Genomic DNA, 115,343 nt, shown 5'->3' with positions numbered 1-115,343 from the left:
GTAAGTCATGTGTGTTACTTGTTATCTACCCCCTACCTGCACATCACACATCAACCACAACACCATATGACATAAGCGCAAGCCACATTTACCAATTTCAACATAATAACGTAGCAACCTTCACCATCAATAAACCTACCAATTACGCATGCTAATTCCAAAGGACAAGAAATGGACCGTAAAGTACCGGATATGGACAAGAGCAAGTTTTCTAAGGGTAATAACGTGAGTTTATTGCTGAATATTTCTGAGGATATAACGTAAGGAAAGTTAGTTGGAGCTTTTCATTGTGCCAGATACAACAAAGCCCCAACTTTCGTTGAGGCTCTATTACTTAAATATGGTGCCCGAGGACGGACTTGAACCGTCACTCCTTTCGGAAGAGGATTTTGAATTCCTTGAGACGCCTTTACAGTGATTATAAACACTAGGATCTTATTGGATACTCTTGTTCATTATTTGGGATTGTGTTGGATCTAGTTAGCTGTTGATGCACACAGGAATAACTCCACAAATCAACTTCTGACTAATTATATCTAGTACCACAGAGCTCCTGAATCACTTTCATCCAAATCCAAGTTTTCTTACGACGTTTAGCCAAGGGTAAGTAGCTATCGTAGAAGAATGATTTAACGATTGGATAATCAACCTGATTGTCACGTTCAGCTTTAGGGTCAATACAATCAGCGATCATACCCTTATACTTGCGATCTACATTTCTAGCTTGGTTAATATCAATATTAGGAAAACGCCCGATAGTAATACTGCATTTACAACTGTTAAATTTGTAACGTAATAGGAAACGTTTATTACCTGTTTTACCGGATAGACATTTCAAGCCGATGATTTCAGTATCAGATACTTCAAGTTCTGTTGATGATGAATTTGCTGGGTTGGCGGGAAGAGATTTTAGATTGGCGCTGGTGAATTTAAATTTTTTGGTGGTGATGGGGTTAGTGCTATTGATGGTCATATTAATACCTCGTTGATTAGAAATATAAGGTATTAATATGTTTTTGAATATCGGTTAGTTACGATAGGTTTTTATATAGAGCGTGATTGAAACGTAATTTGTGATAATGGAATTTTCTTTGTTGCTTTATATTCACAGAGATCCCCCCCATAAAGTCCCGAGATATAGAAATGATAATATCGAATATTACGTAGTCATCAATAAACTCTATAGATTCTATTAACGCAGGCTCTTGTGTACATGAATTTAAGGATCAGATAACATCATATACAGAGCCGTAACCATCCTTTAAAGATTCATTAGCAACGCCAATAACAGCCCCTCGACCGTACTTAATGTAATAAACTTTATTCTCTTCAATTTGTAAACTTATCAGGTAGTGATTATTCTTCTAGCTCATAGCAAATTCGAAAGCCTGTCTTAATACCTTTATATTTACCAGTGTTACTTTTGGGGGGGCAACAACGAATAATATGATCATTATTATAAAAACTTTTTAAATTTCCAGAACGAATACTAGTTCCTTCCATCAGCCATTCAGCAAAATAATTTGATTGCATAAATTCAAGCCCAAAGCTATTAATATGCTTATCTATATTACCAAACTTTAAATCCAATGCTTGAAATTCACCCTCAGCCATATATGCAGGGTGTTCAGGAAACACTTTACCATCACGATCTACAAATTTTAAATCTGAAGCTGTATTTTTTTGTGTTTTGGATATTTTTTCTTCTGCTCTAATCAATTCATATTCATTAACAGTTAATAACCTAGCTGGTATTTCGGTATTAGCTTCAAACCAGTTTAAATAAGCAAGAACATCAAACCAAGTGACTGAGACTGGTAATGTAGAATCATCTTCATTGTTAACAGAATCCAAATTATCTCCTATTCTGTATTCCATATAATCAGCTCTTGAAATCGCGAAACGATTTAAATCGTCAATAGTGATAAGCTGAGATACCATCAATCGTTTTCCACCTAGCAAAACTTCATTAAAACAGGCAAGCCGTTTACCCGTTCTTAACTTCTTAGGTACAAAACCCCCCTTGTCTTTATAATAATCTTGAAGGACTACATCCTGTCCTGGGTAGTTATATTGATAATGCCCTTTTTCATAATATAAATTTTCTGCACAATGTCTATCCATCTGACGCCAGCCTTGATACTCAAAATAATGCCAACGAAGAAACTGATAATCTGATATACACGAGGGGATATCGGCACGTTTTAATGCTTTACCAAAAATTTGATGTTCAAAAATTTCATCTCGCTGATTCTTAAATACAAAATCGTATTGTCCATCATCACCTCTTAGAAAAATTAAGTTGTTGTTAAAGGGAATCACATCAACCCAACCATTTTCACTCTGCTCAATCCGCTCCCGAAACAAATTAAACTTTAGCGTGGGCAACTCCTTAACCTTATTCAAAGCTACTTTATCTGGATTTTCCAAATATATTTCAACTTGACTAGATCGTTGGTTCGGTTCCATTAAAGAGTCACCGAGTAAGTTAAATGAAAAGTCTAGGGATACCATAAAACTACCAACAACAACGTCCATTAACGTTCTATTCGAAAAGCAATTATATCTGTCGACACCAGCTTGTATAGCGTTCCTATCTGCTACATAATTATTACCAGCTGTAATATCGAAAAAACTTCTTAATGGTCTTTTGTCATATTTACAATCAGGAATAAGACTAGGATTAGCACGCGCAATCTTTATATTATGCTCTACGATATCTTTTTCTAACTCGAACTCTATAGGTATCCCAAAGCCTTTATTATTTTTCAAACCCATTGGACTTTGACCAGACAGATTATCAAATATTCTAGGAAAGTAATTATGCCCATCATCAATAGTATGCTTATAGTCAAAATTGTAACCAGTGAATATTTTTTCAGGTAAAGGGTGACCAGAATAAAATAATCTTTCAGAAAGATCCTGATGGGTGATATCTGTTAGGAGGGTGTCAAACCCTTTTAAACGCTGCTTTAACAAATCAACTCTTTTTTTCATTCCATGCTTATTTAGAAATGGAACAAGCTCTGAATCATAGACTCTTTGATATGCAGGAAAGCCGCCTTTAATACCAAGCATCTTCGTTACTGCATTCAGTAACGTGGTGTGTTTTATAGGCTCTCTATCACATGTTTTTTTCTTTGCTTTCTTTATTGAAGCTTTAATACTAGATGGCTCAAGATCTGTGATCTCGACGATGTGAAAATTTTGTAAGGGTAGATAAGAAGCTGGTGCAGATAAATTACTATTGTACATATTCTAATCCTTTAAAATAATGAAAGTTCAGTTCAGTTAAATATACTCATGCCCCGCGTATACGGTGTACTTCTTAGTTGGCAAAACGGTTTAACTGAATAGGAACAATATTAATTCTAGGAATACATATTATGTTCTTGAGAGCTTTGTTCGCAGAAGTACAATACTTACCATTGGTATGCCTCAACCCGTCATAAAGAATAGCTAAGTCGCTGATATAAAGTCAATACCTAATTAATATTTTTTAAAATCCATACAAATATAGCTCAGAAGATAATAAAGGTAGTGCATGTTACTTATTATCTATCCCCTACGCGCTAATCACACACATGCCACAACCCCATATGGCATAGACACTTCCCACGATAACCAATTACGAAAAAAGACGTGACGACTTTCAAAATTAATAAATAAGCAAATTACGCATACCAATTCTAAAGGACAAGAAATGGACCGTAAAGTACCGGAATCCCACCCAACCTAACTTAATGCTAATACTGCCAGTTACAACCACCAGCGAAACTAACAATCCTCAAAGTACAGGACAGCCTTGGATCTAGTGAGATTGCCTTACGCACAGATTCTGCATGCGAAAGTACCGGATATGGACAGGAGCAAGTTTTCTAAGGGTAATAAAGTGAGTTTATTGCTGAGTATTTTTGAGGATATAACTTAAGGAAATACGAGGTAACTTATTTTATAAATAAATAGGATTGTGCCAGAAACAACAAAGCCCCAACTTTCGTTGAGGCTCTATTACTTAAATATGGTGCCCGAGGACGGACTTGAACCGTCACTCCTTTCGGAAGAGGATTTTGAATCCACCGCGTCTACCGATTTCACCACTCGGGCATAGGTCAACATTATACATAGCAAACGATGCCAAGCAAGGCGTTTCTCAATATCACCAAAGCAACTGTTCAAAATTAAAGCAAACAACATAAAACGCATAAAAAAAGACCCGTAACAATTGGTTATCCAACTATTGCGGGTCACTTAACACTTAGGCTTTCACCTAAGCTAAATGATTAAAGTCATAAAGCTTAAGGCGTATAATAAGTTGCCGCACCAGGACCAACTGGTAGACCAAATACAAATACCCAAAGGTAGAATAGAACACTCCAACCTACTAGGAAGCAGATTGAGTAAGGTAGCATAGTCGCGATCAGTGTACCGATACCTAGGTTCTTCATATAACGCGTTGCAACAGCAAGAATAAGACCGAAGTAGCTCATCATAGGCGTGATAATATTCGTTGCTGAATCACCAATACGGTATGCTGCTTGGATCGTTTCAGGTGCATAACCAACTAGCATTAACATTGGGATAAAGATAGGTGCTGTTACTGCCCATCATCCACCTGAGCGGACCATCCAGCACAACTAATATTCACAAATTTTGCTACGTATAACCACTTTCAAAATCTCTTTAGAGCCTGAATAACAAGTCATAATTGATGGACAGGAAACTGGACCGGAAAGCATATTAGTTACCAAATTAGGCGCATAAAGACTAGAACGATGTAACGACTGACCACAGAGGAATAATCATCTAAACTCAAAAAACGTTATGACACTTTAATAGTGTATAATATTAATTATTGCAATTAAGTAAAGAATTAGTAACAGAATAGAATAAAAATACTAAGCGATAAAATAAGAAGCGAAATCCAAAAGTTCGGTAAGTGGATGTTATTTATTGAAGAGTGATACGAATAATTATTTTTTCTTTAATAAAAAGAGTGAACCAAGTTCACCCTTTAATATCTTTCAAGCAACTAATGATAAACTCTTATAGAGGTTTAACATTCTCAGCTTGAGGACCTTTTTGGCCTTGACCAACAGTGAACTCAACTTTTTGACCGTCAGTTAGAACTTTAAAGCCATCAACTAAGATAGAGCTGAAATGAACGAAAACATCAGGACCATTTTCTTGCTCAATAAAACCGAAACCTTTAGCTTCATTGAAGAATTTTACTTTACCGATTACTGTATTAGACATAATAATACCCTGTATAAATGTAGTTAAAAAAAAAATAAAAAACCAGGGTTTAACCTATATAAACATTATATAACAGTAATCAATAAATCCTAGACTTACTGAACTAGAGATATAAACGAGCCTAATTTCTTGAGTGCAATTATACATGATTGTGAGTCTAAGGCAACGATTACACTCTGGTTTTTATCATGCGTAACTTCACAATACTACTTACTGTATATATATACATGTTCATTGCAAAGGTACCAGCTGTCTGTTAAATTTACAGCATCCAGTTCTTTACTAAGTTGAATCATGATATGAATAACCAATATACCGATAAATCATTCCAAGGCTTTTTCACTAATGCTGATGACATCAGACACACTATGATTGAGTTACTGGGGGACACTACAGGGCATGAAATCATTGAACCCTGCTTTGGTGAAGGTGCGTTCATTAAAGATTTAAAAGGCACTCCAAAGCAGATCCATGCCATAGACATAGATAAAGAACATTTTAAGAGTGACGTAAAATTCGACAATTGCAATTACTACAACTTAGACTTCATTGACTACCATATACACCCAGAAAATAGAACTGAAACTCTACCTAGTGTTCAATACGATTCAACAATATGCAATCCTCCATATGGCCTAAAGTTCACTACTGAATATAGAAAAACAATTAAGAAAAAATTACCCGGGGTTTACGCAAGAGAATCGTACGGTTTATTTTTCTATCTAACATTGAAGGCTTTAAAGGAAAATGGAAAATATGTTTTTATTATGCCAGATACCTTTTTAACAAGTACTCATTTAACTTATTTAAGAAAATTCATTACAGAAAATGCAAAACCCTCGCATATAATCCAATTCAAAAGTAAAAGGTTTGGCTCGGTTAACTTTGGATATGGGAACTTATGCATTATTGCTGGAACAAAAAACAAAATAACATCAGATAGCTCTATAAATTGGATTGATGCCGTCGCATCCAATGAATCATTAATGAATTTAATTAAAACAGATAAAACAGAAGTTCAAGGCTCATACTTTATAAATAACTGTGATGACGCATGGGTAAGCCCAAAACTATTGAACTCAGTATCATTTAATCGTGATGTAACGACTTTAGGTGAAATAGCGGATTGTAAAACAGGTATATATACCGGAGATAACACAACCTATTGTGGCTACAACATAGAGACCCCTCCCAAACGACTGAATGGACATCCTGTAAATTGGACTGACGTAACAACAACACCAACTTTAGATGAGAGAGAGACTGGAATCAAGAAGGAAGTTGCGTACGTACCATTCATCAGAGGGGGACATCGTCAACCATTTGAAACAACAGCAAGTTGCATTCGATGGGATAAAGAAGCTATCAATTTTTATGATAAAAACGAAAAGGCAAGATTACAAAATAAAAACTTTTACTTTAAAGAGGGGTTAGCTGTCCCAATGGTAACTTCAGGCAGACTTTCAGCCTCTATCCTTAACAATGCTATATTTGATCAAGGTGTCGTCGGGGTCTTCGCTAATGACAATAATTACCATGATTTTTTATTAATTTACCTAAACGATGATTTCTCATCAAAACTAAAATCATTAATCGCCCCAGGTGCAAATAACTCAGCAAATTATTTAAAGAAGTTAAAAGTCCCAAAACTGACAGCAGCAGAACTACATGAAGCGAAAGAAATAGTAAAAATAGCAAAATCAATTGGTTGGAAAGAAACTGAATCAATGCGTTCTAAATATATAGCATCAGTTACTTAATTATAGGGTGCAAGGTAAATCAGACCTTGCACCCATACTTTAAACTTACCAGTTCAAGTAGCCATGGATATTCTCTCTGACTAGATACGCCCAAAAATCAGGAGACAAGTCATGTTCAAAATCAATTGCTTCACGCCTTACTTCACAAATACCAGCATCAGTCAATTCATCAATTTTACTATAAGCATCATCACCACAAAAAACTGACCAGAGGTTACTACGTCTAATTGTATTTAAATAATTATTATTTTCATTCTGCCTAACTAGAAACAACAGTTCTACATTTCTATCCCAATGCTTATAAGCCTTGCCCACAGCCAATAATCTTAGCGTATTGCCTTTCTCATTCGAACCAAAGCCACTTTTAAAATCAATTATATGGTTACGTTCATGAAGATTAAACATCTCATCCTCAACCATATTAATTTCACCAACTAGTTCAAAAATCTCATTAACATCAGCTAGTAATCGATTGCGCTGGTCAAGGGTGCTAGTGTAACTTGCTATATTATGTAAGAAGTTATTCTTAACTTCATCAAATTGAGGCGCTCGAATTCTATAAAGAGTTTCTTTTTCAGAGTGATCCCAAGCTGCTTTACAAAACCGCTCCCAAAGCTCACCATTTCGTCGAGAAAAAGCCATATATTCATACGGCCACACTGTATTTCTATATTCAAAACTCATCACGGTATAGCAATATTGAACAAGCATATAAAGCTTTGGTCGGTTTAACTGAGGGTATCTAGTAACTAATAAACTACCGACTCTATTTTTAACACTCTCAACTGCGTTGTTAATTAAAGTAGCTTTTTTATTCCTTGTGATATCTCGGTTTTGAATTTCAAAAGTAACCGCCCTTAATTCAGTATGAAAAAAATCAAAAATTTCTTCCTTTAATTGAGTGTAATTCATTTTCTTTTAAACGCCTTATTCACATAATATATAGCCTCTATAGTACACTATGATAAATAACATTACATTTCATATAGATAAAATTTGCAGGTTTAAGCCTAGGTGCTTTCTGGTTCAATAATGTAATCATCTTCTCGATATCATCACCAGCAACCAGTGCAGGATTCGCCAGTAACAAGTTACGAGAAGATGTGTACAGATTGTCGTTATAGAACACTGGCTTTAAGAATTCTTAACTAATTCCATCATCTCAGCAAACTCTTCTTTCATGAAAAATTTACCAACTTCCATATCAGGATATTGACTCATAACCCATTTAAGCAACGGTATTGATTTAGGTGCAGCTGGCATCATGTTTTCTTCAATATTACGATTCTTAGCATTAGTAAAATCTGACTTCTTAACGGGGTAACCTGCGTTGGTAAATAATTCAATTAAATCATCGTATTTACGTTTTGTACCATCAGGCGCATCCTTAGATAATCCCCATGAATCATTAGTCAATGCAGTCAATACTAAACGCTTGAATATCCCCTCAGAACTATCATTCTCATACTTCTGACCTTTCACTGTCATTACAGCTTTAATCTTATAAAAGTCCATCCAGTTATCCCAGTCATAAAGCGTTTTAAGACAATTACCACCTACTCTTATCTTCTTAGGCTTCTTCTCAGGCTCCTTACTAGATTCCTTATCTGCCTCACCACTAGGCTCTACAGCTGTTAACTTACCCTTCCTCCAACCGTCAAAAGCAGAACGAGCAAGTTCACCTTCCTTATGGTTCTTCCATGGCACAGTATCAAACGTAAGATGGCTAACTGTCTTACCCGTAAGAGGATTACGAACATCAACCATAGAAGGGTTTACTGGACGTCTTTTAAAATCAAAATCAAGATTCAGATACTTATCATGTTTGATTTCAATTAAATCTAACTCATGCAAATACATATCACGTTCAGAAACAATGCAGTTATTCGCTACTTTGTCAGAAGGTTGTCGATTTAAGAACAGATCAACCATCCAATCATTTTCATTAACACAATCACGAGGTGGTTTAATACCAGCTTTAGCGGTAACTGGCTTTTTATATAACGCTGACATCTCAGGGTTAGTACCATCATCTTCCATCATTTCGGCTGTCAACTGTCCACGAGTTTTCATTGCTATGATTTGCTTAACTTGATGCTTTAATACAAGTGCATCATCATCACCAAATCGAGCACATAAAGCTTTAAATCGCGCTGTAGTAGATTGGTATGTTTTACCGTTTAAATGATACTCATCAATGATCATCTCATCAGCATTACCCAAGTCAGTCAATAATCCGTCCGTGGTCGCGCTATAAACTGTAACGTCATCACCAACGTTCGCTAATAATTCTGAAAGTACGGATCTGATAAATCCTGTTACGTGAGATGCGAAATACGAATTAGTAATAGGTGAGGGTCCAGACGGTTTACTCAACCCTGTTTTAGGGTCGAACCTATTCCGTTGGAACCCAACCCCAGCAGCGATTTTTCCGTATGCAGTATTACCTACGTCTTTTATTATAGCTTCGAGGAATGTACCTTTATGCCTTTTTCTCAGCTTACGGATCACTTTAGTAAAGGGTTCAAAGACAGGCTCTGCATTCTTAACCCAAGGAATAATATCACCGTAAAGAATTTCAATTTCACAGCCCATGTTATAAGCAACGGCTATCTCTGGAGCAGTACAATAAGTTTCACCCTCTAACGGGTAATAAAGACCATACAATTCGGTTCTAACAGGCAATGAAGGGAATCGCGTACCTTCCGCAAACTTAAACTTCACATAAGCAAAACCCATGACATGACCAAGATAATCTTCAATCTTTGTTGAAGAAAAAGAAGCTCTGTAATCCACAGGTAAAATATCAACAAGCCCAGTAGTATAAGCCCCTGCTAAATCCCAATCACTGATAGTGCCCTTAGCTGAGGCTCCAAATACATAATCCTCATTCCTACCACCAAAGAAACATCGACGAGCTGTTGCTTCATTCCTATCTCGTTCACCAGATAGCACTGCTAATTTATTTGGTATAGAGCGATGCTTACGTTCATCCCATTTATAAGCTGTCACTTCTTCCATCCCAAACACTTCATTAAATGTCATGTTTGGGATTAAGGGAGCAGTATTGTTCTCAGCCTCAGCAGCCCTCTTTTCATATTTATCAGCAAATATATTTTTAAATAACGCTACTGATAAATTACCAAGCGTATTAGGGAGATACTTAATCCGATTAGATGAACTATTTTTAGTTCTAGCGCCACCTTCAGGTACTTCACTATCATCATTATCAAATACATCATTCAATTCAGTTAAAACAAGCTCCTCTAAATAGCGGCTATACTTAACCGTTATTTCCGCATCTCTAATCGAATACCGCTCGAAAGCACCCTTATTCTCGTCCAACAGCTTACTCATTTTTTCAATAGAGTAACCAGCTGGAAGCTTAATTTTAGGGATACCAATGGCCTCACCAATCACATCAAGTGAGCAGCGTCCGGGAGAAAGGAATAATGTATCTTTTAGATGAAGAGTCGTTCTTTCTAGACGTTTACCGTTATTTTTATAAGTCACATATTTTGGCTTGTACTGCGATGCACCAATAGCACGTAAATCTAAACCATAATCACCACGCGCATTACTAGCAACAGCCTTAGCAGCATCTAACTTATTACTTTTGATATTCCAATAAGCATCAAATGAGGCTATATCAGCTCTCATAAAATGAGCATAAATAAATGTTTTCTCCGGATACTCGGATATCCAACCATGTCGCTTAGCATAATTTATGATCTGGAAAATATAATTATTAAAATCAAAACGGTCTTTTTTATCGGTACTCGCAGGGTAATCAACCCCCTTAAATTCACGACCATCTGCGGTCAGTAAACAATATTGGTAAGATAAGATCTTATTACATTCATTTTCTTCATCATATTCAAACTCAGTATCAATACCGATATGAATATTACTACCTTGAGCCTTTAGGTATTTAAATCGAGATTTACGGTCAATGTGATATTGAATCAGTTCCTTTTCCACATCTTTATTTTCTTTAACAGGCTTAACCCTATTAGCTAAATATTGTTGTAATTCAATAGTGCTGTCTTTTTGATACTCAGGTCCAAAACGGCGCTCGATTCCATCCAGTAGGTCACGAAGTTGAGCACTTTGAGTAGCCCTTTCAGTAGCTTCTCCACCTGTGATCGTGGAGTATGAAATTGTACTTACATATTTATCGGATTTTTTCACAGGGCTAGATATTACTGTTTTCTCGACTTGTTCATCTTTAGTCTGTTCTGGAGATAATGTAGTTGTCATACTGTATACCAACGTTCTATATCATGCGGGTCAGGTAAAATGTGGTTCTGTGCTTGTACTTTATTAGCGTAATCCCAACTCATCCCAATCAGGCTGATAGAGCTTAGTTTTTAGTCCCTTCACCTCAAGAGCCTTCAGTAGCTCTACTTTAAAAGTCTCATGCTTACTTTCATCTGGCAAACTCACGAAATCAACAATATCATCATACTCGTTACGCAAGATGAAGCCCTTATAAAGCGTCGTGATCAGTTCAATTGCCATGATTTGACCTTTACGCAATAAATTACCATTAGGCAATTCAATAAAGTAATTCCCCTTCTGAACATCAGCTTTCTTCAATTCAACAACCAGTTTCGCAAATACGTTAGATGCAGCGGTTTCAGTATCATATTGCTTAAAATCAATAGTCTTAGCTTTCATGCCTAATAACACGATTGTCTCTTCAAGCAGTAGAGCACCATGAATAGTTTGCATTGAACGCTCAACGCCACTCGGGGTGTTTATAAAACCTGTTTTAGTATCAGCCATTTAATTCCATACCTTAGTCAAATAACTAACATCATAATACTTTCATACCCACATGCTGTAATTACCTTCTAAAATAACAACATTCATCAAGTTGTTGCGATTTTATTGCCCACTCTGCGCACAGTGGTCGATGCTAGAACCCCGTGATTAAAGGCCTGAGAGGATGGTCTAGCAGAATTATATGGGTAAGAGATATTGCGCATCCCATTCAAGACTACATTTACCCTCCTAATTTTAAGCATTGATAGTTGCGCAGAGATTGCTTACCCGACTACTCGTGACAAATTCGGTCTAAGATTCTTTTTATGATTTATCACTGCCTAATCTGATGGGGATAGTTGGGTAGTATCTTGATGGTTAATAAACCCAGTAAAAATTAAGCGCTCTAATATGATGGGTAAATTCTGGTATTCGTGATGAATTAAGGTTCTTGATTACTGACTTAATATCACTGGACGAGGTCGCGCATTATCTCTTACCCATATAATTCTTTTAGACCTTGGCTTTAACGAAGTTAAAACAAGGGCTTGCATCAATACCCACTGTGCCACCTCATAGATTTACGCGCAGAGATACGGCTTAAACGTCTATTTTTATACAAAATTAAATCAACAATAAATTAGTTAAAATTTTAATTGTCCTAACGTTTCATCGAAGGGCGATTCCATACATAAGGAAAAATAAAAATGAGTACATTTAATTTATTTGTTGAAGCGTTTAAGGCAAAGGTAATACTTAAAGCAAACCAAGGTAAAGCTGCAAGAATTAAGGAATTTGATGCCATCGTAAATGACATTGAAATGATGCATGGTGCTATACCTGATATCTGTAGAATTAGAGCGCACTTCATCGTGTGTATATCTAGCCGACCTAATTGGGGCTGTCGTAAGGTTATTGAAGAGTTTGATAACACAGTTGCCACAGTTAGAGGTGATAGTTGATAGCAGGTAATATGTGTGATTTATTGGTATGTCTGTATTAGTGGGTAATTTTATTCACTAATATAGGTATTAATGTAGGGGTTAAGGGGGTTAACGAAGTTAAGCAACGACCCCCTACATTAATAGAATCACCTAGAAAAAAATAAAAGTCATTTCCCCAAATACAGCTGGGAAATGGCTTTTTTCATTACGTCATAATATCCAAACAGATGCTTGGTTCATTAAGCCCGTTTAGATTTATAGTTACTTGTAATTTTGCTTTCATTCGCGGCAAATAAGAACCCTGAAATCAATCCGCATCCTAAGTAAATTAATGGTAATGGCATGGTGTGCTCCTTATTTAATCTTTGTTTAATTCTTTATAGATGGCATAGCCGATGATAAACCCAATACCAAATATGGGATTGGAAAAAGCTGCAACTGGCATAATATTTCCTTCTTTGTTTCAGATATAAAAAAGCGCGATATCATTGCTGATATAGCGCTGTGTTAAGTGCTGTTATTTATTCAATCTAGACTAGCAACCGTCCTTACAGACTCCGCCAGATTCTTTATGTGAATTACATACCCACTTACCGCATTTATTACATGATGTGCCTCCAGTGACTTCTGTTTTCTTACCGCACTTATGGCAAGTCCATAGTTTTAGGTTACTACTCAACTTCTTAAAAAATGACATGTTAGCTCGTTCCTAATTAATGAGAATGACCGCAAACTTGGCAGCTACCATCATCGTAAGCGCGTTGACCACAAGCTGGACATGTTGTTACTACTGTTAAGATTTTTTTGATTGTCATGATATTTCCCTATTAGTGTTTATTGGTTAATTGGAGTTACTACGTTTATCGTTTTAGTGCATTTGGTTGTATCAGTGATGTGACCATTTAACGTGCCGCACACATCAGCTTTCCATTGAACAATCACGCCATACGAGGCCGTATGTTGAATGCCTGATTTACCATTCCAGTTTGCTTCTAAAACTGATTTCATCTTAGAAAGGTCGCCCGGATTACCGCCCATAGTGCCGCCAGCTAATGCCGTAGTTGATGAAAATAGGCAACATAGAGTTAGTAATTGGATTGATTTTTTAAGCTGGTTTTTCATTTAGGTTTTCCTTTGTTTTAATATTTAAATCAATTGATGAGTATTATGAAATGCTCGACTGACAGGTTGTGTCAGTCACAGAATAAATTGTTGATTATCGTTATAAGCCTTGTGGCCTCTACTCGATGAAAGCTATAGCAATACCGCTAACCTGATGGATTTGTACTGGAAATAATAACGACTGACACCACCTGCCAGTACAGCGGTTTAATCTAGTTAAATGAAAAGTAAGAATGAGAAATTAGCCAAGCGATTAGGTACTATCCTTGCCCGTTTAAATGCGGGAGAGCACTTATACCTAAAAGATTTGGAAGCTGAATTTAATGTCCATGAAAGAACGATATGGCGTGACTTTGAAAGGCTATCCTATCTGCCTTTGATTCGTGAAGATGGTTGTTACTTTCTTGATATGAGCAGTGTTAGACAGCAATCATCAAATAACATGAATAAGCTAATACAGAACACTGGATTAGAATCATTCATCCCGATTAAGCTCAACATGAACAACTGGCAGACCAATGATGTACCAACGTTCTTATTCAAGAATGTACGTATTGAGGATGTCTCAAGTTTTACTGATTTGTTTAATGTATTGGCTAGTGCTATTAGCTCACAGCGACAGATTTCATTTACATATAAAGATAAATTACTCGAACAAGTTCAACCCTACCGCTTAGTAAATGACAGAGGTATCTGGTATCTAGCCGCTGTCTATCACAGCAATCAGCATTCGTTCAGAGTTGCCTATATTTCACAGTTACAGCTCAGTGACGATAAATATAAACCTCAATCGAATATACAAAATGAAATCATTAGGCAGGGGATGCAGTGGATAGATATCGACAAATCTAATGTGTTAATACAAGTTGATGCGCATGTTGCTTCACGCTTTCTTGATGGTGATTTACTGCCTAATATTCAGGTTTTAAAAGAAATGGATGACGGTTCATTACTGATTAGCAGTCAGGTAACACGATTACACGATGTGATTCCAGTTCTAAAGGCTTGGATGCCTCATGTTGAAGTGCTATCACCTGTCAGCCTGAAGCATGAACTTATCCGCGATTTGTACGCGTCATTAGAGCGCACTAAGATGATGTAATGCTGTTAGTTTGAGCTTGGTGTTAGTCTGATATAAATCACAGCTAGACTTTATTACTGTATTTTACATACTGTTGGTTTTGGGCTTGAGTACAGGGTAAGGCCCACTTTAAATTGACATAGTTAGTTAAAATCAAAGTTGCTGATGTGGGTTAACCAGATACTTAAAATTCATCGAGCTGCAAACCGATACGGGTTATCGAAAGGTTCAAAATGGGCTTGTTTTTCACCCGTAGTTACTAAACATAATAATAACTGCGCTTTAGCAGGTTTAATTAAAGGGTTAATAATAGAGATTTTCATCAGTAAATTACTATTCTAATTTTTAATATTTCATTACCCCAATTACATTAATTTAAACCTCCTACCCTATTGCCTATCGTGCAATGGGGTTATTATTTTCGATGGTATTTCTCACTTCATTAAGCATCAATCATAACCAACTGAAACTAGCCAATTCCAGTCGGTGGATTTAGTATCCTCTGCTTTAAAATCATAAAGTGGTATGACAATACCCATCATGCCTTGCTGCGTAAGGCGTGATGGGTATTGTCTAATTAAACCAGTTAAGTAGTTAGCTCACCCCCGGTCCATAATCAGGCTTTTTCCTGACCTTTACGCAGACCAGCTTAAAACGTACTGACTTTAACTTCATCAAATGCATCAATACTTTGGTAATCAAACACATTTATTTTAAATAAGGGCTAATTCCTCCTTTTTTTCGTTGGCTTCTTTAAAAGCGTCATTTAAGTGTTTCTGAGTATCAATCGGGCTCAGAGATACAACTAACTGACCCTCTAGTATTAAATCCTCAAGCATTTCAATTAGTTCATCGCTAGCGTTCTTGCAATCCAAATATGACTTTGCCTCATTACCAAAGGTATGATATTTAACTCGGGATACTCCCGTGATTCCGTTAAGCATAAATTCAATGGGTTTTGTAATACCCCTAGATTTCTTAGTAGATACAACAACAGTTACAGTACGCTTTCTATTAAGCCAAATTACACACGGTAAGTACTCCGTAATAAGGCTAGTTACTAAATCAGAAGCCATCGTATATTCTCCAAACAATTATATAAATTTTAGCACTCATCATTAGTGCGCTATCTAAATTTGAACCTATATCTATATATCACAACATTCCGATATTTTCCGTGTCATAGTCAAAAAATACGTTAATTAGTCCCATCATCAAGCCTAGTATTACAGGCACGAGGAAGCTATCCGAATCAAAGTTCGGTTTCATAATAAATTCCGTTAGTAAGTTTGTGGGATTAGGTTTAGCTAGGTTCTTAGGTATGTAAGTAGTGAATTAGCAACGTGGATTAAGTTAATGCTAACAACTTGGCTTTCTTCTCTTCATAATCATCAGCTAATACATGAAGAAATACGCTAGTACCAGATTGAGCAATCACGCCAATATCATCACTACGTAATACACCAGCAAGGAAGCCAGCGTTATTAGCACTAGCACCTTTAAATGCAGGTTTAAGAGCTGTACTTTTAAATGGCTTATCCACTTGTTCATCCAGGATTGCAAACAACTTAGACAAGTTAATCCATTCTTTAGAATGTAACCCACCACCTTCATTACCACTCAGACGGATATACAACTCGCCTTCTTCATCATGCTCAGCCACATCAAAGAAAACATGGTTTGTTGTTTTAGGACTTAGTTTCTTACCTTTACCTGATAATACAATATTGCTGAAATGGTCATGTTTCTCAGATTCAGCTTGTTTATCATTAGCTGGTTTATCTTCAACAACTTTATCTGTTGCTGAATCCACAGGTACATCACTTACTTGTTCATTGGTTAATTCAACTGATGTGTTATCGGCATTAGTCTCATCAACTACAACAGTGGTATCAGGATTGTTATCATCAACTTTTACGTCTGTTGTTTTATTGGTGCTGTTAGTTTTACGGCTCATAGAAAAATCCTTTAATAATGATGGGTAATTAGATCGGTAATATAGGTAGTTATTGCAGGTTAAAGCATCTTGCTTAATGTCGTGGCAGGAGTTGTTTTAGATGTTAAAGGTGCTAATAAATAGCAACCACCACCCGCTGTTGTAGTGACTGATAAGGCTAGAAGATATGGACAAGTATCATCATTCAACAACACGACAAACTCAGGGTTATCCGTTACGTATTGGATGAAATATTGAATATCTTCATCAGCGTCAACTAACGAATCATCAACATCACTTCCTTCTAGTAGAATGAGAAAGGTATCGTATTCAGACCAGAAGTCAGCAGTAGTATTAACATCACCATTGAATGGTTCGATTAACTCATTATGCAATGCTGCTTTAACTTGTTCAGGTAGGGTTAGTTCATTAACAAGGTTGAAGTTTTTAATCACTTTCATTGGTTGTATTCTCCATAGGTTAACAATCAATAATCATGATATTTATATATTCTTCAGCCTTGTTTTATTACGTTAGGTTAATGAACTACTCTCCTACCATGTTCGATATCATTGATGCTGTCTCACGTTGCTTACCTTCGCTTAATTTGGCATAGCGTAACGTGCTAGATATGTCTTTGTGATTAAGTAACTTCTGGACAGCACTAATATCAACACCGTTAGAAATTAGGTTACTGGCTACTGAATGACGAGCGGTATGTAATAACACTTCATCAGGATTATCTATCTTGGCTGTTTGCTTAATAATATCGAAAGAGTAACGAGGCGCACCGATTGGCTTACCCTTTTTATGTGGTGCTGGAAATACGTAATTATTGCCCGATATTTTTGGGATAGATTGCAGGATCTCTATCATGAGGTCGGAGAGATAAACGATGTGATAAGTACCATTTTTTGTCCGTGGGATAGTCAGGGTACGCTTTTCGTAGTTAATATCAGAGTGGGTTCTGAAACGTAATTCACCTTCACGACAGCCAATCAAATGTAGCAACGCAATAAAGTTACCAATGCTTTTCTGAGGGTAGGCTCTAGCAGCTTTGATGATGCGTTTCGTTTCATCAATATCACAGTATCGTGTTCTAGCATTATTCTCGGGCAGTAACGACACCCTATCTGCCACATTGATTATATCCAACATGTTATGCGCAAGCTTACCCATCGTTTTGAGTAACGCTAATATGCGATTACAAGTTGCTGGTGCGTAATACTCACCTTTGTATTTAGTCTCACTTAGACCAAGATGTAACTTCATTACATGGCTAACCGTCAGCTCGTTATATTTAATATTAGCAATAGCATTACAGTGTTTACGAAATCGTTTCTCATCAATGGCCCATGTTTTCTTACGACGTTTTGCCAGTGGTAAGTAGGTATCGTAGAAGAATGATTTAACGGTTGGGTACTCAGTGGCATTGTCACGTTCGGCTTTCGGGTCAATACCATCAGCGATCATACCTTTATACTTTCTAGCTACCTTTCTGGCTTGATTAATATCGATATCAGGAAATCTGCCAATGGTGATGCTGCATTTACGACCGTTGAATTTATAGCGTAGTAAAAAGCGTTTATTACCTGTTTTACCAGATAAGCATTTCAAGCCGATGATTTCTGTATCGGATACTTCTAGTTCTGTTGATGATGAATTGGCTGGGTTGGATGGTAGAGATTTTAGATTGGCGTTGGTGAATTTGAATTTTTTGGTGGTGATAATTGACATGATTAATACCTCATATTGTTAGTGATATAAGGCATTAATATGTTTTTAATTTGAAGTTAGATACGATAGTAAAATCGTACTAATTTTATCTCTAATTTCTTTCTATTACTTTAATGTCTTCATTTGGGCTAAAATATACAGGTTTTAATTTACTGTCGTGGTAAACATAAATTATCATGCCGTGTAAACCACCTTCACTGCAATCCGCGGCTGGTTGTGATGCTACTTCTGCGACGACTTCTTTTTTATCTATAGTGCAAGCTATTTTCCAACCAATCATATTTTTCTTCCTTTAGTAACAGGGTAATAAAAGACTAATATTGTATTGAATATTATAATACCTCTACAGATTATTAAAACCAAGCTACACGAATTAATTATACCAACTCCAAAGGACAGGACGAGGACCGTAAAAGACCGGAATTCCAACTAACTTGTTGCCATGCTAATACTGCCACAAACAACCACCCGTAAAATTAACGATCGTCAAAGTACAGGAACTTGTTGGAACCATCAGGAATGCGTGAATTTTGTTGCGCGTAAGTTCTGCATGGAAAAGTACAAGATATGAACAGGAGCAGGTTTTCTAAGGGTAATAAAGTACGTTTATTAGGTGTATTTTAGAGAGATATAAGGTGTTTAGATAGGGCTTAAACTTAGGAGAAACATGGCTCATTTGGTATGATTGAGGACTGCAGAACCGGAACGAAGTTTCGGTTTAAAGCCTTGTTTTCAAAGGATTTTGAATCCACCGCGTCTACCGATTTCACCACTCGGGCATAGGTCAACATTATACATAGCAAACGATGCCAAGCAAGGCGTTTCTCTTATTCGTAAAAACAACTGTTCAAAATTAGAGCAAAGTGCTGTATTAAGTCATGATTTTATATGGCAACGAACACTTAACATCTTAAATATCAGCACAGTTAGCTTTGCACTATGGCTATTGATATCCACCAGCACTAACTATTTAGCACGACTAAGACTCACTTTTTTTGCTACACTGTTTCCACTTTCGAGATAACCCTGAAGACATGGCTGGATTCATAATGGCGAAGAAAAACAAACTCAGAAAACCAAAACACACACCTAAAATTGAAACAGGTGAAACGGCATCCATTGCCACTTTTGGCCCGCGTATTGGTGCGCTTGTGTATGACGCACTTATTGTTATTGGTATCGCTGCGATTGCCAGTGCAATAGGACTTGGCATTGCAGAAGCATTAATTGCATCGGGCATCGTCGATATTGCTGGCCGTTATGTGGATAGCGCGGCATATGTAGGCAGCCAAATTTGGTTTGCGATATTAGTATGGGGTTCAGTAGCAGGATTCTATTTGTGGTTTTGGACACACGGCGGTCAAACAGTTGGTATGCGCGCGTGGCGTTTACGCGTACAAAATACCGATGGCAGCGTAATTAGCTTAACCCAAGCTCTTATTCGTCTAGCAACTGCAGCATGTGGTTTAGGTAACTTACAAGTACCGTTTGATATGAAAAACAGAGCGTTTCAAGATCACTGGTCGAATTGTAATGTATTACGTTTAAGTAAAGAGCAAAACGGTTCATTACTGCGTTATGCTGACAAGCTAGAAAAGAAAAAATAGTTGATTTAGCAATACTTAGCGCCTAACGCTAAGCCGAAACAAAAATGGCAACCAATTGGTTGCCATTTTTACATTCATCCCTAAATATATTCTATCTACAGTAGGGTGAAATAGTCACGTTAACCATGTTTCCTTAACTGCACAACCGCAATCAAGGTAAAGATGGCACTGGGGACCACAGCCCCAAGAAACGGAGGAAACGAATACACCAAACTAATCGGGCCAAAAGTTTCACTGGCGAGGTAGAAAGTAAAACCAGCAACCACCCCCATCAAAATACGCGCGCCCATGGTTACCGTTCGCAATGGTCCAAATACAAACGACAAAGCCAGTAAGACCATGACACCAATCGATATCGGTTGGAATATTTTCCGCCAGAAGGCTAGCTCATAACTTGCTGCATCCTGCTTATTACTGTCTAAATAAGTAATATAAGAGTACAAGCCTGATATTGATAAATCCTCAGGATCAATCGTTACCACATCTAACTTCTCTGGTGTCAGCGTAGAATCCCAACGCAATTTAGGCTGTGTTGTCACCGTAATACTGTCACTCTCGAAATGCGTAATACTAATATCTGTTAGTTCCCAGTGTTTGTCTGTATAAATCGCTTTACGAGCCAGGGTCGTTTTAACTAAACGCTGACTTTCTGAGAATTCATAAATTGTTACATTATGTAATTCACTGCCATTATTCACTTCACCAATATTAATGAAGTTATCTTTATCTTTCGCCCAAACCCCTTTTTGTGCCCGAATAATGGATTGCCCAGAAGTAGACTCACTACGCAACTGAAGAGCTTTTAGTTCGGTATAAGGCGCAACATATTCGCCCATCAACATCACCACAGCCATCATTGGTATCGCAGTTTTCATTGTTGAAAGTACAATTTTAAAACGTGACTGACCAGCAGCTTGAATCACCACCAATTCAGACGAACTTGCGAGTGCTCCTAGACCAATCAGCGCACCTAATAATGCAGCCATCGGAAAAAAAATAGTAATTTCACGTGGCATTTTCAGCATCACATACATTAACGCTTCAAATAAACCGTATGTTCCCTCACCGACTGCTCGTAATTGTTCGACATATTTAATCACCGCAGATAAGCCAACGAGGGTAAACAAACAGATCATAGTGGCAAATAAAATAGCCTTACCAATATAGATGTCTAAAATTTTAATCACTGCTTATTTCCTCGAGCAAAACGCATTTTCACTTTATACACTAAATGATGGTACCAAGAATAATTGGCTACATTAAACGAAATAGCCAAAGCCAGTACCCCTGAATGAACAAGCCAGAAGCCGATTGATAACGGTAATTTATCATCCAGTATCGAAGAACGCGCCGCACTCAATAACATGAAATAAGTTAAAAACATTAATAACGCAGGGAATAGTTTCGCGTAACGTCCCTGCCTAGGGTTAACCATAGCTAAAGGCACAACCAATAACGTCAGCAGTGGTATTGATACTACCTGGGCAATACGCCATTGCAGTTCCACCTTGTGTTCGAATTCAGTTGAATTCCATAATTCAGACGTTGGTAACGCTTTGGTTCTACGACCACGCTCACGGACATCTTGTTCTTGAATAAATACGCGGTAAGTACTGAAATCAACAATACGGAAATCACGTTGTGATAATTCACCTTCATAACGTAGACCTTGGCTTAGCTTCAACCATTGTGAGCCATTTTCGTCAGACTCCACGTTACCTTTATCAGCTAACACAATAGAAGGACGCTCGCCTTCCTCCGAGGGTGATTTTGCAATAAATATTTTACGCATCGCTTTATTACTATCATATGATTCAACATAGACCACAGCGCGACCACCATCAAGCGACTCAAAACGCCCCTGCTTCAATGTCGCTAAGCCAACATCAGCATCTATATTTTCGCGTAATTTCACGCGACCTTCTTCCGCTGTAGGCGCATAAACAAACGCATTAAAAGCCACCAAGCCAATCGTTACTGATGATAATAATAACGACGACATTAGTATCCGACTCGGGGTATACCCACAGGCAGTTAAGATCACCATTTCACTTTCAGCGTACAACCGCCCATGCGCAAACAAAATACCAATGAATAAACTCACGGGTAAAATTAATGTGCCTAACGCAGGCATGGTATACAACAACATCTCTATCACTAAATTAGCAGGTAAAGCACCTGTCATTACCTTTGAGAGCAGTGCAACAAACTGCTGGCTCACAAAGATAAGTGATAAGATGAATAAAACAGCAATTTGTGATTTCACTGTCTCAGCAAATAAATATCGGAAAATTATCACTTAAAACCTATATTAGACTAATGTTTTGTATGAAATGCAGCTCATAATTAGGTAAACTCAGCTACAAATGCAGTTTAAATAGTTAACTGCACACCCATTTTATCTGAAAATGTTAGTTTTTAATTAACTAAATACGTATAACCCCCTATTATGTTATAAATATTTGATTTTGTCTTTAGGAAACCGGAGAGTCCATGGAGTTCAATGTAAAAAGTGGTAGCCCTGAGAAACAACGCAGCGCTTGTGTTGTTGTCGGAGTATTTGAACCACGTCGTTTATCACCTGCAGCAGAACAACTAGATAAGATTAGTGACGGCTATTTAAGTTCCCTACTACGTCGCGGTGATATCGAAGGTAAACCTGGTCAAGTATTGTTGCTTCATCATGTACCCAATGTACTGAGCGAACGTGTATTATTAGTTGGCTGTGGTAAAGAACGCGAGCTAGATGAGCGCCAGTACAAGCAAATTATCACCAAAACAATGAATACCTTGAACGAAACTGGTTCTATGGAAGCCGTTTGTTTCTTACCTGAGCTAAACGTTAAAGGCCGCGATACTTACTGGAAGATCCGCTTTGCCGTTGAAACAGCACGCGATAGTCGCTACCGTTTCGATCAGCTAAAAAGCAATAAAGAAGAAACCCGTCGTCCATTACGCAAAATGGTATTCAACGTTACTTCGCGTCGTGATTTACCAACAAGTGAAAAAGCCATTGCTCACGGTCTAGCTGTAGCAAGTGGTATGCGTCTATGTAAAGACGTAGCAAACATGCCGCCAAACATCTGTAATCCCGTTTACCTTGCTAATCAAGCACGCCAACTTGCTGATGACAGTGACAAGATCACAACACAGATTTTAGGTGAGCCTGAAATGAAAGAGTTAAAAATGGACTCTTACCTTGCAGTATCACAAGGTTCAGCTAATGAAGCTAAGATGTCGATTATTAATTATAAAGGTAATCCAGATCCTGACGCAAAACCGATTGTACTGATTGGTAAAGGTCTGACATTCGATTCAGGTGGTATTTCATTAAAACCAGGCTTAGGCATGGACGAAATGAAATATGATATGGGTGGTGCTGCAGGCGTTCTTGGTGCGATGAAGTCACTTGCTAAGCTAAATTTACCACTTAACGTTATCGGTATTCTAGCGGGTTGTGAAAACATGCCGGGTAGCAATGCTTACCGTCCAGGTGACATCCTTACAACCATGTCAGGACAAACCGTTGAAGTACTTAATACCGATGCTGAAGGTCGTTTAGTATTATGTGACGTATTAACCTATGTTGAACGTTTTGATCCAGAACTTGTTATTGACGTCGCGACCTTAACGGGTGCGTGTGTTGTTGCACTTGGTCATCACATCACAGGTTTACTGTCTACGCATAACCCACTGGCACATGAATTATTAAATGCGTCTGATCAAGCCGCAGATAAAGCATGGCGTTTACCAATTACTGACGACTTCCAAGAACAAATTGAAAGTCCATTTGCTGATTTAGCGAACATTGGTGGCCCTGGTGGCGGTACGATCACTGCAGCCTGCTTCTTATCACGCTTTACTAAAAAGTATCACTGGGCGCATCTAGACATCGCTGGTACTGCTTGGGTAAGTGGTAAAAATAAAGGCTCAACGGGTCGTCCTGTACCAATGTTGACCCAGTTCTTGCTTAACCGTACAGAACGAAATGAAGTGCAACAAGCTGACGAAGCTTAATTAATTTCATATCATCAATATCCAAAGGGTCGCTGTAGCGGCCTTTTTTATTCGACTACTTATCTAAAACCCCACCTTATTAATCAACTTTAGTATGAAAAAATACTGAATTAAGGTTTTCTAAAATGGCTGTCACATAAAATTAGCGTATGGTAATAATCACACAAAAAGTATAACGATTTATACTAATACCATTAATAAGGATATTAAGGTTACATCATGATAAACATCGCTAGTATTTATGAAAAAATGGACAAGTACCACTTCGATTTTGAGTATTACCTTAATATCCATATACCAATGTCGATTGAGATATTATCAAATGCAGAAGGGTTTAAAGGCGTAAAAGTGGAACGCGGTATCGATATATCTAACACTATCGACTCAACTTATGTCGCTATGTGTCATTACTATTTTGATACCTTAGAAAATTTCATGGCTGCCTTTATTCCTCACGCCGAAAAATTACAAGATGATGTAAGAAACTATACTAACATCGAACCGACAATTCAGATCAACGAGGTTGAGTTCGCCCTCTAACGTCCCCCTCAACACAAGGAACAGACTTGATTTAGTATTAATTTCCGCAAATAACACAAAACACAGTATTCCCGCCGACAACTCTATTTTTCATCACTACCCTTTGTGATACTATGTGCTGTTATACTTATAATTGGTAAATGACTCAGTCATTGGCGCAAAACTACAGATGAAAAAAGTCACTTTTTATATTATGCAAGAATCTAAAAATGGCGTTGCGGCGAGTATGCCCCAGCATCATGAACTTGCCTGTAAACTAGCTGGTGAGTTTTATCAGCAAGGACAACGCGTCTATATTCATACCAACGATGAATCGGCAGCCAATCAGGTTGACGAATACCTTTGGCAATTAGATGCGAACAGTTTTGTACCACATAATTTACAAGGTGAAGGTCCACGTAATGGCGCGCCCGTTGAAATCGGTTTTCAACCGCCCCGTCATCGCTATCAGGTACTAATCAACCTGCACGACCAGACACCGCAATTTGCAGTCAACTTTAATCAGATTATCGATTTTGTACCGTATCAAGACGGGCTAAAACAACAAGCTCGGGAACGTTACAAACATTATCGTCAAACAGGGTTACAACTGTTAACTGTGAACGCCGAATAATCAATCAACCATTGAGAATTAGAAAGCAGACCTATGGAAAAAATATACAATCCCCAAGCCATTGAGCAAGCGCTTTACCAGAACTGGGAAGAGCAAGGTTACTTCAAGCCAAACGGCGATCTAACAAAAGATGCATACAGCATCATGATCCCACCGCCAAATGTTACTGGTAGCCTGCACATGGGTCATGCCTTCCAACAAACAATTATGGATGCGCTAACTCGTTATAAGCGTATGCAAGGTAACAATACGTTATGGCAAGTGGGTACCGATCACGCCGGTATCGCAACACAAATGGTTGTTGAACGTAAGATTGCTGCTGAAGAAGGTAAAACACGCCACGATTATGGCCGTGATGCATTCATAGACAAGATCTGGGATTGGAAAAACGAATCAGGCGGTAATATAACTCGTCAAATGCGTCGTTTAGGCACATCTGTAGATTGGGATCGCGAACGTTTTACGATGGATGACGGTCTGTCTGAAGCAGTAAAAGAAGTATTCGTACGTTTATTTAAAGAAGATCTAATTTACCGTGGCAAACGCCTAGTAAACTGGGATCCAAAATTCCACACTGCCATTTCTGATCTAGAAGTAGAAAGCAAAGAAAAACAAGGTAGCATGTGGTACTTCCGCTATCCATTAGCAGACGGCGAAACAACTGCTGACGGTAAAGATTACATCGTTGTAGCAACGACACGTCCAGAAACAATGCTAGGTGACTCTGCGGTTGCAGTACACCCGAAAGACGAACGCTATGCAGCGCTTGTAGGCAAAGACATTATTCTTCCAATTGTTGGCCGTCGCATCAAAATTGTTGCTGATGACTATGCTGACATGGAAAAAGGCACAGGTTGTGTAAAAATTACACCTGCTCATGACTTTAACGATTACGAAGTTGGTAAACGTAACAACTTAGTAATGTTCAACATCCTAACTGAAAATGCTGATATTCGTGAAGAAGCGGAAATCATCAACTCAGACGGCACAGAAAACACTGAACTAACCTTCACTATCCCTGCTGAATACCAAGGCATGGAGCGTTTTGCTGCGCGTAAAGCAATCGTTGCTAAGTTTGAAGAACTTGGCCTACTAGAAAAAATTGAACCACATACACTACAAGTACCTTACGGCGATCGTAGTGGCGTTGTGATTGAGCCACTACTAACAGACCAATGGTATGTAAGTGTTGGTCCAATGGCGAAAGTAGCAACTGACGCAGTAAAAGACGGCGAAATTCAATTCGTACCAAAACAATACGAAAACATGTACTTCTCGTGGATGAACGACGTACAAGATTGGTGTATTTCACGTCAGCTTTGGTGGGGTCATCGTATTCCAGCTTGGTATGATAACGAAGGTAATGTATTCGTTGGTCGTGATGAAGCTGAAGTACGTGCAGAAAACAACTTAGGTCCAGAGATTGCACTACGTCAAGACGACGATGTACTCGATACTTGGTTCTCATCTGCGCTTTGGACATTCTCAACGCAAGGCTGGCCACAGCAAACTCAAGATCTTAAAGTGTTCCACCCAAGTGATGTACTGGTAACAGGTTTCGACATCATCTTCTTCTGGGTTGCACGTATGATCATGATGACCATGCACTTCATTAAAGATGAAAACGGCAAGCCACAAGTACCATTCAAAACGGTTTATGTGACTGGTTTAGTACGTGATGAAGCTGGCGATAAAATGTCAAAATCAAAAGGTAACGTACTTGATCCACTAGACATGATCGACGGTATCGACCTTGAGTCGCTAGTACAAAAACGTACTGGCAACATGATGCAGCCACAACTTGCTAAGAAAATTGAAAAAGCAACGCGTAAAGAATTTGAAGGCGGCATTGAAGCTCACGGTACTGACGCACTACGTTTCACATTAGCAGCAATGGCATCGACTGGTCGTGACATTAACTGGGATATGAAGCGCCTTGACGGTTACCGTAACTTCTGTAACAAACTATGGAACGCAAGCCGTTACGTATTAATGAACACAGAAGAACATGATTGCGGCCAAAATGGCGGCGACATGGAATTCAGCCTAGCGGATCGTTGGATCCAAGGTCAATTCCAAGAAACCATCAAGACATACCGTGAAGCAGTTGATACTTACCGTCTCGATCTTGCTGCAAACATTGCTTACGAATTCACTTGGAACCAATTCTGTGATTGGTACTTAGAATTAACTAAGCCTGTATTCGCACACGGTACAGAAGCACAACTGCGTGCTACGCGTCATACGCTAGTAACAATTCTAGAAGAGTTACAACGTTTAATGCACCCTATCATGCCATTCATCACTGAAGAGATTTGGCAGCGTGTTGCACCACTTGCTGGTAAGCACACCGAAGGCGCAACAATCATGCTACAGGCATTCCCTGAATATGATGCGGCTAAAGTTGATGCACAATCAATGCAAGATCTTGAGTGGGTGAAACAATTCATTATCGCTATCCGTAACATCCGCGGCGAAATGGACATCAGCCCAAGCAAGCCAATCTCGATTTTGCTTAAAAATGTAGGCACTGAAGAACAACGTCGTCTAGACGAAAACCAACAGTTCCTTAGCTCACTAGCAAAACTAGAAGCAATAACATTACTTAGCGAAAATGAAGAAGCACCAATCTCAGCAACATCACTATTAGGCAACATGGAAATCTTAATTCCAATGGCTGGCCTAATCGATAAAGATGCTGAAATTGCGCGTATCAACAAGCAAATGGAAAAAGTACAAAAAGACTTAGACCGTGTTGCAGGCAAACTAAACAACGAAAAATTCGTTGGTAAAGCGCCAGAAGCTGTTATCGCGAAAGAACGTGAGAAACAAGCGGAGTTTGAAAATACGATTGCTAAATTTAAAGCACAAAAAGCACGAATTGAATCGATCTAGTCGTTAAAATCGTACTTACCTATAAAGGGGGGTTGAGTAATCAACCCTCCCTTTATTGTTTTTAAATACAACTAAATACTAAATCAACGTCACAATTATTTCTTCATATCTTGTAAAAACATTTCCATATCAGCACTTACGATGTAACATCTTTATTCGTAACAGTGTGTTGTTGTTATGGAAAACAACACCGCTTAACTATACATGTCGACACCAAGGAATGGAGTGATAGGTTATGGGCAGCAAGGAACCGCTAAATCACATATTAATTGCCGCTATTCAGCATTTACCTATAGGTATATTCTGGAAAGACATACATGGCCAATATCTCGGTTGCAATAAGCACTGCCTAGAATTATTCGATCTGCCTTCTGAACAATTTATTATTGGGAAAACCGATGTTCAGCTAAAACCGGCATTCCAAGAAAAAAAACTTCCCAACGACGAGCTCTATCAAACCGACAAGCAGGCGTTAAAATACGGCCGTAGTGTCATTGCAAAAAAAATGACCATGGAAACCATATACGGCGACGGTCAATATGAAATAACCAAGATCCCCCTTAAAAACAAAGCAGGTAAAATCACTGGTTTACTTGGCATTGCCGTGGATGTCTCCAGTAAATGTCGCTCCGAGCAGAAGCTACAAGAAAAAACTGCATTACTGAATTCTATTTTTGATGCCCTGCCTGATTTCGTCATATACAAAGACATGCAAGGGCGAGTAGTCGAATGCAACCGTACCGCGCTTAAGTTGGCCAACAAGAAAAAATCCGATGTAATTGGTAAAACCATTGAACAATTATTGCCTGAAACAACAGCTAAATTAAGTCTCGATTATGATAGCCAGCTCAAATCAAATTATAAAAGTGCCAACTACAAGATGGAATTCACGCTCGAAGGCCGAGACATATACGTGGATGTACATAAGCACCCAGTCATTAAGAATAATGAATTAGTCGGGACGGTCAGCATATCTCGCGACCTTAAAGAACGCCGTATTACCTTACAAAAAATTGATAGATTAACAAAACACGATCAACTAACAAACCTATTAAACCGCGCCACATTCCTGAAGAGAATCGATAAAATAAAACCAGATTCTAAGTGGGGTATGCTACTCATCGATATCAAAAAGATGGGGTATATAAACAGCCATCACGGTACCGACATTGGGGATCAAGTAATTTTTTATGTCGGCGAGACAATTAAAAAAATAGCACCTGAACATGCTTACTTAGCGCGAATTCAAGGTGATCGATTTTCGATTCTCAGTGACCAAGCCAGTTCCCCCCAACAACTTGATAATTTATGCAATACATTAACGAATAAGCTTAACAAAAAATTTGCGATTCAAGGACATGTGATAGATCTGGCTATTTGTATTGGCGCAGCCAATTACCCCGATAGCATTAAAAATACCAAACACCTGCTGACTTGCAGTGAACAAGCCTTACAGCGCTCACGTAAACACCTTGGGCAAAGTTACAGTTTGTTTGACCCCGTCTTAGAAGCCCATGCCGAAGCAGAGAGGCGACTGACAGAAGACTTAAAGTACGCCATACAAAAGAAGAACATCGACTTATATTACCAACCCATTATTGATAGTAAAACAAAAGTAGTATTGGGTGTTGAAGCGCTTGCGCGTTGGCATCATCCTAAACAAGGGCTTATTATGCCGATTAAATTCATTGCGCTGGCCGAAAAAAATAATTTAATTGGACAGCTTGGTGAAGTCGTATTAGAAAAAGCCTGTCAGCAATTAGCCCAATGGCGCGCCCACGATATCGATATCTTTATGGCCGTCAATTTGTCACCGATTCAATTTAATGATCCACAGCTCATCAATAAAATTAAACACTGTATCGACTATTACCAGGTACCAGCTCACCGACTCGAAATAGAAGTCACTGAAAGCGCCTTAATGGAATCAAACAAGACCGCAGACCAAATGCTAGAAGAATTAATAAAACTTGGCGTACGTCTTTCTATTGATGATTTTGGCACAGGTTATTGTTCATTGTCTTATCTAAAAAATATGCCTGCACATAAAATAAAAATAGATAAATCTTTTGTGGATGAATTAGAAATAGATAAAACGACAACAGCAATAACACGCTCTGTTATCAGCCTAGCAAGAGAATTAAACATTACAGTAACAGCAGAAGGGATCGAGGAAGAATCACAAATGGAATGGCTACAAGCACAACAATGTGATCAACTTCAGGGGTATTTATTTAGTCGCCCGTTACCGAGCGACAAATTTTGTCTATGGTACAAAAAACATCATGCCACACACAATAATATGACTTATCTACAACACACAGAAACAACGCTGTCTATGCCAGTACTATAATGTAAGTACTATGAGGCGTCTTCTTCGAAGTAAGTACCCCAGCCATCATAAGTAACGTCTTGTTCGATAGACATTTTAAGTAACGCTTCGATATCACGCGTGATCGTATCGATATCAAGTTCAGTTTCAACAATACAATCGAATGCGAATACTGTTTGTCCGTCTTCAAGTTCAACTTCTTCTGGGTCTGATACATCGTAGCCCAGTTTAAATGCTGCAATAGCGGCTTTTTCTAACTGTGCAAAATCATCCCCAGCAAAGTGATGCTCAATTGAATACACAGCATCAGGATCACTGCCATCTTCTAATAAGTTATCAATGATCTCTTCAGCTTCGACTTTCAGCTCGGCAAATTCTTTTTCAAAATCCACTAGGTTAATCTCTTTAGTTATGATGTATGAAAGAATACTCTGGTTTTAATATTCATGCCATTAAATTATACCCAAAAAAAAATGCCAAACATAGGACTAGATAACACGGCAGCATTAAATTCAAGGTCATAATGCCGTAAGATAAATACTGGTAATAGTAGCGCGATAGCGTAGCTTGAGAGAATTGTTACAACTCTTTCATATCTGTCTCGGCACTTAAGTAAAACAATATTGTCTACACCTCAGATTGATATTGTGTCACATTACCCAAATACAGACATAAATGATTTGGTGTATTGTATAATGCATTAGAACTAGAGAAAGAGAAAGAGAAAGAGAAAGAGTTATTGTGATAAAAAAACGCATTGAAATCCCAAACCATCAAGAAGAGTTAGCACTTTTTTCACGTAGAACAGCAGCTTCTTTTTTTATGATACTGCTAATGACTGCTGCTCTCTTAGTTAATTTATATCATTTACAAGTCTCTGGTTATCAAAGGTATACTGGTCGCGCGAATAACAACCGAATTAAGATTGTGCCAATAGCACCCAACAGAGGGCTCATTTACGATCGTAACGGTATACTGTTAGCGAAGAATGTGCCTATTTATTCTCTTGAAATCATACCTGAAAAAATAAAGGATATAGAGCCAACCTTAATTAAATTAAAAAATCTGCTTGGGTTAAGTGATAACGATATCATCGAATTTAAACAATCGATGAAGCAAACAAGACACTTTAAATCCGTTACGTTTACAGCTCAGTTAACAGAAAAACAAGTGGCTATGTTTACCGTTCATCAACATCAATTTCCTGGCGTGTTCGTTGATGCTTTTCTTGAACGCTATTATCCGTATAAAGAAAATTTAACGCATATTTTGGGCTACGTAGCAAAAATTAATGATCGGGATATAAATCGATTAAAGCAACAACATAAATATAACCAATATAAAGCGACGAGAACGATCGGTAAATTGGGTATTGAACGGTCTTATGAAGATATTCTTCATGGTCAATCAGGCTTTGCTAAAGTCGAAGTTAATAGTCAAGGCAGAGTAATACGGACATTAGAAACAGTACCGCCAATTCCGGGTAAAGATATAAAACTGAATATAGATATTAACCTGCAGCTATATGCAAATAAATTACTTACCGAGAAAAAAATTGACCCAGCAACAGGAAAATCAATTCTGAAGCATAAACGTGGTGCCTTGGTGGTATTAGATCCAAGAGATGATTCAATTCTCGCGATGGTATCAAGTCCAAGCTATGATCCAAATTGGTTTGTTCATGGTATTTCATCTGCAAGGTATAAAGCCCTGCTATCTGATCCCGATAAACCTTTATTCAATCGCGTTACTTTGGGCGCTTACTCACCCGGTTCTACTGCTAAACCTATGATTGCAGCAGCAGCCTTAACCGAAGGGGTCATTACACCAGGTACAACAAGAAATGACTCTGGTTGGTGGCAGATCCCCAATACTAAGAGTCGAAAATGGCGTGATGATGTGCGCGGGGGTTTTGGTGAGGTTAATATTTACAAAGCGATAGAGAAATCGGTGAACACCTACTTTTACCCAATCGCCTTTGACATGGGCATTGACCGATTATCGGTCTGGATGAATAAATTTGGCTATGGTCTACCCTCAGGGATTGATATTAAAGAAGATAGCCGCGCTAATATGCCGACCAGAGAATGGAAACGCGTTCATTACCATCAATCTTGGTATCAAGGTGATACGATCCCGATTGGCATTGGGCAAGGCTATTGGACGGCAACACCATTACAAATTGCAAAAGCGACATCCGTTATAGCCAATAAAGGCTTGGTACATAGGCCACATATCGTCAGAAGTATTGTTGAAAACGATGTTGAAACCGATATTGCATTCAACGATTTTTCTAAAATGGGCAGTGTAAAACAAGAAACATGGAATATTGTGCAGGAAGGGATGCGACGTGTACTTGTGACAGGTACTGGTCGGCAAGCGTTTAGTCATATTTCATATGACGCAGCGGGAAAATCAGGCACAAGTCAGGTATTTGGTCTTGATCATGGAGAGAATTATAATGCCGAGGAATTAACTGAGCGTTTGAGAGACCATGCATTATTTACTGCATTTGCGCCACTAAAATCACCTAAAGTATTAGTTACCGCGGTTTTAGAAAATGGTGGCTGGGGCAGACGCGCGGCGCCAATGGTCAGAAAAATAATGGATTATGTGTTAATTAAACCGACACTGGATCCGCAATCGACACTTGGGCATAAGACAAGTTAAATGAAAAAACCTCCGTATTAAGCGGAGGTTTTATCGTAAAAAATATGCCAAACCGATAATTTAGCAATAACAATGCACTAATATTACGGTGTAAAGACCACTTTTACTGAGTCATCGACTTCTGACGAATCGATATAAGCAATTGCATTAGCATGTGATGCAACTTGGCTTTTGATCAGTGCTGATGAGCCAATTGTCTTCGGCGGTTTGCCTTTACCAGTAAATATTAAGCGTGACCAATAAGCTTGTAACTGTGAATCACTCTTACCAGTGACACTGTCGTGAAATTCACCGCGGATAAAACTACCTGTCGCTTGCTCAATCACTTCAGCTTTTGCGCCGTTTGGTAATTTTTTAGACTTACCTAAATATAATTTAGATACTTGTGATTTCGATAACGAGTCAGGGCCTGTTGGGTTAGCAATAACCACAACACCCGCTTGTGCTACACCAGATATCAATGCTGCTGTTAAGGCAACTTTAGCTAATAATTTCATCAAAGTTCTCCTTAAAATACTGCATCAAATGAAACAGTGTAAACGATAGTGTCATCGAACTCATTAAGTGGTGACTGACCAGCTTTAAGGTTTGTGATTTGATTATGGCTATTTGCTTCTAAACCACCACTGCTATCACCAAAATCGCCAGCATAAGTAACATCAAGTTTTAATGCTAGGTTCGAGCTAATATCATAACGTGTGCCTATGCTATAAGTCGTACGTTCCCAATTTAGTGATGCACTACCAATCGGGTCTAATGCTCTATCTGAATCATCGGTCGTTTTCAAATAAGAATAATTAACATAAGGGGTAAACGCATCAATACGATATCCTAACGTGATATAAGCAGAATCAGTATCAGAATAACCGCCTTCAACTTTAGACATTGTATATTCAGAAATAGCTAAAAATGAGCCATTATCGTAGCTAATACCAACACCAGCAAATTGAGCTTCGTCATCTTCAAAACTTTGTAATGAAGATAAAGCTCCTCCCATGATCTTGCCAGATTTCAATTTACTTTGGAAGTAAGTACCACGGAATACCCACTCTTCATAAGAAAGTGTCGCAGAAAAACCAATCGTATTATCAAACTTAACATCGACACCTAAAGGGTTAGATTTTGCATCATCCGTGTCATGACCATAACTCGCCTGTAATGATAAACTTGCATCACCTAGGTCAGTATCATAAATAATATCGATACCATCGTATGAACTTACAGGTACGATAGTATATACGTCCGCAGGTGGATTGACCCAAGGTTGTGCATAGCCCACTTCTAGATAATCAGAATACATGTACAGAGGTACACGTAAGCGACCGATACGCGTAGTGAAACCGTTATCAAATTCATGGCTTAAGAAAGCCCATTCCATCTCAGGAGTCCAATCATCCACACCACGAGAAACAAGTTGACCCACAATTTGAGTTTGCTCTGTTAGCGCAAAAGTACCTTGTAAACCAAGCTTGCTGCCTAATGAGAAATTAGGATCCGAAGTGTAACCTTCTACACCAGGACGGTTACCGTAACCCGCATCATTATTCGCAACACCCATTTGACCAGTGAAGAAACCATTAATAGACATGCGGTCAGATAACGAATCATAAGAACTCGCCTCTTGTAAGATCGCAAGTTCTTGTTCGAGCTGGGCAAGACGCTGTGCATCTGTTGTTGCCGCAATCGCAAATTGCGAAGCACAGGCAACGGCAAGCGGTAGCATTATAAATGCTTTTTTCATCAAAACACTCCTTGTATTAAACATTTCATCCATATGAAATTTATCAGCAAGTCGCCGTAAAACATATAAACTTACTATTAATCAATTCATTAGTATGACGGGATTGCTAATGGTTATCGAGTTTACTTGCGTGACATAGATCACACCGAGACAAGTTGTGATGAAATCATCAGTATTTAGATTGAACTTATTGCGATTTACTTCTAAGGGCAGCCAGAATCAGACAAAAAAATACCGTACATAAAGCACGGTATTTAAAAATAAAAACATGAAATAAAGACGTTAAAGTTTGAATAGCACTTTAATAGAACTATCAACGTCAGCTTCATCAATATAACCAATCGCCGCAGAATTCGCTGCAACCTGATTTTTGATTAATGATGCCGAACCTAATACTTTAGGAGGCTTACCTTTGCCGGTAAAAACAAGACGCGACCAATACGCTTGTAACTGAGACTCGCTTTTCCCTGTTATCGCAGCATGAAACGCTTGACGTTCAGCACTACCATTAGCACGCTCGAACACTTTAACTTTCTCACCACTCGGTAACCTTTTAGACTTACCTAAATACAGCTTAGAAACCTGTGATTTAGATAGTGAATCCGGACCTGACGGATTAACAATAACAACCAATCCCGCTTGTGCAACACCAGAAAATAACGCTGTCGTAAGTACGATTTTAGCTAATAATTTCACTTTTACTTTCCTTAAAATACAGCGTCAAAAGAAACGGTATAAACGATAGTGTCATCGAATTCTTTCGTATTCGCATACGTTTTAGAATCAATGTTTGATGTTAACGCTCCGCTCGTACCACCAAAATCATCCGCATAGGTTACATCTAGTTTTAATGCTAAATTAGCGCTAATATCATAACGCGTCCCAGCACTATAAGTCGTACGCTGCCAATTAAGTAACGCCATATCAGGAGGACTTCCTGCACGCTTCTCATCATCCGTTGTCTTCAAATAAGAATAACTCACATACGGAGTGAAAGCCTCGATGCGGTAACCTAGAGTAATATAAGCAGACTCAGTGTCCGCATACGTACCTTCTACTTTCGATATGGTATATTCTGAAATAGCAATTAACGAACCGTTGTCATAGCTAATACCGGCACCAACAAACTGAGCTTTATTCTTTTCGAATGCACCAAGTAAAGGCAATCCTGTATCTTTCGAATTTAAATCGGTTTGGAAATAAGTCCCGCGGAATACCCACTCTTCGTAACTCAAGGTTGCAGATAAACCAGCAATATCGCTGAAATCTACATCTTTTCCTACTGAGTTATCTTCGCCCGATGAGCTGTCATTACCGTAACTTACTTGCAGCGCCAGTGTCGCGTCACCCACATCACGTTGATACGTAACATCAACGCCATTGAATGAGCTAATAGGTGCAATGGTATAAACATCAGCAGGAGGTGTAGCCCAAGGTTGTGCATAGCCCACTTCTAAAAAGTCAGAATACATATATAGCGGTAAACGTAAACGACCCACACGCGCCAAGAAGCCGTTATCAAAATCGTGACTTAAAAAAGCCCATTCCATTTCAGGCGTCCAATCATCAGAGCCACGACCAACAATTTGAGCCACGACTTGAGTTTGATCTGAAATCGCAAATGTACCTTGCAGACCCAATTTACTACCGTCAGCAAAGTTTGGGTTAGTCGTGGCACTTTCAAAGCCAGCATCATTATTAGCGGCAACCATTTTACCGGTAAAGAAGCCATTAATAGACATACGTTCAGCTAATGAATCATACTCATTTTGTTCTTGTAACATCGCAAGCTTTTGTTCAACTTGCGCTAGGCGCTCTGCATCCGTCGCTGCATGAGCAAATTGCGTTGCACAAACTACAGCCAGTGGTAACAACGTAAATACTTTTTTCATCCATTTATCCTAGGTATATAACGAATATAAATGACTACCACCCCATAATCAAAATGTATGAAGATGAATATAGCCATTTCAAACAACAACTTACACTAAGGAAACAGAGGACACTGGTGATATGACACCCGCTTACAAAAATGCTGGATAATCACTCTAAACATACGCTATGCGTATATAAAACAAACAGGACGTTAACGGGATAGCACTAGATGAGTCGAGTAATTGAACGCGACCTAGCTACTCTGCGGAGGTAATTAGGTATTCGGTATTGAATTGTGCAACTGAAATACAAGCAGCTAAAGATAGTTTTTCGGTGGTGTTCTGTAATTGGGTTGATCTAATTGTTGATACTGTTTTTGATAAAATGTTTGAGCCATCGATATCAATTTGCTTGATCATAAAATTTCTCTCCTTAGAAATTTCGTGTAACAAGCAAATTGTAGTTACTCACTACACACTAAATTGATTTGTTGCTTGCCTTAAATGTTGTGTTGCAACCTCGATAGCGCGTGTTATGTCGTCAAGCACCACGGTATCTTGAGATACTTGCGTTGCTATCGCATGGGTTTCATCAATATAACCATTTATCAATTTGCTGGTTTGCGCTTGCTCTTCTGTCGCCGACGCAATTTGCTCGTTGACGACGTTAATCGCGTCAACTTTACCCGAAATACTGATAAGAGAGTCACTCGCACTCGATGATTGCTCTACGCCCATCTCCGCTTTACTCATCCCACGTTGCATCGCTTCCACAGCACCTCGTGAAGCGCGTTGCAATTCTTCCAGTACTTGTTGGATCTCTTGGGTTGAGTCTTGTGTGCGAGATGCTAAAGTTCGAACTTCATCAGCAACGACAGCAAAACCTCGTCCTTGTTCGCCCGCACGCGCCGCTTCAATGGCTGCATTTAATGCTAACAGATTGGTCTGATCGGCGATACCACGGATAGTATCGAGAATAACACCTACATTGCTCGTATGAGAGTCTAATTCATCAATCACTTTTGATGCTGTTTTGACCTCATTAGCTAGGTCATGTATAGCTTCAATAGTCTTCTCGACAACCACTGTTCCAGTCTCCGCTTCCTTGTTTGCACTACTTGCTTCCAAAGAAGCATTAGATGCATAATCAGCAATATGCCTGACAGTATCAAACATTTCGTTCATCGAGCGAGAGACCTGATCAATCGACTTACTTTGCTCTTGAATTCGAGATTTAGACGTGCAGCTTGATGTCGCTAATTGCGTCGACACTTGTGATAACGAATCAATAGATTGGATAGTTTCGGAGATACTGCCATGCAACTTATTCAGGAACTGATTAAACCAATGCACTAGGTCACCAATTTCATCTTTATTGGTGTAATCAATACGTATTGTCAGATCACCATCACCTTGTGCGATCTCTTTTAAAGAATCAGATACTTTACGAATGCTACCCGTAATAGACACAGTCAGCCAATAACACACTGCAAGCACTAAAATAATAACGCCAACACCCAATAAAACACCTTTATTACGGCTGCTATCTGAGCTTTCTAATGAGGCATCAATTAACGCGGTAAAGTCAGATTGGCTGTCTTGTTTAAATTGATCCAGCTCCGCCAATAATTTGTCTAATTTAAGACTATTCCTCTCTGCTAATACAGATAAACTATCAATAGAAATCGAGCCACTAATCAAGCCATTAGCCAAATATTTAGCTGATTTGTAATATTCAGAAGCTTCATTTTTAATTAATAATAATTCACGATTTTTGTCGGGATGGATCGAATTAATTAAATCGAGTTGTGCAATCAGATCAACATAAACATCGTCTGCACTCAGCAGCATATCTTCATCGCCAATCGTGACCGATGTTTCAATTGCTTGCGTTAATTCAGCAATTTTACTGTTACTAATCGTGGCGGCTTCAAGTACTGGATAATAAATAGCAGACAGTTGTGATAAACGTTCTTTGTTTTCTTTTACAACGAGGATATTCGCGAAAAGATAAGTTAAAAAACTAACGACAACAACCGCCGAAAGAATGCCGATTTTATGCTTGATTTTTAGTTGGGTTGATAGTCCCATTTAATACCTCTGTAGCGTTTACAAGTTAGTTTGATAGTATTATTACAATACCAATCCCGTCCCTCTGATCTAACTTATAGATCGGACAACGTCCTTAGAATCCTAATAGCTTATCGGCTTCATAATCAAAATCATGACCATTTTTTGGATCTTTATCTTATTAAACCATTCGCATTAGTGTTTTCATACTACCTGAATAAACTAGCCCAAACGAGAGGCATTAGTTAATAAATAACCAGCACTTACAAATCATACAAAAAAAGCCTATCATATAAATAATAATAGGCTTTTTAATTTTTTAATCTTTTTAAATCAATAAACTATACTTTTGGCACTAACTTGAGCGCAGCTTCAACAACATCAACACCAGCGCCTTTTTTATGTCCTTGTTCACTCAAGTAACGTTTCCACGCTCTCGCACCAGGCTGACCAAGGAATAACCCCAGTATATGACGATAAATATGCGTTAAGCTCCCACCATTACGAATATGATTATCAATATACGGTAGCATCATTTCAGCATAATCATGACGACTATAAGTCGACTTCTCAGCACCGTAAACAAGTTCATCAACTTGGCTCAATAGATAAGGATTATGATACGCTTCACGCCCCATCATCACACCATCAATGTGCGTAAGGTGCGATTCTGTCTCTGCTAACGTTTTAACGCCACCGTTAATCGCAATAAACAATCCCGGAAAATCCTGCTTAATATCGTAAACACGTTGATAATTAAGTTCTGGGATCTCACGGTTTTCTTTCGGGCTTAAGCCACTTAACCAAGCTTTACGGGCATGCAAAGTAAAGTCCTTACAACCCGTTGCCGCGACTGTATCAATAAATGTTTGTAAAAATTCATACGAATCTTGATCGTCAATACCAATACGAGTTTTAACGGTAATTGGAATATCTACCACGTCTTGCATTGCTTTAACGCAATCCGCCACCAGCATAGGTTCCGCCATTAGACAGGCACCAAATTTACCACTTTGAACGCGATCAGACGGACAACCCACGTTCAGATTAATTTCGTCATAACCACGTTCTTGTGCCAGTTTAGCGCTTTGTGCCAGATCTAGCGGGTTGCTGCCACCTAACTGCAAAGACACAGGGTGCTCTTCTTGGTTATAGGCAAGATAATCACCTCGGCCGTGAATGATTGCACCGGTTGTCACCATTTCTGTATACAGTAAGGTGTTTTTGGTCAGTAGGCGATGAAAGTAACGACAATGACGGTCTGTCCAATCCAACATAGGGGCAATCGAAAAACGTCCAGGGGCATGAACACTGGTGGTAACTGGCTTTGTCATTGCTTTATCTCTTATCTCGGTGCGCATCGCGCTAAATTACGTTAAATTGTTTTTAAATTCGTGCAGCAGCGTGGCAACTACGACGAAAAACAAGGGGGCGATCATACACCTTGCGCGCTTCACTTTCAAAACTAAAGATCTTGTTCAACGATGGCACCACACCACAAACTCGCTTTAGCTTAAAGCAGCGCGAGTTCTCTGATAAAAACAGTACCTTTCACGACTCAATTATAAACTTAGCCATCACTAATTTATGAATACGTTAACCAACCCAACGAAATACCCTTAAAACCACTATAAAGATCGCTTGCTTTGCTATTTTTAGTATATTGCAATTAGAAAAGCCCTCCTAGTGTGTTAGCATTATCCTTTCTCAGCTACTTGAATGATCCCTATGACAGATTCAGCGAACAATTTACTCTACAGAGCACAACAACTCTGTATTACCCGTGCCGTTCGCTTCACCCCAATTAGGCAGCAAATTTTTCTGTTAATGGCACAGCACAACGCCATGATTAGTGCTTATGATCTGCTTGCTCAATTGCAGCTGTTAGAACCAAACGCAAAACCACCGACCGTCTATCGCGCGCTCGATTTTCTACTCGAAGAAGGTTTTATTCATAAGATAGAATCGAGTAATGCATTTATTTTGTGCCCACATTTTGGTGAAAAACACCCTTCTCAACTACTCTTATGTAAGAGTTGTGGTGGTGTTATTGAATTACACAATGCAGAAATAGAAGAGTTACTACAATCACTTGCCGATGAGCATGGTTTTGCAATTACGACTAAGACAGTCGAAGCACACGGTATCTGTGCTGATTGCCGTGAATAATTAAATTTTCAGGAACAACAAACAATGCGCGTAGAGTTTATCAATCCATTTATCTCATCTTTATTAAATGTATTAAATACCATGGCACAAGTGGAATTAACACCCGGTAAGCCAAGACTCAAAAAAGATGATAAAGCCAAAGGTGATATTACTGGCATCATGGGAATGATGTCAACGCAAGCAAAAGGCTCATTTTCACTTACCTTTGATGAGTCATTAGCCTTAGCGATCATGAATAATATGCTGGGTGAGAAACCCGCTAAAATTGACGCTGAAGTAATTGATATGGTAGGTGAGATCACCAACATGGTAACAGGTGGGGCAAAGCGTATTTTAGCTGATAAAGGCTTTGATTTTGATATGTCGACACCGATTGTGGTGTCAGGTAAAGGGCATACAGTTACTCACAAAGCAGAAGGTCCTAAATTGTTGCTGCCACTAACCAGTGCATTCGGTAGTGCGTCTATTGAGATATGCTTTGATAGCTAATTCAATTTAACGTTATTTAAAACAAAATCATTCAATACTAAAAAGCCAATCTCACTGAGATTGGCTTTTTTATTAGACTTAATTTTTACTTAATAAGTTAAGTGAAAATTATAGGCCTTTAGCATTTTTGCTTAGGTATTTAGCAACGCCTTCAGGTGATGCTTCCATAGCTTCTTTACCAGCTTCCCATTGTGCAGGACAAACTTCACCGTTTTTCTCGTGGAAGTTTAGTGCATCAACCATACGTAGCATTTCATCGATGTTACGGCCTAATGGAAGGTCGTTAACAACTTGGTGACGAACAACGCCGTTTGTGTCGATTAGGAAAGAACCACGGAAAGCCACACCAGCTTCTGGATGTTCAACACCATATGCTTGACAAATATCGTGTTTAACGTCTGCTACTAGTGGGTATTTAACTGGACCGATACCGCCATCTTCAATAGAAGTGTTACGCCATGCGTTGTGGCTGAATTGTGAATCGATTGAAACACCGATAACTTCAACACCACGTTTTTGGAAATCTTCTAGACGGTGATCAAAAGCGATTAGCTCTGATGGGCAAACAAATGTGAAATCAAGTGGGTAGAAAAATACAACCGCTGATTTACCTTTAGTGAATTCAGCAAAGTTAAAGCTATCAACGATTTCGCCGTTACCTAGTACTGCTGCAGCTGTAAAGTCTGGTGCTTGACGTCCTACTAAAACCATTTTAATCTCCTAAATTAATTAAATATTTGCTTATTTTACGGCATAATTTTTACATTAAATATAATCTTAAACCAATTGCTTTAGACAATCATTTTGATAGGAAAAAACTATCGAATATTTGCTGATTATAAGATAAACGTTATTGAAATATAACCATAGCACCGCACTTTCTGGTTGTCATCTTGTGTAGCCGATTTTTGTTAAGGCTGTGATAATAACAGCGCTTAATGTTAAAATGGTTTACACGGGGTTCCTTGATGAAATATTATTTTCCATCCTGTCAGATTTTTTTTCCAAATAGAAGTACGGAGAGAGTAAGTTTTCTTATCATTACCATAGTCCATCCAGCCTTTGTAGCATAGCTGAACAACATCTGTGGATATTTCTCTGAATTCAAAAGACTGACTTCCAGTAGTGACTCTTAACCCCGTTTCCCTTGTTATCACATCAAGTACTTCTAATTTATTAAACTTAACGCCTCTTCCCGATAGTACAATAAATTCATCATCAATAAACGGGATTAATTCCTCAACTTCATTATTCATTACGTGTTTATGCAAACTTTTTTCACTAATGATAATCTGGTCCTTTAAAGACATCGTTTTTCCTTTTTCGGTGAGAAAGATAGAAATTATAACCCACGCTGCCATTCTTTACGTAAATGGCTCTGCTCAGGGGTTTCAATGGCACTACATATCTGTGCTAGTAATCTGCTTTTATCTTGCCCCAGAACCCCTTTTAAAGACAAGTAGTTAGAGGCGTGGTCAGACCTGAATATGGTATTCTTAAGTTCCAAATTTTCTAACAACATTTGCATTTCCAAAAACAAGCCCTGCTGATCAGGTAACTGGAAACCATTAACAAAATTTTGGGAAAACTTAGCTTGCCCTAGTGGAAAAGACACCACTAACGTCGATAAATAGTCTGGCTGTGCAGCATTCATTAAGCGCGCAGAGTTTAATGCATGCTGCTCGGTAAACTCAGTACCACCCAGACCATTAAGTATCATCACTGAAGTTTTAATACCCGCACCTTTCAGCTTGTAGAGAGCATCAAGTTGCGAATCATAAGTCTCCCCTTTCTCTACTAATGCGAGAACCTCATCATCACCACTTTCACAACCAACATAAACAATGCCCAAACCTAAATTACATAACTCATAAAGCTCTGCTAATGATTTGCTTTTGATATTACGTGGTAAACAATATGCACTGACTCTTTGAACATCTGGCATGTGTTTACGAATAAGTAACAAGATCTCTTTTAACCGTTTAAACGGTAATGTCATGGCATCACCATCAGCCAGGAAAACGCGCTGATGTTTTTGCCCGCTAGCAACGACACTCAAAATTTCGGCTTCGATATCAGCTATCTTTTTAGCTCGAAATTTTTTCTGAGGTTGCGTATACATATCGCAAAAAGTGCAGTTATTCCAAGAACAACCATTTGCGACTTGTAAGATCAACGATCGCCATTCACTCGGCGGACGAAATACAGGTTCAACATAAGAGATAGGCATGTAACAATTCCGTTATTTAATAATCAGCATCCGCTGCTAATTTAGGAAGGTATCTAGCAGTGACTAAATTATTCAGCACCGCTAGTTTGTTCGGATATTATGCAGGGCTTGAACTTGGATTTTCTTTAAGGTCATAACCAGCAAGGTGGGCATAATGAGTCAAGTATACCGTCGCTAACACTTTTGCTTCGCGTACGTATTTATCTGCCAATTCAGGTTCTTGCACTGCCAAGCGTAAAATAGAACCTACAGTACGTGGTAGGATAACCGAGATCATTTTAACTTGCTCGCTACTGATATCATCAGAAACAATACTCGCCATTTGCTTTTGAATAACCGCAGAATGAAAATCGAGGGCTGACTGATCAATACTTTTCAGTTCTGGCAGTGAATCAACGCCCGACCAAACGGCCATGTAACCCGGTTCATTACGGTAAAACTCAGCGTATGTCTCAATGACCAACTCAATACGCTCTTCAAGCGGTAAATCACTTGGTACTGCTGAGAAGCGTAATTGCAACGCTTGTAAATGGCGTTCTGCCAGCGCACGGATAATCGATGCTTTGTTCGGAAAGTAACGATATAGCGATGTTCTAGTTAAACCCGATGCTTTGGCAATATCTGAAGGCGTCGCATTAGCAATACCAATCTCATCAAATAAGATTGCTGCTGAATCAATGATTTGCTTTACTCTTTCAAGGCTTCTTTCTTGTCTAGGAAGATTTCTTTGTATCGTATTATCTGTCATATGCCGCCCCTTACTGCTATACAAACTAAATGATAAAAGTAAGATTAAATAAGTTTAGTCGTAGCCACTAGTCACATAAATCAATTTTATATTTATTAGTGAATTCAGAAATAAAACAATAAGTTACTTTATATATTCAAATCTCTGTCAAACCCACATAGAGCTTGAACTCTAGTTAATCATAACGTAATTAATGAGTAAATTGCAGATGAAATGCTCATATTTACATTTACTTAAATGTATTATAATTCATGATCCCATGTTACCTATAACATAATACCTTGATATAGCTTAACTTTAGTTGGCTTAGGCAATAAAAATTAGGGCGTCATGGTCAACTAATTTTTATAAATATTTAAGTGTAACCCGTTGGGTAAGCTTAGTAACAAGTTCATATGCAATGGTTCCTATGTGTTCTGCCACTAATTCTGCTGGTAAACCTGCGCCCCACATAATCACTTTATCACCCACTTTATCTTGGCATTCGGCGCCTAAATTTACCGTTAACATATCCATCGAGACACGGCCAACAATCGGCACGATACGGCCATTAATTAATACCGGCGTTCCTTCTGGCGCCATGCGTGGGTAGCCATCACCGTAACCCACAGCAACAACGCCTAAGCGTGTATCTTCTGACGCACTCCAGATACCACCATAGCCCGTTGTTTCACCTTTTTTAATATCGTGTACTGCAATTAAATCTGTGGTTAAGGTCATTACTGGCTTTAAATCATGATCTACGGCTGTCGCGCCGATCATAGGTGATACACCATACAGCATGATACCTGGACGGATCCATTCTCGGCGTGCAGCAGGCCAAGCTAACAGACCAGCAGAGTTAGCAATTGAATGCTCACCTTCTTCACCAACAACTAACTCATCAAATAAATCAATTTGGCGTTGGGTGATAGTTGGATCGGCTTCATCGGCACAACTAAAATGCGTCATCAACCGTGCTGGTTGCACTACATTAGGGTTATTCTTCAAGCGCTCAATCGCACGTTTACAGTTGTCAGGACGTATACCCAAACGATGCATACCGGTATCCATTTTCAACCAAACATGGATAGGCGCATCTAAATCTGCTTGTTCTAATTCATCAAGTTGTTGTTCGATATGTACCGATGTTTGGATATTATTCGCCACCAAGATCGGTAATTCATCAGTCGAGAAGAAACCTTCCAGTAATAAGATCGGTTTTACAATACCACCACTGCGCAGGGTTAAGGCTTCTTCAACACGAGCCACCGCAAATGCATCGACATCAGTAAGCGCAGATGCGACGGCAAGTAGACCATGGCCATAAGCATTCGCCTTCACAACAGCCATTATTTTACTGTTAGGGGCAATGCTTTTTATTTGTTGAACGTTATGCTGCAATGACTGCAAGCATATTTCAGCCGTTGCTGAACGCATAGTTATTCCTTAATAATCATCATCATAAGCAGGGCCGGTAAAGTTATCAAAGCGTGAGAATTCACCGTTAAAGGTCAGTCTGACTTTACCAATCGGGCCATTACGTTGTTTGCCGATAATAATTTCGGCCGTGCCTTTATCTGGTGAATCGTCGTTATAAACCTCATCACGATAAATAAACATAATTAAATCGGCATCCTGCTCAATAGATCCTGATTCACGAAGATCCGAGTTAACCGGGCGCTTATCAGCACGTTGCTCCAGCGAGCGGTTCAACTGAGATAAGGCAATCACAGGGCATTTAAGTTCCTTAGCAAGGGACTTCAATGAACGCGATATTTCAGCGATCTCCAAGGTTCTGTTTTCGCTTAATGCAGGTACGCGCATTAATTGTAGGTAGTCAATCATGATCATACTGATGCCACCATGATCACGAGCAATACGGCGAGAGCGCGAACGAACCTCGGTAGGGGTCAAACCAGAACTATCATCGATATACATCTTACCCTGCTCTAGCATACTCTTCATGGTCGCAGATAAACGCGCCCAATCATCATCATCTAATTGACCAGTACGTACTTTGGTTTGGTTAATTTTACCCAGTGACGCGAGCATACGCATCATAATCTGTTCTGCAGGCATCTCCAGTGAAAAAATAACCGCAGGTTTATCTTCATTTAGTGCCGCGTGTTCACATAAATTCATCGCGAAAGTCGTTTTTCCCATGGATGGACGCGCTGCGACAATAATTAAATCAGATGGTTGGAATCCTGTCGTCATGCCATCAAGGTCGTTATACCCAGATGCAACACCTGTCACACCGTCATGCGGGGTTTGATAAAGTTCTTCGATTTTATCAACGGTTTCTTGCAGAACGCTTTCTAAGTTCTTCGGGCCTTGGCCTTCGCTCTGTCTTGATTCTGCAATTTGAAATACTTTGCTTTCAGCTAAATCAAGTAGGTCGGTACTTTTACGCCCTTGCGGCTCATAACCTGATTCACTGATATCGCTGGCAACCGCAATAAGTTCACGTATCACTGCACGCTCACGCACAATGTTAGCATAAGCAGTAATGTTCGACGCACTTGGGGTATTTTTAACAATATCACCCAGATACGCAAAGCCACCAGCATCATCAAGCAGTTCTTCGTTATCTAGCCATTCAGAAACGGTAATAATATCCAGTGGGATATGCTGATCCACCAGCTTTGCCATTCCTTCGAAGATAAGTTGATGTGGGCGACTGTAAAAATCTTTTGCTACAATAAATTCGGTTACACGATCCCAAGCTTCATTATCAATGAATAAGCCACCTAAAACCGATTGCTCAGCCTCAAACGAATGCGGCGGCACTTTTAGCGCATCAACAGCACTGTCTTTTTTATTTTTGTCTTTTGAAAACTGATTTTGAAACTGGTTTTGACGTTTTTCGGCCATGCTAGCACTCACGAAATTTAGTGTGATTAACCATTATCCTAAAAATATCCCTGTAGGGGAAATGAAATAACCAGAGAAGTGGTAAAAATTTATATGAAGGGATCGTTTGCTGGTTTTTTGGTTAATAAAAAAGCCTCACAATGAGGCTTATGCACTTACCAGCGTAGGGATTAACTCAATACTATTTAAGGCTTGAGAAGTACGCTGCTACGTTATTAATATCAGCATCAGATAATGCAGCAGCTTGGCCGGCCATCACAGGTGCCATACCGCCTGTACGCTGACCAGCTTTGTATGCTTTCAATGCATTAACTAAATACATTTCTTTCTGACCCGCTAGATTTGGGTACATAGGAATAGCAGAAATACCTGACGCACCATGACAAGCTGCACACACTACAGCTTTGGCTTTACCAGCAGCAACATCACCCGCAGCCATAGACAAAGAAGGGACTAAACATGCTAACGCAACAATCATTGTTGTAATTTTTTTCATCATATACTCACTAATTGCATCCTGCTGTGAAGCAGTATAAAGGTTAATTTTATTCTTTTTGGAAAATATTAGACCTCATACTCGAAAAATGAAAGCATTGCGTACATAAATGGCTTATTTAACCTAATTTCTGTGAACTACATTCTCTATAAACACTCGGAGTTTGCCCTGTCCAACGCTTAAAACTTCGAAAAAAAGATCGTGTTTCACTAAATCCAAGTTGCATAGCAATATCATCCACCGCCAGCTGTGTTTCAATTAAATACTGCTGAGCCAGTGATAAACGCGCCTCATCCAATAATTTCTGATAACTGGTTTGCTCTTGCTGCAATTTCCGCTGCAACGTTCTTTCACTCATGTTTAACTGCCCAGCGACCATATCTTTGCGAGTAATACCTTTCGATAATAAAATACGAATAATATCTTTAACTTGGACACTAAAACTATGCGTATCGCCAAGGGCAGAAACTTGTACCGCGGCATGCATCTCAAGTGTTTTCAACAAGTTACAGTCTGGCTGCCGTAACGGGATACCAAGGTATTCACGCGGTAAAATAAGACTATTACTTGATTGTGAAAATAGTACCGGACAAGAAAATACCTGCTGATAGTGATGCATAAGTTCTGGCGCTGGCGCTGCACGTTGCAGATGTACTTCCAAAGGTCCTAAATCTTGCCCTGACAACCAACGGACATAAGCAAGCCAAGAAGCAAATACATTATCGACCATTTGCTCTCGTACATCTTCAAAGGTATAGGCACAATGCCAATTGATACATAGCTGCTTAGATTGATAGTTTATTGATGTCACGCCCATGTCGCCCACCAATTTTTCATAAGGCTGAATACGTTCAAGCGCTTGTTCAAGCGTCGCACACGTCATCGTGATATAACCCAGAACACTGTACGAACTTGGCTCAACAAAGGCACCACTTTTCAATCCGAATAAGGGGTCATCAGTGGCAATAATAAGGTTGGCCAAAAATGCCTGCAATTGCTCACCAGTAATACGCTCACTTTCTTGGGCAAGCGTGGCTACTGTAATATTACTGCGTGACAATAACGCTGGTACATCGATATCCAACGTTTCCACATAACGTAAATACTGTTTTATTACTGGCACTGATACTGAACCTAGCCCTACCATAACTGAATCATCCTTATTCAATACGTATTTATGAGTATAACGAGCTTTACCCTGAGGTATTGTGAGTTAGTCCTAATTTGATACTTATCTTGGCTTAATACGACAATGCTATCAACCGCCCTTTACATCTAAACTAGATAACATACCGTAATATTACAGAGGAAGATGAGATTATGAAACGTTGGAATGGTTGGGGCGATGAAGCCAATAAATTAGATCTACCGAGTACTGCTGATGATTTTTTACTTTCAAAAGTCGGGGCAACAACACCACTCGTCGATGCGCAGATTGAGGATGTGATGAAACAAGTACCAGCCTCCCGGTTGCCCCATCACCCGTTATTTAATCTCGATCCTGAAGTGCGTATTCGTCACGCTCGGGGACAGAGTTTACCGGACTGGTTAGCCATGCGCAGTGGTGATTTTGAATATTTCCCGGATGGGGTAGCCTTTCCAGAAAATAGTGATGATTTAGTCGAGATTCTCCACGTCTGTCAGCAACACAATATTCTCGTCATCCCCTATGGTGGTGGCACCAGTGTCGCAGGTCACATCAATCCATTTGCATCAGAACACGCTATTTTAACCGTCGATATGGGCCGTATGAACCGACTCATCGCACTCGATACCGAAAGCCAGCTCGCCACATTTGGTGCAGGTACTCCGGGACCACAAGTCGAAGCACAGCTACGTGCGCAAGGTTATACCTTAGGGCACTTCCCACAATCTTTCGAACTTTCAACTATTGGCGGCTGGGTTGTCACGCGATCGAGTGGTCAACAGTCTTTACGTTATGGCCGCATTGAAGAGCTGTTTGCCGGTGGTGAAGTCATCACACCAGTTGGTCGATTAAATATTCCAACTTTCCCCGCTTCGGCAGCAGGCCCTGATATTAAAGCGTTGTTGATGGGGTCAGAAGGCCGTATTGGTATCTTATCCGAAGTCAAAGTCCGGGTGCGTAAACTCGCAGCACAAGAGAACTTTTATGTGACCTTCTTCCCAAGCTGGCAGCAAGCCAAAGAAGCAGCCAAAACACTCGTCCAATCCGATATACAACTGTCTATGCTACGTTTAAGCAATGCTATCGAGACCGAAACCCAACTTGCCTTAGCCGGACATGAAAAACAAATCGCCTTACTCGAAAAAGCCCTCGTTGTATTTGGGGCAAAAGAAGGTAAATGCATGATGACATTTGGCTTAACAGGGACCAAGTTCCAATGTCGCAGCGCATTAAAGCAACTAAAAAAGATCACCAAAGCGTACCAAGGCTTATACACAGGGTCGTTCATGGGTAATAAATGGGCTGAAAAACGATTTACCATGCCCTACTTCCGCGAAGCGTTATGGCAAAAAGGCTATGTCGTAGATACCCTAGAAACAGCAACGGACTGGCATAACGTCGATAATCTATTAACCAAAATAGAAACCAATCTACGCACAGTATTAAATCAAGATCCAACCGCTGGCGCACCGCAAATGCACGTGTTTACTCATTTATCTCATTTTTACCAACAAGGCTCTAGTATTTACACCACCTATATTTTCACAGCAGGTGACAACTACCAGCAAACCCTAGCTCAATGGGCAAAGTTAAAACACACAACCTCAGAGATCATCGTTAACAACCAAGGCACCATAAGCCATCAGCATGGCGTCGGTAAAGATCACCAACCTTACTTAACTACAGAGAAAGGAGAATTGACGATCAAAGCCATTCAGTCTTTGTGCGACACATTTGATCCACAGCAGATAATGAATCCACATTGCCTCATTGCATCAAAACCAGCATCAACACTGAATCTACAATCAAGCGGTGATAGCACGCAACATCAAGAACAGGTCAGCTAGGAGGTAATATGAGCCATATATTAACCAGCTTGAGTCGTAAGCAGCATCTCTCTCAGATCCAACAAAGTGCTGATAATACCGTTTGGGATATGATCGTTGTTGGTGGGGGCATCACGGGAGCTGGCATATTGTTAAGCGCCAGCCAGTCAGGCCTGAAAGTATTATTAGTTGAGCAACAAGATTTTGCTTGGGGGGCATCCAGCAAGTCTTCAAAAATGGTACACGGCGGTCTGCGTTATCTTGGTAGTGGTCAATATAATATGACCAAAGATGCCGTGACTGAACGTGAAAAATTGCTTAACGAGTTACCCGGTTTAGTGAACCCATTGCAATTTTTGATGGGTCATTATAAATCTCAATTTCCTGGCCCCTTTGTGTTTAATAGCTTGCTAACCATCTATGATTGGATTGGTGGGAAACGTAATCACAGTTATATTAATCACGGTATTAATGATTTTCATGTGCCGGGGATTGAGCAGAATAAATTACAGGGTGCGACACAGTTTGCCGATGCGGTCACTGACGATGCTCGTTTGGTCATGCGAGTATTACAAGAAGCGCAAGAACTTGGTGGCCGTGCCATCAATTATCTCAGCGCAGAGCATCTCATTAAAACCGCCGATAAAGTCACCGGCATTAAAGTGTCTGATCAGGTATCTGGACAAGTATTTAGCTTAAAGGCCAACGTTGTGATCAATGCGACGGGCCCTTGGACAGACAAATTACGCCAGCAACTGCAAGCCAAAAAAGCCATTAGGCCATTGCGAGGTAGTCATTTAATTATCCCAAGCTGGCGATTACCACTCGCCTATTCGGTTAGCTACTTCCACCCCGAAGACAAGCGTCCTATCTTTGCTTTCCCTTGGGAGAATAGCACTGTGATTGGGACCACGGATCTTGATCATGACACCGATTTAGATCAACAACCTTGCATTAGCCAAGGCGAGGTTGATTATTTACTTACCGGGATCAACAAGCAGTTTCCGCAAGCTAATATTAGCGAAGACGATGTGATATCCACCTACGCCGGGATCCGCCCAGTAGTCAGTACAAGTAGCAGTGCCAATACCAGAAGTAAGGTAAAAGAGACCAAACCGTCAGATGAAAAACGTGAGCATTCGATCTGGAATGAACAAGGCTTGATCAGTGTCGCAGGTGGTAAGCTCACCACCTTCAGGTTGATCGCTCTCGATGTATTAAAGGTCGCACAACATTACTTGCCAGATATAAATATCATCGAGTTACAAGCAGCTAAACTATTTAAACCTATCACAGCTAAGCCAATCGATAGTACCTTGAACCCGCAGCAAATACAGCGTTTAAAAAGTCACTATGGTAACCATTATAGCCATTTGATCAATAACGCCAGTCACGGTGACCTCAAGTTGGTTGGTAGCACAAATACATTTTTTGCTGAACTAAAGTGGATATTACAGCACGAAATGGTTATTCATCTTGATGACCTATTGCTACGTCGTTGTCGCATCGGGTTATTATTGCCAAAAGGTGGTGAGCAGTTATTCGTGCAATTACAGCCTCTTTGCCAAGCAGCGTTACACTGGAATGAAGCACAATGGCTACACGAAGTCGATCGCTATCAAGCCATCATTCAGCGTTACTATAGTTTGCCAAAACATAGTCATTGTTTACCAAAACATAATGATAGCTCACCTCACGTAGCGGCAAGCTAGCTCAGTCGGAGATAATTTACATGGATAGTCTTACTCCAACATCATCACCATTAGCATCGGAGCAGCAACGCTATTTGTTGAGTATTGATAATGGAACCCAAAGTGTTCGCGCACTACTTTTTGATAACCAAGGCAATTTGATCGCCAAAGGACAACAAGTAATCACTCCTTATTTTTCAGCGCAGCCTGGTTGGGCAGAACAGGATCCTGATTACTACTGGCTAGCCGTCAAGCAGGCCTGTGACTTACTTTGGCAAGATCTTAAAAAATACCCGGCGATCGATAAACAGCATATTGCTGGTATGTCGATCACGACCCAACGTGGTACCGTGATCAATCTTGATGCTGAAGGCAAAGCATTACGGCCGGCGATCATCTGGTTAGATCAACGTCATGCGCAACAAGAAAGCATTCAATGGCCTTGGAACTGGTTATTTAAAATTGCCCGTGTCGAAGATATTATTCAGCGTTTTCAAGAAAAGTCACAAGCCATTTGGATCCGTCAAAATCAACCCGAAATATGGCGTGATACATCCAAATACCTACTGCTATCAGGGTTTTTAAATTATAAGTTCACCGATAACGTAGTTGATTCAATTGGTAGCCAAGTTGGTTATATCCCGTTTGATTATAAAAAGCTGGCTTGGTTGAAAAAATCGGATTGGCGTTGGGATATGTTAGCGATAGACCCGAAAATGCTACCTAAGCTGGTCGAAGCTGGAGAGCTTGTCGGTCATGTTACCGACGATGCCGCGGCCTATACAGGTATTCCAGCTGGATTACCCGTGATAGCCTCGGCATCAGACAAAGCTTGCGAAATTATCGGATCTGGTGGTAACCGCCCTAACATCGCGTGTTTAAGTTATGGCACTACTGCAACGATTAACATCACCACAGACAAATATGTGGAAGCCACGCCACATTTACCGCCATTTCCTTCCGCGATACCGCGTCACTATTCTTCAGAGGTCATGATTTATCGTGGTTTTTGGCTAATCAGTTGGTTTAAAAAAGAGTTTGGTTTACGGGAACAGCATCTCGCTGATGCTGAAGGTATCGCACCAGAAGTATTATTCGATCGCTTAGTCGCAGAAATTCCAGCTGGTTCTATGGGGCTGATGTTACAACCCTATTGGACACCTGGCGCACGCGATCCCGGACCTGAAGCCAAAGGCGGTATTATTGGTTTTGGTGATGTACATACCCGTACCCATATCTATCGTGCGATATTAGAAGGACTTGCCTATTCATTACGAGAAGGTAAAGAACGTATCAGTAAACGTAACAAGGTCAAAATAACCACATTGCGGGTATCAGGAGGCGGTTCTCAAAGTGATGTGGCGATGCAGTTAACGGCCAATATTTTTAATATGCCAGCAGAACGCCCACATACATTCGAAACATCGGGATTAGGGGCTGCGATTGTCACTGCAGTTGGGCTAGGTATTTATGCCGACTTTGATCAGGCAATTTCAGGAATGACACGAGTAAATAAAGTCTTTCAACCGCAGCCAGAGATCGTGGCGACTTATGATGCACTTTATAATCAAGTCTATTTGAAAATGTATACACAATTACAGCCGTTATACCAATCGATTCGTACCATCACTGGCTACCCAAAATAGTGATATCCTCAAATGACAGGTATAAAAAAAGCCATGGTATACACCATGGCTTTATACTGAGATTAATCTAAAGTTAAACTTTAAATTAAGCTTCAGCTACAACTTCTAAGTTCACTGTAGCGAATACTTCGCTGTGTACTTGGATGCTGATTTCGAACGCACCAAGAGTACGTAAAGCGCCTTCAGGAAGACGAACTTCACTTTTAGCAACTTCAACACCAGCAGCAACGATCGCATCAGCGATGTCACGAGTACCGATAGAACCGAAAATCTTACCTTCGTCACCAGCTTTAGTTGCAATTACAACAGCTTCTAGAGCGTTGATTGTTGCAGCTTTAGCTTCAGCAGTTGCTTTAACAGCAGCTACGTTAGCTTCTAGTTCAGCACGACGTGCTTCGAAAGATTCAACGTTTGCTTTAGTTGCTAGAACCGCTTTACCTTTCGGTAAAAGGAAGTTACGAGCATAACCAGCTTTAACGTTAACAGTCTCGCCTAATTTACCTAATTTAGCGATCTTGTCTAATAAAATTACTTTCATTACCTTTCCTCAAAAATATAGAGTTAGTCTTGACGACCAAACAATAGCTTACTTATGTAAGTCAGTGTATGGAAGTAGAGACAAGTAACGTGCGCGTTTAATCGCACGACCAAGTTGACGTTGGTACTTAGCACGTGTGCCAGTAATACGACTTGGTACAATTTTACCGCTTTCAGTTACGTAGTTTTTTAACGTAGCGATATCTTTATAATCAATCTCCGTAACACCTTCAGAAGTGAAACGACAGAATTTACGACGACGGAAAAAACGTGCCATAATTAAAATCTCCTAAAATCTTCTCAAATAATTGGATAACTAAATGCTATCCAATAAACAAATACCTATAGCTAAAACGCTATTATTTAGCAGCTGGTGCTTCAGTAGCAACAGGCGCTTCACGGCGTTCTTCTTTAGCTTTAGCCATTGGAGAAGCTTCAGTAACTACACCTTTAGTACGTAGGATCATGTTGCGGATCACTGCGTCGTTAAAGCGGAAGTTATTTTCTAGCTCATCAATAACATCTTGGCCAGCTTCAATGTTCATAAGAACATAGTGAGCTTTATGAAGTTTGTTGATTGGGTATGCTAATTGGCGACGACCCCAGTCTTCTAGACGGTGGATAGTACCATTTGCTTCAGTGATTACAGCGCTGTAACGCTCGATCATGCCTGAAACTTGTTCACTTTGATCTGGGTGAACCATAAATACGATTTCGTAATGACGCATCGTAAGCTCCTCACGGGTTTAATCAGCCTCGGCTCTGGCTTAGTCGGTCCATCGAGGCAAGGAACGTATAAAAAATTGACTAATTTTGAGACCGCGAATTATATAGTGTCACTCCCCATAATACAACTCGACAATGAAGATAATCGTAAATAGTTACATTAATACTTAAAGTAACTTGGGTATCGTACATGTTATTAGTCTTGTTTGTTATGAGCTTTTAAAATGCTCAGAATTCGCTTGCCAGCGCATACCAACGTGGGGAATTCCATCTTCCAAATATTCTGCCGTCACAGTAGCAAACTCATAACCTTGATAATAATGCTGCAAATGAGCCTGTGCAGAAAGGTATACATCTTGATTAGGCCATGTTGATTTGGCCACACTCATTCCGCGTTTAAGCAACTGATGACCAAGACCTTGTCCACGGGCTGACTCAGCAGTCACAACACGACCAATCGCCACATCAGGGTAACTAACTCCCGCCGCTAAAATACGCAGATAAGCAAGTAACTCACCTTTCATACTATAATGCAGAATATGACGCGTATCAGGATGCATATCTAAACCATCAATATCTTGATAAGCGCAATCTTGCTCTACAACAAAGATAGCTGCGCGTAATTGCAATACATCATAGAGTTGCAAACTGGACAACTCACTAAACCGATAACACATCCAAGTCATAATCAATCCCATATACTAAAATTAAAATCACCTAACATAATAACAATATTATTTACGCTGTGAATTAAAAATTGAATTTGTAAATTAAGTGCGAGTAAATCTTGATTAATACGCTAAGGATTGATTATCATCTATGTCTGAATTCCAGTTAACTAACTAATTTATAGAAGTCATATGCAACCTGAACCTTCGTCATCACGTCAATATGTTGAACTTGCTACGTTAGCTCAACGCTTTCAAGCAGCAATATTAGATAAAGTCATTTTTCCGACTGTAATGTTAGTCCCGTTTATTCTCGGTTTCGATTTACTAAATTTAAGTGCCGGTATCGATGAAAATTTCACGATTTCCTTTGCTACTCAAGTCAAAGTATCATTACTTGAGATTGTGTTATTCATGGCGTTAAACAGTTACCTACTAAAAGAATATGGTCAGACCCTAGGTAAACGCATTGTTGGTATTGCAGTGGTCGGCGAAAATGGCCAACGCCTCAGCCTACAAGACATCATCCTCAAGCGTTACCTGCCATTTTGGGTTGTCGCTTACCTACCATTTTTTGGTTTTGTAATTACGATCAGTAATTTCTTGGCTATTTTTAGAGGTGACCAACGCCGCTGCCTACATGATGAATTAGCAAAAACATTAGTAGTGAAGATGCCAAGAGGCCGTAAAATTGCGAGTAGCGAAGCGCATATCAATAGTGACGGTAAAAGTGAAGCCTCAGACGTAATGGATGCTTAATCGCGAGCGAATTAAGCTAAGTAGTGCCATCACGCTGTAAACTATAGTCAGTAAAATTTAGTTAATAAAATAGAGTTAATAAAAAAGCGTCCATTAATTGGACGCTTTTTTTATATCAACTCATTGTCGTAAAACCGATTGGTTAAACCGACTTACTAAGCCTATTTACTAGACCTATTCACCAAACAAGCGCGTAGGATTATTTAGCCTGACGTTGACGTACTACTTCAAACAAACAAATACCAGTAGCTACTGATACGTTCAAGCTTGAAACACTACCCGCCATTGGGATACTAATTAGTTCATCACAATGCTCACGCGTTAGACGACGTAGACCTTTCTCTTCCGCACCCATCGCAATAGCTAATGGACCAGTTAGTTTAGGCTGGTATAAATCTTGAGTAGCTTCGCCCGCAGTACCCACAATCCAGATACGACGTTCTTGCAGCTCACGCATAGTACGTGCAAGGTTTGTCACTGCAATCAGTGGCACTGTTTCTGCTGCGCCACACGCTACTTTACGCACCACTGATGTCAGTTGTACTGACTTATCTTTAGGTACGATAACAGCATGAACACCCGCTGCATCAGCACTACGTAAACAAGCACCTAGGTTGTGCGGATCAGTAACACCATCAAGAATTAGTAATAATGGCTGTTCTTCTTTTTCTTCAATACGGTTTAGTAACGTATCAAGATCAGATTCATTTAGTTTTTTACCTTCTTTAACGCGTGCTAATACACCGTTATGACGGCCGCCATCACACTTCTTATCAAGTGTGTTACGGTTAACCAATTGCACTGCAATACCAATATCATTTAATTCTGCTATTAATGGTGTTAGACGATCATCTTCACGTCCTTTTAATGCATATACTTCAATGAAGCGCTCTGGTTCATGCTCCAATAATGATTTAACTGCATGAATACCGAAAATTAGTTCACTGCTCATTGTATCTCTCTACCTTGTATTACCATTGCTATTTATTGGCTTTTTGCTTTGAACGTTCAGCTCTGCCCGGGCGTGATTTAGCCTTAGCTTTTACTTTCTTCTTTGCTGGTTTAGTCTTGCCTTTCGGTTTAACTGCATCAACCGGTGATGTGCCTTTTTCAACAGCATCGCCTGTTTGAGGCTGTAGCTTGGCAGCAACGCGCGCTTTATCAGCCGCACTTACCACTACATCACTATTAGTTTTTAACTTTAATTTAGTCTTTTTGTTCGGCTTCGCTTTTGCGCCTTCAGGTTTACGTTTACCAGAAAATTCTGCTGGTTTACGTTTACTGCGACGGCTATGTGTTACTGCACCCGCTAGCTCAAGATCAATCTTCTTATCGTTCATGTTGATCGCTAAGACTTTAACCTCAACTTGATCACCAATACGATATTCAACACCGCTTGATTCTCCACGTAGCGTTTGACGACTACCATCGAAATTATAGTAATCACCACGTAAACTAGACACGTGCACTAAGCCATCGATGTTAAGATTTTTGATTCGAACAAAGAAACCAAAACCCGTTACTGCTGCAATAACACCTTCGAATGTATCACCAAGATGATCTTGCATGTATTCACACTTCAAGAAATCTGATACATCACGCGTTGCATCATCGGCACGACGCTCTGTTAATGAGCAATGCTCTCCGAGTGTCTCAACATCCGATACTTGGTAGCAATAACCACCAGTGCTAGTCCAGCGTTTCGTTAGGGGTTTACCTGCTTTAACTGCCGCTTGGTTAGCAATTTCAAACTTGATCGCACGGTGTAATACTAAATCAGGATAACGACGAATTGGTGACGTAAAGTGACCATACGCAGTTAATGCTAAACCAAAGTGACCGTTGTTTTCTGCTTGATATACTGCCTGTTTCATTGAGCGTAGCAGCATTGTTTGGATAAGTTCTTTATCCGGACGATCTTGAATTCGACTAATCAAATCAGCGTAATCTAGCGGGGTTGGTTTCAAACCACCCTTTAACTCTAGACCCGTCTCACTTAAGAAGCTTCTGAAGTTAACCAGTTTTTCTTCACCCGGAGTATCGTGCACACGTAATAATGCCGCAGCTTTATGCTTGCTAACAAAACGTGCCGATGCAACGTTCGCTAAAATCATGCATTCTTCAATTAACTTATGCGCATCGTTACGTACAACCGGTACGATCTTGTCAATTTTACGATGTTCATTAAATACGAAACGTGTTTCTAACGTTTCAAATTCAATGGCTCCACGTTCAGAACGTGCTTTTTTCAACACGTTATACATGTTATGTAATTCGTGAAGGTGTGGCACTACCGCTTGGTATTCATCACGCAGTTCTGTATCACCATCAAGAATATTAGCTACTTTGGTATAGGTTAAGCGAGCATGTGAATTCATCACAGCTTCATAAAATTTATAACCCGACAAACGACCGGCATCAGAAATGGTCATTTCACAAACCATACATAAACGATCAACATGTGGATTCAGCGAGCATAAACCATTCGATAATACTTCTGGCAGCATAGGGACAACTTGCTCAGGGAAGTAAACCGAGTTACCACGGCCTTGTGCTTCTAAGTCTAAATCTGAATTAGTTTGCACATATGAACTTACGTCAGCAATTGCTACCCATAAACGCCAGCCACCGCTTTTTTTACGTTCACAGAATACAGCATCATCGAAATCTCGCGCATCTTCGCCATCAATAGTTAACAACGGTAGATCACGTAAATCAACACGATTTAGTTTTGCATCTTCAGGGACTTCTGGTGACAGTTTTGCCATATCATCAAGAATATGTTCTGGCCATACATGCGGAATATCATGGGTACGGATCGCCACTTGAATCTCCATACCAGGTGCCATATTTTCACCCAGTATCTCGATCACTTTACCTAACGCAGGCAAGTTATAAGTTGGACGTTTTACAATTTCTGTCACAACCATTTGACCAGCACGAGCACCGAGACGTTCTTCATCACTAATACGTACTTCTTGTTTAATACGGCTGTCATCTGGACGTACAAAGGCAATCCCTTTTTCCAGATAAACACGACCAACAAGTTGCAGTGGTTCAGCATCTAATAAACGTACGAAACGTGCTTCTTTACGGCCTTTAAACTCTTCTTTTACAGGTTGTGCAAGAATACGATCGCCATGAAATAACGTCGACATTTGACGGATAGAGATAAATAAATCTTTACCACCATCATCAGGACGGAAGAAGCCAAAACCATCGCGGTGACCCAATACCAAACCTTCCAGCAAATCTAAGCGTTCAGGTAGTGCATAAGTTCTGTTACGACAGAAAACCAACTGCCCATCACGCTCCATCGCACGTAAGCGACGACGTAAAGCTTCTTCGTGCTCTTCGCCTTGTAATTTTAATCCAGCAAATACTTGCTCACGATTAATCGGCTTATCTAGGCTACGAAGATAATCAAGAATGAATTCTCGACTAGGAATAGGATTATTATATTTTTCCTGCTCACGCGAGTGGAAAGGGTCTTTACTCATAGAAGGTCCAAATTGGAGGTAATAACGGTCAGATTATATACCCAAACTACGTCAGGATACAGTTTTGTACCATAAGTAAGTCGGTATACGAGAAGGATAGTGCCAAATGAGCGCAGGATCGAATCGGATCTAACTCTAATTGACTATTCAGTTAGCTTCAATGAGGTACTTAATTCGTCATGCTTACTGATATTTAGCGGCATTTTTTGCTGCTGTAACCACACGTTCAGGCATTAAGTTTTCTAATTGTGCTAATAACTGGGTTAATTTTTTGTGCATCTTAACATCAGCCGTCACAGTATTATATAAATAACTGTAAGCCATTTGATAATCATAAGGACTACCGTAACCTTGAATTAATAACTCGGCCCATTGTATTTTCGCCGGTAAAAAACCTAATTTAGCAGATTGTTCAAATAACGGTACAGCACGCTCGATATCTTGCTGCACAAATTTCCCTTGTACATAGTAACGCCCCAGTTGTTCTAATGCTCGAGGTTGACCCTGTCTTGCTGCTGCACGCATATAATAAATACCAAGTTCGGCATTTTTATCAACACACACACCCCAGGCTAACATGTCACCCCATAGAAATTGATAAGTCGGTAGCCTTACTAATTCAGCACGCGCTTTAATATCAGCAACGAGTTGGCACTCATCTGCAAGAACCCTTTTTAGGTGGGTATTTTCTGCAATTAATTGATTGAGTTCATCATCACTATATAGCTCTATCGCACTGGGATATTCGCTGAATGCAGATGCTGTTTTACCAGCTTTCTCCGCTGCAACAGCACGTTCTCCACTGTCGGTAATACGTTGCTCTTTTTCACCAACTGGTTTGCTAAACACGACAGTCTTGACACTTTCTTCTGCAAAGACTGGCATTACAACGGCCAAAGACACACTCGTCGCCATGACTAATAATGCCGCTTTCACATAATGACAAATTGTCGTTAACCTAGCTGTCGGTGTTATAAACATATCAATCAACCTAAAAAATTTGCGCGATAATAACTACTGTAGTAACAGTTATATCGACCGATGTGTCGCTTTCTTAAATAAAAAAACCCAAGTTAAAAATAACTTGGGTTTCAATTGTCATCATCTTTAACCTAACAGGCTAAATGTAATGATTAACCAGCAACGAATTCTTCACCTAATGTGATGTTCGCTTTTAGTTCTTCTAGCATTGCATCGCGTGCGTTCGTTTCAAATTCGCTTAAGTCACCGTATGCTAATACTTCTTCAACGCCGTTCTTACCTAGTAGTACAGGTTGTGCGAAGAACGTTGCGTGCTCAGAGCCACCGTCAACATAAGTACATTCAACGATACCTTCTTCACCTTGTAGTGCGCGAACAAGAGAAAGACCGAAACGTGCTGCTGCTTGACCCATAGAAAGTGTCGCAGAACCGCCACCCGCTTTAGCTTCAACAACTTCAGTACCAGCATTTTGAATACGTGGTGTTAGCGTCGCAATTTCTTCTGCTGTAAATTCAACACCTTTAACTTGAGAAAGTAACGGAAGAATAGTGACACCTGAATGACCACCGATAACCGGCACTTCAACGTCAGCAAGTGAAATGCCTTTAAGCTCACTTACGAAAGTTTCAGAACGGATAACATCCAGCGTCGTAATACCGAATAGTTTACGCTTATCGTAAACACCCGCTTGCTTAAGTACTTCAGCAGCGATTGGCACAGTAGTGTTAACAGGATTCGTAATAATACCGATACATGCATTTGGACATACTTCAGCACATTTAGCTGCTAGATTTTTGATAATGCCAGCATTGATATTGAATAAATCTGAACGGTCCATACCTGGCTTACGAGCAACACCCGCAGAGATAAGTACTACGTCAGCACCAACAAGTGCATCTGTAGGATCTGTACCAGCAAAACCAGCAATAGTAACGTCTGTAGGGATATGGCTTAAATCAACAGCAACACCTGGAGTTACTGGTGCAATATCATAGAGTGATAAATCTGAACCAGCAGGTAGTTGAGTTTTCAAAAGTAGGGCTAAAGCTTGACCGATACCACCAGCAGCACCTAATACAGCAACTTTCATAGACGTCTCCATTATCTTAATTGTTTATGTAGAATACAATATTCACACATTCCTTTAATCACTGCTACCTTACTGCAACATTGACTAAAAAACAATTAACAACACGAATATGCACGGTAAATAAATGAATTACGTATGGGTTTTAAGAGTTTCGCTTTCTATCTATTAGCGATTCACTTTCAGGTGAAATAATACAATTTACTCACTGATATCGGTATCAATAACGATATCAGTGAGCAAGAAATGCAGAAATTAAGATTGGAACGCGAGGGCTTTTTTCTCTAACTGTTTAAAGATCAATACCAAGATACCATTCATGCCTAAGTAGATAATACCCGCAGCAGAAAAGGCCATTAATGCATCATAGGTTTGACCATTGATTTGATTGGCATAACCCATCACATCCATAATCGTAATCGAACTTGCTAATGATGTACCTTTGAGTACCAAAATCACTTCATTAGAATAAGACGGTAATACCCGGCGTATCGCATGTGGCACGATAACCGCCAGTGTCTGCCAGCGGTTCATGCCGAGGGCTTTACATGCATCCCATTCACCACGTGGTACCGATTCAATAGCACCTTTAAAGAGTAACGATGAATAGGCAGCCGTATTAAACGATAACGCAATAATGGCGCAGATTTTAGCCTGACGCAGGTAATCCCATAAGAAGCTGTCTTTAATCCACTCAAACTGTGATGGACCACTGTATACCAAAAAGATTTGAATCAATAACGGGGTACCGGTAAAGACCAAAATAATAGACCGTGATAATAAGTTTAATCCTGGGATCTTGTTGATCATCGCCAGCGTTAACAACGCCGCTATCATAGACCCAAACAATAAGCTGTAAAAGGTAATTTCAAGGGTGGTACTCAAACCGTCAAATAATAACCAGAAGTGATCTAACGTCATTTTGCTACTCCGGCATCAAAACGGTTAATGTAACTATCAAGGTGCTTTAACAACCATTGACTAATCAAAGTGATAATCAGGTAAATCGCTGCTGCGGCCACCAAAAAGGTAAAAGGCTTATAAGTACTACCTGATAATAAATCAGCTTGTTTCATTAAGTCCGTCACACCAATCAAAGAGACTAACGCGGTATCTTTTAGCAGTACCATCCACTGATTGCCTAAACCCGGCAATGCTAAACGCCATGCTTGCGGTAAGGTAATACGCAGAAAACAACGCACAGGTCCCATACCAAGCGCTTGTGCAGCTTGTTGTTGACCTTTCGGTACCGATTGAATAGCCGCACGTAATGTTTGCGATGCATAAGAGGCAAAAATTAGCGACAGTGCCACCACACCGCTCCAGAACGGACTGATGTCATAAAATTCATCGGTTAATAAAAATAGGATATGCGTACCACCGAAGAAAATGAAAAATACGATCAATATCTCAGGTAAACCACGTAATACAGTAACAAATAAGCTAATAGGCTTGGCAATAAGTGGGTTCTTTTGCATTTCTGCAACACAGAATAAAATAGCGAGAACCAAGCCAACCAACAATGATGTTAGCGCGAGGCCAAGGGTGATTTTTGTTGCATCCAATAATAATTGAAGCTGCAAAAGATCCATAAAAACTCCGGACGTAAAAACAAAAAATGCCCCTAAAAGGCACTTTAAAATAAATTATCTCGTTATCACAATAACAGGGCTATTATGCCCTAATATTACAATGTAACTCAGGTCGAGATTAAACACTGTTATCTATTATTTAGCAAAGTATTTTGCGTAAATCTTATCGTAGATGCCGTTCGCTTTAATCGTTTGTAAACCTTTGTTCAATTTAGCTAATAATTCAGTGTTACCTTTACGTACTGCGATAGCAAAACCAGCACCAAAGTATTTCGCATCAGTCACGGCTTTACCGACTGTTTCGTAGTTACCGCCGCTGTGCTTCGTTAGCCAATCGTGCGCCACTGCAGAGTCTGCAAATACACCATTGACACGACCATTTTTAAGGTCTAAAAATGCTTTTTGGTATGATGGGAAGTTAAGTAGCAATACTTTTTCATCTGCGTAAGTATCTATCATGTAAGCTTGGTGTGATGTACCATTTTGTACACCTACTGCTTTACCTGCTAAATCAGCAACAATACTGTATTTGCCTTTTTCAGCCACTAGTACCGCTGAATTTTCATAATAGACATCAGAAAAATCAACTTGCTTTTGACGTGCAGGCGTTACGTCCATTGCTGCAATAGCCGCATCATAACGACGGAACTTTAGGCTTGGGATCAAGCTATCAAATGACTGGTTAGCAAAACTACACTCAGCTTTTAATTCAGTACAAACTGCGCGGGCGATATCAATATCAAAACCTTGGAATTCGTTGTTTTCATCCATCATTTCAAACGGAGGATACGTCGCTTCAGTAACAAATTTTATTTGTTCTGCCGCTGTGACTTGTGCCGCAGCAGAAGTTAGAATTAATGCTGTGAGTAATTTTTTCATTTGGTACGACCTTATTCCTAATGTTTTAAATAATTTGTAAACTGTGGCGTTTGTGGTTGTTGAAAGTGCTCAGCACCCCCAAACTCAACAATTTCACCGCTTTCAAGATAACACACCTGACTAGCGACTTTACGCGCGAAGTCCACTTCGTGCGTAACAACAACCTGCGTAATACCTGTGATGGCTAATGATGTAATTATTTCAGCCACTTGATTAGTTACCTCTGGATCTAACGCCGCAGTCGGTTCATCAAATAACAATACTTCTGGTTTCATCATTAAAGCACGTGCAATCGCGACACGTTGCTGTTGACCACCTGATAAGGCTAATGGAAATACATCGGCTTTATCAGTTAGCTGTAATTGCTCAAGGATCTTCATGGCCTCTTCACGAGCGTGTTGTTTTGTTTGCTTTAAAATCTTAACAGGTGCTTCAATTAAGTTATCCATCACAGACATATGCGGCCATAGGTTGTATTGTTGAAATACCATGCCTACTTTCTGTCTCAACATCTGGCTACGCTTAGCTAATTGCTTATCATTAAGTTTGCCAGAAAAATCAAATGTTTCACCAGCAATACTGATCGTGCCATTATCTGGCGTATCAAGTAAGTTAAGCACACGCAATAGGGAACTCTTACCTGCACCACTTGGACCAAGTAGCACTAAGGTCTCGCCTTTCGCACATTTAAGGTCGATGTTTTGTAATACATCAAGTTGACCCCAAGATTTACAGATGTTTTTTAGTTCGATGCTCATAATGATAACTGAATATAATTGCACTAGATGCGAATATAGTAACCGAATAAACTTCAATATCAACATAAATATTCACTTTAATTTGGTTTTTATGCACCAAAGCCACATTAACCAAATAAACTAGATAAAATATACCCTGCTGGTATCATATGCATAATTATTCAGTTCATCGCTAACCTAATCCATTTACTCATTGCATTAATAACTTAGTAGCAAACTTTATAAATGAACGATAAAATTAATAACGGTATCATTATATAACCACATTGATTTTAAGATTAGCAACTTGAATTATAGATGAATCAACTGACATGGTAACAAGTATGAGTGAAAAACAAGATCAGTTAGTAAAAGCATTTAAAGGATTATTAAAAGAAGAGCACTTAGGTTCACAAGGTGACATCGTTGATGCGCTTAAAGAACAAGGGTTTGACAGCGTTAACCAGTCAAAAGTCTCAAGAATGCTCAGTAAGTTTGGCGCAGTACGCACGCGCAATGCCAAAGATGAAATGGTTTATTGCCTACCTGCAGAGTTAGGTGTACCAACGATTAGCAGCCAATTAAAAAGCTTAGTATTAGATATTACCCATAATGAATGTCTGATTGTGATCCAAACTAGCCCAGGCTCGGCGCAATTGATCGCTCGTTTATTAGACTCACTAGGGCGTACTGAAGGTATTTTAGGGACTATTGCAGGCGATGATACTATTTTCATCACCCCTACTAGCACAGCTATTATTGCAGAAGTAGATAGTGCAGTAAAAGAGTTATTTGAATATCTGTAATCAGCGTATTTATGTTTGGCGCAGCGACGATTCGCACGCCAAACATTATTTTAGTTAATCACTTAATCTAGCTCAAATAATACTAAATCATGGCTTTCTACAGTCACATTAACCATATCACCAACAGTCATGGGCTGCTGCATGGATACAGATAATTCCAACTCGTTCTCAGTCAACATGCTTGTGGCTATACCAATCGTACAATGAGTCGTTATACCTAAAAATTGTTGTTGGGTGATCGTCGCAATTCCCTGCTCTGCGATAACTAATTTTAATTGCTGTGGTCTTAATGCTAACAGTTTTTGTTCACCAACCGCCGCTGCTAATTTCTGCTCACTGCTAATAACACCTAATACTGTATTTACACTGTACTCATCTACGACCACTGCATCTAAATAGTTAACCTTACCTAAGAAATCCGCGACAAAGCGTGTCGCAGGTTGGTTATATAGCTCACTTGGTGTCCCTAGCTGCTCAATCTTGCCTTGATTAAAAACCGCTAAACGATCAGCAAAAGCAAACGCTTCTTCTTTACTGTGAGTAACAAAAATAGCGCTCATGTTGTAGGATTTAAGCAAACCTCGCATCTCTTCAATTAAATGATGACGAACCTGGCTATCAATATTAGAAAAGGGTTCGTCCAATAATAACAACTCTGGCGAACTTGCTAACGCCCGGGCAATTGCAACGCGTTGTTGCTGACCACCCGATAGCTGGTGCGGATAACGATCGGAGAATTCACTTAAGTTAACGAGATTAAGCATATAATCCAGTTTCTCTTGTTGTTTAGTTTTACTCTGTTTATGCAAACTAAACAGCACATTGTCAGTCACTGTCAAATGTGGAAATAAAGCGTAATCCTGAAAGATCATGCCGACATTACGCTTTTCTGGTGCCAGATTAAATCGGCCATTATCAACGACATTACCGTTAATTTCGATGCGACCTTGCGTGGGTGGTAATAAGCCCGCGATCAATTTTAACGTCGTCGTTTTACCACAACCACTTGGGCCTAATAAACACAGAATTTCGTTTTTACCTAAACTCAGATCAAGCCCCATTAAAATATCGACGCCAGCATAACTACAATGCAGATCAGAAATACGTAAAGCAGGTGAAGAAGATAGTGTCATCAGTGCTGTTGCTCCAAAGAACGGTTCAAGAAAATAAGCGGAATTAATCCAACTAACACAATCACAATGGCCGCTAATGCAGCCTGCTCTAACATTTCATCAGAAGCAAACTGAAATACGTAAGTCGCTAGCGTTTCATAGTTAAATGGACGTAATAACAAAGCCGTTGGCAACTCTTTCATTGATTCAATGAAGACTAACAAAAATGCTGCCAATACACCTTTCCGGATCAAGGGAATATGAATTTTACGGATCATACTATGTGGGCGGTGTCCCAGCGTGCGCGTGACCATATCTAGTGACGGCGATATTTTATCAATACTGCTTTCAATAGAACCCACCGCGATCGCTGAAAAACGAATAAGATAAGCAAAGATAAGCGCAAAACTAGTGCCAGTAAAGACCAGACCCGGAGTCCAGTCCCACAACAATTCAGTCATATCATTTAATAAAAAGTCGGCCGACGTTAACGGAATAATAATACCAATAGCTAATACAGTACCGGGTAATGCATAACCCATGGTGCTGATGCGTGCAGGAATAGTCGCATATTTAGAACCGACTAAACGACGGTATAAACCCAATAATATTGCACAAAGAACCGCTAAACCAGCTACGATAACCGCAAGAATTAAGCTGTTTGCACTGTATTGAAAGAACTCCTCTGTCCAAGATTCAGCAAAGTAATGCCATGCATAATTAACTAATACCGCAAACGGTAATAAGAAACCAGCAAACACCAACAACCAGCACCAAACCATCGCCAACAACTTGGCACAGCCCGTTAACTGATAACGCACCTCTTGCTCATGCAGCATGCTTTTTTGAAATACTTGTTGTTTACGACGTGCAAAACGCTCTAAACCGACAAACAATAAGATCACCGATAACGTCATCACCGATAATTGTGCGGCAGCCGTTAAACTACCGTGACCAATCCAAGTATCATAAACCGCAGTGGTTAACGTATTTACCGCGAAATAATTCACCGTAGCAAAATCAGCAACAGTCTCCATCGCGATCAGCGATAAACCAACAGCAATTGCAGGACGCGCAAGGGGTAATGACACACGAATACAGCTCGATAGTGCTGAACTGCCGAGTACACGGCTTGCTTGGATAAGGCTAGTTGACTGCTCCAAAAATGAAGTTCGCGCTAATAAATAGAGATAAGGGTATAGTACCAGCGCTAATACAGTGGCAGCTCCGGGTATCGTTCGGATATCAAAGAACCAATAATCACTGGCACTCTGCCAGTCAAACACAGCGCGTAAGGCAATTTGTACCGGACCTGCATAATCAAACATATCAGTATAAATATAGGCCACAATATAAGCAGGCATAGCCATTGGTAACATCAATGCCCATTGTAAAATTTTACGTCCAGGAAAATTACACATGGCGATCAGCCAAGCAGCTGGTAAGGCAATAATACTACTGATTAAACAAACGAGAAAAACAAGGATGAAGGTATTTTGAACGTAGTCGAGAAGAACTGTATCTACAAGGTGTTGAAAAACATCTGCACTGGGGCCAATTGCCTGATAAAACAACGCGGCAATAGGTAGCGCTAACATAATCGCAATAAACCAACTACTAGAATGCCAAGAAAAGGCTAACTTATGATTCATGAACGGAAAAATAACTCCTGTTTAGATACGCGAAAAGGCTGGTCAGTTACTAAGTAACTATACCAACCTTTAAATCAGTCCGTTAACAGCCTAATCAGGCCGTAACATTAACTGTTAACCCCATGTAATATAGGGTCTATACGCTATTTTACAAGTCGAATTTAACTTCATCAAGTAGTCTTAGTGCAGCTTTACGATGTTTTGCAATCTCTGCTACAGGCATGTAGTCAGCATTGAACTCACCCCAAGATGAAACTAGCTTAGATGCTTTAATACCCGCTTTAACTGGGTATTCCATGTTAACTTCAGCATACATTTGTTGTGCTTTCGCGCCAGACAGGTATTCCATCAGTTTAACTGCGTTACCTTTGTTCGGTGCGTATTTCGCTAATACCATACCAGAAACGTTTACATGCGCGCCGTGGTTTTTTTGGTTAGGGAAGTTAATGTTAACAGATTCAGCCCAAGCAATTTGTTTTGGATCTTTCAACATTTTGCCTAAGTAGTAGCTATTACCAAGAGCAACGGTACAAACGCCTTCTTTAATCGCTTTAACTTGTGCACGGTCGTTACCTTGTGGTTTACGTGCTAAGTTAGCTTTAACACCTTCTAACCATACTTTTGCTTCAGCTTCACCGTGATGTGAGATCATCGATGAGATAAGTGCTACGTTGTATGGGTGTTTACCTGAACGAGTACAGATTTGACCTTTATATTTAGGGTCTGCAAGTTCTTCATAAGTGATGTTAGCAACGTCGCCATAAACTTCACGTGAAGTATAGATATTACGTACACGTGTTGTTAGTGCAAACCATTCGCCATCTGGGTCACGGTATTGCGCTGGAATGTTATCTTCTAATACGTCGCTTGATACAGGCTGAGTAACGCCGCTATCAACAGCTTCAACTAAACGGCTGATATCAGTTGTTAATAATAGATCGGCTTTTGATAAACGACCTTCACGTTTCATTCTATCTGCAAGTCCTTTCTTCGCAAATACAATGTTCACCTTCACACCAGTATCTTTAGTGTATTGTTCAAGGATCGGATTAAGCAAATTAGCTTGGCGATTTGAATAAATATTAACTTCTTCACCAGCAAAAGCAGTGGCGCTCATTAGTGACGTTGTTAATGCCAAAGCAGATAAACCAAATATTCCCTTTTTCATCTTTACCTCTAAATACGAATTGTTTACATTATGAATGGAGTCTATAAGAATATAAAAAGATTCACAAGTCTAAATGATAATAACTCTCAAAAAGAGGTAGGGGATACATGGCTGCAAGGACTGCAACCATGTTGTGGGTCGTAATAAGGATTCACTTATATGTTAATCACGGCCTAGCTATCGCTGAGCATGTCACCTTTATCTTCTAACCAAGTACGGCGATCCGCAGAACGTTTTTTGGCAAGCAGCATATCCATCATCGCCAGTGTTTCATCTGCGTTATCAATCGTTAAACGGACCAAACGACGAGTATTAGGGTCCATAGTGGTTTCCCGCAATTGTAGCGGATTCATTTCACCCAGTCCTTTAAAGCGTTGTACGTTGATTTTACCGCGTTTCTTCTCGGCTTCAATACGGTCAATAATACCGTTTTTTTCAGCTTCATCTAATGCATAAAAAACTTCTTTGCCAATATCAATACGGTATAGCGGCGGCATCGCGACAAACGCATGCCCGGCTTCAACCATGGCTCTAAAATGTTTATAGAACAAAGCGCATAGCAAAGTCGCAATGTGTAGACCATCGGAATCGGCATCGGCTAAGATGCAGATTTTGCCGTAGCGTAAACCAGAAATATCATCCGAGTCAGGGTCAATACCCAGCGCCACCGAAATATTATGAACTTCTTCTGAAGCAAGTACTTGCGCAGAATCAACTTCCCAGGTATTTAAGATCTTACCACGCAGTGGCATGACAGCTTGAAACTCACGATCACGCGCTTGTTTTGCGGAGCCACCAGCAGAGTCACCTTCCACTAAAAACAGTTCTGAACGCATAGGGTCTTGACCCGAACAATCGGTTAATTTACCCGGTAATGCAGGTCCACTCGTCACACGCTTACGCGCCACTTTCTTACTGGCTTTTAAGCGTTTCTGGGCGTTGTTAATACACAAATCAGCCAATAATTCAGCCAAGTCTGTATTTGAGTTTAACCATAATGAAAACGAATCTTTAACCACACCAGAAACAAATGCAGCACACTGACGTGATGACAAGCGCTCTTTGGTTTGCCCTGCAAATTGTGGATCTTGCATTTTAACCGACAAGATATAAGAACAACGATCCCAAATATCATCCGGCGTTAACTTCACTCCGCGTGGCAATAAGCTACGGAATTCACAGAACTCACGCATGGCATCGAGTAAACCTTGACGTAAACCATTCACGTGGGTACCGCCAAGCGCAGTTGGGATCAAGTTAACATAACTTTCGGTAACTGATTCACCACCTTCAGGTAGCCAAATAACCGCCCAATCAGCCGCTTCATTATTAGACGAAAAACTGCCGACAAATGGCGCTTCGGGTAATGTTGCCCATCCCTGTAACGATTCCATTAAATAGTCTTGCAGGCCTTTTTCGAAGCACCATACATGTTTTTCTTTATTTACTTTATCGTCAAATTTAATGTTTAAACCGGGACACAATACCGCTTTCGCACGTAAGTTATGCATCAAACGCTTAGACGAAAAATTACCCGAATCAAAATAGCTCGCATCTGGCCAGAAATGTACTTTAGTACCGGTATTACGGATACCAATGGTGCCAATCACTTCGAGTTCAGACACTTTATCGCCATGCTCAAACGCGATTTGATAAATTTGGCCACCACGTCTAATGGTAATTTCTACACGTTTAGATAACGCATTTACAACCGAAATACCAACGCCGTGTAGACCACCAGAAAATTGATAGCTATCGTTCGAAAATTTACCACCGGCATGTAACTTAGATAAAATCAGTTCAACACCACTCACCCCTTCGACAGGGTGAATGTCCACTGGCATACCACGACCGTCATCACTCACTTCCAGCGACTGGTCGGCATGTAAAGTAACCGTAATGTTCTGAGCATGACCCGCTAACGCTTCATCGACACTATTATCGATAACTTCTTGGCCAAGGTGATTAGGACGTACAGTATCAGTATACATTCCGGGTCTACGACGTACTGGTTCGAGACCATTTAGGACTTCAATCGAGCCCGCATTATATTCTTGTGTCATGAGTTTCTTTTGTGCTGTTCGTTACATCGGTTTGAATGCAAGAAAGGTTAAAATATCGCTAAGATAGCGTTCAAATCCAATAAAAGCATGATCGCCACCCTGCTCTACCGTCAATCTCGCCATTTCGTATTTTGTTATTGCTTGCTTATAGTCTAACACTTCATCATCGGTCTGTAATAGTGCCCAGATAGTTTCTGGGTGAACTAATGCCTGACAATCCAATGCCCGTAGCTCATCAATGTGTTGCTCAGTTAAATTAAATTTAACTTGGGTATAAGGGTTCGTATTTTCCCCTAAATAATCCACCAGCAATTCATAAGGTTTTACGGCGGGATTAATAATCACCGCTGGACAATTAAATTGTTGATTCACTTTAGTCGCATAATACCCGCCGAGTGAACTGCCGACCACCCCAAGCTGATGCGTTGGGTAACGTGCAATAAGTCGTTCGATCTGTAGCCAAGCGTCTTGAGGATAAGGTGAAATATTCGGTATTTCGATAGTAATATCAGGGTGATGCAATGCAATATAGTCTGCCATTTGCTGTGCTTTAACCGATTTTGGTGAACTATTAAAACCGTGCAAATAGAGTAGAAGCGTGGAAGCCATTTGTTCATTTACCTCTAGCAGTATTGTTAGTAACCTTTAGATTCGAGATCAGGATTAAAATCATGATTAGACAAACGCCAAACCTGACTATTAATAGTACCATCACTGTGTAGTTGTAAATAACGCCAGCCAGGCGCTCGCGCATCAAGAGTAAATTCATCACAATGTGGTTTAAATTGAAAGCAAGTAGACGGAGATGCCATAAAGTGAATACCATCATAAGTCTGGTCTAACTGCTGGTGCACATGGCCAAATAACACATGTCGTGCTTTCGGGTGTTTCGCTAACACCGCTAAAAATGCCTCTGGATTACGCAAAATATGCTGATCTAACCATTTACACCCCACAGGATAAGTATTGTGATGTAATACCACCAATGCATATTTATCAGGATGTAAACTCAATCGCTCGTCAAGTAATGCAAGTTGTTCAGGTGATAAATAACCCGACGGAGAACCCGTTAATTGCGAATCTAATAAAATAATCTGCCAATCACCAACAACTTTATATTTATCCGACAGGACACCTTCAGATTTTAATGCACCAGCCATAAGTGGAATATTGTCATGATTACCAGGTAACCAATAACAAGGTTTATCTAAACGTTTAATATGCTGAGCAAAGTATTGATAAGAAGCGATACTGTTATCTTGGGAAATATCGCCCGTGGCAAGCACAGCATCAAACGGTTGTTGATTCTGCAAAATAGCATCGATAACATGGCTAAAGCTCTGCTGTGTTTTAACGCCAAGAAGATCCTTCTCAGCCGTTGCAAACAAATGAGTATCCGTCACTTGTAATAAATTAATGACGTTATGCTTTGCTGTTAATTTAGAAATGTCCGCGCCCACAATAATCTTTAACCCTTATCCTTTATCTGTTATCTGTTGCCTAGTAATGTCGAATAATAACTACACTGACTTGTAACCACATATCAGCGAGTCTGATTGAAAGATCCTTAAGACTATTAAAGGATACCTAATAGGACTTAATAAATCTGCTGTCCAGCACACACTTCCACGATTCCGGATAAGAAACCGGTAACATCATGAGAGATTCAAACAACTTAGCCTAAAGGGTACAAAGCATTGTAGCCCTAGAGCCAAGACTTTTGCAATGTTTCAAAATTCAATTGTAACCACTGGATACCAATAATAGTCGTCGCGTTATTTATTCGCCCTGTTTGCACCATATTATAAGCAGTTTCTCGGCTCACCACGTGCACTCGAATATCTTCACCTTCGCACGCTAAACCATGAACGCCTTCAGCAGTACTGCTATCGACCTCGCCCACATACAGATCAATAGCCTCACTCGTGCCACCTGGACTTGCAAGAAACTGCATAATAAAATCACAACGGCCAACGGTTAAGCCCGCTTCTTCTTCGGCTTCGCGTTTAACCACCTCTGCAGAGTCCTCACCTTGTTTATCTATCATACCAGCCACTAACTCCAGTAACCAAGGTTGCGTACTGGATTCAATCGCAGGGATGCGAATCTGTTCTATTAATACCACTTCATCGCTCACCGCATCGTAAGGTATGACTGCAGCAGCGTTACCACGTTCAAAAACTTCTCGCGTAATTTCACCACTCCAATCACCCGAAAACAACCTATGTTTAAAGGTATAGGTGTTTATTTTAAAAAAACCGTTAAAAACCTGCTGCTTGTTTATTATCTCAATATCCGTAATATCATACTCGGATTCTATTTCTAACTTTCGACTTTTCATTTACATATCCTAAAATATACTGATAATAACAAGTTACGGTGAATACCATGTTGGCAGCTAGGGTTTAGGCACGATACCTAGTAAATATACTAATAATACCATATCGGCATTGATTCAACGTTTAAAACTCGAGCTTCGAGATAACACCTAGTATAAAATTAAAAACATCTGATTAATCTAGCTATCTCTATTTGGATAATTATTAGTTTGACTAAGCAGCTATCATTACTTATTGTTATGCGAGTTCATAACGGCAACTATTTACACTAAGGTAACCACCAATGAAGTTTAATAAGATTCTTCTAGCCTGCGGTCTGGCATTTTTTGCAAACTCAGCAAGTGCAGATAATTTACAACAAATATTTGAACAAGCCCTGACCAAAGATCCACTATATTTAGAAGCGCAAGCAAATCGCGATGCAGCACTAGAAAGAATTACTGAACAAGAAGCAGCAAACTTACCACAAATTGGTTTAAATGCTGACCTTGGTTACACAATGACAAGCGATTATCGAACTAATACAACCTCTAATGGTAACGCGTTAACGAGTACGGTTGGTCTTCGTTTGACCCAGTCATTATATGAAGAAAGTAATTTCATTAATGTTAGCCAAGCCGCTAAACAAGCAGAGCAAAGTGAACTTGCCGTTCAAGCTGAGCTGCAAAGTCTTATCTTGCGCGTATCGAATGCTTACTTTAATGTATTAAGAGCCAACGATACTTTAGAATTTTCTAACCGTAATAAAGACGCAGTAGAACGTCAACTAGAACAAACGACCCAACGTTACAATGTGGGTCTAACCGACAAAACTGACGTATTAGAGGCACAATCAAGCTTCGATTTATCAGTAGCAGAAGTAATTAACGCTGAAAATACCCTCGCCAACAGCTACGAGTCATTAACCGAAATAACCGGTTTAACGCATACCGATATTTCACCATTGAATACTGCGCGTTTTAGCCCAACAGCACCAAATGGCCAGCGTGATAATTGGTTAGATACTGCCAACAACCAAAATTTATCAATCCAGATCCAACGTATTGCTAAGCAAATTGCAGAAGGTAATGTCGATCTAGCGAACTCTACTGATAACATGTCATTGAACTTAGTCGCAAATGCCGGTGCTAAATATACGGATTATGGCGATGATAATAACAATGGTGGTGCAGGCTTCGAAAATACAGTTTCGTCAGGTAATGTGGGCATCGAATTTAGTATGCCGCTATACACAGGTGGCGCAGTAACTTCAACAGAAAAACAAGCCGTTTATAAAGTAACAGCCAGCCAAGAACAATTAACCAAAGCAAGCCGTGAAGTACAAACCAAAATTCGAACTTATTATAACAACGTGACGGCCGCGTTAAGTTCTATCAAGGCCTATGAGCAAACGGTTAAATCATCTGAAAGTGCATTAGAAGCAACTCAAGCAGGCTTTGGGGTAGGTACACGTACGATTATTGACGTGTTAAATGCAACTAAAGGTTTATATCAATCGAAGCAATCATTATCCGGATCACGTTATAACTACATCATTAGTATGTTACAGTTAAAACAAGCCGCTGGAACCTTGAACGCTGAAGATGTAAATTTAGTTAATGCTGGGTTAAAAGCAAAATACTAAATTAGAATGTAATACAGAATAATAAGACGACCACCAGTGTCGTCTTTTTTATATCTAAAATCGCATATACCAGCTCAACATGCATCTATTCACATTTGATTATCAATCACTTATAAATGCAAATAGAGTTAACTCGTATTAATGAGAATTTTTCATGACAGATAAAATTAAAACCGCTAAGCCGATAGTCACCAAAGAAAACACGAAATTCAAACTCAGTTTTTTGCATCCCAAACACTGGCCATTATTGTTCGCCGCTACTTTTTTATGGCTTATCTCTTTATTACCGAATACGGCGCAAAGTATATTTGGTCGTGCTTTAGGCCGTTTGGTTGCTAAAATATTACCCCGTCGTCTAAAAATAGCACAACAAAATCTTGCCTTAAGTTTCCCAGAGAAATCTGACAGCGAAATTAAAGTCCTAGCAAAAGAGAATTTTAAATATACTGGTTTAGCGGTTGTTGATACTGCCAATGCTTGGTTCTGGCCAGATTGGCGTATTAAGCAGAATATGGTTGTCGAAGGTCAGGAGCACATAGACCAAGCAAAGACTGACGGTAACGGTATGCTAATACTCGGAGGTCACTTTTTATCACTGGAAATGTCGGCACGTATTTTTGGCTTATTACGACCAACCTATGCAATATATCGCCCGAATAAAAACCCATTGATGGAATACTTACAATGCCGTGGTCGCACACTCTCAAATAAAGGTTTGCTTGACCGCCGAGATATCAAAGGCATGTTACGCGTACTCGATGAAGGTGAGCCATTATGGTATGCGCCGGATCATGATTATGGTCCTCGTCGAAGCGTATTTGTACCGTTTTTTGCGGTTGAAAAAGCCTGTACCATTACTGGCACCACGCTTTTCGCCTCAGGTAATAATACGAAAACCTACCCAGCGTCTTCTAGTCGCTTTCCAGATGGTCGTTATAAGTTAACTATTCGCGCACCACTGGAGAGCTTCCCAACGGGCGATGAAGTTAAAGATGCCACGATCTGCAATAAAGAATGTGAAAAATCTATTTTAGAGCAAGTGCCACAATACATGTGGTTGCATCGCCGCTTTAAAACGCGTCCGGAAGGTGAGCCAAGCTTGTATAAATAATCGGTTACATAACAAAATAAACAAATAAAATCCTATTGATAAAACACTGTAATATAAGTATCAATAGGATTTTTATTTAACTACACCGCAAACAACTGTTGCCAGTAATCAGTAACAACTTTACGTTGTACAACAAATTCACTATTCGCAACAACGCCTTCCTTACCTAATAAATTAAGTCGATGGATTTCATCACGCATTTGGCAATAGCTTGCGGTTAAGCTAGTTCCCAACGCCTCGGTAATGAGCCCTTCAGATACACAACGACTAATAATACGGACATTATCAGGCCAGAGTTGGATTTTCGGCATCTGCGCAGCATAATTTAATACAATATACTGCATCATGAATTCGATATCGGTAATGCCGCCCTCTGACTGCTTTATATCAAACTGATCAGCATTGGTTTTTAACAAATGCTCACGCATTTTCAAACGCATTTCGACCACTTGTTTTTTCAGTTCTGTGGTATCACGAGGTTTGGCTATAATACTACGCTTAACCTCAGTGAAACGACTTTGAATCAACTTATCGCCATAGACGATACGGGTACGCACTAATGATTGATGCTCCCAGGTCCACGCTTCTTTACATTGATAATCCAAGAATCGAGATACCGGACAAGCGAGAACCCCTGAGCTACCCGATGGGCGTAAACGCATATCGACTTCATACAAAATGCCAGTGCTAGTACGCGTACTAAATATATGAATAATGCGTTGTGCTAATCGTAAATAAAATTGACGGCTATCGATCACTTTTGCACCGTTGGTCACGCCTGCGGCTTCACAATTATGGATAAACACCAGATCTAAGTCCGAGCCATAACCTAATTCGATACCACCAAGCTTGCCATAGGCGACAACAGCAAACCCTTTTTCACCGCTCTCAACCACATTGTGGGGAACGCCATGTTTCTCTTCTAATTGTTGCCAAGCTAGATTGACCACATTATCAATCACGGCCTCCGCCAACCATGTAAGATGGTCACTCACCTTCATTAATGCTAACTCACCACCAATATCAGCTGCCGCAATACGTAACAATTGAGTCTGTTTATATTGGCGTAGCGCTTCTAATTGCTGTTCGTGATCTTCTTCAGGAATACGCAGCATAAATTGGCGCAACTCACTACGATATTCATGCAATGGCGTTGGGTGATATAAGTGTGACGGGACTAATAACTCATCTAATAAAATGGGGTGACTCGACAGCTGTTTCGCCACCATCGAACTTGCCCCACACAAACGTAATAACTGTGTTAATGCTAAGTCATTCTCGGCTAACAATTCTAAATAAGCAGTACGGTTTAAAATTTTGCATAACAAGGCAATAATACGCGGTAATAACGCAACAGGATCATCCGATTTTAAGATCGAAAATAGTAGTTTAGGTAATAATTTTTCAATAGTTTGTCGACCCCTAGGTCCTACTGTTTTACGTTCGTAGTCAGTTTTAAAATGATTTAAATCTCGAACAAAATTCTGCGCATCTTGTTCCAACAAACCATATTCTGCAAGCAACGTTATTGCTTCATCTGTTGAGAGCTCTAAATGCCATAAATCTAACGCTGGTTGTGATTCTTCATTATCCTCGTCATCGCCACCAATAACCTGACTAAACTCACGATGAATATTCGCCATCACTTGATTGATATAAACATAAAAGCTATCCCAGTCAGCATAACCTAGCACGCTAATTAAGCGGCGTTGATCCAATTCTGATTGCGGTAACGTTTGGGTTTGCGCATCATTAATTTGTTGCAGGATATTTTCTACCTGGCGTAAATAACAATAACTTTCTGTGAGCACGGTATAGCTTTCTGCTGATATTTCACCCAGCGACTGCAAGATTTTAAGCGTCGCTAACAACGACTTAATTTGTAATATAGGCTCTCGCCCTCCTCGAATAAGTTGGAAAGTTTGTGCCACGAACTCCACTTCGCGAATCCCACCACTACCCAGCTTAATATTGTCTTTCAAACCTTTACGACGCACTTCGGCTTTAATCATAGCCTTCATATTACGCAGCGCATCAATCGCACTAAAATCAACATAACGACGATAGATAAACGGGCGTAGCATTTTTTCCAATTCGACTCTGGTTTCTGCATTACCACCCAAAGCACGGGCTTTCACCATGGCATAGCGTTCCCAATCTCGGCCTTGGTTTTGGTAATATTCTTCAAATGCATTAAAGCTCATGACTAAAGGGCCTGAATCACCAAACGGACGCAAACGCATATCCACGCGGTAAGCAAAACCATCGGCGGTGACTTGATGTAATGCCGCAATTAACCGCTGACCTAAACGTTGGAAGAATTTCTGATTCACAACAGTACGTCCAGCACCAACTGTCTCACCCGTTTCTGGATACGTAAAAATAAGATCAATATCAGATGAGAAATTGAGTTCACCGCCGCCTAATTTACCCATGGCTAATATAACCAACTGCTGCTTAATGCCCTCGTGATTAACGGGTGTACCTTGTTCTTTACATTGCAGTTGATATAACCACTCTAGAGCACCTTCAATTAAACAGTCTGCAAGGTGAGAAGTATGGGTTAAACTTTCACTCAGCGTTGCAACTTGTAATAACTCTCGCCACGCGATAATACACATATGAAAACGGCGAAATTGACGAATAGTACGCAGTAATGCAGGTTCAGAATCACAGGCCGCAAGCTGAGTGGCTAATTGCGCTTCCACCAGCGCTGTGCGTGATGATTGAGTGAGTAAGCCTGATTGCCAAATATCACATAATAGATCGGTCTTATTAATACAACTTTCAGCAATAAAATCACTTAACGAAAAAACCCGCTGGCTTTGGGCTATCTGCTCTGCGGACAACAAGGTTAAATAACTCTTGTTACGTTCGCACCAACGTTGCCAATAAATCCGACCTGTATCCGCTAATACATCAACAATTTGACCTTCAGTACTCATAAACGACATCCATATAATTAGGCTTGTGATCCAATTAATTCAACAATTTATATTAAGAATAGAGATATAGACACACCATGTCTTACATGCTATTACTTACCGATATAAATTAACCTAGTAAATTTATCATTAGTAGGGGAATTATGGCAGCTAAAATCATAAAAGAAGGTAACCTTTAATGTCTGTTTTCGAAACGCTCTTATCGTCAGATCTGTTACTGTTTTTAATTGCCGACCTCATCATCGCCCTCACCCTACTCTCTGCGATGCGATTTTTCACCGGTGCCGTCGATAACATAGATACCACCGATGAATTAGCCAAGCGGGACAATTTTGCTTTTGGTATTAGTTTAGCTGGAGCCATCCTTGGCTTAGGTATCGTACTTTCTGGAGCCATCACAGGCGAAAAAGCCGCAACTCTGCCAATCGAAATATTAGGCATGAGCCTGTACGGCTTAGCAGGACTGGTATTAATTAAACTTGGCCGTTGGATCCATGATCGAGTATCGCTCAATCAACTCGATAAAAATACTGAAATAGCGCAGCGTAATGTTGCGGTGGCGATTGTAGATGCCTGCGCCTCAATTGCCACCGCAATCATTATTCGTTCAACATTAATCTGGGCTGAAGGGTTAGAAGTCATCACCTTTATCGCTATATTTAGTGGTTTTTTGATCTCCCAAACACTAATGTTACTCATGACCCGCTACCGTGAGCACCGTTATTCACGTGGCAATCTTGGCACCACCATGCAACAAGCCTTTACCGACAATAATATTGCCGTTGCCATGCGCCACGGGGGGTACCTGATTGGTGTCGCGATAGCAGTGACGATAGCCAGTAACTATATTTATTACGATACCGCCAATCTCATGACCACCTTAGGTTCTTGGATGGTGTTTAGCTTGGTAATGCTAACGGCTTTTACTATTCTCGCTATCATAGCTAAAAAATTAATTCTTAATGGCGTGGATATTAATAAAGAAGTTGACCTACAAAATAACATAGGTGTCGCGACAATGGACATGGCAATCAACCTCTCTATTGCCTTGATCCTCACAGCGTTATTAATTTAATCTCGAGCTGGCTGTAAATACTGTGTGTTTTTAGATTATTTATGATAATAAATACATCCAGTCCTATAACGTAACTAAGTCATTATAGACAATGAACTTTACGGTCATTTATCGGACAAAATAAGATAACGATAATATATAAAACACAATAAATAAGTTCCATGCCCTTGACATATTATGTCTCGAGGCTTAAAGTTAACCTCACTTAGACATAATATGTCAAAAAGGAACAAGATGAACATACATAAAATTGCAAATTATCTGAATGATCTTGGCGACAAGTCTGACACAGGCTATAAATTTGACTGTACGCCAATTTCCGGTGATGTTGATGTACTGCGTGTCGACGTTGAAGGGCGTGAAGAAATTCCAATTTTTGTTTCTGTCACTGATGAGCAAATTCTTTGTATTGCTTATCTCTGGGGCGAGAACGAAGTTAAAACAGAAAAACGTGTCGAAATGCTAGAAGCGATGTTAGAACTTAACATTCCAATGCCACTTTCATCATTCGCTAAAATCGATAACATGTACGTGGTATATGGCGCATTATCAGTGCAATCAAGCATTGCTGATGTAGAACATGAATTAGTTGTATTAAGTGATAACAGTCTCGAAGTTATTACTGAATTATCAGATTATTTAGTTTAACCCCTACTTCTAAGGAGAAGTTTATGAGCATTTTTAAGAAAATTATGACCGCGATCCGTGGTGGCGCCCGTGAAGTAGGTGAAGGTATTGTTGATGCAAACTCAATGCGTATCTTTGAACAAGAAATTCGTGACGCCCAAACCCATTTAACCAATGCTAAACGTAATTTAACGGATGTAATGGCAAAGCAGATGCAATCAGGCCGTGAATTGGAGCGTGTAAAAGCCAACCTAACTGAACATGAAGGTTATGCTGTACAAGCATTGAATGCCGGTAACGAAGCCCTAGCATTAGAAGTAGCTGAAAAAATTGCCCAGCTAGAGCAACAAGTTATCGAACAACAGCAAAATTTAGATAGTTTCACGAGCAGCGCTGCAAAACTAAAAGATTTAGTCAAGAAAAGTGAGCGTCAATTGGCAGAGCATCAACGTCAATTAACAATGGTGAAAACCACTGATAGCGTGCAAAAAGCAACATCAGCTATCACTGACAATTTTAGCGCAAGTAATTCAAAACTACTCAGTGCGAAAGATTCGTTAGAGCGTATTAAGCAAAAACAACAAGACTTTGATGATCGTATGCTTGCAGCTGATGAACTACAAGCTGAAGGCAGCGACCAATCATTAAAATCAAAACTTGCGGAAGCGGGCATTGGCCAACAGCAAAGTAACGCGAACTCGGTATTAGAACGTTTAAAAGCCAAGCAAAATAGCTAAATTTAACGACTAATCAATTAGTGAGTTAATCCCCAATAGGAGCAGTCACCGTGATAACACGTGCTGTTCCTATTTGTCATTCTGCTATATCTTAATATGCCAATAGCTTAATACTTTAGGAGCCATGATGAGTTTCTTCAAAAATTTATTTAAAAAATCTGCAACAGAAACCCCAACCCGCGAACTCAACCACGTCAGTAAGTTAATTATTGGTGATATCATCGAGTTTAGTGACAGCTTTACTTTACCGACTGAAGTACGCCGACAAAAATTTGAAGTGATTGCAATTGAGACACTTGAATTTGAGCACCAACATTACCCGCGCTTTAAGCTGCAAGGCGAGCAACAAACCTATGTTTGGTTATCATTACCTGGCTACGACCAGAACAATTTCCAGTTAAGCCTAGAGCTTACTCGCGAAGAAGTCTCACAATTATTTGATTTAGAATTATTTAGTGACGTATTCGAAGAAGGCTTTACCGAGTTAAGTACTGAACAACCGGTATCGTTAGGAGACTGGCACGCTGACCGTTATTACCAGCAAGATATCGCCACCGTTGGTTATCACCATAGAACAGACTTCAGAACAGCAGCACCTTCACAATATGCCGATGAAAACCCAGGTCAGCAATTTGAGTTTTATCATTTACATGATGCCAAAGAAAGTAAATTAATCGATATAATGGTACTTAATAACGGCGACACTGACGTGTACTTGACCGTACAGCTTGGTAATGACAGTATTACAGGATACTGGCCAATAGCATAAACACAGTACAAGGCAGATTGAAGATGGTTAAATCACGTGAGTTACCGGAAAGATGGCAATCATCACAAAAAGCGATGAAAGCAGTGCAAGTCGCATTCGATATGGATGAAAAAATCCAATACAAGATCCGGAAAGCAGCATTAGATAATAATTTAAGCCCGTCAGAACAGATCCGGGATATTCTCGGTTTAACTATTAATAAACGACCAAAAAGGCCTCGTTTAACCGTATCTTTAAATAACCAAGACTATATCGAGCTGGCTGAAAAATATGGTTTACAACCAGAGCAACAGTTAGAAATTAAAAAATTAGTCATTGAAGATCTTGTCAGATTTTCAAATTAATAGCACGATTTTATAGCGAACAAATGAATAACAATCAGTGACATTGGCAGCCACTGATTGTGTATTTTTATCCTTCCAACCAATACGGCCGCATCGTTAATGCTTGATGGCGAGTTTGCTCTAATGCATCCAATAACGAACATTGTTTACGCACTAACACCTTTTCGATTTGTTTAGCAATTGCTTCCGGCTGTTGTTTTGCAACCCCCATGAGTACCTGCAATACCGCTAAATCATCAATACCCTGTAATATATCCTGCCAAGGTAAGCGGAATTTATCACGCTTCTCTGTTGAATAATGGTGGCTAAAACAATGCCCGATTAATAAATTTTGCTTCAATTTAGCATGTAATTGTAAGTACGCATCGGCATCGAGTTGTGGCGCAGACAATGACGAGTCCAGTACGCTCTGCCAACTGGCTTCTAAATGCGTATTAGCAAACGCAAGAACATTAGCACTATCAAGCTTTACACTGCTTAAACCTTGGTTCAGTAACTGGCTAACGGATAACATAATGCTGGCGTATCTTGATGTATTAAATAGCGTTTCAATGTCCGTAAAATCAATATAACTCTGTTGTAATGCCTGTAATTCCTTGGTAATACGTTTATATTCAGGGAACTTACGAATAAACTGTCTATTATTGGTCATCGCTTGCTTTAACTGTGACGCACTACCTACCGCCGATAACTGCTGCTGCAACCAAACCAATTCTGTTTGCTTTAGCGCGATTTCAGGCAGTATATTTACATAACTGAGTAGCGTTTGTTGGATCAACGCTACCGCAGACACAACTTCAACCAAGGCATTAATATTTTGGGTTTCTAAATACTGTTGCTCATGATGTTGCCAATGTGCATAACTTTGAGTCAATGTCGTTAAAAATATATCCCCTAAGTTTTCAGTTTCTAATACTGGCATTTTTAGCGCTAACGGTTTAATTTTAGGTGTATATAAACCTGCAAGTTGATAACCTCGTTTAGCTTTACTCACATTACCCAAACGTACATTACCCAGTTGTGTGATCTGCTGCGCTAACGTAAATAGATCAGCAATATCGCCGCATACTAATTCCAATTCAATTTCACAAATCGGATAGCTTTGTTCGCCACTGCGCGCCATGCCCTGATCGAAAACCACTTCGATTTCCGCTTCATTCGGCAGCTTGACATGCCACATAGTACGTTCAAAATCAGTGGTGAATAAATCCACTAGATCCACTTGTAACTGGGCAACGTCGGTATTTTCGGGCCAAATTTCAGTCGGAAAATCACCTAAAGTCGGAAAATCGCCTTGTAATGGTAAATTATATTCTGGACGCTGATGTAATCCACCACGGACAATACCTGCGGTCTTAATGGTTTGCTCAGCAAAATTTAAACTTTTACGTGTGCGCAAACCAAAATCAAACTGACGAAATTGGGATGTCGTTGTATCAAAATAAGTATTAGATAAAGGCTTAACAGCCTGCTCGATTATCACATAGTCCGCTAATAACACGACTAATTGGGATTTAACCTGTGGTTTAGCAACAAATTTTATTTCAACTTCCGTACTCATCCGGCCTCGCTAGACTCATAAACGATAAAAATAATGTCAGATACAACAGAATATCTAACACTTTAAAGTATAAAATTTACCAATTATTTTAAAACCTGTCTAAGGTTAAATCTTTAATTTGCGAATAAGATTTCCTATAAAAACAAAAATATATTGATTTTGGTCTCATTCAATCACTAATAAGGCAATTTTTATATTGCAAACTCGTGAGAGTGGTTTAACATTCCCGACATCTTCAAAAGTGTCAACTTATTGTCACATACATGGATTATGGCTATGCCAGTAAATACAATTTTAGGACTTTTTGCTAAGTCTCCGATTACCCCGTTACAAGAACACATCACGAAAGTGCATGAGACTTGTGAATTACTTGTGCCATTTTTTGCTGCAACTACGCAACAAGATTGGAATAAAGCGGAAACTATCCGCCAACAGATCTCACAATGTGAACGAGATGCTGATGTATTAAAACGTGAAATCCGCTTAAAGCTACCACGCGGTATCTTTATGCCTGTCGATCGTACCGATATGTTAGACCTACTGACTCAGCAAGATAAGATCGCCAATCGTGCGAAAGATATTGCTGGTCGTGTCATCGGTCGGAATCTACAACTGCCAGTAGAAATCGCTGATGATTTCACGCTGTACCTAAAACGTTGCATTGATGCAACCGCGCAGGCTAAAAAAGCCATTAATGAACTCGATGAGTTACTAGAAACAGGCTTTAAAGGTCGTGAAGTTGATCTCGTTGAAAATATGATCAACGAACTCGATTGTATCGAAGATGATACTGATTCAATGCAAATCGTACTTCGTCAAAAACTGCGTAAAATTGAAAGTGACTACAATCCAATTGATGTTATGTTCCTTTACAAAATCTTAGAATGGGTTGGCGGATTAGCGGACCAAGCTGAAACTGTTGGCGCACGTCTCGAACTAATGCTAGCGCGTAATTAAGATCACTAATAGGTATATAAATAATGGAAATCATTCAAGCATACGGTCCTTATCTACTGTTTATGGCGGCTGTCTTTGGCCTTTATATGGCATGGGGCATTGGTGCCAATGACGTAGCAAATGCGATGGGGACCTCTGTAGGTACCAAATCACTAACCGTAAAACAAGCGATCTTTATCGCTATCATTTTTGAATTTGCCGGGGCTTATTTAGCCGGTGGTGAAGTAACCGATACCGTTCGTAAAGGTATTGTTGACCTTGCAGTATTTAAAGAGCAAGGCCGCCCTGATGCATTAGCATTTGGTATGATCGCTGCACTACTCGCAGCAGGCACCTGGTTAATGATCGCATCAATTTTTGGCTGGCCGGTATCAACAACTCACTCAATCGTGGGTGCTATTGTTGGTTTTGCACTAGTCAGCGTGGGGCCTGAAGCCGTACAGTGGGGTAAGGCAGGTGGTATCGTAGGCAGCTGGGTTGTCACACCAATACTCTCAGGACTCATCGCTTACGTCACTTTTATGAGTATTCAAAAACTCATATTTGATACCAAAGATCCGCTTGCTAATGCTAAACGTTACGTGCCTTTCTACATGGCTTTAACAACATTTGTTATTGCAATGGTTACAATTAAAAAAGGTCTAAAACATGTAGGCTTACATTTAACTACAACTGAAGCTTTAGTTGCTTCGGCAGTAGTCAGTCTACTGGTTGCTATTGCTGGCGCCATTTACATCAGCAAACAAAATTACAGCCCAAGCAATGACAAAGACATGCATTTCTCAAATGTAGAAAAAGTGTTTGGTATCTTAATGATCATTACTGCTTGTGCAATGGCATTTGCCCACGGCTCTAACGATGTAGCCAATGCGATTGGTCCATTAGCAGCGGTTGTATCAATAGTGCAACACGGTGGCGAAATTGCCGAAAAAGCAGCGCTAGCGTGGTGGATTTTACCACTCGGTGGTCTTGGTATAGTGGTTGGTCTAGCGACTATGGGTCATAAGGTAATGTCTACTATCGGTACCGGCATTACAGAACTAACCCCAAGCCGTGGCTTTGCAGCACAGCTAGCAACAGCGACAACGGTAGTTATTGCCTCAGGTTCAGGTTTACCTATTTCTACAACACAAACGCTCGTAGGCGCTGTTTTAGGTGTAGGTATGGCACGTGGTATTGCGGCTCTGAATCTCAACGTCGTCAGAACGATCGTGGTATCTTGGGTCGTCACACTACCTGCAGGTGCAATACTTTCCATTATCTTCTACAAGATTTTAGAGGCCATTTTTGTCCTGTAATTGATTATAGAATTATGAAAAGCCATCAATTTTTGATGGCTTTTTTTTTAAATCCACTAAATTTCTATTTTATGGTGGGAAAACATCATCTGAGGCTTGTCGAAATTCGATTTTATATTTATTATGCCTATCAGAATATTTCGTCTACGGGACAACTTGTGAAGATTAAACAACTCATTTTAGCATCATTGTTAACACTCGTTAGCTTATCGAGTGTGGCAAAAGAAACACGTTATATTAGTGATGACGTGTCTATATTTATGCATTCAGGTCCGGGCACTCAGTATCGTATTATTGGTACGATAAAAGCCGGTGAAGCTGTAACCTACTTGCAAACCAATGCAAATGCTAATTTTGCACAGATCACCACCAGCAAAAACAAAACAGCTTGGATTGACGGTAAATCACTTTCTCGCCAGGTAAGTTTAAAAGTACGTACACCAAAGCTACAAGCTGAACTGGAAAAAACCAAAGACGCGTTGGCAAAAATAAGCAATAATAACTCAGCTGCAATGGCAGAGTTAACAAATGCGAACCGTGATGAGCTCGTCAGTAAAGAAGCTGATATTGCAACACAAACGAACAAGATTGCGTCATTAACCGCTGAAAATACCGCGTTAACGGCAGAAGCGGTACGTTTACGTGAAGAGAATGAACAATTATCAGCACGCCTAGATACCAAAGAAGAAGATGCGCAACATCGTTTCATCATTTTAGGTGCATTAATTCTTGCTGCAGGCTTAATTGCTGGGTTAATCATCCCATCAATCCGCTTCCGTCGAAAGAAAAATAACGGCTGGGACTAATTCGGTAAGTTGCCTGACGCGGTACTCAATCTGATGCACGAACTACACCGCTAATCGCCAGATACAAAAAAGGATATTCATATGAATATCCTTTTTTATTAACCCTAATTCATAATCATGACCGAAAATAAATATGGTTATATAATACTATCTCGTTATTTAAAGATTTCATCACGCTTAAACACCAATTCAATATCCGTTGATTCAGCATCACAATAGTAATAACCATCAGTATCAAACGCCGTTAGCTGTGACACATCAGTTAATTGATTCTCAATGATGTACCGCGCCATTAAGCCACGTGCTTTTTTAGCATAAAAACTAATAATCTTGAATTTACCCGCTTTGCAGTCTTTAAATACTGGTGTAATCACCTGTCCTTTTAAGCGCTTCTTTTGCACCGCTTTAAAGTACTCATTTGACGCTAAGTTAATTAACACTTTATCGCCTTGTGCAGCGAGCGTTTCATTGACTTTGTCTGTGATGATATCGCCCCAGAACTGATACAAGTTAATACCACGTCCATTAGCAAGCTTAGTACCCATTTCTAAACGGTATGCTTTAATCAAATCAAGCGGTCGTAACAAACCATACAGACCAGATAAAATACGGAAATGTTGCTGCGCAAACGCCATATCAACATCACTAAAAGTTTCTGCGTCTAAACCCGTATAAACATCACCTTTAAAGGCAAATACAGCTTGTTTAGCATTGTCGGGGGTAAACTCTGCAGACCATTCGGTAAAGCGAGCAACATTTAGTCCAGCCAACTTATCACTAATTTTCATTAATGAAGACAAATCCATTGGCGTCAATTGACGACAAACATCAATCAATTCTGCCGAATGTACAGTTAAGTCAGCTTGGCTATACTGCTCAGTTATAGACGGCGTCTCAAAATCGAGTGTTTTAGCCGGTGATACCACTATTAACATAACTCTTCCTTACTTTTCTTAAACTGATGTTTATTATATTGCGATGAATTTTATAGCCCGTCATTACAAAGCTTCGATCGTCACCCCATCAAGCATACTATCACTGCCTGCTTGGCCTTGATTTAACTTAATCATTAAGCGTAAATCATTTGGCGAGTCAGCGTGATGTAAAGCCTCGGTATAACTAATCATATTGGTATTATAAAGTGCTAATAACGCTTGGTCGAAGGTTTGCATTCCCAGCTCGCCCGATTTTGTCATCACTTCTTTAATTTTATGCAGTTCATTTTTGCGGATCAATTCACTGACCAAAGGCGTATTCAATAAAATTTCAAATGCACCACGTCGGCTTGAACCACCTTGTACTGGGATTAATTGCTGCGCCACAATGGCTTTTAAATTGAGTGATAAATCATATAACAACTGAGCATGCTTTTCTTTTGGTACCAAGTGTAAAATACGATCGATAGCCTGATTGGCATTAGTTGCATGCAGCGTTGCCATACATAAATGCCCCGTTTCCGCAAACGCCAAGGCAAACTCCATCGTTTCTTGCGAGCGGATTTCACCAATCAAGATCACATCCGGCGCTTGACGTAATGAGCTCTTCAGCGCATCTTCAAAAGATTCGGTATCAATCCCGACTTCACGCTGAGTCACAATACAACTGCCATGTTCATGGACAAACTCAATCGGATCTTCAATCGTTAAGATATGACCTGATGAGTTTTGGTTACGATAACCCACCATGGCTGCTTGCGTGGTTGATTTACCAGAACCCGTCGCCCCAACAACCAACACTAAACCACGCTTCTCTAGCGCTGTGTGTTTTAATATTGGTGGCAAGTGTAGCTCATCCATTGCTGGTATATCGGTTTCAATACGACGGATCACCATACCCGCTTTTTCTAATTGCCAAAATGCGCTGACACGGAAACGACCAATATCCGGCATGAAAATACCGAAATTAGATTCTTTGGTACGGCAAAAAGAAGCATATTCATCCTCAGACATGGCTTCTTTCACCAATGCTAATGATTGCTCAGCCGTTAATTTATGTTCCGAGAGCGCACGTAATGAGCCATGTACTTTCACTGTCGGTGCAATACCCGCCGAAATATACATGTCAGAACCAGTAAGCTTTTTCATCGCACTAAAGAGTTGTGGTAGCATCCCCATGTTATTAATCCTTAAAAACTTTGTTGATCAACAGCTCGAATGCGCGCTTCTTCGCTCGTGACAATACCCATATTAACCAATTCACGTAACGACTGATCTAATGTTTGCATGCCATGCATCATACCCGTTTGGATCACGGAATACATCTGCGCAACTTTATCCTCACGGATCAAATTACGAATAGCTGGTGTACCAAGCATGATTTCATGTGCCGCAACTCGACCGCCACCGGTACGTTTTAATAATGTCTGGGAAATTACCGCACGTAATGATTCCGACAGCATCGAACGAACCATATCCTTCTCTTGCCCTGGGAATACATCAACAATACGGTCAATGGTTTTTGCTGCCGAGGTAGTATGCAAAGTACCAAAGACCAAATGCCCCGTTTCAGCGGCAGTTAATGCCAAACGGATGGTTTCTAAATCACGCATTTCACCGACCAAAATAATATCGGGATCTTCACGTAATGCAGACCGTAATGCGGCATTAAAGCTCTTGGTATCCCGGAATACTTCACGCTGATTAATTAAGCTTTTCTTATTTTGATGTACAAATTCAATCGGATCTTCGATTGTCAGAATATGTTTATGCTGATGCTCATTAATATGATCAACCATCGCAGCCAGTGTCGTCGACTTACCAGATCCCGTCGGCCCAGTCACCAATACTAAACCTCGTGGCAGTTTCACCAAATCATGGAAAATGTCAGGCACACTTAATTCTGCCATGCTTTTAATTTCACTTGGAATAGTACGAAACGTGGCTGCAGGACCGCGATGTTGATTAAATGCATTCACACGAAAACGAGCAACGTTATTAATTTCAAAAGAAAAATCTACTTCCAAATGTTCTTCATAGTCTTTACGCTGTTTATCATCCATAATGTCATAAATTAGCGCATGCACTTGTTTTGCGTCAAAAGCAGGTAAATTGATTTTACGTACATCACCGTCCACACGGATCATCGGAGGAACACCCGAAGAAAGGTGTAGATCTGATGCGTTATGCTTTACACTAAATGTAAGTAACTCTGTAACATCCATATTCTTTTTAACCTCATTGCAAGTAACATTATGAATAGTATATCAACACGATTACAACAGGTTCTAACTCAAATTGAAAATGCGGCAAGCACATCTTGCAAAAAAAGGTGTGAAATTAACCTGCTTGCAGTAAGTAAAACCAAACCCGTCGAACAAGTGATGGCAGTTTACGCACTCGGACAACGTAAATTTGGTGAAAACTACCTGCAAGAGGCCATAGAAAAAATTACTCATCTACAGCAAGACAGTAATTATGACGATATCGAATGGCATTTTATTGGTCCAATTCAATCGAATAAGACGCGTCCAATTGCCGAGCATTTTGATTGGGTTCAAAGTATCGACCGTTTAAAAGTGGCGCAACGACTCAATGATCAACGTCCAGCAGAGATGGAAAAATTAAACGTTTGTATTCAAATTAATATCAGTGCCGAAGACAGCAAGTCTGGTGCTGATTTGCAACAAGCACGACAGTTAGCTGAACAAGTAGCTAATTTACCAAACTTGGTATTACGCGGGATCATGGCGATTCCAGAAAAAACCGATGATCTCGATAAGCTTAAATCACAATTTAACCAGCTTGAATCGTTGTATTTATCACTTCAGCACCAATATAACCAAATAGACACTTTATCAATGGGTATGACCAACGATATGGAACTTGCGATTGCGCAAGGTAGTAACATGGTACGTGTTGGCACAGCCATTTTTGGCGCACGCAGCTGATCACGCCGTTTTATGGAATTAAACTGTAACGAGCAAGTATAAGGAATTAAACTGTAATGATCATGAATAAAAAAATCGCCTTTATTGGTGCAGGGAATATGGCAAGCAGCCTTATCGGCGGTATGATCACAGATGGTTATCCTGCAGAGTTAATTTATGCAGCAAGTCCGACACGCACTCGATTAGATCTATTAGCAGAAAAATTTTCGATTAATACCACGCAAGATAATCACGCTGCAGTGGCCGCGGCAGATATCATTATTCTGGCGGTAAAACCGCAATTGATGGCGGATGTTTGCTCTCACCTTGCAGAACAAAGTGCCAATTACCGAGGTAAATTATTTGTCTCTGTGGCAGCTGGCGTAACGGTCGAGCGTTTACAAAGTTTATTAGCTGACAATCAACCGATTGTACGGTCGATGCCAAATACACCAGCCTTAGTACAAAAAGGCATGACGGGGTTGTTCCCATCACCAGAAGTATCTGATAACGATATCAAAACCATAGACCAGATCATGATGGCTGTAGGTAAAACCTGCTGGGTAGATGATGAAGCAGATTTAAATACTATTATTGCAGCAACGGGCAGTTCACCCGCTTATTTTTTCCTGTTTATGGAAGCAATGCAAGAAAGTATTATCGGCATGGGATTCACCCAGCAACAAGCAAGAGAATTAGTACAGCAAGCAGCAGCTGGTTCAGCCGAATTAGTCATCCAAAATCCACACATTGATTTAGCCACATTACGCCAAAATGTCACCTCTAAAGGTGGTACGACAGCTGAAGCACTTCGTACTTTTGAAGAACAAAACCTACGCAGTACTGTCAATAAAGCAATGCAAGCAGCGGTTTCTCGCGCTGAAGAAATGCAAAAACTATTTTAACGATTAACCAACTCACAACCAATTAACTTGAAGGGTAATTTATGAACGCGGCTAACTTTTTGGTCAGTATCTTATTTGAAACATACATTCTTATCATACTACTACGTGTATGGTTACAAATGGCCCGTGCTGATTTTTACAATCCAATGAGCCAATTTATTGTTAAAGCCACGCAACCTGTTGTCGGACCATTACGTCGTGTGATCCCAAGCTTAGGAGGCTTAGATCTTGCTTCAGTGATATTTGCTTATGCAGTAGCCTGTGCGATGATTTACACCTTATTCGGTCTACAAACGGGTGCTGTCGCACCTATCCAAGATGTACTAATCTTAGCTGCCATCAAGCTTGTTAAGCAATGCTTTAGCTTAGTATTCTACGTATTGATCTTGCGTGCAATTTTAAGCTGGGTTAGCCAAGGCAACAGTCCTGTAGAAAACGTGCTATCACAGCTAAGTGAGCCAATTTTAACGCCAATCCGTCGTTTTATTCCAGCCATTGGTGGTCTTGACTTATCAATGCTAGTGGCGATTTTAGGCCTACAGTTTTTACAAATTTTAATTGGTGATCTGACTGGTCTACCCTTCTAATAAAATTAATATCAATGCAGGGGAAAGCCTTGCATTGATATTTTATCCATTCAGTTAGCTATACTATTTATACCCCACACATATCCTATTTGCTCAAATTTAATTTCGGAGCCAACATGCCAGCATTATTTAAATCTTTATTACTCTCTATAACCTTACTCGTCTCAGCAACAGCCAGTGCAGAACAAATGCAAAAACTTGGCAATTGGGATGTGCATTACATTGCTTTCCCAAGCACATTTTTAACCTCTGACATCGCATTGGATTATGATATAGACCGTAGTAACTACTTAGGTATTATCAATATTTCAGTGCTTGATAGCGATACCCTAAAAGCGCAAGCGGTGACAATGACAGTGACGGCACGTAATTTACTCGGTAATATCCGCGAATTAGAGGTCCGTGAAATACGTGAACAAGACGCGATTTACTACATTGCGGAAGTTCCACATCGTAACGAAGAGACTTACCGTATCAAAGTGACATTAACCAGCGGAAACCAAACACAAGAACTAAAATTCCAGCAAAAATTTTATGTAGATTAGGCTTTATCAGTGTTCGGTGATCCTGTATAACCTGACTCCAATGTAATATGCCCATTTTAAATCTCTTTTAATAAATCATTCTCTTTTAACAAATAATAAGGCGCACCATGTCTAAAGTTGTTCTCGCTACTGGTAATCCAGGTAAAGTTCGTGAAATGTCAGCACTGCTTGCTGAATTTGGTCTGGAAGTGCTGCCACAAAGCAATTTCAATATTGTCGACGCTGATGAGACCGGCACTACCTTTATTGAAAATGCCATCATCAAAGCGAAACACGCAGCTGCATTAACTGGCCTACCTGCTATCGCTGATGATTCAGGTTTAGCTGTTGATGCGCTGCAAGGCGTACCGGGGATTTACTCTGCACGTTATGCCGGTGTGGATGCCAGTGACCGCGATAACTTGCTTAAACTATTAGATGCTCTTAAAGGTGTTCCAACGGCGCAACGTACTGCACGATTCCATTGTGTATTGGTCTACATGACCCATGCTGAAGATCCGACGCCGTTAGTCTGTCACGGCAGCTGGGATGGCGTTATTACTGAACAACCAAGTGGTGAAGATGGTTTTGGTTACGATCCTATTTTCTTTGTTGAATCGGAAGGCTGCACATCCGCAGAACTGACTAAACAACGTAAAAGTGAACTGAGCCATCGTGGCCAAGCGTTAACCAAGTTGTTAGCGGCAATGCATGAACAGCAAACCCGATTAGCAGTAAAATAATGACCGATACCATGATGACGACTACAACCAATACAGTAACAACACTGCCAATGCGACTACCGCCGTTGAGTTTATATGTGCATATTCCTTGGTGTGTTCAAAAGTGTCCGTATTGTGATTTCAACTCACATACCCAGAAGGGAAAGATCCCGGAAGACGAATATATTCAAGACTTGCTAGCGGATCTGCGCTGTGAGTTACCCCGCGTATTCCAGCGTTCTTTGCATTCGATTTTTATTGGCGGCGGTACACCGAGCTTAATCAGTTCAGAAGGGATTGCCAAAATACTTAACGGTATTGAAGCTATGATCCCGTTTAGCGAAAATATTGAAATCACCATGGAAGCGAATCCAGGTACGGTTGAAGCTGATCGTTTTCACGGTTATGTAGCCGCGGGGATAAATCGAATTTCAATAGGTGTGCAAAGTTTGCAAGCCGAAAAACTCAATCTATTGGGTCGGATTCACGATCCAGATGAAGCGATCCGCGCTGCCAACATTGCTACCGAATCAGCGCTAAACTCATTCAATTTGGACCTGATGCATGGCCTACCACATCAAGATCTGAATGATGCCTTATATGACTTAAATAAAGCGGTCGAATTAGCGCCTTATCATCTGTCTTGGTATCAATTAACCATTGAGCAAAACACCCAGTTTTACTCTAAACCACCAACCTTGCCCGACGAAGATATCCTCTGGGATATTTTTGAACAAGGTCATGCGTTGCTAAGTGAAGCCGGTTATGAGCAATATGAAATATCAGGCTATGCGAAAGCTGGAAAGCAGTGCCAGCACAATTTAAACTATTGGCGTTTTGGTGATTATATCGGCATTGGCTGTGGTGCTCACGGTAAGCTTACGGAACCAGAAACAGGTCAGATAGTCCGCCGCAGTAAAGTAAAGCATCCACGCGGTTATATGGACGCTGACAAAGCCTTTTTAGACAATGAACATGTTGTAGCTCAAGACGAACTGCCCTTTGAGTTCTTCATGAATCGCTTTCGCTTAATCGAAGCAACACCCAAGCAGGACTTTTGTGACTTTACTGGATTACCACTATCCACGATTAGTGAGCAGATTAATGCCGCGGTGAAGAAAGGTTTACTGACTGAAACCGAAACCCATTGGCAAGTGACCAAACTTGGCCATCGTTATCTAAACAGCTTATTCGATCTGTTTATTTAATTGGCTATTAGCCTTTGCGGTAATCCTCGCAGCAGTAGAAATCACATGTAGTACCTAGAAAATAAAAAGGGGTGCAATAATTAATTATTGCGCCCCCTTTTACTATTTTTAATCACTTAGATTTAACTACTTTTTTTCAATCACTGAATTCAATGAATAACAGCCACCCACGAGTAACCGTGATCGTTAGAAAATAGAATGACCAAAACGCTCACTAAACAATTCTAACAATGCTGTACCCGCTAATGAATTACCCGATTCATTCAGTTCTGGCGACCACACACAAACCGATAATTTCCCAGGGATAACAGCAGCAATACCACCGCCAACCCCACTTTTTGCAGGCATTCCGACACGGAAAGCAAAGTCACCAGATTCATCATATAAACCACATGTCGCCAGTAACGCATTTAAGCGACGAGTACAACGCTCACTAACCAAACTCTTGTTGCGATGACAAGGTATACCTTTTTTCGCTAAAAATGAGAATGCCGTGGCCAATTCCACGCAATTCATATTAATCGCACAATAGCTAAAATAGCTCTGTAATACCGTTTCGACATGATTACTAAAGTTGCCGTGTGATTTCATCAAATAAGCAATAGCGGCATTACGTGCCATGTGTTCAAATTCAGAATCTGCTACGTCATAATCAATATAGATATCAGTCGAGTTGGCCAGTTTCCGGAGTAATTCCAACATCCGTTGTTTCGGTGCAGAAAGGCGACTTTGCAACATATCAGCCACCACCAATGCGCCAGCATTAATAAACGGATTACGCGGTTTTCCTTTTTCAAACTCTAATTGAATAAGTGAATTATATGCTTGCCCAGAAGGTTCACGCCCAACCCTTGTCCATAACTCATCTTCAGAAAAACGCGTTAATGCCGCAGTCAATGCAAATACTTTCGAAATACTTTGAATTGAAAAACGTATATCTGCATCACCCGCTGTAAATACATCACCGTTAGCCATACACACAGCAATTCCCAATTGATTGGGATTCACATTGGCCAATGCAGGTATATAATCGGCAACATGGCCTTCGCCAATTAACGGGCGTATTTCGTCGAGCAGTTCTTCTAAAGATGCGTTAGAGAGCATAGATAACCTATTTAAAATGCAGTGTTCGATGTGCTGTAGATAAGCGGGAACAAAATGAAAGAAAAGGGAAATTGTCTGTGCGTAGAAATAAGACAACAAATAACCGACCGTTTAAGGAGATATATCTGAAAAACAGTCGGTTTTAGTAGCTAGTAAATGGGCTTATTCGCCTTCTTCACCGTACCACAAATCAAATAATGGGCTAACAATTAGGTTTTTAACACCTTTTGCTTCTAACCAAGTTTTCACTTCTTCACGTTGCTCTTCAGTACATTTACCGTGGGTCTCAGTACAAATCATACCATCCCATTGTAAATTTCCGTCTGCAGCAAACGCCAGTTTGTTTGGATCGATAACTTCAGCAATGAAACCATCTAAGATAGCGTCAACCTGCTCTTCAGTTGTACCCTCTGGGAAATCCCAAGAAAGATCAAAACCTAGCTCTTGGAATTCATCTACACGTAGTTTCTTACGTAGACGACGATTACGATTTTTAGCCATTATTACCTCGAATTACTTAGTACGTTTATAAATAATATCCCAAACGCCGTGCCCTAAACGGTGACCACGTTGTTCGAATTTAGTTAATGGACGCCAATCTGGACGTGGCACAAAATGCCCTTCTGTTGCGGTATTTTCATAACCGGGTGCAGCAGCCATTATTTCAATCATATGCTCGGCATAGTTTTCCCAGTCCGTCGCCATATGGAAGATACCACCTAAGCTAAGTTTTTGGCGAATACTTTCTGCAAATTCTGCTTGTACAATTCGACGTTTGTGATGGCGCTTCTTATGCCAAGGATCAGGGAAGAATAGCTGCATGCCACCTAGACCATTGTCAGGGATACAATCCGCTAGAACTTCAACAGCATCATGGCAGAATACACGTAGATTCGTTACTCCACGTTCACCGGCAGCCATCAAACATGCACCGACACCTGGAGAATGAACTTCGATACCAATAAAGTTTTTCTCTGGTGAATTAGCTGCCATCTCAACTAAAGATGCGCCCATACCAAAACCGATTTCTAGTGTTACTGGGTTGTCGTTACCGAAAACCTCATTGAAATCGAGCATGCCCATGTCATGATCTAGACCCATAGTCGGCCAAAAATCTTTCATAGCGGCTTCCTGGCCTTTAGTTAAACGTCCTTCACGTAAAACAAAACTTCTCACTTTACGGATACGTTTACCGTCTTCTGTTAATTCAGGTTCTGCTATTCTTTTATGTTCAGTCATTTTTTATCCAGTCGCCGTTATGACAGTTTCATCGCCATAAACATTATAAATTTATCTATTAATTCGGGCATTATCCAAAGATAGCTGAATTTGGCAAGTTTTGTGTGGCATAATTTCACCCTAAACTCCCCACATTTGCTAAAAATACCCGATGAAATCGCCATTAGAGAATAATAAAGACACATTTGCTCCACGGGCACTTGCTTGGTTTAAAGACTTTGGTCGTAAAGATCTGCCTTGGCAACAATACCACGAACCTTACCCGACTTGGTTAAGTGAAGTGATGTTACAACAAACCCAAGTCAGCACTGTGATCCCTTATTTCACCACTTTTATGGAAAAGTTTCCCACAGTTACCGATTTGGCTAATGCACACATCGATGAGGTATTACATTTATGGACAGGGCTCGGTTATTACGCTCGAGGCCGTAATTTACATAAAGCGGCACAATTGATCCGCGATGAATATCAAGGCCAGTTCCCAACCGAATTTGAACAAGTAATAGCATTACCCGGTGTTGGTCGCTCAACCGCGGGCGCAATTTTGTCATTATCATTAGATCAACCACACCCTATATTAGACGGCAACGTAAAACGCGTTTTAACACGTTGGGGTGCCATTGAAGGCTGGTATGGCAAGAAGGCTGTTGAAAATACACTGTGGGCACTATCAGAAGAACTGACACCGCAACAACAAACCGCTAATTATAATCAGGTGATGATGGATCTGGGCGCGACAGTGTGCACCCGTAGTCGACCTGATTGTGATATTTGCCCAGTGAATGAAGATTGTAAAGCACATGCTCTGGGTACACCAACAGCATTTCCAACCCCTAAACCTAAAAAAACAATCCCAGTCAGAACCGTGCAAATGTTATTACTAAAACAAGGTTCTACACTGTGTTTACAGCAGCGCCCACCAGCAGGTATTTGGGGGGGATTATGGTGTTTCCCTGAACGCGATGACAATTTATCACTGGAAGAACAGCTAGCACAATTTGGTATTAGTGAGTTTACTAGCCAAGAGTTGCCTGGATTTAGACACACTTTCAGTCACTTCCATCTTGATATCAGCCCATTGTTAGTAAAAATAAATGCGACAACAAGTACGCAAATAATGGAACCTCAAGGGACTCTTTGGTATAACATAGAGCAACCGGCAACTGTGGGATTAGCAGCTGCAACTAAAAAATTATTAACATCTCAAGCATTGAGAGAGGCATAACATGGCTAGAATGGTTTTCTGCACACGCTTACAAAAAGAAGCGGAAGGTTTACGTTTTCAAATTTACCCAGGTGAAGTAGGCAAGCGTATTTTTGATCATATTTGCCAAGAAGCATGGTCAGAATGGCAGCAAAAACAAACCATGCTGTTGAATGAAAAAAAATTAAACATGATGGATGAAAATGATCGCGCATTTCTAGAACAAGAGATGATCAAATACCTGTTTGAAGGTGAAGACGTAATCATTGACGGTTTTACCCCAAAAGCCTAATCCAATTGCCTAGCGTGATACTCTAGCGCTAGGCAAGTTTTAACCCAGAGAACAGTTTATCCACATGGTTATATTCCGAATTCTATTAATCGCTATCAGTTGCAGTGTATTAACCGCCTGCTCGATGAGTGACTATCAATATTCCGTCGAACTCGCCAGTCTTAATAACGCATCACAAGCGTTAGAACGCCTATCTTATCAACAATCTGATTACCGCGCTAAAACAGAAAGAACCGACGAAAAAGACAATACCGCACTTAGAACCTTAAAAGACAATTATCGTCAGCAAGTTATCGAACTTTGGGGTGATACTAAGCACTCGTTTTCGACGAATTATCGCTATATCAAATATACCAACAATTACCACAGCCGCTCAATTATCGATTTTCAACAAGGTCGCGTCCGTGTCGAGACACTCGCGCAACCAAATAGTCAGCAATATCTTAAACAGGCGATTGAGTACACGCTACTTGCCCCTGAACACCCTAAATACACAGATTTCTACACCAGTTACAGCTCTGAAATTAAAGGGAAGCCCTTTCTTTACCTACAAGTTAAAGACAATGAGGGGAGGTCAATAAAATGGCATTGGCGCGCCTCTCATTATGCTAACTATCTTATTAAGCATAAGCGTAAGCAAATAACGATAAATGGCCGCTCGGTAGACGCCGTGACGTTTACGTTAACCGCTAACCATATCAGAGTGCGTATGCAGCGCTACCAAGCCCAGATTAAGCAATCAGCGCAACACTATGGCATTGATAGCAACATAGTCACCGCCATGATCCAAGTCGATAGCTTGTTTAACCCCTACGCATTAAATCGCAATGGCCGTATTGGCCTAATGCAGATATCCAGTTCAATTGGCAGGGATGTATTTCATCAACAAAAGAAATATCCTTTTAAGCCACAACCAAACTGGTTATTTAATAACAATAACAATCTAGATATCGGCATTAGTTATTTAAATCTATTAGATAAACAGTACCTTAAAAATATTAGCAACCCAAAATCTCGCTACTATGCCACGTTAGCAAGTTATATTGCTGGACCTAAAAATATGCTGCAAACCTTCTCGAAGAACAAAAATGAAGCACTAAGTATAATAAATGGCTTATCTTCTTATGAGGTTTACCAAAGTTTCACTAATGCGCAATCTCGCGCTGAAATAAAAAACTATGTATACGAGGTAAACCGTCATTTTCGTCAACTTAACCGTTAAACGTCAACAAAACACACGTATTGATGATTAATCAGACAGCGCATAGGGTTAACGCATATTATTTTCACTAAACAGGGTGAAACAGTTGACGGATCGGCCTAAATTCTATTTAATAGCGCTCCATTGCCCGAATAGCTCAGTCGGTAGAGCAGAGGATTGAAAATCCTCGTGTCCCTGGTTCAATTCCGGGTTCGGGCACCAAAATTTGGAAAGAATAAAAAAGTGTAATATTGACTTGTTTTTTAAAATGAAGATGATATTATGCGACACGCATTTAGTGCCGACTTAGCTCAGTAGGTAGAGCAACTGACTTGTAATCAGTAGGTCGCCAGTTCGACTCCGGCAGTCGGCACCATTTGCCCGAATAGCTCAGTCGGTAGAGCAGAGGATTGAAAATCCTCGTGTCCCTGGTTCAATTCCGGGTTCGGGCACCATATTTAAAAGGTAGAGATATTTCATTAATAGGTATCTTTATTTAAAACGCATTTAGTGCCGACTTAGCTCAGTAGGTAGAGCAACTGACTTGTAATCAGTAGGTCGCCAGTTCGACTCCGGCAGTCGGCACCATTTGCCCGAATAGCTCAGTCGGTAGAGCAGAGGATTGAAAATCCTCGTGTCCCTGGTTCAATTCCGGGTTCGGGCACCATATTAATAAATAAAGATATATACCACTATCTTTATGAAAAAGCATTTAGTGCCGACTTAGCTCAGTAGGTAGAGCAACTGACTTGTAATCAGTAGGTCGCCAGTTCGACTCCGGCAGTCGGCACCATTTGCCCGAATAGCTCAGTCGGTAGAGCAGAGGATTGAAAATCCTCGTGTCCCTGGTTCAATTCCGGGTTCGGGCACCAAATAATTCCCCTTTAGTTCAGTTGGTAGAACGGTGGACTGTTAATCCATATGTCGCTAGTTCAAGTCTAGCAAGGGGAGCCAATTAAAAATACCCAGTTATTTATATAACTGGGTATTTTTTTATCCAAAATTTAGTCCTGCCTCGTATTTTAATTTAATAATCCTATATGTGAATACTATTCCCGCATTAGCTGAGCGCTTTAATCTATCAATACAAAAAAACCGAACACTTGGTTCGGCTTATGATACACCAACAACAATCAATATGACGTCAGCTGGTAACTCCGTATGTTTTGAAACTGATTAACTCGCAGTAATAGTAATTTCTACACGACGGTTAGCAGCACGGCCATCCTTTGTTTTATTTGACACAATAGGACGACGTTCACCATAACCACGCGTAGACAAACGACCTGATTTAATACCACGTTTATTAAGGTATTCACTCACAGATTCAGCACGCTCTTCAGAGAGTGTTAAATTCGACTCAGCACTGCCTACACTATCCGTATGACCAACAATACGTAGTGATGACTTAGGATACTCATTAAGAATTTTAGCAACGCTGTTTAAGCTTGAGTGAATATCACTACTTAAGTTATAACCCGCGGTTTTAAAACCAATACCCTTGGCCATAATCAACTGCAGTTCGTTTTCACCAACACGCTTAACTTGCACACCAGAACCCGTCAATTCTTGGCGTAATGCTTCTTCTTGACGATCAAAATAGTAACCAATACCACCACCGATTGCAGCACCACCAACGGCCCCATATATCGCTGCATTTTTCTTGCCCGTTGCAGCACCGATTAATGCACCTGCAATTGCACCACCAATGGCAGACTTCGTTGCTGTATTCGTTTCGTCTTCACCTGTGGTCGCATTTTGACGAGCGCAGCCAGAAAGAGCAGCAACAATCATTACTGCAGTTATTGTTTTTTTCATCATTGAATAAGCCTTAATTATAGAAACGATATTTGGGTATAAGTGTTCGCGAATACGCTAACTTGAATAAAATACAAGCGCTCCGTCATATTTACTAGTTAATAAACGGATTCCACGTGAATAAGTGATATGACTCTCACTATTCGCCAAGCTTCGTCACTTCTTACACAGCTTTACACTGCCCCACCTTGAATTGTGACTGGGCGCACTCATCTATTACTAAGTATCAGCATACAATGATGCAAATGCTTTTTCTAAAAAAGGATACCTATGTATAGCTTTCTCAGAACATCATTAATTTTAGTATTAATGCTAGCAGGTAAAGCGCCGCTTGAAGCCGCGACCATGCTTAGCCTTAGTCAAACTTCTAATAACGGCAGTGCAACTAACCGAGTTCGCACACAAATAAGCAAAGACTTAGCCGGTCTTTATCAATTGTCTGATATTAGCAGCAGCAATATCATGCAACCTTACAGCGATTTTGACTCACTTTATTCATTAGCTGAATCAGCACAAGATGAGTTAGCGACCCTAACTCAACAAATCGCATTAATGTCACAGACAAGTGCTGTGATTCCTGCAATCAAAAGCATTGAAAGAGCAAAAGCTAAGATTGCCAACAAACATGATGGCGCAGTAGAGAAAATTACCGATTTAGCCCGTAGCTCGCTTGTAGCCAAAAACAGCCATGAATTACTCAGTGCTTATGAGCTACTTGAACAAGAAACCGATATCATCCAAGTGAAAAACCGTTTTAATAGTCCAAAACAAAATGGTTACCGTGATATAAATTTATTAGTACGATTACCAAAAACACAGATGATAGTAGAAGTTCAGTTACATGTAGATCGTATTGAAGCAATTAAGAATGGTCCTGAACATGACAATTACGCCAAGATCCAAGAAATCAACCATAATGCCAAACAGCAGCAACGTGAGATATCTGAAATTGAATTATTTAAAGTTGCGCAGTTAAAAGAAGAGTCGAGCAATTTATACCAAGTGGCTTGGCAACAACAGTTAATGGTTGAACTAAAGACTAGCTTTAAACAGATGGCATAATCGCTTATTAACATATCAGAGTTAGCATGTCTTAGTTACAAAAAGGCCCAATCATAAAACTCATGATTGGGCCAACTCTCTTCTAAACTTAACACGAGGGTTTAAGCATAACCCCACTTCCAGTTAAATCGAATTTGATCTTGCAACCCAAAGCGTGTCATTAACCAAGGCACCATCGGCATCACTTTATAATGCGCACTTTTCTTCAGGACACTTTTACCTGTGCGGAAGAAGGTAACCTCTTCACCGCTATTTAAGAGCCGCACAACAATCCTTTTTTGCTTGCCTTCTTCCGGTATTACAACTTGTGCTAGGTTATATTCATGTGTCATTCCAGACCCGTTATAAACCAAAATAATTTGATCTTCAGTTAACTTATTACGCTCTAAGTAACTTTTAAGCTCACTACCCTGAAAACCAAATAAGGGATCTCTATTCATGTTTCTTTCCATCTATAATCAAATACAATTAAACGTTTATTTATTTTCTTGCCAAAAAAAATGAGGTCTCCATTGGAGACCTCATTTTTAACAATTCTATGTGCTCGTTATTCTGCAATAAACTCACGCAGTTTTTTCATTGCATTTTTTTCTAACTGACGTACACGTTCTGCAGAAACACCATAACGATTAGCTAAGTGTTGCAGTGTTGCTTTGTCTTCCGCTAACCAACGTGATTTAACGATATCTTGACTACGCTCATCTAATTCAGAAATTGCGTTAGTTAAACGTTGAGATGCACTTTTATCCCAGTTTTCACGTTCAACTTGTTGTGCAACATCTGAAGCGTTATCTTCTAAATACTGAGCTGGCGAAAAACTCATTGAACCTGAATCTTTATCGCTATCATCATCAGCATACAAATCAAATGCTTGATCTGAGTAAGACATTCTTGATTCCATTTCAACTACATCTTTAGTCGAAACGCCAAGGGTTTCAGCAACTGTTTGCACTTCAGCATTGGTAAACCAGCCTAAGCGTTTTTTTGATTTACGTAGATTAAAGAATAGTTTACGTTGCGCTTTAGTCGTCGCAACTTTCACTACTCGCCAATTACGCAGTACAAATTCATGAATTTCCGCTTTCACCCAATGTACAGCAAAAGACACCAGTCTTACGCCAACAGCAGGGTTAAATCGTTTTACAGCCTTCATTAAGCCGATATTACCTTCCTGGATTAGATCCGCTTGAGAAAGGCCATAACCTGCGTAACCACGAGCAACGTGAACAACAAAGCGCAAATGCGACATGATTAACTGACGTGCAGCATCGACATCACCTTCATTCTGCAAGCGTTCGCCTAGTTCCTTTTCTTGTTCAGCAGTCAACATTGGAATACTATTCACACCTTGGATATAGGCTTCAATGCTACCCTGAGGAACTAATGCCATACTTTGCATATCTTTGCTCATCAACAATTCTCCCGTTATTACACATTAATCCGCGAGATCTTATCACGACTGATGCTTATCGACAAATTCGATAATCCGCGTAACCCCACAAATAAAATATATAGTATTGAATATTTAAAATTGATAATTCAGCTTGCTGATAAATAACTAAAAAACAGTTACCTTATCGATGGCTGTATTATTTATGTACAATCTAGTTTAACCCTAGATTATCAAAGCTCTAGTTTAATTACAGAAAATTACAATAGCATGACAAATTAAAATAAATCAATCGGCCAATGCTAATCCTTTAATATGACTTTAACTAATCGATAAGATTCAATACTTCGCTAAACGTTTCTAAATTAGTATTATGTTCAAAATAAAAAGAGCAGCAAGCGCTGCCCTCATCACACCTTTCCTACAATTTATTCCAAGTCAGAACCATGTACTACAAGCCAAATACAGTCTATTAGTGCAAGTCAGGTATAACACCAACTTGTGGCATATCAGCTAAACCAACATCACGCGCATGCTGCTCAAAGCCTTTATTTTTCCAGAAAAATGCACCAGGCATTGTGGTCGGAATAACAAGTACATAAAACAGCGCTCGGCTTACTGTTGACACTAATGCAATTGATGCAATTGGCAATAACCATAACAAGCTTAACAAGCCAGATGGCGCTAATAGTGCCAGTAAAGTGACTGCAAGGATATTAATGGCAACGGTAAGATTACGTAATTTATACGTTTTACCAAATGTTGTGCATTGTACATAATGCGAAGCTGCACCTTCCCCCTGCTCTACATTGAGATGTTTCGCATGTGAATAAAGGCCAAACGCTTCAATCACTAATCCCGTGATTACAATAGGTGCCAACTCAGTCAGTAATGGATAAAGCTCAGCGTCACCGAACACAGCGACTAATGCCGTTAATAACGTGCCAAGTGCGATTGCAGAACCAACAAACGAACAAGCCGTTTGCCAATGATCCCAGAACGGACGCGCCTTAATACGATAACTGCGGTACATGTAGTACAAGCCTCCCGTGGTACCCACTAACGCCAGTGCACCAAAGAGTGACGCTACATAAGTAAAGAAGTGCATATCAAAGAACCACGCTGCACCTTGGAAGAAAGTAAATGCACCCATGAACCCAAAGAATAAGGCAACACCTAAACCCTCTCGACTGACAGGAGAGTGTGCTAAGTTGTTAAAGCCACGATAAAAACGCTTAGGTTTACCAAGATGAAGTGTCGACATTAATAAGCCGATAGCTTGCATCGCCATTAATATAACCAGCAATGATAAACCCGCACCTGATTCTGAAAATCCAGTTAAGCTTTCAATACCCAGTAATGGGCCAAGGAAAATAAGCGCAAATGCGCCCATCGCAGCTTGTGAAAACAGTGTGAATATCACCAATGGGTTTTCACGTGAACTCAAGCGTCCCAAATTCCACGATTGCTCTTTACCGTCTTTTTCATCCACAACAGAGCGGAATGACCCATCATCTTGTTTATGGTATTTAAGTGGCATGTTATCAGTACGCGTCATTTCACGCTGAGTACTGGTGGTCTGCTGGAAACGAATATTCGGATTGGTAATACTGGGATCAGGAAAGCCCGGAATAGATGTTTTCGCCTGAATACGGTTCTCAGGTGTATTTTCCACCACACCAAAGTTAAGTGCATTACCGAGACATGCAGAGACACAAGCCGGTTTTAACCCGACTTCCAAACGGTCTACACACATATTACATTTTGTTACCTGACCTTTAATTGGATCAAGTTGTGGGGCATTATATGGGCAAACCCAAGTACAATAACCACAACCAAAACAGGTATCAGGGTCTTGCAATACAGCTCCGTATTCAACATGTTTAGTGTAAGCTTTCGTTGGGCAACCTTTCAAACAAACAGGATCATCACAATGGTTACACGCCATTGAAATATTTATACGTTTGTAATCCGGATAGCTACCACTCTCGACATAACCAACACTTCGGAAGGCAATGTGTGCAGGGTTGTCATTTTTTTCACTACACGCGGCCTCACAAGCGTGACAACCAATACAGTTATCCGCAGTAAAGTGGAAAGCATGCTGTTTATTACGATTAGGGTTATCACCTACCGCTTTATTTTCATTAATATTCATTGAACGACCAACAGGTAGTTTCCCTTCGGTACGTTCGATTAAGTCTATTTTTTTACCGTATGTATTAACATCAAATATTTCTACATCTGATAATTTTGCGTAATGTTGCTCACCAACACGTTGTTCAAAGATAGGCGTACCATCTTTAACAACCGGTTTTTCTGCTGCACCTATTTGATCAAGGCGGTCTCTAAACTGTTCTAATTTATCTAACATAATTTATCCCTCTTATGTTATCGCGTTGCGCTTAACTTAGTACGTACGTCGTTCGCGGTTCATTTTCGCCGCCAGTTTCTGGTCTACATGTTCAATACGAATTGAACTCTGCTTAAATGCAGGCTGACGAGAATGCGGATCAAGTAGACCTAACGACAAGCGATTAACACAATCATGGAAATGGAATGGAATAAATACCGCGTTTGGTGCGACGCGCTGCGTTAATTGCACCATGACCACCGCATCACCACGGCGCGAAGCCAAACGTACATAACTTTGATGCTTGATACCAAGCTTAGCTGCAGCGTCTGGATTCATTTCCATATACGGCGTTGGGCTATATTTGTTGAGATTACCCATTTTACCGGTACGCGTACGGGTATGAAAATGTTCAACCACACGGCCACTGTTTAACCAGAATGGGTATTCATCGCAGGGGTGTTCGTTATTATCAATCCAAGGCAGTGGAATAAGATTCGCTTTACCCGTAGGGGTTGGGAACACGCCATCACTATATAAACGCGGATTACCAGTATTACTTTCATCTCCTTCACGGAAGGGCCATTGAATACCACGCGCTTTTTCAATTTTTTCGTAAGTCATCCCTGAAATATCAAGGTTACGGCCAGCGCCTTTGGACAACGCTTTCATTTCTTCAAATGCTTCTTCAGTCGTCACAGGAAAAGTGATTTTTTGACCATTTTCAAAACGTTTAGATAATTCAGAGAAGATCCAAAAGTCAGATTTAGAGTTACCTTTTGGTGCTTGCACATTACTCACGCGGTTAACGCGGCGCTCGGTATTGGTGAATACCCCCTCTTTTTCTGCCCATACCGCAGCAGGTAAAAACATGTGCGCATATTGGATGGTTTCTACGTCTTGATACGCATCCTGCACCACTAAGAAATCTAGCTTCTCTAATGTTTTACGAATACGCGAGGTATTCGGCATCGACGTCATCGGGTTTGTCGCCACTAACCATAGGCCTTTAATTTGCCCTGTTTCAATAGCAGGGAAAATATCAGTTTGTGCTAAACCACGTTTTTTCGGAAAGAACTCTGGGTCAATGCCCCAAAATTCAGCAATATCGTTACGATCCTTTTCTTTCTCTAATGCGCGATAACCAGGTAAGCCTGAACAAGAAGACCATTCACGTGTGCCCATCGCATTACATTGACCAGTAATAGATAAGCTCGTGCCACCCGGTACACCGATATTACCTGTGATAAGCGATAACGAATTACAGCCGGTAATCGCATCACTACCATGAGTACTTTGGTTCAGTCCCATGGTCCAGATACTCATAGCACGCCCAGCCTTAGCAAATAAACGAGCTACATGACGAATAGTATCTTCATCAATACCACATATTTTAGCGGCTGATGTTGGGTCAAAATCTTCGACACATGCCCTTAGTTCTTCAATGCCATTCGTGTATTTTTCAATATAGTCTTTATCTTCTAGACCTTCTTTTAAGATCACGTGCATTAATGAATTTTGTAATACGATATCGGTACCAGGACTAATGGGTAAATGGATATCAGCAAACTGTGCAAGCATAGTGACACGAGGATCAACCACGATAAGCGGGAAGTTACGTTGTTCTTTGGCTTCTTTTAAACGCCAATAAATAACAGGGTGCTGCTCAGGCAGATTAGAACCCCAGGCAATAAGGCAATCGGTGTGCGAGAAATCATCGTAACAACCGGGAGGCCCATCCGAACCAAATGAACGTTTATAACCTGATACGGCCGAGGCCATACATAAGGTTGTATTACCATCGTAATTGTTCGTTCCGATACAGCCTCGCGCTAATTTACCTAACGTATAAAACTCTTCGGTTAACAACTGCCCAGTAGAAACAATCGCAAATGAATCTTTACCGTATTGCGCTTGAATCGCTTTAATTTTATCGCCCATGGTATCGAGCGCGCTATCCCAACTCGTTTCTTTATACTGATCATGAATGTGATCACGCACAAGCGGATTATTACCTCGGCCCGCCGCGTCAAATAATTCATGTTCAAAAATACCCTTAATACACAATTTACCTCTGTTGACGTCTGCGTCAGCAACGCCTCGACTCGCAACTGCATTCCCTTGCTTATTAATACCGATCTCGATAGAACAACCTGTAGAACAATATCCACAAGTTGTATATTTCCATTCTTTTACCTGCTTATCCGCAATACGAATAGGCTTTTGATCCTTGCGTCCGAAAATCATAAGACGTCTCCATTGAATTGCTCAACACATTGGTTATTGTTTTTATAGCTTTGTTATAAACATAGGTGAGCAATAACCAAGCCACCTTACTTTAATTCACCATAAAAAGGATGATGTTCTTCTTTAACTGCATAAACACAGAGATTTTCCTGTCATTTGCCCACACGTTCCACCATTTTAACGACATCTGTTCTCAACAACTTCAACTTAACTGCACCATGGCTGTGCGTGAATGAAAAAACTGGTGCAACATCACAGTACTTAATCATCTAAAATCCCTTATATAAAACAAGGTATAGAAACAAACCTTTAAATATCAATAACTAACCCTTAACTTACAGAGTTGGCACTGTCTTTGCGTTAGTGAGTACAGAGCAGTACTACAGGGATGTGAGTCATGACAGTTGAATTAATTACCAAAGCGCAATCAAAAAATAACAACACGCTAGGTCAAGTGGCATTAGTAGGAGCAGGTCCGGGGGATCCAGAGTTACTCACACTAAAAGCATTAAAAGCGATTGAAAATGCCGACCTGATCTTGTTTGATAACTTGGTTAGCCATGAAATTAGAGCCTTATTTCCAACCCACACCAACGCTATTTATGTGGGTAAGAAAAAAGCAGACCATTGTATTCCACAAGATCAGTTGAATTTATTCATGGTCGATAAAGCTAAACAAGGTCTGAATATTTGTCGCCTAAAAGGCGGTGATCCGTTTGTATTTGGCCGCGGTAGTGAAGAACAACTTGTGCTCCATGCCCACGATATAAAAACAATCGTCGTGCCCGGCGTAACAGCGGCATCAGGTTGTACCGCCTACGCAGGGATCCCGTTAACCCACAGAGGTTTATCAACAGGCTGTACCTTTATTACTGGACACCTAAAAAATGGCCAGCTAGACCTCAATTGGTCGCAACTTGCACACCTTGAACACACCTTAGTGTTCTATATGGGACTCGGTAAATTAGCTGAAATTTCAGCGCAACTTATCAGCCATGGTTTAGCCAGTGATACACCTGCAGCCTTGATAGAAAACGGCTCGACACCACAACAAAGAGAATTCGTTGGCACAGTAGCTACATTGCCAGCACTCGCGATTGAACACCAATTACAAAGCCCTAGCCTGATCGTGATCGGTAAAGTTGTCTCTCTTGCAGAGCAACTGAGTTGGAGAGATCTAGAGCAAGCGGCAAAAAATCAAGAATTAAGCGCATAACGGAGCATGTCATGAAAAGAATTATAGTTGTCGGTAACGGCATGGTAGGTCACCATTTCATTGACCAATTTATTCAACAAGAAAAGATGGGTGAAGTGCAAATCACCACATTTAGTGAAGAATCTCGCCTTGCTTATGATCGTGTTCAATTAAGTGCTTATTTCAGCGGTAAAACAGCTGATGACTTAATGATGACATCGCCAGAATACTATGACGACAATGGCGTTCAGTACTTTGTAAACGATAAAGTTGTTAGTATTGATAAAGCCGCTAAAACAGTAACAACAGCACAAGGCCGTGTCGAGAATTACGACAAATTAGTACTCGCGACAGGTTCATATCCGTTCGTGCCGCCAATTCCAGGTAAAGACCAAGACCATTGTCTTGTTTACCGTACAATTAACGATCTTGAAGACATCACAGCATCGGCAAAAGAAAGTAAAGTTGGTGTGGTTATCGGTGGTGGTCTACTAGGTCTTGAAGCTGCAAATGCAATCAAGCAATTAGGTTTAGAAACCCATGTTGTTGAATTCGCACCTCGCCTAATGGCAGTGCAAGTTGATGATGGTGGTGGCAAAATTCTTCGTGACAAAATTGAAGAGTTAGGCGTAAACGTACACACAGAAAAAAATACCAAAGAAATTGTTAAAGGTGAAACGTGCCGTTACCGCATGAACTTTGCCGATGGTTCTCACGTTGAAACCGATATGATCATCTTCTCTGCCGGTATACGCCCTCAAGATGAACTAGCACGTTCATTCGACCTACAATTAGGCGAACGTGGTGGTATTCAAATTAACGATCAATGTTTAACCTCTGACGAGAATATTTTTGCGATTGGCGAATGTGCGTTATGGCAAGGACGTATCTTTGGTCTTGTGGCTCCGGGTTACCAAATGGCGAAAGTAGCTGTAGACCAAATTGTTGGTGCAGGTAATCTCGCGTTCACTGGTGCAGACATGAGTACCAAGTTGAAATTGCTTGGTGTTGACGTCGCCAGTATCGGTGATGCGCATGGCAATGCCGAAGGCGCACAAAATTATGTATTCACTAATGAAGCCGACCAAGTTTACAAAAAGCTGGTTATCAGCGAATGTGGTAAGAAACTGCTTGGCGCGGTAATGGTTGGTGAAGCGGAAGATTACGGTACTTGGTTACAAATTTATTTAAACGACATGGATATTCCAGGAGCACCTGAAAATATGTTAGTGCCACCAGCAGAAGGTGGTGCAGTAACAATGGGAATTGATGCTCTCCCTGATTCAGCGGTTATCTGTTCATGCCTTGATGTCACAAAAGGTCAGATTTGCGCAGCTGTACAAGATGGTGCAACCAGCATTGGTGATATTAAATCAATTACTAAAGCCGGTACAGGTTGTGGTGGTTGTAGCGCTCTAGTCACGCAAGTACTTAATGCCGAGCTTGAAAGCATGGGTGTTGAAGTAAACACCGACCTGTGTGAGCATTTTACTTACTCACGTGCAGAACTGGCGGACATAATACGGGTTAAACGTATTAAAACATTCGAAGCATTAATCACCGAATTTGGTTCTGGCCATGGTTGTGAAGTTTGTCGTCCAACAGTGGCCAATATTCTGGCGTCATTCTGGAATGATTACATCCTCGAAGACGATCATCTTGGTCTGCAAGACGTCAATGACGTTTATTTAGGTAACATGCAAAAAGATGGTACCTACTCTGTTGTACCACGGATCCCAGCGGGTGAAATCACGCCAGAAAAATTAATTGTACTCGGTGAAGTAGCTAAAAAGTATGGCTTATATACCAAAATAACAGGTGGCCTACGTATCGATTTATTTGGTGCGCAATTACATCAATTGCCCGACATATGGGCATGGCTGATCGCGGAAGGTTTCGAAACAGGTCATGCTTACGGTAAATCACTACGTACAGTAAAATCCTGTGTTGGTAGTACCTGGTGTCGTTATGGTGTGCAAGACAGCATGTCACTAGCCATTGATCTTGAGAACCGCTATAAAGGTTTACGCTCTCCCCATAAAATTAAGTTTGGCGTTTCTGGTTGTACTCGAGAGTGTGCTGAAGCGCAGGGCAAAGACATCGGTATTATTGCGACAGAAGGTGGCTGGGGTCTCTATGTTTGTGGTAACGGTGGTATGCGCCCTCGTCATGCCGATTTATTCGCTACCGACCTAGATACTGACACACTGTACAAATATATTGATCGTGTATTGATGTTCTATATCCGCACCGCAGATCGACTACAGCGTACATCAGTTTGGCTAGAAAACCTTGAAGGTGGCTTGGATTACCTTAAAGACGTTGTTATTAACGACAAACTGGGGGTTACAGCAGAGCTTGAATCTGAAATGGCCGCAAACATTGCTAACTACCAATGTGAGTGGAAAACAACGATTGAAAGCCCTGAAAAACTACTGCGCTTTAAGCACTTCATTAACTCTGAAGAACAAGACAGCGCAGTACAATTTGTTGAGGTCCGCGATCAAATCCGTCCTGCGACACCCGCAGAACGTGCTGGTCAAATCCCTGTGCTCGAAGTGAACTAACAGGTTAATAACCATCAGGTTCAACCTAACAGCAATCGATAACAACAATTATAACTGTTATCGGTTAACAACTATCTATAACAGCTGTTAGCGGGAGTCCTCACCCGCTAACAGCAGATTTAAGGATTTATTATGACGACTTGGACTCCAATTATTGCAAAAAATAAACTCATCCCAGATGCCGGTGTGTGTGCGTTAGTGAACGGTAAGCAAGTTGCTATTTTCTTTGACCGTAAAACGGATCAGTTATTTGCCATTGATAACTACTGCCCCGCGAGTAAAGCCAACGTATTATCACGCGGCCTTATTACCTCGGTAAAAGACGTTTTAACGGTATCATCACCACTGTATAAAGAACATTTCAGCTTAACCACAGGTGAATGTCTTGAAGATGACACTTTATCTGTACCAGTATATTCGGTACGTATTACAGATGGTATGGTGGAAGTAACAGCATAACATTCAGTATTGATATCATTTACAAGGAGTAATTATGTCGCCATGGCACTTACAAGGCAGTGCGACCTTCACCATAGGTCAGCGCTCTGTTGAAGGCATAAAAGCCCAAAATGAAGATGCCATAGGTATTCGTATTCCTGATGATTTACTGCTTACCACCAAAGGTGCTGTTGCCATTATCGCTGATGGTGTCAGCGCGTCAGAAGCAGGTAAAGAAGCCAGTGAAACCTGCGTACATAATTTCTTATCTGATTATTACTCTACACCGGAAACCTGGTCCGTTGGAAAATCAACAGGTCAGGTATTAACCGCGCTCAATCGCTGGTTATACAGTCAAGGTCGACAATTTTCCGATGCTCAAAAAGGCTACCTCACCACCTTAAGCGCCATTGTCTTTAAATCACATGCTGCGCATTTACTGCATGTTGGTGATTCACGAATATACCGTTTACGTAACAATAGCCTTGAGCAATTAACCCGAGACCACACCACTGTTGTTAATAGTAAACAGTCTTATCTAGCCCGTGCAATGGGCTTAGATGTCACCCTCGATGTGGATTATAAAGAAGTAGAATTGCAAGTCGGTGATGTGTTTTTATTATCAACCGATGGTTTGCATGATTTTGTTAGCGATAAATTATTACGGAATATGGTGCAACAAGCGCATACATCTGCAGAGA

103 protein-coding genes, 9 tRNA genes and 1 pseudogene (1 of these 113 only partly in view) are annotated in these 115,343 nt (G+C 40.2%); 49 read left to right on the top strand and 64 right to left on the bottom strand.

Annotated features, from left to right (window positions below; genetic code table 11):
* Window positions 1-526: 526 nt before the first annotated feature.
* From HWV01_RS02155 to HWV01_RS02135, 5 genes and pseudogenes are all read right to left on the bottom strand, one after another.
* Window positions 527-973 (bottom strand): Arm DNA-binding domain-containing protein, encoded by a 447-nt coding sequence (locus HWV01_RS02155; RefSeq protein WP_211673867.1) that lies wholly within the window; start codon window positions 971-973, stop codon window positions 527-529.
* A gap of 383 nt (window positions 974-1,356) precedes the next feature.
* The gene (locus tag HWV01_RS02150) at window positions 1,357-3,255 is read right to left on the bottom strand and encodes a hypothetical protein (protein ID WP_211673866.1); all 1,899 of its coding nucleotides are present in this window, start codon (window positions 3,253-3,255) and stop codon (window positions 1,357-1,359) included.
* Between the two features lie 767 nt (window positions 3,256-4,022).
* Window positions 4,023-4,107 (bottom strand) — tRNA-Leu (locus HWV01_RS02145).
* Between the two features lie 191 nt (window positions 4,108-4,298).
* A pseudogene (locus HWV01_RS02140) lies at window positions 4,299-4,607 on the bottom strand (AbgT family transporter); the annotation flags it as partial.
* 439 nt (window positions 4,608-5,046) lie between these two features.
* A complete protein-coding gene (locus HWV01_RS02135; protein ID WP_006030497.1) occupies window positions 5,047-5,256 on the bottom strand; it encodes a cold-shock protein in 210 nt (69 codons plus the stop codon).
* A gap of 299 nt (window positions 5,257-5,555) precedes the next feature.
* Here HWV01_RS02135 and HWV01_RS02130 point away from each other — a divergent pair, with 299 nt between their 5' ends.
* Window positions 5,556-7,016: an Eco57I restriction-modification methylase domain-containing protein gene (locus HWV01_RS02130; protein ID WP_211673865.1), complete on the top strand. Its 1,461-nt coding sequence runs from the start codon at window positions 5,556-5,558 to the stop codon at window positions 7,014-7,016.
* A gap of 45 nt (window positions 7,017-7,061) precedes the next feature.
* On the opposite strand, the gene HWV01_RS02125 is transcribed toward HWV01_RS02130, so the two are convergent.
* The 3 genes from HWV01_RS02125 to HWV01_RS02115 form a co-directional block, all read right to left on the bottom strand.
* A complete protein-coding gene (locus tag HWV01_RS02125; protein WP_211673864.1) occupies window positions 7,062-7,928 on the bottom strand; it encodes a hypothetical protein in 867 nt (288 codons plus the stop codon).
* Between the two features lie 222 nt (window positions 7,929-8,150).
* Complete coding sequence (locus tag HWV01_RS02120) at window positions 8,151-11,276, bottom strand: hypothetical protein (RefSeq protein ID WP_211673863.1); 3,126 nt, start codon at window positions 11,274-11,276, stop codon at window positions 8,151-8,153.
* Between the two features lie 63 nt (window positions 11,277-11,339).
* Window positions 11,340-11,804 carry a hypothetical protein gene (locus HWV01_RS02115; protein WP_211673862.1) on the bottom strand — a complete coding sequence of 155 codons (465 nt, stop codon included), beginning with the start codon at window positions 11,802-11,804 and terminating at the stop codon, window positions 11,340-11,342.
* Between the two features lie 686 nt (window positions 11,805-12,490).
* Here HWV01_RS02115 and HWV01_RS02110 point away from each other — a divergent pair.
* Window positions 12,491-12,745, top strand: a complete 255-nt coding sequence (locus HWV01_RS02110; RefSeq protein WP_211673861.1) for a hypothetical protein — start codon at window positions 12,491-12,493, stop codon at window positions 12,743-12,745.
* 816 nt (window positions 12,746-13,561) lie between these two features.
* Here the strand turns inward: HWV01_RS02110 and HWV01_RS02105 are convergent.
* Window positions 13,562-13,849 (bottom strand): hypothetical protein, encoded by a 288-nt coding sequence (locus HWV01_RS02105; protein ID WP_075478483.1) that lies wholly within the window; start codon window positions 13,847-13,849, stop codon window positions 13,562-13,564.
* Window positions 13,850-14,069: 220 nt separating this feature from the next.
* Between HWV01_RS02105 and HWV01_RS02100 the strand changes: the two genes are divergently transcribed.
* Window positions 14,070-14,951: a YafY family protein gene (locus HWV01_RS02100; protein ID WP_211673860.1), complete on the top strand. Its 882-nt coding sequence runs from the start codon at window positions 14,070-14,072 to the stop codon at window positions 14,949-14,951.
* A gap of 692 nt (window positions 14,952-15,643) precedes the next feature.
* On the opposite strand, the gene HWV01_RS02095 is transcribed toward HWV01_RS02100, so the two are convergent.
* From HWV01_RS02095 to HWV01_RS02075, 5 genes are all read right to left on the bottom strand, one after another.
* Complete coding sequence (locus HWV01_RS02095) at window positions 15,644-16,006, bottom strand: hypothetical protein (protein WP_211673859.1); 363 nt, start codon at window positions 16,004-16,006, stop codon at window positions 15,644-15,646.
* A gap of 272 nt (window positions 16,007-16,278) precedes the next feature.
* Window positions 16,279-16,887 carry a hypothetical protein gene (locus tag HWV01_RS02090; protein WP_211673858.1) on the bottom strand — a complete coding sequence of 203 codons (609 nt, stop codon included), beginning with the start codon at window positions 16,885-16,887 and terminating at the stop codon, window positions 16,279-16,281.
* Window positions 16,888-16,946: 59 nt separating this feature from the next.
* Window positions 16,947-17,327 (bottom strand): hypothetical protein, encoded by a 381-nt coding sequence (locus HWV01_RS02085; protein WP_211673857.1) that lies wholly within the window; start codon window positions 17,325-17,327, stop codon window positions 16,947-16,949.
* Between the two features lie 85 nt (window positions 17,328-17,412).
* On the bottom strand, window positions 17,413-18,603 hold the full coding sequence (locus HWV01_RS02080; protein ID WP_211673856.1) for a site-specific integrase: 1,191 nt from the start codon (window positions 18,601-18,603) through the stop codon (window positions 17,413-17,415).
* Window positions 18,604-18,694: 91 nt separating this feature from the next.
* A complete protein-coding gene (locus HWV01_RS02075; RefSeq protein ID WP_211673855.1) occupies window positions 18,695-18,883 on the bottom strand; it encodes a hypothetical protein in 189 nt (62 codons plus the stop codon).
* A 769-nt stretch (window positions 18,884-19,652) separates the two neighbouring features.
* Between HWV01_RS02075 and HWV01_RS02070 the strand changes: the two genes are divergently transcribed.
* Entirely contained in the window at window positions 19,653-20,210 is a 558-nt protein-coding gene (locus tag HWV01_RS02070) for an RDD family protein (RefSeq protein WP_211673854.1), read from the top strand.
* 119 nt (window positions 20,211-20,329) lie between these two features.
* Here HWV01_RS02070 and lptG read toward each other — a convergent pair whose 3' ends face one another.
* Window positions 20,330-21,397, bottom strand: coding sequence for an LPS export ABC transporter permease LptG (gene lptG / locus HWV01_RS02065; RefSeq protein ID WP_211673853.1), 1,068 nt, complete (start codon window positions 21,395-21,397; stop codon window positions 20,330-20,332).
* Window positions 21,394-22,509 (bottom strand): LPS export ABC transporter permease LptF, encoded by a 1,116-nt coding sequence (gene lptF / locus HWV01_RS02060; protein WP_211673852.1) that lies wholly within the window; start codon window positions 22,507-22,509, stop codon window positions 21,394-21,396. Before lptF ends, lptG begins: the two co-directional genes overlap by 4 nt.
* A gap of 194 nt (window positions 22,510-22,703) precedes the next feature.
* Between lptF and pepA the strand changes: the two genes are divergently transcribed.
* The 5 genes from pepA (at window position 22,704) to HWV01_RS02035 (ending at window position 30,628) form a co-directional block, all read left to right on the top strand.
* Window positions 22,704-24,227, top strand: coding sequence for a leucyl aminopeptidase (gene pepA, locus HWV01_RS02055; protein ID WP_211673851.1), 1,524 nt, complete (start codon window positions 22,704-22,706; stop codon window positions 24,225-24,227).
* Window positions 24,228-24,446: 219 nt separating this feature from the next.
* Complete coding sequence (locus HWV01_RS02050; RefSeq protein WP_211673850.1) at window positions 24,447-24,767, top strand: EthD family reductase; 321 nt, start codon at window positions 24,447-24,449, stop codon at window positions 24,765-24,767.
* A 169-nt stretch (window positions 24,768-24,936) separates the two neighbouring features.
* Window positions 24,937-25,380, top strand: a complete 444-nt coding sequence (locus tag HWV01_RS02045; RefSeq protein WP_211673849.1) for a DNA polymerase III subunit chi — start codon at window positions 24,937-24,939, stop codon at window positions 25,378-25,380.
* Between the two features lie 33 nt (window positions 25,381-25,413).
* Complete coding sequence (locus HWV01_RS02040) at window positions 25,414-28,275, top strand: valine--tRNA ligase (RefSeq protein WP_211673848.1); 2,862 nt, start codon at window positions 25,414-25,416, stop codon at window positions 28,273-28,275.
* Between the two features lie 235 nt (window positions 28,276-28,510).
* Complete coding sequence (locus HWV01_RS02035; RefSeq protein WP_211673847.1) at window positions 28,511-30,628, top strand: bifunctional diguanylate cyclase/phosphodiesterase; 2,118 nt, start codon at window positions 28,511-28,513, stop codon at window positions 30,626-30,628.
* An 8-nt stretch (window positions 30,629-30,636) separates the two neighbouring features.
* Here HWV01_RS02035 and rraB read toward each other — a convergent pair whose 3' ends face one another.
* Complete coding sequence (gene rraB, locus HWV01_RS02030; RefSeq protein WP_045111975.1) at window positions 30,637-30,999, bottom strand: ribonuclease E inhibitor RraB; 363 nt, start codon at window positions 30,997-30,999, stop codon at window positions 30,637-30,639.
* 349 nt (window positions 31,000-31,348) lie between these two features.
* Between rraB and mrdA the strand changes: the two genes are divergently transcribed.
* Window positions 31,349-33,277: a penicillin-binding protein 2 gene (gene mrdA / locus HWV01_RS02025; RefSeq protein ID WP_249185417.1), complete on the top strand. Its 1,929-nt coding sequence runs from the start codon at window positions 31,349-31,351 to the stop codon at window positions 33,275-33,277.
* Window positions 33,278-33,360: 83 nt separating this feature from the next.
* On the opposite strand, the gene HWV01_RS02020 is transcribed toward mrdA, so the two are convergent.
* From HWV01_RS02020 to dusA, 7 genes are all read right to left on the bottom strand, one after another.
* The gene (locus tag HWV01_RS02020; protein WP_211673846.1) at window positions 33,361-33,774 is read right to left on the bottom strand and encodes a phosphate ABC transporter substrate-binding protein; all 414 of its coding nucleotides are present in this window, start codon (window positions 33,772-33,774) and stop codon (window positions 33,361-33,363) included.
* 11 nt (window positions 33,775-33,785) lie between these two features.
* Complete coding sequence (locus HWV01_RS02015) at window positions 33,786-35,018, bottom strand: porin (RefSeq protein ID WP_211673845.1); 1,233 nt, start codon at window positions 35,016-35,018, stop codon at window positions 33,786-33,788.
* A 282-nt stretch (window positions 35,019-35,300) separates the two neighbouring features.
* The gene (locus HWV01_RS02010) at window positions 35,301-35,714 is read right to left on the bottom strand and encodes a substrate-binding domain-containing protein (RefSeq protein ID WP_211673844.1); all 414 of its coding nucleotides are present in this window, start codon (window positions 35,712-35,714) and stop codon (window positions 35,301-35,303) included.
* Between the two features lie 11 nt (window positions 35,715-35,725).
* Window positions 35,726-36,910, bottom strand: coding sequence for a hypothetical protein (locus HWV01_RS02005; RefSeq protein WP_211673843.1), 1,185 nt, complete (start codon window positions 36,908-36,910; stop codon window positions 35,726-35,728).
* Window positions 36,911-37,150: 240 nt separating this feature from the next.
* On the bottom strand, window positions 37,151-37,312 hold the full coding sequence (locus HWV01_RS02000; protein WP_211673842.1) for a hypothetical protein: 162 nt from the start codon (window positions 37,310-37,312) through the stop codon (window positions 37,151-37,153).
* A gap of 51 nt (window positions 37,313-37,363) precedes the next feature.
* Window positions 37,364-38,983 (bottom strand): methyl-accepting chemotaxis protein, encoded by a 1,620-nt coding sequence (locus tag HWV01_RS01995; protein WP_211673841.1) that lies wholly within the window; start codon window positions 38,981-38,983, stop codon window positions 37,364-37,366.
* A gap of 320 nt (window positions 38,984-39,303) precedes the next feature.
* A complete protein-coding gene (gene dusA / locus HWV01_RS01990) occupies window positions 39,304-40,296 on the bottom strand; it encodes a tRNA dihydrouridine(20/20a) synthase DusA (RefSeq protein WP_211673840.1) in 993 nt (330 codons plus the stop codon).
* A 394-nt stretch (window positions 40,297-40,690) separates the two neighbouring features.
* Between dusA and zur the strand changes: the two genes are divergently transcribed.
* Both zur and HWV01_RS01980 read left to right on the top strand, forming a co-directional pair.
* Window positions 40,691-41,131, top strand: coding sequence for a zinc uptake transcriptional repressor Zur (gene zur, locus HWV01_RS01985; RefSeq protein ID WP_249185416.1), 441 nt, complete (start codon window positions 40,691-40,693; stop codon window positions 41,129-41,131).
* A 24-nt stretch (window positions 41,132-41,155) separates the two neighbouring features.
* Window positions 41,156-41,620 (top strand): chemotaxis protein CheX, encoded by a 465-nt coding sequence (locus tag HWV01_RS01980; RefSeq protein ID WP_067046139.1) that lies wholly within the window; start codon window positions 41,156-41,158, stop codon window positions 41,618-41,620.
* Between the two features lie 108 nt (window positions 41,621-41,728).
* Here HWV01_RS01980 and HWV01_RS01975 read toward each other — a convergent pair whose 3' ends face one another.
* From HWV01_RS01975 to HWV01_RS01940, 8 genes are all read right to left on the bottom strand, one after another.
* Window positions 41,729-42,331, bottom strand: coding sequence for a peroxiredoxin C (locus HWV01_RS01975; RefSeq protein ID WP_211673838.1), 603 nt, complete (start codon window positions 42,329-42,331; stop codon window positions 41,729-41,731).
* A 230-nt stretch (window positions 42,332-42,561) separates the two neighbouring features.
* A complete protein-coding gene (locus HWV01_RS01970; protein ID WP_211673837.1) occupies window positions 42,562-42,930 on the bottom strand; it encodes a DUF4440 domain-containing protein in 369 nt (122 codons plus the stop codon).
* 32 nt (window positions 42,931-42,962) lie between these two features.
* The gene (locus tag HWV01_RS01965; RefSeq protein WP_211673836.1) at window positions 42,963-43,850 is read right to left on the bottom strand and encodes a radical SAM protein; all 888 of its coding nucleotides are present in this window, start codon (window positions 43,848-43,850) and stop codon (window positions 42,963-42,965) included.
* Between the two features lie 97 nt (window positions 43,851-43,947).
* Window positions 43,948-44,598 carry a TetR/AcrR family transcriptional regulator gene (locus tag HWV01_RS01960; RefSeq protein WP_211673835.1) on the bottom strand — a complete coding sequence of 217 codons (651 nt, stop codon included), beginning with the start codon at window positions 44,596-44,598 and terminating at the stop codon, window positions 43,948-43,950.
* Window positions 44,599-44,943: 345 nt separating this feature from the next.
* Window positions 44,944-46,017 carry an alanine racemase gene (gene alr / locus HWV01_RS01955; protein WP_211673834.1) on the bottom strand — a complete coding sequence of 358 codons (1,074 nt, stop codon included), beginning with the start codon at window positions 46,015-46,017 and terminating at the stop codon, window positions 44,944-44,946.
* Window positions 46,018-46,026: 9 nt separating this feature from the next.
* Window positions 46,027-47,454: a replicative DNA helicase gene (gene dnaB / locus HWV01_RS01950; protein ID WP_211673833.1), complete on the bottom strand. Its 1,428-nt coding sequence runs from the start codon at window positions 47,452-47,454 to the stop codon at window positions 46,027-46,029.
* 181 nt (window positions 47,455-47,635) lie between these two features.
* Window positions 47,636-47,950 carry a cytochrome c gene (locus tag HWV01_RS01945; protein WP_211675611.1) on the bottom strand — a complete coding sequence of 105 codons (315 nt, stop codon included), beginning with the start codon at window positions 47,948-47,950 and terminating at the stop codon, window positions 47,636-47,638.
* A 118-nt stretch (window positions 47,951-48,068) separates the two neighbouring features.
* The gene (locus tag HWV01_RS01940) at window positions 48,069-49,073 is read right to left on the bottom strand and encodes an AraC family transcriptional regulator (protein ID WP_249185415.1); all 1,005 of its coding nucleotides are present in this window, start codon (window positions 49,071-49,073) and stop codon (window positions 48,069-48,071) included.
* Between the two features lie 197 nt (window positions 49,074-49,270).
* Here HWV01_RS01940 and HWV01_RS01935 point away from each other — a divergent pair, with 197 nt between their 5' ends.
* The 3 genes from HWV01_RS01935 to HWV01_RS01925 are packed head-to-tail and all read left to right on the top strand — an operon-like array spanning window position 49,271 to window position 54,260.
* On the top strand, window positions 49,271-50,944 hold the full coding sequence (locus tag HWV01_RS01935; RefSeq protein ID WP_211673831.1) for an FAD-binding oxidoreductase: 1,674 nt from the start codon (window positions 49,271-49,273) through the stop codon (window positions 50,942-50,944).
* Between the two features lie 8 nt (window positions 50,945-50,952).
* Window positions 50,953-52,635: a glycerol-3-phosphate dehydrogenase/oxidase gene (locus HWV01_RS01930; protein WP_211673830.1), complete on the top strand. Its 1,683-nt coding sequence runs from the start codon at window positions 50,953-50,955 to the stop codon at window positions 52,633-52,635.
* 20 nt (window positions 52,636-52,655) lie between these two features.
* Window positions 52,656-54,260 carry an FGGY-family carbohydrate kinase gene (locus HWV01_RS01925; protein ID WP_211673829.1) on the top strand — a complete coding sequence of 535 codons (1,605 nt, stop codon included), beginning with the start codon at window positions 52,656-52,658 and terminating at the stop codon, window positions 54,258-54,260.
* Between the two features lie 85 nt (window positions 54,261-54,345).
* On the opposite strand, the gene rplI is transcribed toward HWV01_RS01925, so the two are convergent.
* The 4 genes from rplI to HWV01_RS01905 all read right to left on the bottom strand — a co-directional run bounded on the left by rplI (window position 54,346) and on the right by HWV01_RS01905 (window position 56,209).
* Window positions 54,346-54,798 (bottom strand): 50S ribosomal protein L9, encoded by a 453-nt coding sequence (gene rplI / locus HWV01_RS01920; RefSeq protein WP_211673828.1) that lies wholly within the window; start codon window positions 54,796-54,798, stop codon window positions 54,346-54,348.
* A 48-nt stretch (window positions 54,799-54,846) separates the two neighbouring features.
* The gene (gene rpsR / locus HWV01_RS01915) at window positions 54,847-55,074 is read right to left on the bottom strand and encodes a 30S ribosomal protein S18 (protein WP_006030173.1); all 228 of its coding nucleotides are present in this window, start codon (window positions 55,072-55,074) and stop codon (window positions 54,847-54,849) included.
* 82 nt (window positions 55,075-55,156) lie between these two features.
* On the bottom strand, window positions 55,157-55,525 hold the full coding sequence (rpsF, locus tag HWV01_RS01910; RefSeq protein WP_045111995.1) for a 30S ribosomal protein S6: 369 nt from the start codon (window positions 55,523-55,525) through the stop codon (window positions 55,157-55,159).
* A 207-nt stretch (window positions 55,526-55,732) separates the two neighbouring features.
* Window positions 55,733-56,209, bottom strand: a complete 477-nt coding sequence (locus HWV01_RS01905; RefSeq protein ID WP_211673827.1) for a GNAT family N-acetyltransferase — start codon at window positions 56,207-56,209, stop codon at window positions 55,733-55,735.
* A 174-nt stretch (window positions 56,210-56,383) separates the two neighbouring features.
* On the opposite strand from HWV01_RS01905, the gene HWV01_RS01900 reads away from it, so the two are divergent.
* Complete coding sequence (locus tag HWV01_RS01900; RefSeq protein WP_211673826.1) at window positions 56,384-56,950, top strand: RDD family protein; 567 nt, start codon at window positions 56,384-56,386, stop codon at window positions 56,948-56,950.
* A 199-nt stretch (window positions 56,951-57,149) separates the two neighbouring features.
* Here the strand turns inward: HWV01_RS01900 and rlmB are convergent, their stop codons facing one another.
* The 8 genes from rlmB to artP all read right to left on the bottom strand — a co-directional run bounded on the left by rlmB (window position 57,150) and on the right by artP (window position 65,748).
* Complete coding sequence (gene rlmB, locus HWV01_RS01895; RefSeq protein ID WP_045111999.1) at window positions 57,150-57,902, bottom strand: 23S rRNA (guanosine(2251)-2'-O)-methyltransferase RlmB; 753 nt, start codon at window positions 57,900-57,902, stop codon at window positions 57,150-57,152.
* Between the two features lie 28 nt (window positions 57,903-57,930).
* Window positions 57,931-60,450, bottom strand: a complete 2,520-nt coding sequence (rnr, locus tag HWV01_RS01890; RefSeq protein WP_211673825.1) for a ribonuclease R — start codon at window positions 60,448-60,450, stop codon at window positions 57,931-57,933.
* A 183-nt stretch (window positions 60,451-60,633) separates the two neighbouring features.
* Window positions 60,634-61,431: a tetratricopeptide repeat protein gene (locus HWV01_RS01885; protein ID WP_211673824.1), complete on the bottom strand. Its 798-nt coding sequence runs from the start codon at window positions 61,429-61,431 to the stop codon at window positions 60,634-60,636.
* A gap of 152 nt (window positions 61,432-61,583) precedes the next feature.
* Entirely contained in the window at window positions 61,584-62,522 is a 939-nt protein-coding gene (gene mdh, locus HWV01_RS01880) for a malate dehydrogenase (protein WP_075472215.1), read from the bottom strand.
* A 252-nt stretch (window positions 62,523-62,774) separates the two neighbouring features.
* The gene (artM, locus tag HWV01_RS01875; protein ID WP_211673823.1) at window positions 62,775-63,440 is read right to left on the bottom strand and encodes an arginine ABC transporter permease ArtM; all 666 of its coding nucleotides are present in this window, start codon (window positions 63,438-63,440) and stop codon (window positions 62,775-62,777) included.
* Window positions 63,437-64,111: an arginine ABC transporter permease ArtQ gene (gene artQ, locus HWV01_RS01870; RefSeq protein WP_211673822.1), complete on the bottom strand. Its 675-nt coding sequence runs from the start codon at window positions 64,109-64,111 to the stop codon at window positions 63,437-63,439. The genes artM and artQ overlap by 4 nt, the downstream gene beginning before the upstream one ends.
* Window positions 64,112-64,246: 135 nt before the next feature.
* Window positions 64,247-64,990 (bottom strand): transporter substrate-binding domain-containing protein, encoded by a 744-nt coding sequence (locus HWV01_RS01865; RefSeq protein ID WP_211673821.1) that lies wholly within the window; start codon window positions 64,988-64,990, stop codon window positions 64,247-64,249.
* 17 nt (window positions 64,991-65,007) lie between these two features.
* Complete coding sequence (gene artP / locus HWV01_RS01860; protein ID WP_211673820.1) at window positions 65,008-65,748, bottom strand: arginine ABC transporter ATP-binding protein ArtP; 741 nt, start codon at window positions 65,746-65,748, stop codon at window positions 65,008-65,010.
* 323 nt (window positions 65,749-66,071) lie between these two features.
* Between artP and argR the strand changes: the two genes are divergently transcribed.
* Window positions 66,072-66,533 carry a transcriptional regulator ArgR gene (gene argR, locus HWV01_RS01855; RefSeq protein WP_211673819.1) on the top strand — a complete coding sequence of 154 codons (462 nt, stop codon included), beginning with the start codon at window positions 66,072-66,074 and terminating at the stop codon, window positions 66,531-66,533.
* Between the two features lie 62 nt (window positions 66,534-66,595).
* On the opposite strand, the gene HWV01_RS01850 is transcribed toward argR, so the two are convergent.
* The 7 genes from HWV01_RS01850 to nudF form a co-directional block, all read right to left on the bottom strand.
* Window positions 66,596-67,666, bottom strand: a complete 1,071-nt coding sequence (locus HWV01_RS01850) for an ABC transporter ATP-binding protein (RefSeq protein ID WP_211673818.1) — start codon at window positions 67,664-67,666, stop codon at window positions 66,596-66,598.
* On the bottom strand, window positions 67,666-69,297 hold the full coding sequence (locus tag HWV01_RS01845; RefSeq protein WP_211673817.1) for an iron ABC transporter permease: 1,632 nt from the start codon (window positions 69,295-69,297) through the stop codon (window positions 67,666-67,668). The genes HWV01_RS01850 and HWV01_RS01845 overlap by 1 nt, the downstream gene beginning before the upstream one ends.
* Before the next feature lie 148 nt (window positions 69,298-69,445).
* Window positions 69,446-70,465: a Fe(3+) ABC transporter substrate-binding protein gene (locus tag HWV01_RS01840; protein ID WP_211673816.1), complete on the bottom strand. Its 1,020-nt coding sequence runs from the start codon at window positions 70,463-70,465 to the stop codon at window positions 69,446-69,448.
* Between the two features lie 173 nt (window positions 70,466-70,638).
* Window positions 70,639-72,528 (bottom strand): DNA topoisomerase IV subunit B, encoded by a 1,890-nt coding sequence (gene parE, locus HWV01_RS01835; protein WP_211673815.1) that lies wholly within the window; start codon window positions 72,526-72,528, stop codon window positions 70,639-70,641.
* Between the two features lie 21 nt (window positions 72,529-72,549).
* Window positions 72,550-73,137: an esterase YqiA gene (gene yqiA / locus HWV01_RS01830; protein ID WP_211673814.1), complete on the bottom strand. Its 588-nt coding sequence runs from the start codon at window positions 73,135-73,137 to the stop codon at window positions 72,550-72,552.
* A 26-nt stretch (window positions 73,138-73,163) separates the two neighbouring features.
* Window positions 73,164-73,988 carry a 3',5'-cyclic-AMP phosphodiesterase gene (gene cpdA, locus HWV01_RS01825; RefSeq protein ID WP_211673813.1) on the bottom strand — a complete coding sequence of 275 codons (825 nt, stop codon included), beginning with the start codon at window positions 73,986-73,988 and terminating at the stop codon, window positions 73,164-73,166.
* 245 nt (window positions 73,989-74,233) lie between these two features.
* Window positions 74,234-74,869 (bottom strand): ADP-ribose diphosphatase, encoded by a 636-nt coding sequence (gene nudF / locus HWV01_RS01820; protein WP_211673812.1) that lies wholly within the window; start codon window positions 74,867-74,869, stop codon window positions 74,234-74,236.
* A 281-nt stretch (window positions 74,870-75,150) separates the two neighbouring features.
* On the opposite strand from nudF, the gene HWV01_RS01815 reads away from it, so the two are divergent.
* The gene (locus tag HWV01_RS01815; protein WP_211673811.1) at window positions 75,151-76,491 is read left to right on the top strand and encodes a TolC family outer membrane protein; all 1,341 of its coding nucleotides are present in this window, start codon (window positions 75,151-75,153) and stop codon (window positions 76,489-76,491) included.
* A gap of 154 nt (window positions 76,492-76,645) precedes the next feature.
* Window positions 76,646-77,602: an LpxL/LpxP family Kdo(2)-lipid IV(A) lauroyl/palmitoleoyl acyltransferase gene (lpxL, locus tag HWV01_RS01810; protein ID WP_211673810.1), complete on the top strand. Its 957-nt coding sequence runs from the start codon at window positions 76,646-76,648 to the stop codon at window positions 77,600-77,602.
* An 80-nt stretch (window positions 77,603-77,682) separates the two neighbouring features.
* Here lpxL and glnE read toward each other — a convergent pair whose 3' ends face one another.
* Entirely contained in the window at window positions 77,683-80,547 is a 2,865-nt protein-coding gene (gene glnE, locus HWV01_RS01805; RefSeq protein WP_211673809.1) for a bifunctional [glutamate--ammonia ligase]-adenylyl-L-tyrosine phosphorylase/[glutamate--ammonia-ligase] adenylyltransferase, read from the bottom strand.
* A gap of 178 nt (window positions 80,548-80,725) precedes the next feature.
* Here glnE and HWV01_RS01800 point away from each other — a divergent pair, with 178 nt between their 5' ends.
* The 5 genes from HWV01_RS01800 (at window position 80,726) to HWV01_RS01780 (ending at window position 84,099) form a co-directional block, all read left to right on the top strand.
* A complete protein-coding gene (locus HWV01_RS01800; protein WP_211673808.1) occupies window positions 80,726-81,622 on the top strand; it encodes a DUF350 domain-containing protein in 897 nt (298 codons plus the stop codon).
* A 234-nt stretch (window positions 81,623-81,856) separates the two neighbouring features.
* Window positions 81,857-82,270: a YjfI family protein gene (locus HWV01_RS01795; protein ID WP_211673807.1), complete on the top strand. Its 414-nt coding sequence runs from the start codon at window positions 81,857-81,859 to the stop codon at window positions 82,268-82,270.
* Window positions 82,271-82,293: 23 nt separating this feature from the next.
* Window positions 82,294-82,986: a PspA/IM30 family protein gene (locus HWV01_RS01790; RefSeq protein ID WP_211673806.1), complete on the top strand. Its 693-nt coding sequence runs from the start codon at window positions 82,294-82,296 to the stop codon at window positions 82,984-82,986.
* 124 nt (window positions 82,987-83,110) lie between these two features.
* Window positions 83,111-83,755 (top strand): hypothetical protein, encoded by a 645-nt coding sequence (locus tag HWV01_RS01785; protein ID WP_249185414.1) that lies wholly within the window; start codon window positions 83,111-83,113, stop codon window positions 83,753-83,755.
* 23 nt (window positions 83,756-83,778) lie between these two features.
* Entirely contained in the window at window positions 83,779-84,099 is a 321-nt protein-coding gene (locus tag HWV01_RS01780) for a hypothetical protein (protein ID WP_045112025.1), read from the top strand.
* A 67-nt stretch (window positions 84,100-84,166) separates the two neighbouring features.
* On the opposite strand, the gene HWV01_RS01775 is transcribed toward HWV01_RS01780, so the two are convergent.
* Window positions 84,167-85,660 carry an inorganic triphosphatase gene (locus tag HWV01_RS01775; protein WP_211673805.1) on the bottom strand — a complete coding sequence of 498 codons (1,494 nt, stop codon included), beginning with the start codon at window positions 85,658-85,660 and terminating at the stop codon, window positions 84,167-84,169.
* Window positions 85,661-85,936: 276 nt separating this feature from the next.
* Between HWV01_RS01775 and HWV01_RS01770 the strand changes: the two genes are divergently transcribed.
* The 3 genes from HWV01_RS01770 to HWV01_RS01760 all read left to right on the top strand — a co-directional run bounded on the left by HWV01_RS01770 (window position 85,937) and on the right by HWV01_RS01760 (window position 88,721).
* Complete coding sequence (locus tag HWV01_RS01770; protein WP_211673804.1) at window positions 85,937-86,617, top strand: TIGR00153 family protein; 681 nt, start codon at window positions 85,937-85,939, stop codon at window positions 86,615-86,617.
* A gap of 23 nt (window positions 86,618-86,640) precedes the next feature.
* Window positions 86,641-87,915 carry an inorganic phosphate transporter gene (locus HWV01_RS01765; protein ID WP_211673803.1) on the top strand — a complete coding sequence of 425 codons (1,275 nt, stop codon included), beginning with the start codon at window positions 86,641-86,643 and terminating at the stop codon, window positions 87,913-87,915.
* A 158-nt stretch (window positions 87,916-88,073) separates the two neighbouring features.
* Window positions 88,074-88,721: a TIGR04211 family SH3 domain-containing protein gene (locus HWV01_RS01760; RefSeq protein ID WP_211673802.1), complete on the top strand. Its 648-nt coding sequence runs from the start codon at window positions 88,074-88,076 to the stop codon at window positions 88,719-88,721.
* A gap of 155 nt (window positions 88,722-88,876) precedes the next feature.
* Here the strand turns inward: HWV01_RS01760 and yaaA are convergent, their stop codons facing one another.
* The 3 genes from yaaA to HWV01_RS01745 all read right to left on the bottom strand — a co-directional run bounded on the left by yaaA (window position 88,877) and on the right by HWV01_RS01745 (window position 91,881).
* Window positions 88,877-89,656 (bottom strand): peroxide stress protein YaaA, encoded by a 780-nt coding sequence (gene yaaA, locus HWV01_RS01755; RefSeq protein WP_211673801.1) that lies wholly within the window; start codon window positions 89,654-89,656, stop codon window positions 88,877-88,879.
* Between the two features lie 63 nt (window positions 89,657-89,719).
* Window positions 89,720-90,835, bottom strand: coding sequence for a PilT/PilU family type 4a pilus ATPase (locus HWV01_RS01750; protein ID WP_304610881.1), 1,116 nt, complete (start codon window positions 90,833-90,835; stop codon window positions 89,720-89,722).
* An 11-nt stretch (window positions 90,836-90,846) separates the two neighbouring features.
* Window positions 90,847-91,881 carry a type IV pilus twitching motility protein PilT gene (locus tag HWV01_RS01745; RefSeq protein WP_067045686.1) on the bottom strand — a complete coding sequence of 345 codons (1,035 nt, stop codon included), beginning with the start codon at window positions 91,879-91,881 and terminating at the stop codon, window positions 90,847-90,849.
* Window positions 91,882-91,911: 30 nt separating this feature from the next.
* Here HWV01_RS01745 and HWV01_RS01740 point away from each other — a divergent pair, with 30 nt between their 5' ends.
* The 6 genes from HWV01_RS01740 to hemW all read left to right on the top strand — a co-directional run bounded on the left by HWV01_RS01740 (window position 91,912) and on the right by hemW (window position 96,532).
* On the top strand, window positions 91,912-92,607 hold the full coding sequence (locus tag HWV01_RS01740) for a YggS family pyridoxal phosphate-dependent enzyme (protein WP_211673800.1): 696 nt from the start codon (window positions 91,912-91,914) through the stop codon (window positions 92,605-92,607).
* Between the two features lie 56 nt (window positions 92,608-92,663).
* On the top strand, window positions 92,664-93,491 hold the full coding sequence (gene proC, locus HWV01_RS01735; protein WP_211673799.1) for a pyrroline-5-carboxylate reductase: 828 nt from the start codon (window positions 92,664-92,666) through the stop codon (window positions 93,489-93,491).
* 41 nt (window positions 93,492-93,532) lie between these two features.
* A complete protein-coding gene (locus tag HWV01_RS01730) occupies window positions 93,533-94,078 on the top strand; it encodes a YggT family protein (protein WP_211673798.1) in 546 nt (181 codons plus the stop codon).
* 116 nt (window positions 94,079-94,194) lie between these two features.
* A complete protein-coding gene (locus tag HWV01_RS01725) occupies window positions 94,195-94,623 on the top strand; it encodes a DUF4426 domain-containing protein (RefSeq protein WP_211673797.1) in 429 nt (142 codons plus the stop codon).
* 107 nt (window positions 94,624-94,730) lie between these two features.
* On the top strand, window positions 94,731-95,345 hold the full coding sequence (locus HWV01_RS01720) for an XTP/dITP diphosphatase (RefSeq protein WP_211673796.1): 615 nt from the start codon (window positions 94,731-94,733) through the stop codon (window positions 95,343-95,345).
* Window positions 95,346-95,395: 50 nt separating this feature from the next.
* Entirely contained in the window at window positions 95,396-96,532 is a 1,137-nt protein-coding gene (gene hemW / locus HWV01_RS01715; protein ID WP_211675605.1) for a radical SAM family heme chaperone HemW, read from the top strand.
* A 186-nt stretch (window positions 96,533-96,718) separates the two neighbouring features.
* Here the strand turns inward: hemW and glsB are convergent, their stop codons facing one another.
* The 3 genes from glsB to trmB all read right to left on the bottom strand — a co-directional run bounded on the left by glsB (window position 96,719) and on the right by trmB (window position 98,875).
* Window positions 96,719-97,636, bottom strand: a complete 918-nt coding sequence (gene glsB, locus HWV01_RS01710) for a glutaminase B (protein ID WP_211673795.1) — start codon at window positions 97,634-97,636, stop codon at window positions 96,719-96,721.
* 162 nt (window positions 97,637-97,798) lie between these two features.
* Entirely contained in the window at window positions 97,799-98,137 is a 339-nt protein-coding gene (locus tag HWV01_RS01705) for a YggL family protein (protein WP_211673794.1), read from the bottom strand.
* A gap of 12 nt (window positions 98,138-98,149) precedes the next feature.
* Window positions 98,150-98,875 (bottom strand): tRNA (guanosine(46)-N7)-methyltransferase TrmB, encoded by a 726-nt coding sequence (gene trmB, locus HWV01_RS01700; protein WP_211673793.1) that lies wholly within the window; start codon window positions 98,873-98,875, stop codon window positions 98,150-98,152.
* A gap of 151 nt (window positions 98,876-99,026) precedes the next feature.
* Between trmB and mutY the strand changes: the two genes are divergently transcribed.
* The 11 genes from mutY (at window position 99,027) to HWV01_RS01645 (ending at window position 102,526) form a co-directional block, all read left to right on the top strand.
* Complete coding sequence (mutY, locus tag HWV01_RS01695; RefSeq protein WP_211673792.1) at window positions 99,027-100,100, top strand: A/G-specific adenine glycosylase; 1,074 nt, start codon at window positions 99,027-99,029, stop codon at window positions 100,098-100,100.
* 1 nt (window position 100,101) lies between these two features.
* A complete protein-coding gene (locus HWV01_RS01690) occupies window positions 100,102-100,371 on the top strand; it encodes an oxidative damage protection protein (RefSeq protein WP_067045706.1) in 270 nt (89 codons plus the stop codon).
* A 64-nt stretch (window positions 100,372-100,435) separates the two neighbouring features.
* On the top strand, window positions 100,436-101,593 hold the full coding sequence (locus tag HWV01_RS01685) for a murein transglycosylase domain-containing protein (protein ID WP_211673791.1): 1,158 nt from the start codon (window positions 100,436-100,438) through the stop codon (window positions 101,591-101,593).
* A gap of 125 nt (window positions 101,594-101,718) precedes the next feature.
* A tRNA-Phe gene (locus tag HWV01_RS01680) sits at window positions 101,719-101,794 on the top strand.
* 78 nt (window positions 101,795-101,872) lie between these two features.
* Window positions 101,873-101,948: transfer RNA gene (locus HWV01_RS01675), tRNA-Thr, on the top strand.
* Between the two features lie 3 nt (window positions 101,949-101,951).
* Window positions 101,952-102,027 (top strand) — tRNA-Phe (locus tag HWV01_RS01670).
* A 57-nt stretch (window positions 102,028-102,084) separates the two neighbouring features.
* Window positions 102,085-102,160: transfer RNA gene (locus tag HWV01_RS01665), tRNA-Thr, on the top strand.
* A gap of 3 nt (window positions 102,161-102,163) precedes the next feature.
* A tRNA-Phe gene (locus tag HWV01_RS01660) sits at window positions 102,164-102,239 on the top strand.
* A gap of 50 nt (window positions 102,240-102,289) precedes the next feature.
* Window positions 102,290-102,365 (top strand) — tRNA-Thr (locus HWV01_RS01655).
* A gap of 3 nt (window positions 102,366-102,368) precedes the next feature.
* Window positions 102,369-102,444, top strand: a tRNA-Phe gene (locus HWV01_RS01650).
* A gap of 6 nt (window positions 102,445-102,450) precedes the next feature.
* Window positions 102,451-102,526: transfer RNA gene (locus HWV01_RS01645), tRNA-Asn, on the top strand.
* Window positions 102,527-102,748: 222 nt separating this feature from the next.
* On the opposite strand, the gene HWV01_RS01640 is transcribed toward HWV01_RS01645, so the two are convergent.
* Window positions 102,749-103,393: an OmpA family protein gene (locus tag HWV01_RS01640; protein WP_211673790.1), complete on the bottom strand. Its 645-nt coding sequence runs from the start codon at window positions 103,391-103,393 to the stop codon at window positions 102,749-102,751.
* A 267-nt stretch (window positions 103,394-103,660) separates the two neighbouring features.
* Between HWV01_RS01640 and HWV01_RS01635 the strand changes: the two genes are divergently transcribed.
* On the top strand, window positions 103,661-104,452 hold the full coding sequence (locus tag HWV01_RS01635; protein WP_211673789.1) for a RelA/SpoT domain-containing protein: 792 nt from the start codon (window positions 103,661-103,663) through the stop codon (window positions 104,450-104,452).
* Between the two features lie 101 nt (window positions 104,453-104,553).
* On the opposite strand, the gene HWV01_RS01630 is transcribed toward HWV01_RS01635, so the two are convergent.
* From HWV01_RS01630 to HWV01_RS01615, 4 genes are all read right to left on the bottom strand, one after another.
* Window positions 104,554-104,892 carry a hypothetical protein gene (locus tag HWV01_RS01630; RefSeq protein ID WP_211673788.1) on the bottom strand — a complete coding sequence of 113 codons (339 nt, stop codon included), beginning with the start codon at window positions 104,890-104,892 and terminating at the stop codon, window positions 104,554-104,556.
* A 107-nt stretch (window positions 104,893-104,999) separates the two neighbouring features.
* Window positions 105,000-105,863, bottom strand: coding sequence for an RNA polymerase sigma factor RpoH (rpoH, locus tag HWV01_RS01625; protein ID WP_211673787.1), 864 nt, complete (start codon window positions 105,861-105,863; stop codon window positions 105,000-105,002).
* Window positions 105,864-106,314: 451 nt separating this feature from the next.
* Window positions 106,315-108,216: a DmsC/YnfH family molybdoenzyme membrane anchor subunit gene (locus tag HWV01_RS01620; protein ID WP_211673786.1), complete on the bottom strand. Its 1,902-nt coding sequence runs from the start codon at window positions 108,214-108,216 to the stop codon at window positions 106,315-106,317.
* Window positions 108,217-108,252: 36 nt separating this feature from the next.
* Entirely contained in the window at window positions 108,253-110,442 is a 2,190-nt protein-coding gene (locus HWV01_RS01615; protein ID WP_211673785.1) for a molybdopterin oxidoreductase family protein, read from the bottom strand.
* A 397-nt stretch (window positions 110,443-110,839) separates the two neighbouring features.
* Between HWV01_RS01615 and cobA the strand changes: the two genes are divergently transcribed.
* The 4 genes from cobA to HWV01_RS01595 form a co-directional block, all read left to right on the top strand.
* On the top strand, window positions 110,840-111,658 hold the full coding sequence (gene cobA / locus HWV01_RS01610) for a uroporphyrinogen-III C-methyltransferase (protein WP_211673784.1): 819 nt from the start codon (window positions 110,840-110,842) through the stop codon (window positions 111,656-111,658).
* An 11-nt stretch (window positions 111,659-111,669) separates the two neighbouring features.
* Complete coding sequence (gene nirB / locus HWV01_RS01605; protein ID WP_211673783.1) at window positions 111,670-114,204, top strand: nitrite reductase large subunit NirB; 2,535 nt, start codon at window positions 111,670-111,672, stop codon at window positions 114,202-114,204.
* Window positions 114,205-114,336: 132 nt separating this feature from the next.
* Entirely contained in the window at window positions 114,337-114,663 is a 327-nt protein-coding gene (gene nirD, locus HWV01_RS01600) for a nitrite reductase small subunit NirD (RefSeq protein WP_211673782.1), read from the top strand.
* 34 nt (window positions 114,664-114,697) lie between these two features.
* Window positions 114,698-115,343, top strand: partial view of a bifunctional protein-serine/threonine kinase/phosphatase gene (locus HWV01_RS01595; RefSeq protein WP_211673781.1) — the 5' end (the start) only. It continues 1,094 nt past the right edge of the window; 646 of the gene's 1,740 nt are visible here — the first part of the coding sequence; its start codon is at window positions 114,698-114,700; its stop codon lies beyond the right edge, outside the window.

The organism is Moritella sp. 5, from assembly GCF_018219455.1.
In the GTDB taxonomy this organism is placed as follows: Bacteria; Pseudomonadota; Gammaproteobacteria; order Enterobacterales; family Moritellaceae; genus Moritella.
The sequence above is the reverse complement of the archived record's forward strand: the minus strand, read 5'-3'. Positions and strand labels throughout refer to the sequence as shown.

Excerpts from the sequence above, each read along its gene's own strand:
- HWV01_RS02115 (WP_211673862.1), bottom strand. The coding sequence starts at position 11,804 with ATGGCTGATACTAAAACAGGTTTTATAAACACCCCGAGTGGCGTTGAG.
- mdh (WP_075472215.1), bottom strand. The coding sequence starts at position 62,522 with ATGAAAGTTGCTGTATTAGGTGCTGCTGGTGGTATCGGTCAAGCTTTA.
- HWV01_RS02110 (WP_211673861.1), top strand. The coding sequence starts at position 12,491 with ATGAGTACATTTAATTTATTTGTTGAAGCGTTTAAGGCAAAGGTAATA.
- HWV01_RS01740 (WP_211673800.1), top strand. The coding sequence starts at position 91,912 with ATGAATAGTATATCAACACGATTACAACAGGTTCTAACTCAAATTGAA.
- HWV01_RS02155 (WP_211673867.1), bottom strand. The coding sequence starts at position 973 with ATGACCATCAATAGCACTAACCCCATCACCACCAAAAAATTTAAATTC.
- HWV01_RS02005 (WP_211673843.1), bottom strand. The coding sequence starts at position 36,910 with ATGAAAAAAGTATTTACGTTGTTACCACTGGCTGTAGTTTGTGCAACG.
- HWV01_RS01685 (WP_211673791.1), top strand. The coding sequence starts at position 100,436 with ATGGTTATATTCCGAATTCTATTAATCGCTATCAGTTGCAGTGTATTA.
- HWV01_RS01865 (WP_211673821.1), bottom strand. The coding sequence starts at position 64,990 with ATGAAAAAATTACTCACAGCATTAATTCTAACTTCTGCTGCGGCACAA.
- dusA (WP_211673840.1), bottom strand. The coding sequence starts at position 40,296 with ATGACAAAGCCAGTTACCACCAGTGTTCATGCCCCTGGACGTTTTTCG.
- HWV01_RS01935 (WP_211673831.1), top strand. The coding sequence starts at position 49,271 with ATGAAACGTTGGAATGGTTGGGGCGATGAAGCCAATAAATTAGATCTA.
- nirD (WP_211673782.1), top strand. The coding sequence starts at position 114,337 with ATGACGACTTGGACTCCAATTATTGCAAAAAATAAACTCATCCCAGAT.
- glnE (WP_211673809.1), bottom strand. The coding sequence starts at position 80,547 with ATGAGTACTGAAGGTCAAATTGTTGATGTATTAGCGGATACAGGTCGG.
- HWV01_RS01975 (WP_211673838.1), bottom strand. The coding sequence starts at position 42,331 with ATGGTTTTAGTAGGACGTCAAGCACCAGACTTTACAGCTGCAGCAGTA.
- HWV01_RS02090 (WP_211673858.1), bottom strand. The coding sequence starts at position 16,887 with ATGAGCCGTAAAACTAACAGCACCAATAAAACAACAGACGTAAAAGTT.
- artP (WP_211673820.1), bottom strand. The coding sequence starts at position 65,748 with ATGAGCATCGAACTAAAAAACATCTGTAAATCTTGGGGTCAACTTGAT.
- HWV01_RS02105 (WP_075478483.1), bottom strand. The coding sequence starts at position 13,849 with ATGAAAAACCAGCTTAAAAAATCAATCCAATTACTAACTCTATGTTGC.
- HWV01_RS02130 (WP_211673865.1), top strand. The coding sequence starts at position 5,556 with ATGAATAACCAATATACCGATAAATCATTCCAAGGCTTTTTCACTAAT.
- HWV01_RS01730 (WP_211673798.1), top strand. The coding sequence starts at position 93,533 with ATGAACGCGGCTAACTTTTTGGTCAGTATCTTATTTGAAACATACATT.
- HWV01_RS02045 (WP_211673849.1), top strand. The coding sequence starts at position 24,937 with ATGAAAAAAGTCACTTTTTATATTATGCAAGAATCTAAAAATGGCGTT.
- HWV01_RS01815 (WP_211673811.1), top strand. The coding sequence starts at position 75,151 with ATGAAGTTTAATAAGATTCTTCTAGCCTGCGGTCTGGCATTTTTTGCA.
- zur (WP_249185416.1), top strand. The coding sequence starts at position 40,691 with ATGACAGATTCAGCGAACAATTTACTCTACAGAGCACAACAACTCTGT.
- HWV01_RS02075 (WP_211673855.1), bottom strand. The coding sequence starts at position 18,883 with ATGATTGGTTGGAAAATAGCTTGCACTATAGATAAAAAAGAAGTCGTC.
- HWV01_RS02100 (WP_211673860.1), top strand. The coding sequence starts at position 14,070 with ATGAAAAGTAAGAATGAGAAATTAGCCAAGCGATTAGGTACTATCCTT.
- rlmB (WP_045111999.1), bottom strand. The coding sequence starts at position 57,902 with ATGAGCAGTGAACTAATTTTCGGTATTCATGCAGTTAAATCATTATTG.
- HWV01_RS02015 (WP_211673845.1), bottom strand. The coding sequence starts at position 35,018 with ATGAAAAAAGCATTTATAATGCTACCGCTTGCCGTTGCCTGTGCTTCG.
- HWV01_RS02135 (WP_006030497.1), bottom strand. The coding sequence starts at position 5,256 with ATGTCTAATACAGTAATCGGTAAAGTAAAATTCTTCAATGAAGCTAAA.
- glsB (WP_211673795.1), bottom strand. The coding sequence starts at position 97,636 with ATGCTCTCTAACGCATCTTTAGAAGAACTGCTCGACGAAATACGCCCG.
- HWV01_RS02035 (WP_211673847.1), top strand. The coding sequence starts at position 28,511 with ATGGGCAGCAAGGAACCGCTAAATCACATATTAATTGCCGCTATTCAG.
- rpsF (WP_045111995.1), bottom strand. The coding sequence starts at position 55,525 with ATGCGTCATTACGAAATCGTATTTATGGTTCACCCAGATCAAAGTGAA.
- lpxL (WP_211673810.1), top strand. The coding sequence starts at position 76,646 with ATGACAGATAAAATTAAAACCGCTAAGCCGATAGTCACCAAAGAAAAC.
- HWV01_RS02095 (WP_211673859.1), bottom strand. The coding sequence starts at position 16,006 with ATGGCTTCTGATTTAGTAACTAGCCTTATTACGGAGTACTTACCGTGT.
- HWV01_RS01845 (WP_211673817.1), bottom strand. The coding sequence starts at position 69,297 with ATGAATCATAAGTTAGCCTTTTCTTGGCATTCTAGTAGTTGGTTTATT.
- HWV01_RS02150 (WP_211673866.1), bottom strand. The coding sequence starts at position 3,255 with ATGTACAATAGTAATTTATCTGCACCAGCTTCTTATCTACCCTTACAA.
- HWV01_RS01750 (WP_304610881.1), bottom strand. The coding sequence starts at position 90,835 with ATGGGGATGCTACCACAACTCTTTAGTGCGATGAAAAAGCTTACTGGT.
- hemW (WP_211675605.1), top strand. The coding sequence starts at position 95,396 with ATGCGACTACCGCCGTTGAGTTTATATGTGCATATTCCTTGGTGTGTT.
- HWV01_RS01790 (WP_211673806.1), top strand. The coding sequence starts at position 82,294 with ATGAGCATTTTTAAGAAAATTATGACCGCGATCCGTGGTGGCGCCCGT.
- HWV01_RS02040 (WP_211673848.1), top strand. The coding sequence starts at position 25,414 with ATGGAAAAAATATACAATCCCCAAGCCATTGAGCAAGCGCTTTACCAG.
- HWV01_RS01620 (WP_211673786.1), bottom strand. The coding sequence starts at position 108,216 with ATGTTAGATAAATTAGAACAGTTTAGAGACCGCCTTGATCAAATAGGT.
- HWV01_RS01800 (WP_211673808.1), top strand. The coding sequence starts at position 80,726 with ATGTCTGTTTTCGAAACGCTCTTATCGTCAGATCTGTTACTGTTTTTA.
- nirB (WP_211673783.1), top strand. The coding sequence starts at position 111,670 with ATGAAAAGAATTATAGTTGTCGGTAACGGCATGGTAGGTCACCATTTC.
- HWV01_RS01785 (WP_249185414.1), top strand. The coding sequence starts at position 83,111 with ATGATGAGTTTCTTCAAAAATTTATTTAAAAAATCTGCAACAGAAACC.
- HWV01_RS01770 (WP_211673804.1), top strand. The coding sequence starts at position 85,937 with ATGCCAGTAAATACAATTTTAGGACTTTTTGCTAAGTCTCCGATTACC.
- HWV01_RS01960 (WP_211673835.1), bottom strand. The coding sequence starts at position 44,598 with ATGACAGATAATACGATACAAAGAAATCTTCCTAGACAAGAAAGAAGC.
- HWV01_RS01925 (WP_211673829.1), top strand. The coding sequence starts at position 52,656 with ATGGATAGTCTTACTCCAACATCATCACCATTAGCATCGGAGCAGCAA.
- HWV01_RS01745 (WP_067045686.1), bottom strand. The coding sequence starts at position 91,881 with ATGGATGTTACAGAGTTACTTACATTTAGTGTAAAGCATAACGCATCA.
- HWV01_RS01780 (WP_045112025.1), top strand. The coding sequence starts at position 83,779 with ATGGTTAAATCACGTGAGTTACCGGAAAGATGGCAATCATCACAAAAA.
- HWV01_RS01775 (WP_211673805.1), bottom strand. The coding sequence starts at position 85,660 with ATGAGTACGGAAGTTGAAATAAAATTTGTTGCTAAACCACAGGTTAAA.
- HWV01_RS01980 (WP_067046139.1), top strand. The coding sequence starts at position 41,156 with ATGCGCGTAGAGTTTATCAATCCATTTATCTCATCTTTATTAAATGTA.
- HWV01_RS01765 (WP_211673803.1), top strand. The coding sequence starts at position 86,641 with ATGGAAATCATTCAAGCATACGGTCCTTATCTACTGTTTATGGCGGCT.
- nudF (WP_211673812.1), bottom strand. The coding sequence starts at position 74,869 with ATGAAAAGTCGAAAGTTAGAAATAGAATCCGAGTATGATATTACGGAT.
- HWV01_RS01630 (WP_211673788.1), bottom strand. The coding sequence starts at position 104,892 with ATGAATAGAGATCCCTTATTTGGTTTTCAGGGTAGTGAGCTTAAAAGT.
- HWV01_RS01615 (WP_211673785.1), bottom strand. The coding sequence starts at position 110,442 with ATGATTTTCGGACGCAAGGATCAAAAGCCTATTCGTATTGCGGATAAG.
- HWV01_RS02070 (WP_211673854.1), top strand. The coding sequence starts at position 19,653 with ATGGCGAAGAAAAACAAACTCAGAAAACCAAAACACACACCTAAAATT.
- HWV01_RS01995 (WP_211673841.1), bottom strand. The coding sequence starts at position 38,983 with ATGGGACTATCAACCCAACTAAAAATCAAGCATAAAATCGGCATTCTT.
- artM (WP_211673823.1), bottom strand. The coding sequence starts at position 63,440 with ATGACGTTAGATCACTTCTGGTTATTATTTGACGGTTTGAGTACCACC.
- HWV01_RS02020 (WP_211673846.1), bottom strand. The coding sequence starts at position 33,774 with ATGAAATTATTAGCTAAAGTTGCCTTAACAGCAGCATTGATATCTGGT.
- HWV01_RS01725 (WP_211673797.1), top strand. The coding sequence starts at position 94,195 with ATGCCAGCATTATTTAAATCTTTATTACTCTCTATAACCTTACTCGTC.
- HWV01_RS01635 (WP_211673789.1), top strand. The coding sequence starts at position 103,661 with ATGTATAGCTTTCTCAGAACATCATTAATTTTAGTATTAATGCTAGCA.
- HWV01_RS02120 (WP_211673863.1), bottom strand. The coding sequence starts at position 11,276 with ATGACAACTACATTATCTCCAGAACAGACTAAAGATGAACAAGTCGAG.
- HWV01_RS01945 (WP_211675611.1), bottom strand. The coding sequence starts at position 47,950 with ATGAAAAAAATTACAACAATGATTGTTGCGTTAGCATGTTTAGTCCCT.
- rpsR (WP_006030173.1), bottom strand. The coding sequence starts at position 55,074 with ATGGCACGTTTTTTCCGTCGTCGTAAATTCTGTCGTTTCACTTCTGAA.
- argR (WP_211673819.1), top strand. The coding sequence starts at position 66,072 with ATGAGTGAAAAACAAGATCAGTTAGTAAAAGCATTTAAAGGATTATTA.
- mutY (WP_211673792.1), top strand. The coding sequence starts at position 99,027 with ATGAAATCGCCATTAGAGAATAATAAAGACACATTTGCTCCACGGGCA.
- dnaB (WP_211673833.1), bottom strand. The coding sequence starts at position 47,454 with ATGGCCGAAAAACGTCAAAACCAGTTTCAAAATCAGTTTTCAAAAGAC.
- HWV01_RS01885 (WP_211673824.1), bottom strand. The coding sequence starts at position 61,431 with ATGTTTATAACACCGACAGCTAGGTTAACGACAATTTGTCATTATGTG.
- alr (WP_211673834.1), bottom strand. The coding sequence starts at position 46,017 with ATGCGTTCAGCAACGGCTGAAATATGCTTGCAGTCATTGCAGCATAAC.
- HWV01_RS02080 (WP_211673856.1), bottom strand. The coding sequence starts at position 18,603 with ATGTCAATTATCACCACCAAAAAATTCAAATTCACCAACGCCAATCTA.
- rpoH (WP_211673787.1), bottom strand. The coding sequence starts at position 105,863 with ATGAGCAAAGATATGCAAAGTATGGCATTAGTTCCTCAGGGTAGCATT.
- HWV01_RS02085 (WP_211673857.1), bottom strand. The coding sequence starts at position 17,327 with ATGAAAGTGATTAAAAACTTCAACCTTGTTAATGAACTAACCCTACCT.
- yqiA (WP_211673814.1), bottom strand. The coding sequence starts at position 73,137 with ATGGCTTCCACGCTTCTACTCTATTTGCACGGTTTTAATAGTTCACCA.
- cobA (WP_211673784.1), top strand. The coding sequence starts at position 110,840 with ATGACAGTTGAATTAATTACCAAAGCGCAATCAAAAAATAACAACACG.
- HWV01_RS01970 (WP_211673837.1), bottom strand. The coding sequence starts at position 42,930 with ATGTCTTTAAAGGACCAGATTATCATTAGTGAAAAAAGTTTGCATAAA.
- HWV01_RS01850 (WP_211673818.1), bottom strand. The coding sequence starts at position 67,666 with ATGACACTATCTTCTTCACCTGCTTTACGTATTTCTGATCTGCATTGT.
- HWV01_RS01795 (WP_211673807.1), top strand. The coding sequence starts at position 81,857 with ATGAACATACATAAAATTGCAAATTATCTGAATGATCTTGGCGACAAG.
- artQ (WP_211673822.1), bottom strand. The coding sequence starts at position 64,111 with ATGGATCTTTTGCAGCTTCAATTATTATTGGATGCAACAAAAATCACC.
- proC (WP_211673799.1), top strand. The coding sequence starts at position 92,664 with ATGATCATGAATAAAAAAATCGCCTTTATTGGTGCAGGGAATATGGCA.
- HWV01_RS01705 (WP_211673794.1), bottom strand. The coding sequence starts at position 98,137 with ATGGCTAAAAATCGTAATCGTCGTCTACGTAAGAAACTACGTGTAGAT.
- HWV01_RS02125 (WP_211673864.1), bottom strand. The coding sequence starts at position 7,928 with ATGAATTACACTCAATTAAAGGAAGAAATTTTTGATTTTTTTCATACT.
- yaaA (WP_211673801.1), bottom strand. The coding sequence starts at position 89,656 with ATGTTAATAGTGGTATCACCGGCTAAAACACTCGATTTTGAGACGCCG.
- pepA (WP_211673851.1), top strand. The coding sequence starts at position 22,704 with ATGGAGTTCAATGTAAAAAGTGGTAGCCCTGAGAAACAACGCAGCGCT.
- HWV01_RS02000 (WP_211673842.1), bottom strand. The coding sequence starts at position 37,312 with ATGATCAAGCAAATTGATATCGATGGCTCAAACATTTTATCAAAAACA.
- rnr (WP_211673825.1), bottom strand. The coding sequence starts at position 60,450 with ATGAGTAAAGACCCTTTCCACTCGCGTGAGCAGGAAAAATATAATAAT.
- HWV01_RS01690 (WP_067045706.1), top strand. The coding sequence starts at position 100,102 with ATGGCTAGAATGGTTTTCTGCACACGCTTACAAAAAGAAGCGGAAGGT.
- HWV01_RS01640 (WP_211673790.1), bottom strand. The coding sequence starts at position 103,393 with ATGATGAAAAAAACAATAACTGCAGTAATGATTGTTGCTGCTCTTTCT.
- parE (WP_211673815.1), bottom strand. The coding sequence starts at position 72,528 with ATGACACAAGAATATAATGCGGGCTCGATTGAAGTCCTAAATGGTCTC.
- rplI (WP_211673828.1), bottom strand. The coding sequence starts at position 54,798 with ATGAAAGTAATTTTATTAGACAAGATCGCTAAATTAGGTAAATTAGGC.
- HWV01_RS01905 (WP_211673827.1), bottom strand. The coding sequence starts at position 56,209 with ATGACTTGGATGTGTTATCGGTTTAGTGAGTTGTCCAGTTTGCAACTC.
- HWV01_RS01965 (WP_211673836.1), bottom strand. The coding sequence starts at position 43,850 with ATGCCTATCTCTTATGTTGAACCTGTATTTCGTCCGCCGAGTGAATGG.
- HWV01_RS01930 (WP_211673830.1), top strand. The coding sequence starts at position 50,953 with ATGAGCCATATATTAACCAGCTTGAGTCGTAAGCAGCATCTCTCTCAG.
- HWV01_RS02050 (WP_211673850.1), top strand. The coding sequence starts at position 24,447 with ATGATAAACATCGCTAGTATTTATGAAAAAATGGACAAGTACCACTTC.
- HWV01_RS01720 (WP_211673796.1), top strand. The coding sequence starts at position 94,731 with ATGTCTAAAGTTGTTCTCGCTACTGGTAATCCAGGTAAAGTTCGTGAA.
- HWV01_RS01900 (WP_211673826.1), top strand. The coding sequence starts at position 56,384 with ATGCAACCTGAACCTTCGTCATCACGTCAATATGTTGAACTTGCTACG.
- trmB (WP_211673793.1), bottom strand. The coding sequence starts at position 98,875 with ATGACTGAACATAAAAGAATAGCAGAACCTGAATTAACAGAAGACGGT.
- HWV01_RS01840 (WP_211673816.1), bottom strand. The coding sequence starts at position 70,465 with ATGAAAAAGGGAATATTTGGTTTATCTGCTTTGGCATTAACAACGTCA.